The organism is Dokdonella soli (assembly GCF_039523175.1).
GTDB classification, from domain to species: domain Bacteria; phylum Pseudomonadota; class Gammaproteobacteria; order Xanthomonadales; family Rhodanobacteraceae; genus Dokdonella_A; species Dokdonella_A soli.
On sequence record NZ_BAAAEU010000004.1, the window covers coordinates 55,343 to 168,671 of the forward strand.

Annotated in this window: 112 protein-coding genes, 1 pseudogene and 1 other annotated feature (2 of these 114 cut by a window edge); of the genes and pseudogenes, 65 read left to right on the plus strand and 48 right to left on the minus strand. The window is 62.7% G+C overall.

Annotated elements, in window-relative coordinates; translation table 11 throughout:
- Positions 1–770, plus strand: partial view of a glutathione-disulfide reductase gene (gene gorA, locus ABD002_RS03730; protein ID WP_343787291.1) — the 3' portion only. The gene continues 577 nt to the left of window position 1, outside the view; only the last 770 of its 1,347 coding nucleotides appear in the window; its start codon lies beyond the left edge, outside the window; the stop codon is at positions 768–770.
- Positions 771–860: 90 nt separating this feature from the next.
- On the opposite strand, the gene ABD002_RS03735 is transcribed toward gorA, so the two are convergent.
- The 8 genes from ABD002_RS03735 to ABD002_RS03770 form a co-directional block, all read right to left on the minus strand.
- Positions 861–1,730 carry a tetratricopeptide repeat protein gene (locus tag ABD002_RS03735; protein ID WP_343787293.1) on the minus strand — a complete coding sequence of 290 codons (870 nt, stop codon included), beginning with the start codon at positions 1,728–1,730 and terminating at the stop codon, positions 861–863.
- A gap of 172 nt (positions 1,731–1,902) precedes the next feature.
- A complete protein-coding gene (locus tag ABD002_RS03740; RefSeq protein WP_343787295.1) occupies positions 1,903–2,277 on the minus strand; it encodes a hypothetical protein in 375 nt (124 codons plus the stop codon).
- Complete coding sequence (locus ABD002_RS03745; RefSeq protein WP_343787297.1) at positions 2,274–2,798, minus strand: bactofilin family protein; 525 nt, start codon at positions 2,796–2,798, stop codon at positions 2,274–2,276. The genes ABD002_RS03740 and ABD002_RS03745 overlap by 4 nt, the downstream gene beginning before the upstream one ends.
- Before the next feature lie 442 nt (positions 2,799–3,240).
- A complete protein-coding gene (locus ABD002_RS03750; protein ID WP_343787299.1) occupies positions 3,241–5,289 on the minus strand; it encodes an alkaline phosphatase in 2,049 nt (682 codons plus the stop codon).
- Positions 5,290–5,359: 70 nt separating this feature from the next.
- Positions 5,360–5,956, minus strand: a complete 597-nt coding sequence (locus ABD002_RS03755; RefSeq protein ID WP_343787301.1) for a hypothetical protein — start codon at positions 5,954–5,956, stop codon at positions 5,360–5,362.
- Positions 5,957–6,102: 146 nt separating this feature from the next.
- On the minus strand, positions 6,103–7,710 hold the full coding sequence (locus ABD002_RS03760; RefSeq protein ID WP_343787303.1) for a carboxyl transferase domain-containing protein: 1,608 nt from the start codon (positions 7,708–7,710) through the stop codon (positions 6,103–6,105).
- Positions 7,711–7,862: 152 nt separating this feature from the next.
- On the minus strand, positions 7,863–8,369 hold the full coding sequence (locus tag ABD002_RS03765; RefSeq protein ID WP_343787305.1) for a hypothetical protein: 507 nt from the start codon (positions 8,367–8,369) through the stop codon (positions 7,863–7,865).
- 75 nt (positions 8,370–8,444) lie between these two features.
- Positions 8,445–9,620, minus strand: coding sequence for a thiolase family protein (locus ABD002_RS03770; protein WP_343787306.1), 1,176 nt, complete (start codon positions 9,618–9,620; stop codon positions 8,445–8,447).
- 147 nt (positions 9,621–9,767) lie between these two features.
- Here ABD002_RS03770 and ABD002_RS03775 point away from each other — a divergent pair, with 147 nt between their 5' ends.
- A complete protein-coding gene (locus tag ABD002_RS03775; protein ID WP_343787308.1) occupies positions 9,768–13,598 on the plus strand; it encodes a two-component regulator propeller domain-containing protein in 3,831 nt (1,276 codons plus the stop codon).
- Between the two features lie 54 nt (positions 13,599–13,652).
- Here the strand turns inward: ABD002_RS03775 and ABD002_RS03780 are convergent, their stop codons facing one another.
- From ABD002_RS03780 to ABD002_RS03785, 3 genes and pseudogenes are all read right to left on the minus strand, one after another.
- On the minus strand, positions 13,653–15,179 hold the full coding sequence (locus ABD002_RS03780; protein ID WP_343787310.1) for a DUF3369 domain-containing protein: 1,527 nt from the start codon (positions 15,177–15,179) through the stop codon (positions 13,653–13,655).
- 295 nt (positions 15,180–15,474) lie between these two features.
- Positions 15,475–15,732, minus strand: a complete 258-nt coding sequence (locus ABD002_RS19635) for a spore coat protein U domain-containing protein (RefSeq protein ID WP_379988958.1) — start codon at positions 15,730–15,732, stop codon at positions 15,475–15,477.
- A gap of 83 nt (positions 15,733–15,815) precedes the next feature.
- Positions 15,816–16,112 (minus strand): annotated as a pseudogene (locus ABD002_RS03785) (IS3 family transposase); the annotation flags it as partial.
- Positions 15,830–15,939: a sequence feature (AL1L pseudoknot), on the minus strand. It overlaps the preceding pseudogene by 110 nt.
- A 292-nt stretch (positions 16,113–16,404) precedes the next feature.
- Between ABD002_RS03785 and ABD002_RS03790 the strand changes: the two are divergent.
- The 21 genes from ABD002_RS03790 to ABD002_RS03890 all read left to right on the plus strand — a co-directional run bounded on the left by ABD002_RS03790 (position 16,405) and on the right by ABD002_RS03890 (position 41,161).
- The gene (locus ABD002_RS03790) at positions 16,405–17,520 is read left to right on the plus strand and encodes an MraY family glycosyltransferase (RefSeq protein WP_343787312.1); all 1,116 of its coding nucleotides are present in this window, start codon (positions 16,405–16,407) and stop codon (positions 17,518–17,520) included.
- Between the two features lie 2 nt (positions 17,521–17,522).
- On the plus strand, positions 17,523–18,350 hold the full coding sequence (locus ABD002_RS03795; protein ID WP_343787314.1) for a tyrosine-protein phosphatase: 828 nt from the start codon (positions 17,523–17,525) through the stop codon (positions 18,348–18,350).
- A complete protein-coding gene (locus tag ABD002_RS03800) occupies positions 18,347–19,051 on the plus strand; it encodes a polysaccharide biosynthesis/export family protein (protein ID WP_343787316.1) in 705 nt (234 codons plus the stop codon). The genes ABD002_RS03795 and ABD002_RS03800 overlap by 4 nt, the downstream gene beginning before the upstream one ends.
- A 36-nt stretch (positions 19,052–19,087) precedes the next feature.
- Positions 19,088–21,400: a GumC family protein gene (locus ABD002_RS03805; protein WP_343787318.1), complete on the plus strand. Its 2,313-nt coding sequence runs from the start codon at positions 19,088–19,090 to the stop codon at positions 21,398–21,400.
- A gap of 8 nt (positions 21,401–21,408) precedes the next feature.
- The gene (locus ABD002_RS03810; protein WP_343787320.1) at positions 21,409–23,217 is read left to right on the plus strand and encodes a J domain-containing protein; all 1,809 of its coding nucleotides are present in this window, start codon (positions 21,409–21,411) and stop codon (positions 23,215–23,217) included.
- Entirely contained in the window at positions 23,214–24,443 is a 1,230-nt protein-coding gene (locus ABD002_RS03815; protein ID WP_343787322.1) for a tetratricopeptide repeat protein, read from the plus strand. Before ABD002_RS03810 ends, ABD002_RS03815 begins: the two co-directional genes overlap by 4 nt.
- Before the next feature lie 139 nt (positions 24,444–24,582).
- Positions 24,583–24,966 carry a hypothetical protein gene (locus ABD002_RS03820; RefSeq protein WP_343787324.1) on the plus strand — a complete coding sequence of 128 codons (384 nt, stop codon included), beginning with the start codon at positions 24,583–24,585 and terminating at the stop codon, positions 24,964–24,966.
- A gap of 300 nt (positions 24,967–25,266) precedes the next feature.
- Complete coding sequence (locus ABD002_RS03825) at positions 25,267–26,430, plus strand: acyltransferase family protein (protein ID WP_343787326.1); 1,164 nt, start codon at positions 25,267–25,269, stop codon at positions 26,428–26,430.
- Between the two features lie 310 nt (positions 26,431–26,740).
- A complete protein-coding gene (locus ABD002_RS03830; RefSeq protein ID WP_343787328.1) occupies positions 26,741–28,132 on the plus strand; it encodes an O-antigen ligase family protein in 1,392 nt (463 codons plus the stop codon).
- Between the two features lie 227 nt (positions 28,133–28,359).
- The gene (locus tag ABD002_RS03835; RefSeq protein ID WP_343787330.1) at positions 28,360–28,749 is read left to right on the plus strand and encodes a sugar 3,4-ketoisomerase; all 390 of its coding nucleotides are present in this window, start codon (positions 28,360–28,362) and stop codon (positions 28,747–28,749) included.
- The gene (locus ABD002_RS03840; RefSeq protein WP_343787332.1) at positions 28,746–29,864 is read left to right on the plus strand and encodes a DegT/DnrJ/EryC1/StrS family aminotransferase; all 1,119 of its coding nucleotides are present in this window, start codon (positions 28,746–28,748) and stop codon (positions 29,862–29,864) included. Before ABD002_RS03835 ends, ABD002_RS03840 begins: the two co-directional genes overlap by 4 nt.
- A gap of 178 nt (positions 29,865–30,042) precedes the next feature.
- Positions 30,043–30,666, plus strand: coding sequence for a methyltransferase domain-containing protein (locus tag ABD002_RS03845; RefSeq protein ID WP_343787334.1), 624 nt, complete (start codon positions 30,043–30,045; stop codon positions 30,664–30,666).
- The gene (locus ABD002_RS03850; protein ID WP_343787336.1) at positions 30,659–31,300 is read left to right on the plus strand and encodes a class I SAM-dependent DNA methyltransferase; all 642 of its coding nucleotides are present in this window, start codon (positions 30,659–30,661) and stop codon (positions 31,298–31,300) included. Before ABD002_RS03845 ends, ABD002_RS03850 begins: the two co-directional genes overlap by 8 nt.
- Positions 31,301–31,306: 6 nt before the next feature.
- Positions 31,307–32,455: a glycosyltransferase gene (locus tag ABD002_RS03855; protein ID WP_343787338.1), complete on the plus strand. Its 1,149-nt coding sequence runs from the start codon at positions 31,307–31,309 to the stop codon at positions 32,453–32,455.
- Entirely contained in the window at positions 32,452–33,912 is a 1,461-nt protein-coding gene (locus ABD002_RS03860) for an MATE family efflux transporter (protein WP_343787340.1), read from the plus strand. The genes ABD002_RS03855 and ABD002_RS03860 overlap by 4 nt, the downstream gene beginning before the upstream one ends.
- The gene (locus ABD002_RS03865) at positions 33,909–35,093 is read left to right on the plus strand and encodes a glycosyltransferase (protein WP_343787343.1); all 1,185 of its coding nucleotides are present in this window, start codon (positions 33,909–33,911) and stop codon (positions 35,091–35,093) included. The genes ABD002_RS03860 and ABD002_RS03865 overlap by 4 nt, the downstream gene beginning before the upstream one ends.
- On the plus strand, positions 35,074–35,925 hold the full coding sequence (locus ABD002_RS03870) for a class I SAM-dependent methyltransferase (protein ID WP_343787345.1): 852 nt from the start codon (positions 35,074–35,076) through the stop codon (positions 35,923–35,925). The genes ABD002_RS03865 and ABD002_RS03870 overlap by 20 nt, the downstream gene beginning before the upstream one ends.
- Complete coding sequence (locus ABD002_RS03875; protein ID WP_343787347.1) at positions 35,922–36,986, plus strand: glycosyltransferase; 1,065 nt, start codon at positions 35,922–35,924, stop codon at positions 36,984–36,986. The genes ABD002_RS03870 and ABD002_RS03875 overlap by 4 nt, the downstream gene beginning before the upstream one ends.
- The gene (gene asnB / locus ABD002_RS03880; protein WP_343787349.1) at positions 36,986–38,938 is read left to right on the plus strand and encodes an asparagine synthase (glutamine-hydrolyzing); all 1,953 of its coding nucleotides are present in this window, start codon (positions 36,986–36,988) and stop codon (positions 38,936–38,938) included. Before ABD002_RS03875 ends, asnB begins: the two co-directional genes overlap by 1 nt.
- On the plus strand, positions 38,938–39,978 hold the full coding sequence (locus ABD002_RS03885; RefSeq protein ID WP_343787351.1) for an EpsG family protein: 1,041 nt from the start codon (positions 38,938–38,940) through the stop codon (positions 39,976–39,978). Before asnB ends, ABD002_RS03885 begins: the two co-directional genes overlap by 1 nt.
- Before the next feature lie 13 nt (positions 39,979–39,991).
- Positions 39,992–41,161, plus strand: coding sequence for a glycosyltransferase family 4 protein (locus ABD002_RS03890; RefSeq protein WP_343787353.1), 1,170 nt, complete (start codon positions 39,992–39,994; stop codon positions 41,159–41,161).
- Here ABD002_RS03890 and ABD002_RS03895 read toward each other — a convergent pair.
- The 3 genes from ABD002_RS03895 to ABD002_RS03905 all read right to left on the minus strand — a co-directional run bounded on the left by ABD002_RS03895 (position 41,137) and on the right by ABD002_RS03905 (position 44,705).
- A complete protein-coding gene (locus ABD002_RS03895) occupies positions 41,137–41,880 on the minus strand; it encodes a YdcF family protein (protein ID WP_343787355.1) in 744 nt (247 codons plus the stop codon). The two genes, ABD002_RS03890 and ABD002_RS03895, sit on opposite strands and share 25 nt — an antisense overlap.
- A gap of 435 nt (positions 41,881–42,315) precedes the next feature.
- Positions 42,316–43,473: an isovaleryl-CoA dehydrogenase gene (locus ABD002_RS03900; protein ID WP_343787357.1), complete on the minus strand. Its 1,158-nt coding sequence runs from the start codon at positions 43,471–43,473 to the stop codon at positions 42,316–42,318.
- A gap of 128 nt (positions 43,474–43,601) precedes the next feature.
- Entirely contained in the window at positions 43,602–44,705 is a 1,104-nt protein-coding gene (locus tag ABD002_RS03905) for a Glu/Leu/Phe/Val dehydrogenase dimerization domain-containing protein (RefSeq protein WP_343787359.1), read from the minus strand.
- A 318-nt stretch (positions 44,706–45,023) separates the two neighbouring features.
- Here ABD002_RS03905 and ABD002_RS03910 point away from each other — a divergent pair, with 318 nt between their 5' ends.
- Together ABD002_RS03910 and ABD002_RS03915 are read left to right on the plus strand one after the other, a co-directional pair.
- Positions 45,024–45,629, plus strand: a complete 606-nt coding sequence (locus ABD002_RS03910; protein WP_343787362.1) for a TetR/AcrR family transcriptional regulator — start codon at positions 45,024–45,026, stop codon at positions 45,627–45,629.
- 15 nt (positions 45,630–45,644) lie between these two features.
- Entirely contained in the window at positions 45,645–46,571 is a 927-nt protein-coding gene (locus tag ABD002_RS03915) for an alpha/beta hydrolase (RefSeq protein ID WP_343787364.1), read from the plus strand.
- Between the two features lie 136 nt (positions 46,572–46,707).
- Here the strand turns inward: ABD002_RS03915 and ABD002_RS03920 are convergent, their stop codons facing one another.
- Positions 46,708–47,175: a GFA family protein gene (locus tag ABD002_RS03920; protein WP_343787366.1), complete on the minus strand. Its 468-nt coding sequence runs from the start codon at positions 47,173–47,175 to the stop codon at positions 46,708–46,710.
- A complete protein-coding gene (locus ABD002_RS03925) occupies positions 47,172–48,059 on the minus strand; it encodes an EamA family transporter (protein WP_343787369.1) in 888 nt (295 codons plus the stop codon). The genes ABD002_RS03920 and ABD002_RS03925 overlap by 4 nt, the downstream gene beginning before the upstream one ends.
- A 95-nt stretch (positions 48,060–48,154) precedes the next feature.
- Between ABD002_RS03925 and ABD002_RS03930 the strand changes: the two genes are divergently transcribed.
- Entirely contained in the window at positions 48,155–48,652 is a 498-nt protein-coding gene (locus tag ABD002_RS03930) for an Lrp/AsnC family transcriptional regulator (RefSeq protein WP_343787371.1), read from the plus strand.
- Positions 48,653–48,816: 164 nt separating this feature from the next.
- Here the strand turns inward: ABD002_RS03930 and ABD002_RS03935 are convergent, their stop codons facing one another.
- Positions 48,817–49,335 carry a hypothetical protein gene (locus ABD002_RS03935; RefSeq protein WP_343787373.1) on the minus strand — a complete coding sequence of 173 codons (519 nt, stop codon included), beginning with the start codon at positions 49,333–49,335 and terminating at the stop codon, positions 48,817–48,819.
- Positions 49,336–49,577: 242 nt separating this feature from the next.
- Between ABD002_RS03935 and ABD002_RS03940 the strand changes: the two genes are divergently transcribed.
- From ABD002_RS03940 to ABD002_RS03965, 6 genes are all read left to right on the plus strand, one after another.
- Positions 49,578–53,366 (plus strand): methylmalonyl-CoA mutase family protein, encoded by a 3,789-nt coding sequence (locus ABD002_RS03940; RefSeq protein ID WP_343787375.1) that lies wholly within the window; start codon positions 49,578–49,580, stop codon positions 53,364–53,366.
- Positions 53,367–53,486: 120 nt separating this feature from the next.
- Positions 53,487–53,768 carry a type II toxin-antitoxin system RelE/ParE family toxin gene (locus ABD002_RS03945; protein WP_343787377.1) on the plus strand — a complete coding sequence of 94 codons (282 nt, stop codon included), beginning with the start codon at positions 53,487–53,489 and terminating at the stop codon, positions 53,766–53,768.
- Between the two features lie 15 nt (positions 53,769–53,783).
- Complete coding sequence (locus ABD002_RS03950; protein ID WP_343787380.1) at positions 53,784–54,074, plus strand: HigA family addiction module antitoxin; 291 nt, start codon at positions 53,784–53,786, stop codon at positions 54,072–54,074.
- The gene (locus tag ABD002_RS03955; RefSeq protein ID WP_343787382.1) at positions 54,071–54,220 is read left to right on the plus strand and encodes a hypothetical protein; all 150 of its coding nucleotides are present in this window, start codon (positions 54,071–54,073) and stop codon (positions 54,218–54,220) included. Before ABD002_RS03950 ends, ABD002_RS03955 begins: the two co-directional genes overlap by 4 nt.
- Positions 54,221–54,427: 207 nt before the next feature.
- Positions 54,428–54,931 carry a YybH family protein gene (locus ABD002_RS03960; protein WP_343787384.1) on the plus strand — a complete coding sequence of 168 codons (504 nt, stop codon included), beginning with the start codon at positions 54,428–54,430 and terminating at the stop codon, positions 54,929–54,931.
- Between the two features lie 215 nt (positions 54,932–55,146).
- Entirely contained in the window at positions 55,147–55,761 is a 615-nt protein-coding gene (locus ABD002_RS03965) for a transposase (protein WP_343787812.1), read from the plus strand.
- A gap of 461 nt (positions 55,762–56,222) precedes the next feature.
- Here the strand turns inward: ABD002_RS03965 and ABD002_RS03970 are convergent, their stop codons facing one another.
- Positions 56,223–57,770 carry a S8 family serine peptidase gene (locus ABD002_RS03970; RefSeq protein ID WP_343787386.1) on the minus strand — a complete coding sequence of 516 codons (1,548 nt, stop codon included), beginning with the start codon at positions 57,768–57,770 and terminating at the stop codon, positions 56,223–56,225.
- A gap of 843 nt (positions 57,771–58,613) precedes the next feature.
- On the opposite strand from ABD002_RS03970, the gene ABD002_RS03975 reads away from it, so the two are divergent.
- Positions 58,614–59,731, plus strand: a protein-coding gene (locus ABD002_RS03975) for an IS3 family transposase (protein ID WP_343787389.1) whose coding sequence is annotated in 2 segments (ribosomal slippage) — positions 58,614–58,866 and positions 58,866–59,731 — 1,119 coding nt in all. Because the reading frame shifts where the segments join, the coding sequence is not laid out codon by codon here.
- A 15-nt stretch (positions 59,732–59,746) separates the two neighbouring features.
- Here ABD002_RS03975 and ABD002_RS03980 read toward each other — a convergent pair.
- The gene (locus ABD002_RS03980; protein ID WP_343787391.1) at positions 59,747–60,232 is read right to left on the minus strand and encodes a transposase; all 486 of its coding nucleotides are present in this window, start codon (positions 60,230–60,232) and stop codon (positions 59,747–59,749) included.
- A 382-nt stretch (positions 60,233–60,614) separates the two neighbouring features.
- Here ABD002_RS03980 and ABD002_RS03985 point away from each other — a divergent pair, with 382 nt between their 5' ends.
- Both ABD002_RS03985 and ABD002_RS19640 read left to right on the plus strand, forming a co-directional pair.
- Positions 60,615–61,394: a hypothetical protein gene (locus ABD002_RS03985; RefSeq protein WP_343787393.1), complete on the plus strand. Its 780-nt coding sequence runs from the start codon at positions 60,615–60,617 to the stop codon at positions 61,392–61,394.
- A gap of 31 nt (positions 61,395–61,425) precedes the next feature.
- Entirely contained in the window at positions 61,426–61,737 is a 312-nt protein-coding gene (locus ABD002_RS19640) for a hypothetical protein (protein ID WP_379988943.1), read from the plus strand.
- On the opposite strand, the gene phaZ7 is transcribed toward ABD002_RS19640, so the two are convergent.
- The 5 genes from phaZ7 to ABD002_RS04015 form a co-directional block, all read right to left on the minus strand.
- Entirely contained in the window at positions 61,713–62,858 is a 1,146-nt protein-coding gene (phaZ7, locus tag ABD002_RS03995) for an extracellular native short-chain-length polyhydroxyalkanoate depolymerase PhaZ7 (protein WP_343787395.1), read from the minus strand. The genes ABD002_RS19640 and phaZ7 overlap by 25 nt on opposite strands.
- A gap of 470 nt (positions 62,859–63,328) precedes the next feature.
- Positions 63,329–63,781: a hypothetical protein gene (locus tag ABD002_RS04000; protein ID WP_343787397.1), complete on the minus strand. Its 453-nt coding sequence runs from the start codon at positions 63,779–63,781 to the stop codon at positions 63,329–63,331.
- Between the two features lie 4 nt (positions 63,782–63,785).
- On the minus strand, positions 63,786–64,007 hold the full coding sequence (locus ABD002_RS04005) for a helix-turn-helix domain-containing protein (RefSeq protein WP_343787400.1): 222 nt from the start codon (positions 64,005–64,007) through the stop codon (positions 63,786–63,788).
- 1 nt (position 64,008) lies between these two features.
- On the minus strand, positions 64,009–64,518 hold the full coding sequence (locus ABD002_RS04010; RefSeq protein WP_343787402.1) for a DUF2975 domain-containing protein: 510 nt from the start codon (positions 64,516–64,518) through the stop codon (positions 64,009–64,011).
- Between the two features lie 335 nt (positions 64,519–64,853).
- Positions 64,854–65,147 (minus strand): hypothetical protein, encoded by a 294-nt coding sequence (locus ABD002_RS04015; RefSeq protein ID WP_343787404.1) that lies wholly within the window; start codon positions 65,145–65,147, stop codon positions 64,854–64,856.
- A 483-nt stretch (positions 65,148–65,630) separates the two neighbouring features.
- Between ABD002_RS04015 and ABD002_RS04020 the strand changes: the two genes are divergently transcribed.
- Complete coding sequence (locus ABD002_RS04020) at positions 65,631–65,864, plus strand: hypothetical protein (RefSeq protein WP_343787406.1); 234 nt, start codon at positions 65,631–65,633, stop codon at positions 65,862–65,864.
- Positions 65,865–65,866: 2 nt separating this feature from the next.
- Complete coding sequence (locus ABD002_RS04025) at positions 65,867–66,064, plus strand: hypothetical protein (protein WP_343787409.1); 198 nt, start codon at positions 65,867–65,869, stop codon at positions 66,062–66,064.
- Between the two features lie 280 nt (positions 66,065–66,344).
- Here the strand turns inward: ABD002_RS04025 and ABD002_RS04030 are convergent, their stop codons facing one another.
- Positions 66,345–66,740, minus strand: coding sequence for a VOC family protein (locus ABD002_RS04030; RefSeq protein ID WP_343787411.1), 396 nt, complete (start codon positions 66,738–66,740; stop codon positions 66,345–66,347).
- A 97-nt stretch (positions 66,741–66,837) separates the two neighbouring features.
- A complete protein-coding gene (locus ABD002_RS04035) occupies positions 66,838–67,500 on the minus strand; it encodes a LuxR C-terminal-related transcriptional regulator (protein ID WP_343787413.1) in 663 nt (220 codons plus the stop codon).
- Positions 67,501–67,673: 173 nt separating this feature from the next.
- On the opposite strand from ABD002_RS04035, the gene ABD002_RS04040 reads away from it, so the two are divergent.
- The 3 genes from ABD002_RS04040 to ABD002_RS04050 are packed head-to-tail and all read left to right on the plus strand — an operon-like array spanning position 67,674 to position 69,100.
- Entirely contained in the window at positions 67,674–68,138 is a 465-nt protein-coding gene (locus ABD002_RS04040; protein WP_343787415.1) for a helix-turn-helix transcriptional regulator, read from the plus strand.
- A gap of 31 nt (positions 68,139–68,169) precedes the next feature.
- Entirely contained in the window at positions 68,170–68,580 is a 411-nt protein-coding gene (locus tag ABD002_RS04045) for a VOC family protein (protein WP_343787417.1), read from the plus strand.
- A gap of 34 nt (positions 68,581–68,614) precedes the next feature.
- Positions 68,615–69,100, plus strand: coding sequence for an iron chaperone (locus ABD002_RS04050; protein WP_343787419.1), 486 nt, complete (start codon positions 68,615–68,617; stop codon positions 69,098–69,100).
- Between the two features lie 49 nt (positions 69,101–69,149).
- Here the strand turns inward: ABD002_RS04050 and ABD002_RS04055 are convergent, their stop codons facing one another.
- Complete coding sequence (locus tag ABD002_RS04055; protein WP_343787421.1) at positions 69,150–69,998, minus strand: AraC family transcriptional regulator; 849 nt, start codon at positions 69,996–69,998, stop codon at positions 69,150–69,152.
- A 131-nt stretch (positions 69,999–70,129) separates the two neighbouring features.
- Here ABD002_RS04055 and ABD002_RS04060 point away from each other — a divergent pair, with 131 nt between their 5' ends.
- Complete coding sequence (locus tag ABD002_RS04060; protein ID WP_343787423.1) at positions 70,130–70,570, plus strand: ester cyclase; 441 nt, start codon at positions 70,130–70,132, stop codon at positions 70,568–70,570.
- Between the two features lie 165 nt (positions 70,571–70,735).
- Here the strand turns inward: ABD002_RS04060 and ABD002_RS04065 are convergent, their stop codons facing one another.
- The 3 genes from ABD002_RS04065 to ABD002_RS04075 all read right to left on the minus strand — a co-directional run bounded on the left by ABD002_RS04065 (position 70,736) and on the right by ABD002_RS04075 (position 74,626).
- Positions 70,736–72,376, minus strand: a complete 1,641-nt coding sequence (locus ABD002_RS04065; protein ID WP_343787425.1) for a hypothetical protein — start codon at positions 72,374–72,376, stop codon at positions 70,736–70,738.
- Between the two features lie 148 nt (positions 72,377–72,524).
- Entirely contained in the window at positions 72,525–73,436 is a 912-nt protein-coding gene (locus ABD002_RS04070; protein WP_343787427.1) for a UbiA family prenyltransferase, read from the minus strand.
- Positions 73,433–74,626, minus strand: coding sequence for a hypothetical protein (locus tag ABD002_RS04075; RefSeq protein ID WP_343787429.1), 1,194 nt, complete (start codon positions 74,624–74,626; stop codon positions 73,433–73,435). The genes ABD002_RS04070 and ABD002_RS04075 overlap by 4 nt, the downstream gene beginning before the upstream one ends.
- Before the next feature lie 283 nt (positions 74,627–74,909).
- Here ABD002_RS04075 and ABD002_RS04080 point away from each other — a divergent pair, with 283 nt between their 5' ends.
- From ABD002_RS04080 to ABD002_RS04090, 3 genes are read left to right on the plus strand one after another with little or no spacing between them, the layout of a single operon-like run.
- Positions 74,910–75,869, plus strand: a complete 960-nt coding sequence (locus tag ABD002_RS04080; RefSeq protein ID WP_343787431.1) for a UDP-glucuronic acid decarboxylase family protein — start codon at positions 74,910–74,912, stop codon at positions 75,867–75,869.
- The gene (locus ABD002_RS04085) at positions 75,866–76,807 is read left to right on the plus strand and encodes a glycosyltransferase (RefSeq protein WP_343787433.1); all 942 of its coding nucleotides are present in this window, start codon (positions 75,866–75,868) and stop codon (positions 76,805–76,807) included. Before ABD002_RS04080 ends, ABD002_RS04085 begins: the two co-directional genes overlap by 4 nt.
- 24 nt (positions 76,808–76,831) lie before the next feature.
- Positions 76,832–77,431, plus strand: a complete 600-nt coding sequence (locus ABD002_RS04090; protein WP_343787435.1) for a hypothetical protein — start codon at positions 76,832–76,834, stop codon at positions 77,429–77,431.
- Between the two features lie 195 nt (positions 77,432–77,626).
- On the opposite strand, the gene ABD002_RS04095 is transcribed toward ABD002_RS04090, so the two are convergent.
- The 3 genes from ABD002_RS04095 to ABD002_RS04105 all read right to left on the minus strand — a co-directional run bounded on the left by ABD002_RS04095 (position 77,627) and on the right by ABD002_RS04105 (position 80,639).
- Complete coding sequence (locus tag ABD002_RS04095) at positions 77,627–78,511, minus strand: EamA family transporter (protein ID WP_343787437.1); 885 nt, start codon at positions 78,509–78,511, stop codon at positions 77,627–77,629.
- Positions 78,512–78,845: 334 nt separating this feature from the next.
- Positions 78,846–79,022: a hypothetical protein gene (locus ABD002_RS04100; RefSeq protein WP_343787439.1), complete on the minus strand. Its 177-nt coding sequence runs from the start codon at positions 79,020–79,022 to the stop codon at positions 78,846–78,848.
- Between the two features lie 381 nt (positions 79,023–79,403).
- Entirely contained in the window at positions 79,404–80,639 is a 1,236-nt protein-coding gene (locus ABD002_RS04105; protein WP_343787441.1) for a hypothetical protein, read from the minus strand.
- Between the two features lie 448 nt (positions 80,640–81,087).
- On the opposite strand from ABD002_RS04105, the gene ABD002_RS04110 reads away from it, so the two are divergent.
- The 6 genes from ABD002_RS04110 to ABD002_RS04135 all read left to right on the plus strand — a co-directional run bounded on the left by ABD002_RS04110 (position 81,088) and on the right by ABD002_RS04135 (position 89,015).
- A complete protein-coding gene (locus ABD002_RS04110) occupies positions 81,088–82,008 on the plus strand; it encodes a M14 family metallopeptidase (RefSeq protein ID WP_343787443.1) in 921 nt (306 codons plus the stop codon).
- Between the two features lie 113 nt (positions 82,009–82,121).
- Positions 82,122–82,739: a DUF924 family protein gene (locus tag ABD002_RS04115; RefSeq protein ID WP_343787445.1), complete on the plus strand. Its 618-nt coding sequence runs from the start codon at positions 82,122–82,124 to the stop codon at positions 82,737–82,739.
- A gap of 166 nt (positions 82,740–82,905) precedes the next feature.
- Positions 82,906–83,394 (plus strand): hypothetical protein, encoded by a 489-nt coding sequence (locus ABD002_RS04120; protein WP_343787447.1) that lies wholly within the window; start codon positions 82,906–82,908, stop codon positions 83,392–83,394.
- A 187-nt stretch (positions 83,395–83,581) separates the two neighbouring features.
- Positions 83,582–84,283 (plus strand): response regulator, encoded by a 702-nt coding sequence (locus ABD002_RS04125; RefSeq protein ID WP_343787449.1) that lies wholly within the window; start codon positions 83,582–83,584, stop codon positions 84,281–84,283.
- A 32-nt stretch (positions 84,284–84,315) separates the two neighbouring features.
- Complete coding sequence (locus ABD002_RS04130; RefSeq protein ID WP_343787450.1) at positions 84,316–86,175, plus strand: sensor histidine kinase; 1,860 nt, start codon at positions 84,316–84,318, stop codon at positions 86,173–86,175.
- A 194-nt stretch (positions 86,176–86,369) separates the two neighbouring features.
- Positions 86,370–89,015, plus strand: a complete 2,646-nt coding sequence (locus tag ABD002_RS04135) for a beta strand repeat-containing protein (RefSeq protein WP_343787452.1) — start codon at positions 86,370–86,372, stop codon at positions 89,013–89,015.
- A 67-nt stretch (positions 89,016–89,082) separates the two neighbouring features.
- Here the strand turns inward: ABD002_RS04135 and ABD002_RS04140 are convergent, their stop codons facing one another.
- On the minus strand, positions 89,083–90,201 hold the full coding sequence (locus ABD002_RS04140; protein ID WP_343787454.1) for an alpha/beta fold hydrolase: 1,119 nt from the start codon (positions 90,199–90,201) through the stop codon (positions 89,083–89,085).
- A 352-nt stretch (positions 90,202–90,553) separates the two neighbouring features.
- Between ABD002_RS04140 and ABD002_RS04145 the strand changes: the two genes are divergently transcribed.
- From ABD002_RS04145 to ABD002_RS04160, 4 genes are all read left to right on the plus strand, one after another.
- Positions 90,554–91,291 carry a nucleotide-binding protein gene (locus ABD002_RS04145; RefSeq protein WP_343787456.1) on the plus strand — a complete coding sequence of 246 codons (738 nt, stop codon included), beginning with the start codon at positions 90,554–90,556 and terminating at the stop codon, positions 91,289–91,291.
- Between the two features lie 330 nt (positions 91,292–91,621).
- Positions 91,622–92,389, plus strand: coding sequence for an alpha/beta hydrolase family protein (locus ABD002_RS04150; protein ID WP_343787458.1), 768 nt, complete (start codon positions 91,622–91,624; stop codon positions 92,387–92,389).
- A 94-nt stretch (positions 92,390–92,483) separates the two neighbouring features.
- Positions 92,484–93,140: a DUF998 domain-containing protein gene (locus tag ABD002_RS04155; protein WP_343787460.1), complete on the plus strand. Its 657-nt coding sequence runs from the start codon at positions 92,484–92,486 to the stop codon at positions 93,138–93,140.
- A gap of 53 nt (positions 93,141–93,193) precedes the next feature.
- Entirely contained in the window at positions 93,194–93,670 is a 477-nt protein-coding gene (locus ABD002_RS04160; protein ID WP_343787462.1) for a YciI family protein, read from the plus strand.
- Between the two features lie 151 nt (positions 93,671–93,821).
- Here ABD002_RS04160 and ABD002_RS04165 read toward each other — a convergent pair whose 3' ends face one another.
- The gene (locus tag ABD002_RS04165) at positions 93,822–94,415 is read right to left on the minus strand and encodes a TetR/AcrR family transcriptional regulator (RefSeq protein ID WP_343787464.1); all 594 of its coding nucleotides are present in this window, start codon (positions 94,413–94,415) and stop codon (positions 93,822–93,824) included.
- Between the two features lie 121 nt (positions 94,416–94,536).
- On the opposite strand from ABD002_RS04165, the gene ABD002_RS04170 reads away from it, so the two are divergent.
- From ABD002_RS04170 to ABD002_RS04180, 3 genes are all read left to right on the plus strand, one after another.
- The gene (locus ABD002_RS04170) at positions 94,537–95,172 is read left to right on the plus strand and encodes a glutathione S-transferase family protein (RefSeq protein WP_343787466.1); all 636 of its coding nucleotides are present in this window, start codon (positions 94,537–94,539) and stop codon (positions 95,170–95,172) included.
- A 281-nt stretch (positions 95,173–95,453) separates the two neighbouring features.
- Positions 95,454–96,920 (plus strand): MFS transporter, encoded by a 1,467-nt coding sequence (locus ABD002_RS04175; protein WP_343787468.1) that lies wholly within the window; start codon positions 95,454–95,456, stop codon positions 96,918–96,920.
- Between the two features lie 185 nt (positions 96,921–97,105).
- Positions 97,106–98,014: an alpha/beta fold hydrolase gene (locus ABD002_RS04180; RefSeq protein ID WP_343787470.1), complete on the plus strand. Its 909-nt coding sequence runs from the start codon at positions 97,106–97,108 to the stop codon at positions 98,012–98,014.
- Between the two features lie 160 nt (positions 98,015–98,174).
- Here ABD002_RS04180 and ABD002_RS04185 read toward each other — a convergent pair whose 3' ends face one another.
- From ABD002_RS04185 to ABD002_RS04205, 5 genes are all read right to left on the minus strand, one after another.
- The gene (locus tag ABD002_RS04185) at positions 98,175–98,507 is read right to left on the minus strand and encodes a DUF3761 domain-containing protein (protein WP_343787472.1); all 333 of its coding nucleotides are present in this window, start codon (positions 98,505–98,507) and stop codon (positions 98,175–98,177) included.
- The gene (locus tag ABD002_RS04190; RefSeq protein WP_343787474.1) at positions 98,504–98,776 is read right to left on the minus strand and encodes a hypothetical protein; all 273 of its coding nucleotides are present in this window, start codon (positions 98,774–98,776) and stop codon (positions 98,504–98,506) included. Before ABD002_RS04190 ends, ABD002_RS04185 begins: the two co-directional genes overlap by 4 nt.
- Before the next feature lie 98 nt (positions 98,777–98,874).
- Entirely contained in the window at positions 98,875–99,057 is a 183-nt protein-coding gene (locus ABD002_RS04195) for a hypothetical protein (RefSeq protein ID WP_343787476.1), read from the minus strand.
- A 211-nt stretch (positions 99,058–99,268) separates the two neighbouring features.
- Positions 99,269–100,546 carry an RNA polymerase sigma factor gene (locus ABD002_RS04200; protein WP_343787478.1) on the minus strand — a complete coding sequence of 426 codons (1,278 nt, stop codon included), beginning with the start codon at positions 100,544–100,546 and terminating at the stop codon, positions 99,269–99,271.
- Positions 100,547–100,570: 24 nt separating this feature from the next.
- The gene (locus tag ABD002_RS04205) at positions 100,571–100,963 is read right to left on the minus strand and encodes a YciI family protein (protein WP_343787480.1); all 393 of its coding nucleotides are present in this window, start codon (positions 100,961–100,963) and stop codon (positions 100,571–100,573) included.
- 245 nt (positions 100,964–101,208) lie between these two features.
- On the opposite strand from ABD002_RS04205, the gene ABD002_RS04210 reads away from it, so the two are divergent.
- Positions 101,209–101,475: a DksA/TraR family C4-type zinc finger protein gene (locus ABD002_RS04210; RefSeq protein ID WP_343787482.1), complete on the plus strand. Its 267-nt coding sequence runs from the start codon at positions 101,209–101,211 to the stop codon at positions 101,473–101,475.
- A 58-nt stretch (positions 101,476–101,533) separates the two neighbouring features.
- On the opposite strand, the gene ABD002_RS04215 is transcribed toward ABD002_RS04210, so the two are convergent.
- On the minus strand, positions 101,534–102,256 hold the full coding sequence (locus ABD002_RS04215) for an rRNA pseudouridine synthase (protein WP_343787484.1): 723 nt from the start codon (positions 102,254–102,256) through the stop codon (positions 101,534–101,536).
- A gap of 181 nt (positions 102,257–102,437) precedes the next feature.
- Between ABD002_RS04215 and ABD002_RS04220 the strand changes: the two genes are divergently transcribed.
- A complete protein-coding gene (locus ABD002_RS04220) occupies positions 102,438–102,878 on the plus strand; it encodes a hypothetical protein (protein WP_343787486.1) in 441 nt (146 codons plus the stop codon).
- A 157-nt stretch (positions 102,879–103,035) separates the two neighbouring features.
- On the opposite strand, the gene ABD002_RS04225 is transcribed toward ABD002_RS04220, so the two are convergent.
- Together ABD002_RS04225 and ABD002_RS04230 are read right to left on the minus strand one after the other, a co-directional pair.
- A complete protein-coding gene (locus ABD002_RS04225; protein ID WP_343787488.1) occupies positions 103,036–104,226 on the minus strand; it encodes a M23 family metallopeptidase in 1,191 nt (396 codons plus the stop codon).
- 131 nt (positions 104,227–104,357) lie between these two features.
- Positions 104,358–105,002: a VOC family protein gene (locus ABD002_RS04230; RefSeq protein ID WP_343787490.1), complete on the minus strand. Its 645-nt coding sequence runs from the start codon at positions 105,000–105,002 to the stop codon at positions 104,358–104,360.
- Positions 105,003–105,177: 175 nt separating this feature from the next.
- Here ABD002_RS04230 and ABD002_RS04235 point away from each other — a divergent pair, with 175 nt between their 5' ends.
- Positions 105,178–105,915 (plus strand): DUF1223 domain-containing protein, encoded by a 738-nt coding sequence (locus ABD002_RS04235; protein ID WP_343787492.1) that lies wholly within the window; start codon positions 105,178–105,180, stop codon positions 105,913–105,915.
- A gap of 57 nt (positions 105,916–105,972) precedes the next feature.
- Here ABD002_RS04235 and ABD002_RS04240 read toward each other — a convergent pair whose 3' ends face one another.
- Positions 105,973–106,560 carry a gamma-glutamylcyclotransferase gene (locus ABD002_RS04240; protein ID WP_343787494.1) on the minus strand — a complete coding sequence of 196 codons (588 nt, stop codon included), beginning with the start codon at positions 106,558–106,560 and terminating at the stop codon, positions 105,973–105,975.
- Positions 106,561–106,763: 203 nt separating this feature from the next.
- Here ABD002_RS04240 and ABD002_RS04245 point away from each other — a divergent pair, with 203 nt between their 5' ends.
- The 4 genes from ABD002_RS04245 (at position 106,764) to ABD002_RS04260 (ending at position 110,298) form a co-directional block, all read left to right on the plus strand.
- Positions 106,764–107,015 carry a DUF3297 family protein gene (locus tag ABD002_RS04245; protein ID WP_343787496.1) on the plus strand — a complete coding sequence of 84 codons (252 nt, stop codon included), beginning with the start codon at positions 106,764–106,766 and terminating at the stop codon, positions 107,013–107,015.
- Positions 107,012–107,386, plus strand: a complete 375-nt coding sequence (locus ABD002_RS04250; protein ID WP_343787498.1) for a YciI family protein — start codon at positions 107,012–107,014, stop codon at positions 107,384–107,386. The genes ABD002_RS04245 and ABD002_RS04250 overlap by 4 nt, the downstream gene beginning before the upstream one ends.
- A 274-nt stretch (positions 107,387–107,660) precedes the next feature.
- The gene (locus tag ABD002_RS04255) at positions 107,661–108,137 is read left to right on the plus strand and encodes a YbhB/YbcL family Raf kinase inhibitor-like protein (protein WP_343787500.1); all 477 of its coding nucleotides are present in this window, start codon (positions 107,661–107,663) and stop codon (positions 108,135–108,137) included.
- A 115-nt stretch (positions 108,138–108,252) separates the two neighbouring features.
- Entirely contained in the window at positions 108,253–110,298 is a 2,046-nt protein-coding gene (locus tag ABD002_RS04260; protein WP_343787502.1) for a M13 family metallopeptidase, read from the plus strand.
- Positions 110,299–110,438: 140 nt separating this feature from the next.
- Here the strand turns inward: ABD002_RS04260 and ABD002_RS04265 are convergent, their stop codons facing one another.
- The 4 genes from ABD002_RS04265 to ABD002_RS04280 all read right to left on the minus strand — a co-directional run bounded on the left by ABD002_RS04265 (position 110,439) and on the right by ABD002_RS04280 (position 112,956).
- Complete coding sequence (locus tag ABD002_RS04265) at positions 110,439–110,753, minus strand: YkgJ family cysteine cluster protein (RefSeq protein ID WP_343787505.1); 315 nt, start codon at positions 110,751–110,753, stop codon at positions 110,439–110,441.
- A complete protein-coding gene (locus ABD002_RS04270) occupies positions 110,750–111,439 on the minus strand; it encodes a class I SAM-dependent methyltransferase (protein WP_343787507.1) in 690 nt (229 codons plus the stop codon). Before ABD002_RS04270 ends, ABD002_RS04265 begins: the two co-directional genes overlap by 4 nt.
- Positions 111,440–111,640: 201 nt before the next feature.
- Positions 111,641–112,279: an NADPH-dependent FMN reductase gene (locus ABD002_RS04275; protein ID WP_343787509.1), complete on the minus strand. Its 639-nt coding sequence runs from the start codon at positions 112,277–112,279 to the stop codon at positions 111,641–111,643.
- 44 nt (positions 112,280–112,323) lie between these two features.
- Positions 112,324–112,956, minus strand: a complete 633-nt coding sequence (locus ABD002_RS04280) for a LysE family translocator (protein ID WP_343787512.1) — start codon at positions 112,954–112,956, stop codon at positions 112,324–112,326.
- Between the two features lie 140 nt (positions 112,957–113,096).
- Between ABD002_RS04280 and ABD002_RS04285 the strand changes: the two genes are divergently transcribed.
- Positions 113,097–113,329 carry the start of a LysR substrate-binding domain-containing protein gene (locus ABD002_RS04285; protein WP_343787514.1) on the plus strand. The gene runs 661 nt beyond the window's last position, so the window shows 233 of its 894 coding nt (coding positions 1–233); its start codon is at positions 113,097–113,099; its stop codon lies beyond the right edge, outside the window.

Sequence of the window (113,329 nt, forward strand, 5' to 3'; positions counted from 1 at the left end):
TGACGCTGTTCGCGCGTGGCAACCGCCTGCTGCGTCCGTTCGACCATGACCTGGGCGACACGCTCGCGCAGGCGATGCGCGAGCGCGGAATCGAGCTCGCGTTCGACAGCAGGCCGGTCGCTGCAGCGAAGGATCCCGATGGCTACGCCTTGAGTCTTGCAAATGGCGCCGCGGCTCCCGGCTTCGACGAGTTGATTTGGGCGATCGGCCGCACACCGAACGCCGCGGACATGGGCCTCGAACGCATGGGTATCGCGCTCGACACGGGCGGCCATGTCGTCACGGACGAATGGCAGGATACGAATGTGCCGAACGTGCATGCGATCGGCGATGTGACCGGCCGCATCGCGCTGACGCCGGTCGCGATCGCCGCATCGCGGCGTCTCGCCGACCGCGTGTTCGGCGGGCAGGCAGGCGCGAAGCTCGACTACGCGAACATCCCGACCGTGGTGTTCTCGCATCCGCCGCTTGGCACGGTCGGGCTCACCGAGGAAGCCGCGCGCGAACGGTACGGTGACGCGGTCAAGGTCTACCGGTCGAGGTTCCGGCCGATGCTGGTCGCGCTTGCACAGCACGAGGAAAAGACCTTGATGAAGCTCGTCTGCACGGGACCGGACGAGCGCGTCGTCGGCGTGCACCTGATCGGTGCCGCCGCCGACGAGATCCTGCAGGGCTTCGCGGTCGCGCTGAAGCTGGGTGCGCGCAAGGCCGACTTCGACGCGACCGTGGCGATCCATCCGACCTCGGCCGAGGAACTCGTGTTGATGTAAGTCGCCGCGCTGGCGTGTCCGGCGTCGAAGCGGGCGACAGGCCGTCGCCCGGTCGGTGTCGGGCGGCGGCGGAAGCCATCCAGGTGTGCGCTAGAAGAAGTTGCGGTGCTGCGGCTCCGAGCTGTCTGCAGGCGGAGTGCCGCCCGCGCTCTTCTCCGCGACAGGAGTTACCGGTCCGACCGTGGCAGTGCCGGTGGGCGTCGGCGATGTATGCCACTCGAATTTCGGATCGTACGGGTTGTCGCTCTCACGCAGTTGCCGATACGCGATCGTACCGTCCGTCTGGCCGCCCTTGAGGACACCGAAGGCGGCAGTTCCGAAGCCGTCGACCACCGACTTTCCCGATGGCGTCAGGTCTACGGGCTTTACGTTCGATCCGGCGGCGCCGACTTGCAGGTTGCCCGGCATGCCGACATGCGAACCGGTCATCGCGGCGCGCACCTGTGCCCAGCGGGCTTTCGCGCGCGGCATCGCCACTTCGTCGCCGTAGGTCTTCTTCAGGTCGCGCCAGATCGCATTGGCCTGCGTGAATTCGTCCGCGCTCAGGTTCGCATACAGCAGCTCGCGCGCGGCCACGTAGTCCTTGTCGCCGCGTTCCGCGGCGAGCGTCATCCAGGCCATCGCACGCGGGCGATCGACCGGCACGCCTTCGCCTTTCAGGTACATCACCGCGAGGTTGTACTCGGCCGGTTTGTAGGCCCACGACGCGGCGGTCTGGTACATATCGATCGCGAAGTGGTACTCGTGGCGCGAAATCGCATTGACGGCGTAGAAAAAATACTTCTGCCCGGGCCTGGCATCGCCTTCCGGCGTAGTCCACGTTTCGCTCGGCAGCCTGTTGACGTTGTCCTTGGAGTCGTAGCGTGGGGCGACGTCGCCAGAGCCATCGGCAGCAGCAACCGCAACCGATACCGAGAAGGTGCACAACAGACAGAACGAGGGCAATCCGCGCAAAGCCATGAGCATTCTCCGGGACGTGTAAGTTCGCTGCCGACTCCACGTCGGGCGCTTGCGCGGCGGCAACAGGCTGCCGCGGACGTCCGAACGTTCCCGGAGGGACGGACATGTGTGGCAATTCGTTGCGCTATCCGGATGGAAATGGACGGCGCGCGCACCGTCCACGTTCAACGGATCAGTGCCTGCGCGCTCCGTTGCTGCGGACGCCCGGATCGCCGCCGGCGGTGATCTCGACGGTCAACGCGAACGTCCTCTGCTCGCCGGGACGCATGGCGCCGACGCCGACGAGCTTGCGATCGATCTCCTCGCCGCGATCATTGCGGATCGACAACACCATCGAGTACTCCCACGCCTCGCCGTCGGACGGATGCCGGACCGTTCCTTCGACACGCAGTGCCGAGGTGGTCTGTTGCGCGCGCTGCGCTGCGGCGGGATCGAACCGGAGATGGTGCTGGCACGCCGGGCAGACGCTCGAACTCTCGAGTATCGTCGCCTTGCAGTGCGGACAGATGCGCGTCGTGCCCGCGGTGCCCGGGCGTGTCGAACTCACGCTGCGGCGCCGTTCTCGGAGCCATTGCGATGGCCCGGTTTCGCCGACGTCTTGTCGTCCCAGCCGAATTCCACCTGGCCGCGCATGCGCGATCCGGCGGCGACGGTCAATGAGGCCGCCTTCAGATCGCCGATCAGGACTCCGCTTTGCTGCAGGTCGACCTGGGACGCGGCTTCGATGTTGCCTTCCAGTTCGCCGGCAATGGTGACTCGCTTCGCGCGCACGCTGCCGTTCAATTTCGCATCCTTCTCGATGGTCAGGTCGCCCTGCACGTTCACGTCGCCCTTGAACTTGCCGGCGATGCGTACGTGACCCGAGCCTTCGATCTTGCCCTCGATGGTGATGTCGGAAGCGATCAGCGACTCCTTGGCGTCGCTGCGCTCGCTGATCTTGTGCGATGGGCTCGGCGGCGCCGCGTAGTCAGTGACCGCTGGAGTCTCCTTGATCGGAGCGGGCGCTGGATCCTGCGGAAACGCAAATGTTTCCTTCTTCGCCGCAGGTTGTTGATTGAATATCGCCATGGTGAAAACTCCGCTTCAGGGGCCTTGGAGCGTAGTCGGCAACACGGTCATGAACCTGTGATCGAACTCACCGAACAGACCTGAACGGTGATAACGAATCCTTCGCAATCGCAGCACATTCGACGGTCGCGCATTGCGCGCGTCGCACGCACAACGATCGCCAACGAGACTGTCCCGCACGCTGCTTTTTGCACATTTTTCTGCGGCAGTCCCGCGTCGCGTGAAGTCAGCCGCGAGCAGCGACATCCGCTGTAGTCACATGCGGAACACGCCGAAGCGCTGCGGCTCGACCGGCGCGTTGCTTTGAACGCGCCTTCCTCGTCCTTGCACTCCGCCTGGCGACCGGCGAGGCGCCAGGCGGCGGATGCCATCGAATGCGCCGGAGCCGTTCGTCCTTCGATGCACAAGGACGAACGGCTGCTTGGGGTCAACTCGCGCGCGCTTATTCGACGCCGCCGACCGCGGCCTGGCCGACCTTGAAGAAGACGTCGGTATTGTCGAACACGCCATGGAACAGACGTGATCCGCGGCCGTAGGCGGACAGCGGGACGTCGGTTGCGGTATGCACCGCCTGATCGCCCGGAACCTGGCCGCTGATCAGGAAGCCGATGTCCTTGTTGCGCACGCCCGGATCGGCCGGCGAATCGCCGGGCGGGAACGGCTGCTGCGAATCCTTGGTCGGGAACGCGCTCGATAGCCAGGTTTCGTAGCGATCCGCATTCGCGCCGTAGCCGATCAACATCTTGTGGTCGATGTTCGTGGTGACCGGATAGCCATCGTCGGCTATCGCGTATTTCGGGAACTTCGCGGCGTCGTAGGTGCCGACCACCGATGCTCCAGCGGCCGGATTCACCTGCAGCGCAGCCGCGGTCGCGGTGGACGCGCCGATGATGGCCGCGCCGGAACACTCATGGTCGGCGGTGACGATGATCAGCGTATCCGGATGTTTCTCGGCAAACGCCTTGCCGACCGCAATCGCGCGATCGAACTCGATAACCTCGAGCGGCCAGCGGTCGCTGTCCATCAGATGCGCCTGCTTGTCGATCGAGGCGCCTTCGATCATTGCGACGAACCCCCTCCCATCCTTCGCTAGTACCTGCAGCGCTTTGTCGGTCATCTCGTCGAGCATCGGCTGGTCGGGAAAACCGAATGCATCGACCACCGCGCCGTGGCCGCGGCGCCCGGCGATCTTGTCATAGGCGACATTCATGTTCGAATACGCGAACAGGCCGAGCAGGCGGTCCGGCACGCGCGACTGGAATGCCTTGTCCAGCGTGGTCTTGTCCGGTGCGTAGGCGAAGCCGGCGGACTGGAAATCGCCTATCAGGTCGCGGGCCGGATCCAGCGCGCCCTTGGCGGCGCCCCAGCCGGCGACGACATCGTCCGGGAGCACGTAGTCGTTCGCGGCGCGACGCTGCGAGCCGTTCGCGGGCTGCGGACTGACGCTGTTCGACACATTCGGCAGGAACCACTTGCGGCCGCCGCCCATCAGCACGCTCAGGCCGGTCAGTTGACGATCGTCGAGGAACTGGTCGACGATGCCGGTGCCGTTGCCGCGCGCAGAGGTATGGATTGCCATCGAGGCCGGCGTCGCATCGAACACATCGGCGGTGGTGACGACGCCGAGCGACTTGCCCTGCAGCGCGTGCAGGTATTCGGACAGGTATTCGACGCGCGGATTGTCGAACGCATCGAGCGTGTCGTCAGGGAATACGCCTTCCTGGTTGTTGTTCGCCTTGTTGCCGGTCACGTAGTTCTGCATACCCGGCGCGGAATCGGTCACGATCGAATTCAGTGACGCCGTCATCACCATGCCGGTGTCCGGGAAGGTGTCCATCGTCAGCAGGCCTTTCGCCTTGCCCTGCGCATAGCCTCTGGCCATGATGCGGGCGGCGGTGCGATGCGCGGCGCCCATGCCGTCACCGAGGAAGATGATGATGTTCTTCGCGACCTTGCCGCTGCTCTTGTCGACGCCGACGATCTCGAAATTGCCGGTCGCGTGTATCAGCTTGCCGTCGCTCTGCAGTGCGCTGACCTCGAGTTTACGCACGCCGGGGACTCCGAGCGAGAATCCACGATGCGAAATCACCGCGGTATTCGCCGGCAGGCCGGCGACGAGGACGCAGCCGGATTTGCCCGTCGTCTTGCCGGTGACAGGGTCGATGCACGTTGCAGCGGGACCCGTCTCGGTGACGATACTGGTGCGTGCAAATATCTTGGGGTCGGCGCGACTGGTGACTGGTGCGCCGTCGATGAAGAACGAAAAATTCGTGATGGCCTGGCCGGCGTCGGGCTGCACGGTCGCCTGCAGGTCGAACAACTGGCCAGGCAGGAAGCGCGCGATGACCGGCTCGGCATTGCCCGAACTGAACAATTCGCTCGGTGGCGTCAGGCGTGAAACCGTGCCGGCGGATGCATGCACGGCGAAACAGCCGAGCGCCGCAATGGCCAAGGTCGCAAGCGGCAGGCGTGGCAGGAGTGTTGACGACATACGAAGATCTCCGGCAAAGGTGGAAGAGATCCGTCGCGCGTGGAGCGCGTGCGCGAACGGTAGTGAGGGTTCAGCGCGCGCCGGTTGGCTGCCGTGCAGCGGCTCGTGCGACGCGTAGCAGGGCGCGCTCGGGTGCGGCATCGAGCGCGATGCGCACGGCGGCGAGGCGATCGATGCCCGGAACTTCGATCGCGCCGAGGTGCAGGGTGCCGACGATCCGGACCAGCCCCGGCAGCGCAGGCACGATCACGTCCTTTCCATTCGGCAGGCTGACGAAGACGGCGCTGGCCGGAATGTCGTCGGCGAGCGATTCATCCTCATCGCCCGCGCTGACCGGCAGTGGCGACAACATGAAACTGCCCGCGCTCGGCGCTTCCTGGCGGACCATGTAGCCGACGATACGCACGCGCTTGCCGTCGAGGTTGCGCAGCTTGTCGGTTGTCTCCAGACCTTTCGGTCCGACCGGCAGCTTGAACAGGTCTTGGAATTTCAGGTCAACGACGCCAGCTGGCGGTGCGCCAAGCTGCATGCTGACGGCGAGGATCGCTGGAACGCGGATCGTTTCGGCGTTGCGGCGTGGCACGGACGTTTGATGCGCCATCGCGGCGGACGTCGCCAGTGCAGCGATCGCACAGGCGCAGATGAAAAGCTTGGCGAAACGAACCATCTGGCGTCCCCGGCACGAGGCGCGGGGCGAGGCCGCTCCGCGTGAACTACGTCACGGTAAACGGGGCACATGTAAATCTTCTTACGCTGGGGTGACGGCTTCGCGATGCGAATAACCGTGATCGTGGTTGCGCAGCGTTTCGGCGGCTACATCCGGAACACGCCAAAGCGGCCTTGCTCGATGGGCGCGTTGAGGCTTGCCGAGATCGCCAGCCCCAGCACGCGCCGCGTGTCGACCGGATCGATGATGCCGTCGTCCCAGAGCCGTGCGGTCGCGTAGTACGGATGGCCCTGGCGTTCGTACTGCTCGCGGATCGGCGTCTTGAACGCGTCCTCGTCGTCCTTCGACCAGCTCTTGCCAGCCGCTTCGAGGCCGTCGCGCTTGACCGTCGCGAGTACGCTCGCGGCCTGCTCGCCGCCCATCACGCTGATGCGCGCGTTCGGCCACATCCACAGGAAGCGCGGCTGGTAGCCGCGGCCGCACATCGCGTAGTTGCCGGCGCCGAAGCTGCCGCCGATCACCACGGTGAACTTCGGCACGTGCGAGCAGGCGACCGCAGTGACCATCTTCGCGCCATCCTTCGCGATGCCGGCCTGCTCGTACTTCTTGCCGACCATGAAGCCGGTGATGTTCTGCAGGAACACCAGCGGCACGTTGCGCTGGTTGCACAGCTCGATGAAGTGCGCGCCCTTGAGCGCGGATTCGGCGAACAGGATGCCGTTGTTGGCGATGATGCCGACCGGGTAGCCGTGGATGTGCGCGAAGCCGGTGACCAGGGTCTTGCCGTAGCGCGCCTTGAATTCCTGCAGCTCGGAGCCATCGACGATGCGCGCGATGACCTCGCGGATGTCGAACGGGATGCGCGTGTCACGCGGCACACAGCCGTAGAGTTCCTCGGCGGGGTAGAGCGGTTCGCGTGGCTCGCGCAGCGCGAGCGCGACGCTCTTCTTCCGGTTGAGGCTGGCAACGATGCCGCGCGCGATGTCGAGCGCATGTGCATCGTTCTCCGCGAAATGATCGGCGACACCGGAGATCGAGGTGTGCACGTCCGCGCCGCCGAGCGTCTCCGCGTCGACGACCTCGCCGGTCGCGGCCTTCACCAGCGGCGGGCCGCCGAGGAAGATCGTGCCCTGTTCCCTGACGATGATCGTTTCGTCGCTCATCGCCGGCACGTAGGCGCCGCCGGCCGTGCACGAGCCCATCACGACCGCGATCTGCGGGATGCCGAGCGCGCTCATGCGCGCCTGGTTGTAGAAGATGCGGCCGAAGTGTTCCTTGTCCGGGAACACCTCGTCCTGCAGCGGCAGGAACGCGCCGCCGGAGTCGACGAGATACACGCAGGGCAGGCGGTTCTCGAGCGCGACTTCCTGCGCGCGCAGATGCTTCTTCACGGTCATCGGGAAATAGGTGCCGCCCTTGACCGTCGCGTCGTTGGCGATTACCAGCACCTCGGTGCCGTTGACGCGGCCGATCCCGGTGATCACGCCGGCGCAGGGCGCGGCGGCGTCGTACATCCCGTGTGCGGCCAGCGGCGACAGTTCGAGGAATGGCGAGCCCGGATCGAGCAGCGCGCGGATGCGCTCGCGCGGCAGCAGCTTGCCGCGCTCGGTGTGCTTCGCGCGCGCCTTGTCACCACCGCCGAGCGCGGCGTTGGCCATCTCGGCGCGCAGGTCGTCGACGGTGCTGCGCAACTGCACGGCATTGGCCTGGAAATCCGGACTGTGGGGATCGATCTTGCTGTCAAAGGGCGTCATGCAGGTATCCGCAAAGGCAGGCGAGCATCAAAACACAGCGATGGAGTTAGCGAAAGCGCACGCGGCCGAGCATGCGATCGGCAAAAACGCGACCGGCCGCGCGAGGCGGCCGGTGCGTCATCGGATCGCGGACGAACCGCGGCGATGATGGATCAGTGCTTCTCGTCCTTCTTGGCCGCGTCGGTTGCGGCGTCCTTCGCGTTCTTCGCGGTTTCGACGGCGTCATGGGCGACGGCCTTCGCGCCTTCCTTGACCTCGTGTCCGGCCGCCACGGCGGCCTGGCCAACTGCGGTCGCGCCTTCCTTGACGGCGGTGCCAGCGTTGCCGGCGGCTTCCTTGGTCGCATCGACCGCATTCCCGGCTGCTTCCTTCGCCTTGTCGGCCGCGCTCTGGGTCGCGTCGGCAGCCTGACCGGCGGTAGCGGAGACGGCATTGCCGGCGTCCTGCGCGCCCTGCTTGGCAGCCTCGGCGGCCTTCTGGGCGGCTTCGGCGGTCTCGTCGGCCGCCTTCTTCGCGGCGGCCTGGGCGTCGGCGGCGGCCTGCTTGGTCGCGGCTGCGGCCTTGTCAGCTGCTTCCTGCGCCTGCTGCTGGGCATTGTCGCTGCATGCGGCGAGCGAAGTGACGAGAGCGGCGGCCAGGGCAATCTGCTTGATCTTCATCGGTGTTCCCCTCGGGTGTGGTGGCACAACGGACGGCGCGTCCATCGCGCCGCTGGTATTGAAGCAGTGCGGATCTTAAGCGAGTTCGACCGCGATCGCAGTCGCCTCGCCGCCACCGATGCAGAGTGCGGCGACGCCGCGCTTGCCGCCGCGGTGCTGCAATGCATTGATCAGGGTCACGACCAGGCGCGCTCCACTGGCGCCGATCGGATGGCCGAGCGCGCAGGCACCGCCGTTGACGTTGAGCTTTTCATGGGGAATGCCGAGTTCCTTCATCGGCGCCATCGCGACGACGGCGAACGCCTCATTGATCTCGAACAGGTCGACGTCGCCGACCTTCCAGCCGACCTTCTTCAGCAGCTTGTCGATCGCGCTGACCGGCGCCGTGGTGAACCACTGCGGTTCCTGCGAGTGCGTCGCGTGGCCGACGATGCGTGCGAGCGGCTTCAGCCCGCGCTTCTTCGCCTCGTCCGCGCTCATCACCACGGTCGCGGCAGCGCCGTCGGAGATGCTCGACGAGCTTGCCGCGGTGACGGTGCCGTTGTCCTTGCGGAACGCCGGCTTCAACGTCGGGATCTTCGCGATATCGGACTTGCCGGGTTGCTCGTCGGTCGCGAACTCGACCTCGCCCTTGCGCGTGGCGACCTTGACCGGAACGATCTCGTCGACGAACGCACCGGACGCGATCGCCGCCTGCGCACGCTTCACCGACTCGGCCGCGAACGCGTCCTGCTGCTCGCGTGTGAACTGATACTTGTCGGCGCAGTTCTCGGCGAACACGCCCATCGCCTTGCCGTCGTAGGGATTGGTCAGGCCGTCCCAGGCCATGTGGTCGACCAGCGCACCGTCGCCATAACGGATGCCGCTGCGCACCGGCGCCATGTGCGGCGCATTGGTCATCGATTCCATGCCACCGGCGACGACCACGTCGGCCGAGCCAGCCTTGATCAGGTCGTGCGCGAGCATGATCGCCTTCATGCCGGAACCGCAGACCTTGTTGATCGTGGTGCAGCCGGTCGCAGGCGGCAGGCCGGCTGCAAGCGCGGCCTGGCGCGCAGGCGCCTGGCCGAGATTGGCCGGCAGCACACAGCCCATGATGACTTCGGACACGTCGTTCGCGGCCACGCCGGCCTGTTCGAGAGCGGCCTTGATCGTGGTCGCGCCCAGCGTCGGCGTCGGTACGCCGGTGAACTGGCCGAGGAAGGAACCGATCGCGGTGCGCTTGGCGCCGACGATGACGATATCGGACATGGAAAACCTCCAGATAATGATGCGCTGCGGGCACCACATCGGGTGCCGGGAACCGCCGAATTATGCGCGCCTTCGTTGCGCTGCGGCAATTCTCGAAGCGGGCTGTCGCGGCTTGTTCTGCCGGCGAGGTCGGGCTAGCCTGCGTCGATGCCGGGCAGGGGGTGGACAGCGATCTCGCGGGCGGCGCGTGCAGTCGCGTACGTCAGTGCGTGCGCGCTCGTTTCGATCGCGTCCGCGGTGGCCGGCGAGGTGCCGGGCATCGAGCAGATCCGCTTTCGCACCTACAGCATGGCGCAGGGTTTGCCGCAGGCGACCACGCGCGCGATCGCACAGGACAGCACCGGCTTCCTCTGGATCGGCACGCAGGACGGTCTTGCCCGCTTCGACGGCTACGGCTTCAACGTCTACCGGCACGATCGCAACGATGCCGGGTCGCTGTCCGACAACCACATCAGCGGTCTCGTCGCTGACACGGACGGCGTGCTGTGGGTGGGTACGCAGTCCGGAGGTGTCGATCGCTACGAACCCGATCTCGACCGGTTCATCGGCTACCGCAGCGATCCCGGCCGCGCTGATTCGCTGGCCTCGAACAACGTAACGGCCCTGCTTCTCGACCGTGATCGGCGCCTTTGGGTGACGAGCGCGGGTGGCCGTCTGCAATGGTTCGATCGCGCCGCCGGCACCTGGCGCGACTCGGGGCTGGGCGAACGGCCCGAGTTGCGCATGGTGCGCGCGATGCTCCAGTTGCGCGATGGCAGCCTGCTGCTCGGCACGCTCGACGGGCTCTGGCGCGTGGACGGCGAGCGCCGCGCCATGCAGGAACTGCGCGCCGGCGCGGAAGGTTCGCTCAACGTCCACGCCCTCGCGGAAGGGCCGGACGGTTCGCTCTGGGCAGGCACGGCCGATTCGGGCTTGTACCGGTTCGATGCCAGCGGCAAGCCGATTTCGCACTACGCGCACGATGCCGCCGCCGATCCGGCGACGACGTTGCCCGACGATGCGGTGCGCAGCCTGCTGTTCGACCGCGATGGAGCGTTGTGGATCGCCAGCAACGCCAGCGGTCTGGCGCGGCTGGACGTTGCCCGCGAGCGCTTCGTCCAGTACCTGCACGATCCGGCGCGGTCGGACGGGATCGCGGCGAACCGTCTGTCGAACCTGTTCGAGGAGCGTCACGGACTGCTGGTCGTCGGGTCATGGGTGAACGGATTCAGCATTCATGACCCGCGCACCCGCGCCTTCGTCCAGATCGACAGTGTCGCCGGCGACGCGCGCACGCTGCCGGCGCGCCTCGCACCGACCGTACTCGCCGACCCGGACGGGTCGCTGTGGGCCGGCATCCTCGAAGGCGGCGGCCTGGTTCGTCTCGATCTCGCCCGCGGTGTCGTCCAGCGCAATACGCACGACCCCCGGCGCCCCGACAGCCTCGCCCACAACTTCGTGCAGTACCTCACGCGGTCACGCGACGGCAGCCTGTGGATCGCCATGCAGGGCGGGGGGCTGGACCGCATGCGCCCGGGCACCCGTGTCTTCGAGCATGCACGCCACGATCCGAACCATCCGGACAGTCTTGCCTCGGATGCCTTGCTGTTCGTCTACGAAGACAGCGCCGGCACGCAATGGGTGGGCACCGCCGACCGCGGCCTCGAAGAGCGCTGCGCCGGTTGCGCCGGATTCCGGCACCATCACCATGATCCGGCGGATCCCGACAGCATCGCCGACAACGCGGTCAGTTCCGTCCTGGAAACGCGCGCCGGCGATCTGTGGGTCGGCACTCGTCTCGGCCTCGACCGCTACGATCGCGCAAGCGGCCGCTTCGAGCATTTCCATTCGAAAGCCAACGATCCTGCTTCGCTCGGCAGCGACCTGATCACGGTGCTGACCGAGGACAGTCGAGGCGAACTCTGGATCGGCACCCAGGGCGGCGGTATCAGCCATCGTACGACCGGTACGGATGGCCGCTCGCGCTTCGAGACCATCGACAGCCATGTCGGGCTGGCCGCCGATGCGATCGGTGCGATCGTCGAGGATGCAACGGGGCAGCTGTGGATCAGCACCACGGCCGGCATCAGCCGCATCGACCGCGATGGCCGCCACATCGCCAACTACGGTGCGCACGACGGCGCGCAGGATCTCGGCTATTGGGTCAACTCATCGACGCGCCTGCAGGACGGCCGCATCGTCTTCGGTGGACTCGCCGGCATCACCGCGTTCGATCCGGCCGCGGTCGAAACGCCGATGGTGCCCGAACCGGTCGTGACCGGCATGCTGCTCAGGAACGTGCCGGTCCCGCTGCGCTGGCGGGCGGCGGACTCGCCGCTCGAGCGAAGCCTGTGGCGCAGCCGCGCGGTGGACCTGGCGCACGACCAGAACAACGTCACGTTCGAGTTCAGCGCCCTAGCGTTCTCCGATCCGGAATCGATGCGTTACGCCTACCGGCTCGATGGCCACGATGCGCAATGGATCGAGACGCCGTCCAGCCGGCGGCTGGCCACTTACACCGACCTGCCGACCGGCCGCTACGAGTTGCGCGTGCGTGCGCGGCACGATGGAGGCGCGTGGAGCGAGCGCGAGGCGCGCGTCGCCGTGCAGGTGCGGCCGTCGCCGTGGGCGTCGCGACAAGCTTATCCGCTGTACACGCTGGCTTTGCTCGGCATGATCGCGCTCACCGTGTCGCGGGTACGCGCCGATATGCGCCGTCGCCGTGCTGCGCGAGAGGCGATCCGTCTCAGCGAAGAGCGCCTCAAGCTCGCCTTGTGGGGCAGCGGCAGCGAGATGTGGGATATCGATCTGGTGACCGGCCGCATGCATCGCGACAACCAGCTCGAACATCTTGCCGCGAGCCGCGAGGCGGCCGAGCAGACGGTTACCGCCTACCGGCCCTTCGTGCATCCTGACGACATCGACGAGTTCGAGCGTTCGTTTGCCGCGCACGTCAGGGGCGAGACGACGGCATTCGAAGCCAGCTATCGCACCCAGAACCTGCAGCACGACTGGGTATGGATATGGACCCGCGGCCGCGTCGTGCAGCACGATGAGCGGGGCCGCGCCGTGCGCATGAGCGGAACCACGTCCGATATCGACGCGCTGGAGAGGGCGCTGCGCGATCTGCGCACGCTCAACGAGCATCTCGAGTCGCGCGTCGAGCAGCGTACTGCGGATCTGCGCGGCGCGAACGTCGAACTGCGCAACACGCTGGAGCGGCTGACCCTCGCGCAGCGCCAATTGGTGGAAGCCGAGAAGCTGGCTTCGCTGGGTGGCATGGTCGCGGGCATCGCGCATGAGATCAACACGCCGCTCGGCATCGGCGTGACCGCGGCCTCGCATCTGCAGGAAGAAGCGCGGCGCATATCGCGCCTGCTTGGCGCCGGCCAGCTCACGGGAAAAGAGATGGAGCAGTTCGAGCGCAGCGCGCGCACGAGTTCCGAACTGATTCTGCGCAACCTGCAGCGCGCCGACCGCCTGGTGCGGAGTTTCAAGCAAGTTGCGGTCGACCAGTCCAGCGAGGATCGCCGCGTCGTCGATCTCGGTGCCAACCTCAGCGAGATCCTGACCACGCTGGGCCCGAGCCTGAAGAAGGGGCAGCACCGCGTCGAACTCGATTGCCCGAGCGGCCTCGTGGTCGAAACCGCGCCGGGTGCGCTGTACCAGATCGTCACCAATCTGGTGATGAATTCGCTCCTGCACGGTTTCGATGCCGGAAAACCCGGCGGCATCCGCATCACGGTACGCCGGCAAGAGCACGGCGTACTGATCGACTACGTCGACAACGGTCGCGGCATGGATGACGCGACCCGCGCACGCATCTTCGAACCGTTCTTCACGACGCGCCGCGGGCAGGGCGGATCAGGCCTCGGCATGCCGATCGTCTACAGCCTGGTTACGCAGGTCCTGCATGGCAGCATCGAGTGCGAGAGCGCGCCCGGTTCGGGGGCGCGCTTCCTCATTCGCTTCATGGCCGACATGCAGCAGCGCGCCTGACGGCTTTTCAGTGGAGACCGATCACCCGGAAGGAGAGGGCTCCGGCGCGGCCGGTCAGTCGGGCAGCTTCTCGCGCAGTGCGAGCGCTTCGTCCCAATGCTCGAACAGGCGATCGACCACATCCGGATCGAACTTGCGCCCGCGTTGCTCCTGCATGTAGGCGCGGATGCGTTCGGGAGACCATGACTGCTTGTAGCAGCGCTTGCTGCCGAGCGCATCGAACACGTCGGCCACCATGGTGATGCGTCCGCTGATCGGAATCGCGGAACCGGACAATCCCTGCGGATAGCCACTGCCGTCCCAGTTCTCGTGATGCGAGGCGGCGATTTCCGCGGCGAGGCGCAGGATCGGGCGATGGGAGCTTGCCAGCAGGCGAGCGCCGAGCTCGGCGTGCGTGCGCATCACTGCCACTTCTTCGGGCGTGTGCGCGCCGGGTTTGTTGAGGATCTGATCGGGGATGCCGATCTTGCCGATGTCGTGCAGCGGCGCCGCGTAGCGCAGCGTCTCGCACAGTTCCGGCGCGACACCGAGCGCGCGACCGAGCAGTTCGGCGAGCATGCCGACGCGGCGCACATGGTTCGCCGTTTCCTGCGAGCGGGTTTCCGCGGCGCCGGCGAGCAGGTAGACCATCTCCAATTGCGAGGACAGCAGCTCGTCGTTGAGATGCAGGTTGTCGAACGCGATCGAGACGTTGGTGCAGAACAGCTCGACGAGCTTGTATTCGAGCGGCGACAGGTTCCAGCTCTCGCCGACGAACAGCAGGCTCTCGGTCTGATGGCTGTCGATGAAATGCAGCACGTAGTGATCGCGATCGAAGTGATGGCTCTTGCTGTGCCAGGCGTCGCGCAGCGAATCGACGATCGCCGTGGGCAGCCGGTCCGCGGCATTGGCATTGATGAGGCGGCGGTATTCACCGGTTGCCGCGGCGATGCGGAACTGCTCGGGCTGTCCGCCATTGCGGCGATCGACGGTGCAGTACAGCGCACCGCGATCCATGCCGGCGAGGTCGGTGAGCTGGGCGAGCACGGCCGAGGCGAAATCGTGAGAAGTCTGTCGCGAGAACACCTGCGCCGACGCGCGGATCACGTTCTCCAGGCCCTGCCGGTGCGCCTCGATGGTGCGCATGTCGCGATAGGCGCGCAGCGCCGCATACATCGTCGTAGCCAGCTTCTGCGCAGTGAGTTCGGTCTTTTCCTTGTAGTCGTTGATGTCGTAGGCGGCGATGACCTCGTGCTCGGGCGCCTGGCCGGCCTGGCCGGTGCGCAGCACGATGCGCACGAACGTGTTGCCGAGCTCTTCGCGGATGGCGCGTACGAGGTCGAGCCCGGCCTGTTCCGATTCCATCACCACGTCGAGCAGCACGACCGCGATATCCGAATGCCGGCGCAGCAGGTCGAGCGCTTCCGCCGAGGAATGCGCGCTGAGAAACTCTATGCCGCGATTTTCGAAGCGGAAGTGGCCGAACACGAGGTGGGTGACGTCGTGCACTTCCGGCTCGTCGTCGACAATAAGAACTTTCCAGGGTAAGGGCCCCTGTTCGGTCTCCGCAGCGAACTGCAGGTTGTCGTTGCTCCGGCTCACCCCTCCGCCCCGTGTACGGTGGACTGCGGCAGTCTACTCCCGCGAACGCGGGTTGCGGGCTCGCGCTGAGCGGAAATTCGGTGTGAAGCGGCGCGTCCCCCAGGGTCTATGGGCGCCCCGAATCGCCGAATCGGAACCGGATCTGCCATCCGCAGGCTATCCGTTGGGCCCTAGAACGTGACCGTGACGAGATGGTGTCGCTGTAGTTGCCGCGCGGCCACGGAGGGTCGCGGGTATCCCGACCGTACGCCGTCACGCTGCTGCCGGTCCGGTCAGTGTGTTGGTCTTCAAGGCATTACCCAGCGCAGACAGCGGGCGTTGTCCGGGTGGAGCTCGCAGTTGATACCGCGTAGCTGCCGACGCCTGCCATGCGCCTTGTACTGCCGGATGCATGCCGGCCATTGTTGAGGCCGACCTGCCAAGCGGTGCGATAGGTGCACGTCGTGCTGATCGTTGAGACCTGGTCGCGATTCGCCGTGAGCAGGCCAGGCGCGCTGCGAAAATCGAGATCGATGGCAGTCGTCAGGCGGCATTGCGGCTGTGGCGACCGCATAGGCGGTGAACGGGAACGTTGCGTTGTTGGCGGCCCCGCACGAACGCGCCGGCGCCTTGGTCGGATCGACCTGTCAAGCGACAAGTACGTACCTCGACGGGGCGATCGGCAGCAACCGGGTCGACCTCGTAGCTCTTCCGACGCTCGTCGATGAAGGCCGTCATGGCTTGAACCGGTGGTCGAGGCTCCGCCTGGGCAAATAGGACGCTTTGCGCAGGATCTCGTGGGCTTGGCGTAGCTCGCGATTCTCCCGTTCCAGCGCCTTGACCCGCACGCGATCGGACGTGCTCACTCCTTCGCGCTCGCCGATGTCTCGCTTGGCCTGCAACACCCCCGCGCAATGTCTCGGCGGTGCAACCCAGCTTGCCAGCGATCGACTCGCCCAGCGCTGCGTATAGCAGCGTAGCTGGCGACAGAGACTCACCCCGTGAGTGGTTTCCGTCGACGGGGCCAAGCGGCGTAATGACTTGCCATGGCGATGGGGACGCCCTACGGCTTCCGAGAAAAACGAAACGTGGCCGGCGATCGTCAGCTGCGACGTAAGCGGCACTGTCAAATTTTACAGGTGATAGTTCGATAAAGAAAAGAGTACGAATAGCTTAGGGGTTTGTAAATCAAGCGGGCAACTTCTGGGTAATAAATGGGCGATCCTCCTTGGAATAGGGGGCTAATGTGTTGCAATTGATGATGGCAACGGCGAGCGTCACCGTCGCATTTGTGCTGACATTAGCGGGGCAATGGATGCTGACGCCCCTGGCGCGACGATTTGACTTGTTCGACCATCCGGCCGGGCGCAAGGATCACGCCTGCCCCACGCCGACGACGGGCGGCATCGTCATGCTTATGGGCGCACTGTTGGCCGAAATCGCAATGCGTGGCGACAGCGACCCCTCTTTCTACGGATTCTACTTGGCGGCGATCATCCTCACCGTCCTTGGCGTACTTGACGACAAGCTCGATTTACCGTGGCCACTGAGGATCGCCGTAGAAGTGGTTGTGGCGTTGGTGGTGATTTATGTCGGAGGTATTCGTGTCCATCAACTGGGCGACGCGTTTGGATTGAATATCTCGTCTCTCGGCATACTCTCAGTCCCGTTCACCGTATGCGCGATCGTTGGCACCATCAATGCTATCAATATGATCGATGGGTCCGACGGAATGGCGGGATTGCTGGTGCTGAGTGCGCTGGTGATGCTGGAGGCGGCGGCACTGTACGCAGGCAATGATTTGATTCAAGAGCGAGCTCCGATTCTGATTGGCGCAGTGATGGGTTTTCTGTTCCACAATCTTCGATTGCCGGGGCAGCGATGCTCAAGGGTATTCATGGGCAATGCGGGAAGCGCGTTTCTTGGCCTGGCCATCGCCTGTTGTGCATTTCACCTGACTCAGACCCCCACACACCCCGTCAGCCCCGCGTTGGGTCTATGGCTGGTGCCGGTGCCTATAATGGATTGCCTGGTCTTGATGGTCAGCAGGATCCGCAAACGTCGTTCTCCGTTCGCCGCCGACCACGACCACATACATCATCTGATGCTCGAAGGTGGGTTCGGGCCTACTCGGGCCGCGTGTGTCCTCGCCTTGTTAAGTAGTGTTTGTGGTTTGATCGCCGGCGTAACCATGCGCGCGCATGTTCCGCATCCTGTCCTGCTGGTCGCGTTCGTTTGTCTGTGCGCGCTGTGGTACTGGATGACTTCACGACGATCCCGGGCGATACGTTTCTTCCAATGGCTTCGTGCAGATCATGCGTGGTGGCCGGCCCCTATCTCGGCTCGCGAACTTGACACGTGAGTATGATCGATCTGCATTGCCACATACTTCCTGGAATTGACGACGGTGCTACCGATCTGAGCATGGCGTTGGCTATGGCTCAGATCGCCGTCAAAGATGGCATTCACACTATTGGCTGCACGCCACATATTTATCCGGGAATGTATGAGAACACCACGCGCGGCATCCGATCGGCCGTTGCAGCGTTCCAGGCGGAACTGGACCAGCGCGCGATTGCGTTGCGTTTGGTGGAAGGTGCAGATGTGTATCTTGAACCGGACCTGGTGAGCGGTATTGACGCGGGACGGGTACCGACGCTGGCGGGCTCGCGCTACCTCTTGCTGGAGCCTCCGCATCATGTTGCACCACCGCGATTCGAAGAATCAGTCTTCCAGTTGACGCTGGCTGGATATGTACCTGTTATCACACATCCCGAACGCTTGACTTGGTTGCCGGATCACTACCGGATGTTTTCGCGCCTGGTCAAATCCGGCACATGGATGCAGATAACTGCCGGCAGCGTCACTGGTCGATTTGGTCGACAGCCAAGATATTGGTCCGAGCGAATGCTGGACGACGGCATCGTGCACATTCTTGCCACAGACTCCCATCATCCAACTCGTCGTCCGCCGCTGTTGGCGGAAGCGCGTCATGCCGCAGCCATTCGCGTCGGAGCGCGGGAGGCCGAGCATCTGGTTGTGACGCGGCCCCGGGGGATCGTCAACGACAGCGCTCCGAGCGAGCTGCCGCCTCTTCCGAACAGCAAGAGTGCGTTGAAAGCAAACGGCGGTTTTTGGAAATCCCTGGCGAGAGGAACGCAATTCGCGACTTCGGACGGCAGACGGACATGACAACTATATTCTTCAAGCTTCCGGCTGCCTTCCTTCTCGCCGTTCTGCTCGTTGGATGCAGCTCCGGCCCTGCAGTTCGGCAAAGCGCTCCCGGAGTTCCGCTTTCGCTGCCGGACTCGATCAGTGCGGCAGGCACGTACGAAGGCGGCTCCGACTACCGCATCGGCGCGCAGGACCTGCTGGAGATCAGCGTTTTTGGGGTTCCGGATCTCGGCAGGGCCGTTCGCGTGAACTCCAACGGCCAGATATCGCTGCCGTTGGTAGGGGGAGTGCAAGCTGGAGGGCGCACTATCCCGGAGCTTGAGCGCGATATTGGTGAAAAGCTGGCTAAGACCTATTTGCAGAATCCGCAAGTGAGTGTTTTCGTCAAGGAGTTCACCAGCCAGCGCATTACGCTGGAAGGGTCGCTGAGGAATCCCGGTATATATCCGATCACCGGAAAAACGAGCTTGCTGCAGGCTGTAGCGATTGCCGGCGGCCTGGATCCTCTGGCGGATCTGGAAGGGGTCGTGGTGTTTCGCCACGTACATGGAAAAAAGGCGGCCGCGCTATTCAATTTGCGAAAGATTCAGGCAGGGCAAAACGAGGATCCGCAGGTTTATGGTGACGATATCGTGGTCGTGGAACAGTCCGGAAGCAAGACGGCGCTGCGACGTTTCATCGAAGCCGCGCCCGCCATCGGCTTGTTCCTGCTGCTTTGATGTCATTTGATAGATTTATACGGATAGAAATATCGTATGCAACGTGACCATTTCTCGGCCGGACCGGCCGGCGATGACCGCCACTTGCCCATGTTGGGTGAACAGCAGGTGGCGGATCGTCGTGTCCCGACGATCCATCGGGCGCAACAGCTATCGCCCACAGTGCTGAGCGATGAGCAGCATGACGATATCGATGACATTGATCTCCTTGCTTACTGGCGTCTGCTGGTATCGCGCCGCTGGCTGATTCTTGGCGTCATCTCGGCGGTTGCTGCGCTGGCGTTGATCTACACCCTGCTGACGCCACCTACGTATCGGGCGACAGCGGTGCTACAGATTGACACCGAAGGCATGCAGGTTATGCAAGTTCAGGGGATTTCGCCGATACAAGGCGTCTCGGACCGACAGTACTATCAAACCCAATACGAATTATTGAAAAGCCGCGCGCTCGCTGAACGCGTGGTGGAAGACCTGAATCTGGTCGGCAGCGACATCTTTCAGAGTTTGCAGCCGGCATCCTGGTTCGAACGCTTGCGCGGATTGCTGAGTCTGGGCGCACCCGCGACCAATCAACCTGGGCCACAGCGCGTAGCCAACGGAGCCGCCCCGCCACCGGCCAACGCGGATGCGGCGGAACGGCGCCGCGCCACTGTTTTCATTCAGGACGGATTGGTGATTGAGCCCGTCCGTGATTCGCATTTGGTTCGAATTCATTACGACAGCCTTTTGCCGACGTTTTCCGCGCGCGTGGCCAATGCGATAGCCGATGGCTTCATCGCTTCCAGCATGGATCAGCAATTCGGAGCGTCGTCCTACGCGAAGAAATATCTTGAGGATCAGCTCGCGCAATTGAAGTCGCGTCTGGAGGATTCCGAGCGAACCTTGGTCGACTTCGCCCAGAAAGAAAATATTGTCCCGTCCGCCAATGGTGCATCCCTGGAAGCGCAAAACCTGTCGGATCTGAATGCCTCGCTCGCCAAGGCTCAGGATCAGCGAATCCGTGCTGAGGCGCGCTGGAATCAGGCGAAAGCGGTCAGCGGTGCCGCGCTGCCTGCCGATATGCTCGCTGATACGGTCTTGCGCAACTTGCAGGAGCAACGCGCGAAACTTCAGGGCGATTACCAAGAGAAAGCGCAGACATTCAAGCCCGATTATCCGACCATGCTCGCGCTCAAAGGCCAGATCGACGAGGTGCAAAAACAGGTTGTCAATGAGCTTGCCAATATTCGTGCCTCCGTGAAGGCCGAATATGATGCAGCGGCTTCGCAAGAGAAGATCCTGGAGAAGCAGCTTGCGAATCTGCGCGCGCAGACCCTCGACGTGGACAGTCGCAGCATCCAGTACAATATTTTCAAACGCGAGGTGGATACCAATCGGCAGCTGTATAACGCCCTGCTGCAGCGATACAAGGAAGTGGGAATGGCCGGTGGCGTCAAATCCAGCAACCTGTCCATTGTCGATCATGCCGAGGTCCCTGCGAGACGCTACGCACCCAGCATCTCGCTCAATCTCGCAGTGGGCTTGTTGGTGGGCGCAATGCTGGGCGTCATGCTTGCGCTGCTGCTCGAATATCTCGACGACACGCTAAAGACTCCGCTCGATATCGAACAGCGCTTGCACTTGGCGGTGCTCGGGATCGTTCCCAAGCTCACGAAGCAGTCGCCGTACAATGCGCTCAAGGATCCACGCTCGGCGTTCTCCGAGAGCTACCGATCGGTACGCACTGCTTTGCAGTTCTCCACGGATCGCGGCGTTCCCAAGGTTTTGTTGATCACCAGCCCTGCTGCGAACGAAGGAAAATCCACGTCGGCGTTGACGCTTGCGCAAAATTTCACCCAGCTCGGCAAGCGCGTGCTGTTGATAGAGGGTGATTTGCGCAACCCGACATTGAACAAGATTCTGTGTCTGTCTCCGCAGGCAGGATTGAGCAGCTTACTTGCCGGAGCAGCTACGTTGGCTCAAACGGTGCTGAAGACGGACGACGAACGCCTGGATGTCATCCTGTCAGGTCCGCTGCCGCCGAGTCCGACGGAACTGCTGGCTGGACCCAAGCTCGCTTCTCTCTTGCTGACCGGCGCAGAAAAGTACGACCAGATCATTATCGACGCACCGCCGGTGCTCGGGATTGCTGACGCTCCCATTCTCGCGAATGCCGCCGAGGGTACGCTGCTGATCATCAAGTCGGGCTCGACGGGAATATCCGCAGCGCAATCGGCAATCAAGCGACTGAAAGCCGCGCGTGGACGTTTGATTGGTTGCTTGCTGACCCAGTACGACGCGCAGGCGAGCGGGTATGGCTATGGCAACTACTATGCCTATGGCGAAACGCGCCGGCTGAGCGGCAAATAGGGGCGGCGATGGGCGGCGACGCACTGGAGCTTGCGCTGGCCCTGTACCGAGCGCCAGCCCAGCGCTTCGCGCTGCGCGGCCGACCGCTGCCTGATGATATTGACGTGGTGATCAAATTGGCCTCGGGCAGTCGGCTTCTCTTGCAGGACGCGGCGAATCGACACCGCGCGCAGGAAGAAACCATTCTCGAGGCATCGCGATTTTATCTGCAGCAAGTCTTGTTTGCATCCGACGCTGATGCCTATCGTGTCCTGGGGCTTTCATCCGACGCGTCACCGGATCAGATTCGCGAGCACTATCGCTGGTTGCAGCACTGGCTGCATCCGGATCGGTGCGATGACGATTGGGATTCTCTGCTGGTCACCCGAGTGAACTGGGCGTGGCAGCATTTGCGCAACAGCTCCTCTCGTCGTGCATATGACGCGGAACGCGAATACTCCAAGTCACCAAACAGCGCAGGTCGTGACACCGTTGTGTCAGCGGTAACAGGCGAGTGGCAAGCTGTTCCCTTGGAACAGCGACGCGGCACGTGGCCGAACCGTATCGCTCTTGGTATGTCGTTCGGTAGTTGCTTGGGATTGCTCTATCTGGCGTTGACGCGTCTTGATCCGATGCAGCCAGAAGGCGTTCCCATCGGACTCACAGTGCCCGTTGCGGCCGGGCCGCGTACGGCGATTGAACCGCATCGTACCAGTGCGACGCTAGCGGTGAAGAGGACGGAGGTCGCCGCGGTTGCTGTTGGTGAGCATCGATTTCCTGTACGCGACAGAACCGAAGATTCAGCGGCGCCCATGCCGCCGCACGCGGCTCCGATTATTGCGGGGATACCGACACCGGTCGCTGTCCCCGCTGAATCGAAGATACGGTCACGTCCAGTAGTGGCGTCAGCAAGTACCACGATGCCAGCCGATATCTGGGTATCTGCGACGGCGAATCTCGCGGCCGATCCCGGCGAGCCCAATGACAACGCTGACAACGCTGCAGGAGTGCAAGCCGCATCCCCGCACCTTGTCGCGGCGAACGCACGGCATCACTACAAGACCGGTGCTGCGCAGAGCGACGATGTGATCGCCACGCCAAATCTGTCGGCGAGGACCTATCCCGAAGCGGTTGTTTTGGCCGACCCCAAATCAAGCGTTGAGCGTGCGAGCGCGGTAGTGCCGGGCGCGAGTGAGCGCCCGGCCGAGTCTGATTCGGTGACGGCCTCGAAAACAGGTCGTCAACCCAGATCCATTGCTGATCCCCTGGACCATGTACTCGGACCGACGAATTCCAACTTGGCGGATAGTATGACCCTTGAAATGCCTGCCAACGTGCTTGACAGCGGCGCGAGAAAACAGCGTGTGGCGCCAGCCGCGTCGGCGCCGACACAATCCAATTCGACGTCGGCACCGGCAGCCGCGCGCAACGAACAACTATTGTCCGAAACCTTCGCGCAAAGCGCCTCTCACGTATCCGCACCTTCGGTTGACGCAGTCGCTCGCGTCGAGCTGGCGCGTCAGCGCGTAACGGACTTGACTGCGTATTTTGGTGGCTTCCGCACACCGTCTCCGCCCGTCTGGAGCAATGCGGGTGGTCAGATAGGCGCGGAACGAGAGCATATTGCTTTGCACGATCGCACTCAGTTGCGCGCCGCGGGCGAATTTGAGGTCACCGATGGTACTTGGCGGATATCCGATGATGCTGCCGCGCTCAGTGCCGAATACTGCCTGCACAACGGGCGCATTGTCTCCGAATCGGGTCACTTTTCTCTGAGCATGATCTGGCGGGAGCGGATGTGGTTGGTGACGCGCGTCGAACTGGTGCCGGCTCCGTGATAACGCTGCAGCGATGCGTAGTCTTTTCTGTTGCGTTTCTCGTGGCTGGCGTGACAGCGTGGCGGGTCATCGTCACGAATTTTGCTGACCGTTACGCCAGCGTCGAGCCGGAGCCTGCACTGGCTTTGGAGCCGCATCATCCAGGCGCTTTGCTTGCGCTCGCACAGCGTGAGTTGAGAGACAAGCATCCGCAAGCCGCTGTAACAGCCGCACGTGAATTGCTACGCCATGAACCTCTGGAAGGGCGCGCTTTCAGTGTGCTCGCCACCGCAGCAGAGGAGGTCGGTGATATCACCCAGGCGCGCACTCTCTACGAGATAGCAGTGCTTCGCGAACCACGCGATCTGCACAGCCGAGCCTGGATCATTGAGGCCTTACTGCGCGACGGCTATTACGACGAAGCGCTTGCTCAAATCAACGTCCTTTTGCGGATCTCGCCGGGGCAGGGGAGCAAACTGTTTCCGGTATTGGTCAAGCTTGCCGATGCGCCCGAATTCTCGCAGGCACTGACACGAATTTTGGGTAGCCAACCGACGTGGGGAGATGGCGTCCTCTCAGCATTGCTGGCCCGCGGTAGCGTCGGCGCTGTGGACGCGGTTTTCGGCGCTTTGCAGCGCGAGGGCATCCTATCCGTCGAAGAAAGTGGTCGCTGGCTCGATCGTCTGATCAAGGCAGGCCTATGGGGTGAGGCCTACAGTCGCTGGGCGGGCGGCTTGGCGCTTGCGCCAGGCGAGGTGTTGCCGGTCGTATACAACGGTGGCTTCGAGACTGAACCTACCAATATAGGCTTCGATTGGCGCATTTCGAATTCTGCAGGTGTGACTATCGGCCGCGTTCCCGCCATCGGCGCGACAGGCGCATTTGCAGCCAAAGTTGCCTTTTCAGGTCGCAGGGTTCCGCAAGTCAATTTCGAGCAAACGCTGCTGCTGGCACCGGGCACGTATCTGCTACATTTTCGCGCACGCGCTGAGGCTTTAAGTAGCGACAGGGGATTGCAGTGGGCAATCGCTTGTCAGGGAGAGCGCGCGCCGCTTGCTGTGAGTGCGTTGCTCGAAGGTAGCTTCGACTGGAGGCAATTCGATACCCCCTTTGTCATTCCCGCGAACAATTGCCCAGCCCAACGGCTGCGGCTGCACAATCCCGGTGCCGCAGCTGCCGGAAAAACAGTATTGGGCGACATCTGGATAGATGACGTCGCGATCTCGGCAACCATCGTGCCAAGGTGAAAATTTTGCCCACTAAAACACTAACGACTAGGGTATTGCCTCAGTGAATGGGTTGATCTAGACTCGATTTTAACAAGCTCTAATAAGGAGCATAGGTATGTACACATCGGCTATGTACAAATCAGCGTGGAGTGCGACCTTGTCCGTGGTCGTTGCAGCGATATCGCTTCCGACCTATGCGCAGCAGGACTTGCAAGACTCAAACTTGCCGACACTCCAGGTGAATAAGGGCGTCGTGATGTCCAGCACAGGCGGAGATTTTGTTACCGTCGCTACGGGTAAGCAGCTGACGAAGGATGAGCGACTGATGGTCACCAAGGACAGCTCGGCTACGGTTATATACAAACACCATTGTCAGCTCGCCTACGACAAGCCGGGTGTTTACACCATCGAGGATGAGTGCCGAGCCGGCGTCCTGCCTGGCGGAGCCGGAACCGTGGCGATCGTCGTCGCGGACGTCGTGGCCGCTGGGGTGATCGTTGATAACCTCAGTAACAACGATAGTCAGCCGATAAGCCGCTGATCTGGTGGGCGAGATTCTCGGGTCGACGGTATAGACGTGTTGCAAGAACTGCCTGGGTTCAATGATCCGGGACGCTTTGTTGGACTGGCCTGCCTTTCTCCAACGTTTAGCGTGCATGCCAGTGCATCATGGACCACCGTCACTGGCATCATGCAGCTATGTGTCAATACGCGACGACGAATGCACGGGCTCTCCTGACGAGGGGAGTGCGACAGTTGACGATGCCCGTCGGTATTTCACTGCGTGACATCTGGCTGGCCATTATCGGATGGGGATGCGATAGATGGGCGGCTTTGAGCTATGACCCAGAAGCTGCAATGGCTGGAAGTGATGCGTGGCGTCGCGGCGTGCTGGGTGCTGGTTTACCACGCCAATCAGTCTGTGACTAACTTCATCGGTCCCTCGGGAGAGCCGCACGTATTGATTTCGAATGGGTATCTCGGTGTAGATTTCTTCTTCGTGCTGTCGGGATTCATCATCGCCTATTCCAGCAATCGGCTTCTTGAGACGGGTCGCGGGCTCGTCGACTACGCGAGAGCGCGGATAGTTAGGGTCTATGTTCCCTATCTGCCAATAGGCACTACGATGTTTATGCTGTACCTGGTGTGGCCGCACTTGAGTGCTGCTGACCGTTCACCTGGGTTGTTGACATCGCTGACCCTTTTGCCATCGAACAGTCCACCCGCGCTGTCGGTCGCGTGGACTTTGGTTCATGAAATCATTTTTTATGCGTTGTTCTCCCTGTTCTTCTTGTGGCGTCACGCGCTCTGGAGCCTTCTGGCGTTGTGGGCGATCTCCATTGGCTGCTACGTGTGGCTTGGCCAGCCGCTTGCGCGAGGCCTGGAATATCTGCTTTCACCGCTCAATCTCTGCTTTCTTCTGGGGGTTGCCGTGTATTACCTGACGCGCAAGGGCGTTGCTGCGAGGGTTGCCATCGCGGCTGCCGTGGTCGGCGCAGTTGTTGTTGTATTTGAAGCAAGTCAGCAGCAACCGAGCCGCTGGCTACTCGCACTCGGATTTTCCGCGCTCATCGTAGGAGCTTCGTCGGCAACAGCGAGGTGTTGGAATCCGAGGCGATGGATGATGACGCTGGGAGCTGCCTCCTATTCGATTTATCTCAGTCACGGCCCGGTTTTGTCCATCGCCGTGCGTGGGTTTCGCCGCATCTTGCCGGACGCGGGATCACTTGCGGCCCTTCTCGTGATTTCCGTTTTTTCGCTCGCAGTAGGCTTGGTATATTGCTTTATATATGAACGACGCGCACTCGTGGTCGTTCGCGAATTTTTTACGGCGACAACGTTGATGGCCGCAATGGAATTGGTGTCGTCAGCGCTTCGTCGTGTTGAAACGAAAAACGTGAGCTTGAACGGAACGATTCGACCACAATCACGCGCCAACGCTCTGCTGCAATCAATTCGTGTCAATTCAAGGTTACTTATTCAAAGACAAAAATGTTTGGGATGAGCGGGTGGGTGGAGCTTTTGTGGTATATCGAAGCGTCTGTGCGATGTCTCGGCCACATAGCGAAGATGGAACTTTTCCGCTGCGAGGAGACGATGTGCTGCATACGAAAGCCGATACCACCGAAATGATTCACGTAGTCTGCTGCCGGCTAGATGCTGATGGAACGCGGGATTGCCAACTTCGCGCGCTGATTCACGATTACTACGTCGCGAGAAGATGAAACGAGGAACCTAAGCTGTCCCCGTGTCGATGCCGCCGCCTCTCGAGGTCGCAAATTGCTTCAATGGCTTCAGCAACGCGAGGAAACTGGGTGAATTCGCCAATGCATTCCGAGGCACAGGCGCAACGCCACGACCGCCCTCTATTCATTCTGATGTGCGTGCTCCTGATCGTGTGTTTTGTTACCGGAGGCAGCTCCCAGGAAAGCGGGATCGGCGTCATGAGCGCGCAAGTGTTGGCCATCCCGGTTCTGCTCTATGCGCTGACGCGATTGATAGCTTGCAAGTGCCTCGGATCAGTGAGATTTGGCACCGGAGTGGTAGCGTTGATCGTACTGATTCCATTCCTGCAGCTTCTACCGGTCCCGGAGTGGTTGTGGAGTCTGTCGCCGGCGCGCGTATCGCTTCAACACGACCTCGCCGCAGCCGGTGTGACCGGGCCTCGTTATCGCTGGAGCCTGGTGCCTGGCGCGACTGAACGTGGCTTGCTGTTGCTGCTGCCGGCCGTAGCGCTGTTCTTCGCCACCATCACCCTGGGGCGAAGCGCATTGCGCCGCGTCTTGAGCGTCGTAATTGGCCTTGCTCTATTCAGCATGCTGCTGGGGATCGCGCAACTCGGCGCAGAACAACACAGCATTCTCAATCCCTACCCGCAGTGGGTGCCGGAGATGGGCGGCGTGTTCGCCAACCCCAACCACCAGGCAACAGCTCTCGCGATGGCGCTGGTGTTATCGGTCGCCCTCATGCTCGATGCGCGTCGTCGCGCCCGGCCCGGTGATGGTGCGCACGCGCTCCCATGGGTTTACGCCGCATTGGCCGCGTTGTTTGTGGTCGCGATTCCGATGACAGGATCGCGCGCGGCACCGATTATCGCTATCGTGCCGACGGTCGCGTTCGTCTTGGCGTGCGGGGCGATTCCGTTCGACCGTCTGCGCCACCACCTTCCCACGCAGTTGTTCTTCCTGATCACCATGACTGCGTTGGTGATCGGCGTCTACAGTGCGATGAGTTGGACGCGAGGCGACAAGGTCGACGCGATACGCTCCATGCTGGCGGAGCAAACGACAATGATCGGTTTCGCGCAAGCGCCACTGGGCGGCGGCATCGGCGGGTTCATTCCACTGTACTCTCAAGGCGTCGATGCTTCCGTGTTGCGCGACGAATACATCAACAGCGCGCACAACGAATACGCCCAGTTGTGGCTTGAAGGTGGCGTGCTTGCAGTATTCGGCTTGCTGGCCGCCTTCGCCGTGCTCGGTCTCAGCGTGCGCCGATTGATGAAGCTGCCTGCCCGATCAAGTTCACGCACGACGGGTTTGGGCGCCATGATGGCGTTGTTGGTCGTGATCCTGCATTCCTGGGTCGATTATCCTTTGCGTACGCCGGCACTTCTAACTGTTTTTGGATTGTTGGGGGGCGCTGTGGTGAAGCTCGCGAGCGACGATGCTGGCGCCCCATTTCAATTGCTCGCCGACCGTGCGTAATGAAGACCCCGGCCCGACCACGTGTTGAATCTGGGTAGCGTGTTCCTCCTGTTTCCGAGTGGCTACGACATGGGCAGTACCGTTTGACACTGAAGCTGCAGACTGATGCACATCTGCCACCTTGCCGGGCAAGTAGCCACACTCAGTATTTGGTTTGTCGCCCCTAACTTCGACAGTGCAGCGTGCTCTGACTTGGAGGCAATATGGATCTAAGCTTTGCAAAGTGGGTGGAACTGCAGAACAAGCTCGATCCTAGAGGTTGCTTGACAATCGCCAATCAGGAGGAAATCTCCTTTCCCGTCTCTCGGGTCTTCTACGTTTACGCAGTGCCGGAAGATTCCGAACGTGCCGTGCACGCCCATCGCACCACCGAGCAATTTGTTATTGCAATCCATGGTTCCTTCTCGCTTGATCTCACGGACGGTCAGAAAACTCGCACGTATTTGATGAATGAACCGACGCGAGGCGTCTACGTCCCGCCCATGATATGGGACCGTCTGTACGACTTTACGCCAGATGCGATCTGCCTGGTTTTTGCCAGTACTCCGTACGATGAGTCCGACTACATTCGCGACTGGGATAGCTACCTGGAAGTGATGAAGGAGATCCGGGGATGAAGGTTTCCTTCTTGGAACTTGCTCCTGCGTATCGCGAACTGCAAGCGGAGATCGATGAGGCATTCCATAAAGTTCTCGTCAAGGGTTGGTACGTCCTCGGAGAGGAAGTCGCTTCCTTTGAGCAAGAATTCGCGGACTACCTTGATGTAATGCACTGTGTTGGCGTAGCCAGCGGATTGGATGCTCTGGCGTTGTGCCTGGAGGCGCTGGAAGTTGGCAGCGGACATGAGGTCATTGTTCCATCGAACACATACATAGCAACCGCGCTGGCGGTTACTCGAGTGGGCGCCAAGGTCGTCTTCGTCGAGCCAGATCCGCTAACCCGCAACCTCGATCCCAGTGAAGTACAGCGCGCGATCACATCGCGTACGGCGGCTATTTTACCCGTTCATCTCTACGGATTGCCCGCCGAGATGCAGGCGATTCGCAAGATTGCCAATGATCATGGACTGCATGTGATCGAGGATGCTGCACAGGCGCACGGCGCCAGATATTTCAACAAGCGCGCCGGTGGGCTGGGAGATGTTGCAGCGTTTAGTTTTTATCCAGGGAAGAACCTCGGAGCATTCGGCGATGGCGGGGTGGTCGTGACCGACGACGCCGCGATTGCGGAGCGAATTCGGACGCTACGCAATTATGGGTCGCGGGTGAAGTACTACAATGATATGCGAGGGCACAACAGTCGCCTTGACGAGCTCCAAGCTGCAGCTTTGAATGTGAAGCTTCCCTATCTCGATGCGTGGAATGCACGAAGAAGACACTGGGCACAGCGTTACAACGAAGCCTTCGCACAGATTGAAGGTCTCGTTCTGCCGATCGAGCCAGAAGGCTGCGAATCGTGCTGGCATCTCTATGTCGTCGGTACAGAGCGAAGGAGTGAGCTGCAGCACTATCTCGCAGAGCGCGGCATTGGAACGCTGATTCACTACCCATTGCCGCCTTACCGACAAAGAGCTTACGCAGATCTTTTGATTCCACCGGGCACTTTCCCGGTGGCTGACGAACTTGCCAATCGGGTTTTGAGCCTTCCGATCGGGCCACACCTCAGTGAAGAAGGCATCGCGTATGTGTGCGAATGCGTAACAGGATTCTTCAAACGCGACCGTCGCGTCTGATTCTCCAGCTGGGAGCTTTTGAATGCCGGCTTGTAAGGACTGTCAATGGCGGGATGGGGATGTCTGCCGCGTTCATGAACGTGCGAAACGTGAATTAATGCGTCCGCTACCCCCGCCACCAACGGGTGCGTGCGCGGTAGCGATTGTGGATTCGTATCTTCCGCTAATCCGTCCCGGCATGAGCGTTCTGGAGATCGGCTGCGGCACGTGGTCGAAGATCAAGGATCATTGTCAGATGATCGGCTCGGACTATCACGGACTCGATGTCTTGTCCGAATACTATGGGATTCCGACGATTGCCACCCGGTTGGAAAATCTAGCGGAACTATCATATTCCGACGAATCTTTCGACATCGTCGTCGGGAATCAGACGATGGAGCACTGGGGTGAGCATGGCTGTACGCTGGAATGGGGTCTCTATCAGTGTTTCCGCGTGACAAAGATAGATGGCCTGGTGTTGCTCAACGTGCCGATTCATTTTCACGGCACCAAAGAATTCGTCCATGGACGCCTCGATGTCATGAGGGACCTCTTTTCGAAGTTCTCCAATAGCGCAACGATGGAAAGGTGGGGTAGTCCAACGGATCCCCTGCCACCGTACTATCCTCACCCGGACTATGAGGCTCTTCGTGGGAAGCCTGCATACGTGCTGGATATCCGCGCCTCGCGTGACCGGGCGCAGCTGCCTCGGGCGAGCAATGCGCTTGGTTTTCACGGTAAGTTGGCCCAGATATTTCACTATTCCGCGTCTTACAATTCGTACAGGCTTATGAAGAAGCTGCGGGGGTTGCGTAGTGTTTGAAAACAACTACGGCCCCTATCTGCCTCAGGATCGCGACTGTCGCGCCCTCGACATCGGCTGCGGGTCGGGGCGAATGCTGGCGTATCTACACGAGAAGGGTTACAGGAACCTACGCGGGATTGATGTAGATCCCAACGTCTTGGCGCTGGCTCCGGCGCATGTTCGCAGCTATCTCCAGCACATATCGGATCTTTCGCAGTTCCTGCGCGACAACAAGGCGCAATTCGATCTCATCATTGCGAAGGATGTCCTCTACTATTTTCCAAGACATGAAGCGCTGCAGCGAATGCGCGAAATCTCGGACGCCCTCTGTCCGGGAGGTATGATCATTGCGGAAGTTTTCAACGCCGCCCTCCTAACCGCTGGATACACCGCTGCCAAAGACGTTGGGATCCAGACTATGTACTCGGAGCAGTCGCTTCGCAGTCTGTTGGAGGCTGCAGGTTTGGATGTGGCAGTGGTTCGTGGGGCAGTGCTTGGGCAGGGCCGCTGGCGGCGTCCATTTTACGCCTTGGCGGCTTCCTTATGGCGCATGGTGACGAAGCTGATTTACTTGCTAGAGCGCGGTGTTGATTCGCAGAATCCGAAGATACTTGCCAAGAGCATTCTTGCTGTCGCACGGCGACCAGGTTGAGCTGCGATGACTCGCGTCCTGCATATCTGGAATGACTATTCTCCTGCGTTATTTGATCAGAGTCATCCGGTTGCGATCGAGCATGGCCTGGTTTCAAGGCTTGTGGCTGGTCACTTGATTGCGAATGGCGCGGCGCTTCTGCCGGAGACTTATGTTCTCCGACAGACGAGCGCGATAGCGCAGAGTTCAGCAGCGTTTGGATGGCGTATCTATCGGCGTGCGCGGCGTATTTTTTTTTGGCAGTTCTTCCAGCGTTTTTGCGCAGAGCACGCGCGCCAACATCGCCCCGACCTGGTGCACGTCCATTTCGGCACTACCGCCGCAAACCTTTTGCATTTTTTGCAGAAGAGCAACGGACCGGTGGTTGTGTCGCTATATGGTGTGGATGCGAGCGCTGCGCTCTCCGATCCGGTTATCGTGCAGCGCTATCGCCAATTGTTTGCGCGAGGATCGGTCTTTGTTGTTCTCAGCGAGGTTGTGCGTCAGCGGTTGGTGGATATCGGTTGTGGCAACGACAAGATTCGCATCATCAACTTGCCGGCGGGTATCGAACACTACCCGTTTCGGTCGCGCGAGTTCGATGGCACGACCCGATTCCTCATCGTGGCACGATTCGTGGAAAAGAAAGGGCACGCTGTATTGCTCCGTGCGTTCCGCGAGGTGGTGGATGCGGGGAGGCGGGTTCATCTGACCATGATGGGATATGGTCCATCCGGTTGGTTGGAGGAGATGGTCAGGGCACTGGAGCTCGAACATCACACCACCCTTATAAACAACGGCCTGAGTCCGAATTTTGTCAGCCTTTTCAATCGTCTCCTCTCTGAGCACGATGTCTTCCTGGCCCCCTCGACCACGGCCTCAAACGGGGACGACGAAGGAGGGCCTGCATTGACCATGGTCGCTGCGCAGGCGGCGGGAGTGCCGGTGATCGCCACGCCTTTTGTGGGCGCGGAACTCTCGCTGATTCCCGGAGAAACCGGGCTGTACTGTGAGCAGGACGACGCAGGCTCCTTGGCCGATCGTATGCTGGAACTGTGTGCCCAGCCCGTACTCTGGAAGAAATTTGGCGAGAATGGCAGCCGATTGGTACACCGGGAATTTTCTCGGGACGGCTATGCGCAGGCGCTTCTTGGACTCTATGCAGAACTGACGTGAGAGCGTTACTCGCCCTCCCTGTGATCAACCGATTCGTCAGCGGCGGCGGGCTTGGCGCTGTCAAGCTCATCGCCGGTTTCGTGCGGGTAAAGATGCTCGCGATTGCGATTGGTGTGGCGGGACTTGGCATCCTGGCTCAGGCCGTGCAATTCAACCTGGTCGCGATTGCGCTGACGTCTATCAGCCTCGCAGTGGGCATCATCAATCGCATACGACAGCCTGCGAGACTCGGTGACCCGGAGGCCGAGCGCATTACCAGGGGAACAGCATTCGTCTCGCTGCTCGGATTGATTGGGCTGTACACGTTCGTAGTTTCCTGGAACGCCACGTTCATTCTGGATACCGTGTTCCGCGGCACGATCTCGCGCTGGCAGATCCTTCCGGTGCTGATGGGCGTGCCGTTCTCTGTCATCGCTTCCGGATATATCGAGGGAATTTTTTACTCGCGTGATCGCTACGATCTCTATGTCAAAGCGTCCATGATGGCGGCGCTGATCGAGCTGGGGCTGTATGTTGGGTTGGTATATGCACGGGGTATTTCCGGCGCGCTCTTTGCACTCGGCATCAGTAGCGCAACACTGCTCGCTTCTTATTTGTGGTACCTGCGAAAGATCGGGGACTCGTGGCGAAACGTATTTCCCATTGTGTTCGATCTCCACGAGTTCGTTGTTCTGTTTCGCTTTGGCGCAGTCATGCTGGCTACCACCGCTCTAGGTTACCTCTGCGTGCTGTACGTCCGAAGCGAGATGCTTGCGTTGTACGGTGCCAGGGCCAATGGTCTGCTGCAAGTGGCGCTGGCTTTCAGCGCATATTCCCTACCGTTCATCACGAATGGCGTCTGGGGGCATCTGCATCCGATGGCGAGCAAGCTTGGAGATACGCCGGAGGTCAGAAAGGAATTGCTCGGCGTGCTGCGTGTGGTGATGATCCTCAGCTCGCTCGCTTCGCTGGGAGCACTCTGCCTCCCGGATGTGTTGATCAGCATCGCTTACACCAACGCCTTTATCGATGCGACCAGATTCTTCCCGGCGCAATTCGTGGGAGATTTTTTCTATTTCTTTGCATTCACCTTGGGGGTTTTCTTCCTGGCGACATCGCAGCTGCGTACTTACATGGCTGGATGGATCGCTTATTACGCAATTTATTTGATTGGCAGCAAAATTCTATTTCCATACATCGGGCCTTTGGCGCCAGCTGCCGCGCACGCGCTGGCGAGTTGCACGATTGCAGCCTGCGGCGCGGTCTGGTTGCTCCTCGTTGCGCAGATAGGGTTCCGCCAACTCGCCTTGTTCTGGATAGGTACCTTCATGGTGGGTGCCGCCGCTCTGCTGCTTTGGTACGAGACGCCGCTCTGGGTTCGGCTCAGCTATATGTTGGCGCCTGTATTGATGTATGGAAAGTTGTTTCTCGACTGGAGAAAATCCACAAGAGAGAGGCAATGGTTGGCTGCTTCATGACAGCCATACTGTTCATCTCCTACGATGGAATATTGGAGCCACTGGGGCAGTCGCAGGTGCTGGCATACCTTGAGCGCCTGGTCGCTGGGCGTCGGATCCATCTGCTCAGCTTCGAGAAAGCCGAAGACTGGGCTGACAATGCCAGATGCAATGATGTCGCTGCGCGTATTCGGGCGGCCGGAATCCATTGGCATCCGCGCCGCTACCACAAGCGGCCTTCTGCGCTTGCCACCGCCTACGACATCATGATCGGCGCACTGACGGCGCTATGGCTGGTCGTGCGCCATAAGGTGCGGATCGTGCACGCGCGGAGTTATGTCGCCGCCGTCATGACGATGACGGTCAAATCAACTGCCGGATCAAAGTTCGTGTTCGATATGCGTGGGTTCTGGGCGGACGAGCGCGTCGATGGTGGGTTATGGCCTCGCGATGGCCGGCTGTATCACATCGCCAAATGGTTCGAGCGGCGCTTTCTATTGAGGGCCGACCATGTGGTGTCACTCACCCATGCAGCGGTACGCGAGATGGAGCGATTTTCGTACCTGCAAGGGTGCATGCCACCGATCACAGTCATCCCGACGTGTGCCGATTTGGCCCGATTTGCTCCGGTTGATGCGCCTCGCGGAGGCTTTGTGCTCGGTTATGTCGGCTCTGCCGGGACCTGGTATCTGTTCGATGCCGCCGTGGCCTGTTTCGGTCGACTGCGGACGCTCCGCCCGGACGCGCGGCTATTGATCATCAACCGTAACGAACACGCCTACGTCCGTGAGCGCATTGCAGCTGGCGGGGTGCCGATGGAGGCCGTGGAGTTGCGCTCGGCCGAACATGCCGAGGTTCCGGCGCAGATGGCGCGGATGCACGCGGCGGTCTTTTTCATCAAGCCGGTATTCTCGAAGCAGGCGTCCTCGCCGACCAAACTCGGCGAGCTCCTGGGTTGCGGCATACCTTGCCTCGCCAACGCCGGAGTCGGCGACATGGCGCAGATATTGCGCGACGATGAGGTGGGTGTCGCGATTGACTGCTTTGATGCAGGCGCCTTGGACCAGGGGCTGCGACAGTTGATGGACTTAGTGGACGCGCCAGGCATTCGCGCGCGTTGCGTCGAGTCGGCGCACCGGCATTTCTCGCTGGATGAGGGGGTGGCGCGCTATCGGGCAGTCTATGAAAGTCTGGGCGGGTGAGCACGTGAAACGGAATTTGGACCCTGCCACCGTCAATAGCTTTGGTGATGAATGGTTGCGTTTTGATCAATCTGCATTGTCCGACGACGAGGCGAGCACGATCTTTGATGCGTACTTTGCCGTGTTTCCATGGGCGGCCTTGCCTGCGGGAGCATCAGGCTTCGATATGGGCTGTGGTTCGGGGCGATGGGCGAGATTGATGGCGCCGAAAGTTGGGCATCTTCACTGCATTGATCCTTCCGGTGCGCTGGAGGTCGCCAGGGGGGCGCTGGAAGACGAGCCCAATGTCAGTTTCCATCGGGCGGCAGTCGACGATGAGCCACTGCCTCCCAACAGCCAGGACTTTGGCTACTCGCTCGGGGTGTTGCACCACGTCCCGGATACGGCCGCTGCGATCCGTTCCTGTGTCGCTATGCTCAGGCCTGGTGCGCCTTTTCTGGTGTATCTGTATTACGCGTTCGACAACCGATCAACCGCATTCAAAATGATGTGGCGCTTCTCGGATCTGCTGCGACGCGTGATTTGTCACATGCCAGCGCCGCTCAAGCACTCCCTCACGGACGCGTTGGCGTTTGGCGTTTACTACCCGCTGGCGCGTTTGTCTCTGCTATTCGAGTGGTTCGGATTGAGCGTCGCCGGCATGCCGCTGTCCTATTACCGCCGCCGCAGCTTCTACACCATGCGAACGGATTCGCGGGACCGATTCGGCACGCCACTGGAACGTCGCTTCACGCGTGATGAGATTCGGACGATGATGCATGCTGCCGGGTTGCGCGATATCGTGTTCTCGGATTGCGCGCCTTATTGGTGCGCGGTGGGCATCAAGCAATGATCAAGGTTCTCGGCTTGGCGCTATATGGCCCTTTGGCGGCGAGCACGCGCTGTCGTCTCGGTCAGTATGTCCCGGGCTTGGCAGCGCATGGCATCGACTTGCAGATTAGCCATCTGCTCGGTGACGAGTATCTGCGTCGTCGGTTCCGCGGTGCGGTCATGCCTTTTGCCGCCCTGTTTGATGCAGGCTGGCGCCGCATGGCAGATCTGCGGAATCAGTGTGCTTTCGATGCAGTCATACTGCATTGCGAGCTGTTTCCGCTGATGCCGGGTTGGCTGGAACGCGTTTTGCTACGGCGGCCCTACGTGTATGACTTCGATGATGCGCTCTATCTGAAATACCGCACGCGGCGGTTGAGGGCATTGCGGCCGATCCTCGGAGGGAAGTTTGATCGGGTAATGGCAGGGGCTGCGGCTATCACCGCTGGCAATCACCTGTTAGCTGAGTATGCGCAACGGCGCAACACGAATACTCATTTGTTTCCGACCGTGGTCGATACCGAGCGCTACCTCCCGGTGCGATGTTCCCGTGGGGACATGTTCACGGTGGGGTGGATTGGGTCTCCCTCGACAGCTCCGTATCTGTCCGCGCTTGTGGGTCCGCTGTCGACAATCGGCAGGGAAGGGCCGGTGCGACTGGTCGTCATCGGCGGCAAGGCGCCCTATGTCCCTGATGTCACTGTCGTGGAAGTCGAGTGGCAGGAGCGGACGGAGGTCGAGCTGATCAATATGTTCGATGTTGGAGTGATGCCTCTGCCAGACGATGAATGGGCCCGAGGAAAATGTGCGTTCAAGCTGATCCAGTACATGGCATGCGCGGTTCCCGTCATCGCCTCGTCGGTGGGAGCCAACCGCGATGTGGTGCAGCCTGACTGTGGGTTGCTGGCCACGACGCCGCAGCAGTGGGTAGACGCGCTTCGCATGCTGCGCGACGAGCCGGCATTGCGGGAAGTTATGGGGCAGGCGGGACGCGGGCGTGTAGCGCAGCATTATTCCTTGCAGCGGAATCTGCCGGTGTTGACGAAGGTAATCCGCGAAATCGTTGCAGGAGCGACTAGCTGATGTGTGGCCTGACCGGTTTCTGGCAAACGGATCGAACCGAAGCCGGTGCCATGGCCGCGATTTCGGTATGCATGGCCGAACGGATCGCGCATCGCGGCCCCGACGATTCGGGCGCGTGGGTCGATGCAGAGAATGGCATCGCGCTGGCGCATCGCCGGTTGTCGATCCTCGACCTGTCGCCGGCCGGGCTTCAACCGATGCTGTCGGCCAGCGGGCGCTATGTCATCGTCTTCAATGGCGAGATCTACAACCACCTGGCATTGCGCCAACAACTCCACGCGGACGGCGACGCGCCAGCGTGGCGCGGGCATTCCGATACCGAAATCCTGGTCGCCTGCATCGAGGCCTGGGGGTTGGAGCGCGCACTGAAAGCCAGCGTCGGCATGTTCGCACTGGCGTTGTGGGATCGTTCGCAGCGCACGCTTAGCCTCGCGCGAGATCGCCTTGGCGAGAAGCCGTTGTATTACGGATGGCAGGCCGGGGTGCTGCTGTTCGGCTCGGAGTTGAAGGCGTTGACGGCGCACCCTGCGTTCGAGCACCGCATCGACCGCGATGCGCTAGCGCTGCTGTTGCGTCACAACTACATCCCGGCACCGTATTCGATCTGGCGTGGCATCTCGAAGTTGCCGCCGGGTACGCTGCTCACGCTCAACGAAGGTCAGCGCGTTGTTGCGCCGGTTGCCTACTGGTCCTTTTCAGAAGCCGCAGAAGCCGGACAGAGGAACCCGATCGCACTGAATGGCACCGAAGTGACTGACGCGCTGGAGCGCGTGCTGCGACAAGCCACCGCTGGGCAGATGCTGGCTGACGTACCGCTGGGGGCACTGCTGTCGGGCGGCGTGGATTCCTCGACGATCGTCGCGTTGATGCAGGCGCAATCAATGCGGCCAGTGAAGACGTTCAGCATCGGTTTTCACGAGAAAGCCTTCGACGAGTCGGTGCATGCCGCCGCGGTGGCGCGTCATCTGGGCACCGATCATACCGAGCTGTTCATGCATGCAGGCGATGTCCTCGATGCAGTGCCACGCCTTCCCTTGTTGTACGACGAGCCCTTCGCCGACAGCTCGCAACTGCCGACTGCATTGGTAATGTCGCTTGCACGTCAGCATGTAACTGTCGCCTTGAGCGGTGACGGCGGCGATGAGGTGTTCGGCGGCTACAACCGCTACTTTGCGGCTCCCAGAGTATGGAACGTGCTGCGGTTCGTGCCGCATCCGCTGCGCCAGCAGTTTGCACGACTGCTGATCGGCGTTTCAGCATCGCAATGGGACCGGTTGGCGCGACCATTTGCAGGCCTGCTGAACCAGGCGCAGATCGGCGACAAGGCACACAAGCTGGGTCAGGGCCTGCTAGATGTTCGTAATCTCGACGAACTCTACATGGCGTTGGTGACCCAGTGGGAGCAGCCTGAAAATGTCGTTCGTGGAGCGGTTCGCCGGCCAACGACAATTTCACGGCGCGAAGCATGGCCAAGGTTGGCCGAGGCAATCCACCGGATGATGGCCGTCGATACGTTGAGTTATCTGCCCGACGATATCTTGGTCAAGGTGGACCGCGCCGCGATGGCCGTTTCGCTGGAGACACGCGCGCCGTTCCTCGATCACCGGGTGGTCGAATTTTCCTGGTGCTTGCCATCATCGATGAAATGCGCATCACGGCAAGGCAAGATCGCGTTGCGGCGGGTGTTGTATCGGTATGTACCGCAGAACCTGATCGATCGGCCGAAGATGGGTTTCGGTATTCCGCTGGATAGCTGGCTGCGCGGCCGCTTGCGTGACTGGGCCGCAGCCTTGCTGGATGAAGCCAGGCTTCGACGGGAAGGGTACTTCGAGCCAACGCAGATTCGCCGCGTATGGGAAGCGCATCAGCACGGTAATCGATCATTCGGCTACCGCTTGTGGTCCGTGTTGATGTTCCAGGCGTGGTTGGAGACTACGGGGCAGGGACAGTAATGCTGGTCTACTGGATACTGTTCCTGCTGCCGGCCGTAGGGGTGGCGTTTCCGCTGCGATTGCCGCGCCGCCAGGCGCTGGTGATGTTCCTGTTGGTCGCCGCAGTGATAGCGGCGTTCATGGGTTTGCGGGACCAAGTCGGCGGCGACTGGTTCAACTATCTCCCTACTTTCGACTATATCAGCACACTCGACTTTGCCGGAGCGTTGAGCTTCGGCGATCCTGCCTATTCATTGCTGAACTGGATAGCAGCACGGCTGGGCGGTGACATCTACGCAGTGAATCTGGTCTGCGCTGCGATCATGATGATCGGTATCGGGCGCTTTTGTCGCAGCCTGCCCAATCCCTGGCTGGCGCTGCTGGTGGCCGTGCCGTACACGCTTATCGTTGTCGGCATGGGTTATACCCGCCAGTCGGTCGCGCTGGGACTGGTGATGCTCGGGCTGGTCGCGTTGGGGCAACGCCGCACGCGCGCGTTCGTGATCTGGGTAGCGTTGGCGGCCTTGTTCCACAGGACCGCGGTGCTGCTGATTCCCATCGCCGCGATTGTCACCACTCGACGGCGGGTGTGGACCGCGTTTTGGGTCGGAGTCGCGTTCGCAACGGTGTACGTTCTGCTGCTGCAACCCGACACCGACACGTTGTGGGCCAACTATGTCCAGGCGCAGATGCAGTCGCATGGTGGCTTGATCCGGGTGCTGATGAACGCGCTACCCGCCGCGCTGCTGCTCCTGTTCCGCAAACGGCTGGTCGAGGACCCGCAGAGCCGTCGACTCTGGAGCTTGTTCGCGGGCCTCGCACTGGCTTGTGTACCACTGGTGTTCATGGCCTCGACAGCGGTGGACCGCATGGCGCTGTACCTGATTCCTCTGCAATTGTTCGTGTTCTCACAGCTGTACCTGCTGGCACGCACCACGAACACACGAACCCTGATTGTCGTTGGGGTGGGCGTGTATTACGCGGCTGTACAGTTCGTATGGCTGAACTACGCCGTGGATGCACCCTATTGGGTGCCATACCACTTCATGCCATGGTCGTGAGCGCATGCATAGCATGTCGATGAAGGTTGTGCTCTACGCCAATACGGATTGGTATTTGTACAACTTTCGCCGGTCGCTGGCGTTGGAGCTGCAGTCTGCCGGCTACGCGGTGTTGCTGATTTCTCCCGCGGGTGACTATGGGCAGAAGCTACGTGACCTGGGGTTGCGATGGGAGGCCGTGCCAATGCATCGGCGCAGCCTGAATCCCCTGCGCGAGGTTCGTTTGCTGGCATATTTGTTTCGTTTGTTCCGGCGCGAAAAACCCGTGATGGTGCACGGGTTCACCATCAAGTGCGCGGTGTATGGCTCGCTTGCGGCACGTCTTGCCGGTGTACCTGCGCGCATTAATGCAGTGGCTGGCATGGGCTACGTGTTCACGAGCAGCACACCCAAGGCCCGGGCCTTGAGGCCACTGGTTCGCAGACTGTTGCGGGCTGCATTGGGCGGGACTCATGCACGGCTGATTCTGCAGAACCCGGACGACGTGCGATTGTTTGAGCGTGCGAAGCTGATCGATCCCGCGAATATTCGTTTGATTCCGGGATCCGGAGTCGACTGCACGCATTTCACACCGTCTGGTGCATCAGTGGCGCCATCATCGATGGTCAGGCCGCGTGTACTGTTGGCCGCACGCCTGCTATGGGACAAGGGACTGGCTGAATTCGTGGATGCAGCCCGAGCTTTGCGCGCGCGCGGGCATGCAATTCAATTCCTTCTCGCAGGTACTCCCGACCCCGGCAACCCTGCAACAGTCCCGACAGATACGGTCCGCAGCTGGGTCGCGCAAGGCGTGCTCGAATGGCTGGGGCACGTCGAGGACGTGCGCGCGTTGCTGGCTTCGGTCGATGTCGTGGTATTGCCGAGTTATCGCGAGGGTTTACCAAAGTCACTGATCGAAGCCGCCGCCTGCGGCTTGCCCCTGGTCACCACCGACGTACCGGGTTGTCGCGAAGTGGTGACGGACGGTGTGAATGGATTGTTGGTGCCGGTACGCGACTCGTCCGGTCTGGCAACAGCCATCGCGCGACTGATAAACGATCCGGCACTTGCGGCGCGATTAGGACAGGCCGCCAGGGTCAAGGCATTGGCTGACTTTGATGAGCGCATCATCATTGATCGCACTCTCAACGTATATCGCGAACTATTGGGCGAATCCCCTCAAGCCCAACCGCGCAGCTTGTAGACCAATAGTCCGATGTATTCGTGCAGCCAGCGCCCGCTCTGTGCAAGTGATGCTCGCTGAGGTTGCCAGGAAAGGGCCCGGCGCGTGTTCTCTCTATCGAAAGCAGGTGCCGGGATGACTTCCAATCCTTGCCGTCTGAAGCACGCAGCTGCGCGCGACATGGTCCAGGAAGAGGTCACCAGTAAAATACGGTTGCGACCTTCATGTCTGAGGATGGCTGCAGAATACAATGCGTTTTGGTACGTGTTGACACTTGTGGATTCCACTTTCAGCGACTGTGCGAGGACGCCCTGTTGTTCAAGCTGGTGAGCCATGTCGACAGCTTCGCCATCGCCGCCGGAGAGCAGAACGATAGGGGCTTTGGACTCACGATATAGCTCAAGGCCAAGGCCCGCTCGAGTTGCTTGAACGCTCGACGTACCAGTACCAACATGCGAGCTCGCGCCGAAACTGGGTGAGTCGCCACCGCCGAGTACCACGATCGCGTCTGCCGTTGGGTACGTTGCGGCCTCGTAGCGGGGGTACTGATTCTCCAGCCCCAGCTTGAGCAAGCCGGCGAACGCCGGCATGGCGCAAAGCGTGATCCAAAGACCGCCGAGTGCGCAAAAGACCGCAGCGGTGCGATAGCGCCGAAGACAAAGCCCGAACAGGCCGAACGCAGCCAGCAACATTGCTTGAGCTGCGGGATGGCTGGCAGTCAAGTAGAGGGCTTGATTCATGTCGGCAAATCTCACCGCGCGTGCGATTCGGCGGCGCCAATTGTCATGGGCGTGCGGATTTCGCGCAAGCCGCGGCAGCGATTGTCGCTAAGCTACGCTCTTTGCATTATCAGCGTTCCACGCGATTCCGATCATTGCGTGGCATTGTGCCTATCACGCTGCCGGTGTTGAGCAGATTGGCCGTCATTCCGCCGGATGATGGTCGAAGCTGAAGGCTCGTGCGAGTTTCCATTTGCCGTCGACTTGCTTCCAGACGTGAAAAACTTTCCGCTCTCGCGCAGTACGTCCGCCTTGCCTGATTCCAGTCCGTAGAAGCGGTGGCTGCCGGTCCGGATCGCGCCGTACGGTCACCGGATAGATACGAGCAGATCGCCGGCAGCATGGCATGCGTCGAGCTGCGAGCAGTCGCCGCTTCACGAGCATGGAGTTCCTATCTCAGGATTTGCCGTGGAACAGCTCGCGGCCGATCAGCATGCGGCGGATCTCGTTGGTGCCGGCGCCGATCTCGTAGAGCTTGGCGTCGCGCAGGATGCGGCCGGCGGGGTATTCGTTGATGTAGCCATTGCCGCCGAGCGCCTGGATCGCCTCCAGCGCGACCTGCACCGCGCTCTGCGAGGCGTGAAGCAGGCACGAGGCCGGGTCGATGCGCGATTTCACGCCGCGGTCGTAGTTCTGCGCGACCATGTAGGCGTAGGCGCGCGAGGACTGCAGCGCGGTGTACATGTCGGCGATCTTCGCCTGCATGATGCCGAACGTGCCGATCGGTGCATTGAACTGCTTGCGTTCGCGCACGTAGGGCAGGGCGGCGTCGAGCGCGGCCTGCATCAGGCCGAGCGGGCCGCCCGAGAGCACCAGGCGCTCGGTGTCGAGGCCGCTCATCAGCACGCGCACGCCCTCGTTGACCTCGCCGACGCGGTTCGCGTCCGGGATCTCGCAGTTGTCGAACACCAGCTCGCAGGTGTTCGAGCCGCGCATGCCGAGCTTGTCGAGCTTCTGCGCGGTCGAGAAACCTTTCATGCCTTTCTCGACGATGAACGCGGTCATGCATCGCGAGCCGGCCGGCCGGTGCGCGGTGCGCATGTAGACCAGCAGCACGTCGGCGTCCGGGCCGTTGGTGATCCACATCTTCGAGCCGTTGGCGACCCAGTGGTCGCCATGCGGTTCGGCGCGGCAGGTCATCGAGCCGACCACGTCCGAGCCGGCGCCCGGTTCGCTCATCGCGAGCGCTCCGACCCATTCGCCGCTGCACAGCTTCGGCAGGTATTTCTTCTTCTGCGCCTCGGTCGCGTTGTTCGCGATGTTCTGCACGCACAGGTTCGAGTGTGCGCCGTAGGACAGGCCGACCGAGCCCGACGCACGCGAGATCTCTTCCATCGCGACCACGTGCGCGAGGTAGCCGAGATCGGAGCCGCCGTAGTCACTCGACACGGTGACGCCGAGCAGGCCCATCTCGCCGAACTTGCGCCACAGGTCCGACGGGAACACGTTTTCACGGTCGATCAGGTCCGCGCGCGGCGCGATCTCCTTCTCCGCGAATGCACGCACGGTTTCGCGCAGCAGGTCGAGTTCTTCACCGAGGGGAAACGGGCGCATAAGATCTCCGGGTATGTGACGCGGATCGATTGTAGTGCGTGTCGGCCATCGCATGCGGCGGATGGCCCAAACGAAAACCGCCCGGACGGGCCGGGCGGTTTCTTGCAACAGGATCGCGATCGGGCGTGTTACTGCCCGCGCATGCGGCCCAGGAAGCGCGGGCCGTGGTTGCCCATCGTCGGCAGCTTGATCTTGCCGATCGCGCTGATGCGTTCCTCGGCCATGCGATCGGCGGCCTTGTAGGTCGGGATGCCGTCGCGATCAGAGATCTGGAAGATGCGCGACAGGTTGTAGTAGATCGTGCGCATCATGCGCATCGCGCGCTCTCGGTTGTAGCCGTCGATCTCCAGTGAGACGTTCATCACGCCGCCGGCGTTGACCGCGTAGTCCGGCGCGTACAGCACGCCGCGCTTGGCCAGTTCGTCACCGATCGCGTCGGTCGCGAGCTGGTTGTTCGCCGCGCCGCAGATCACCTTCGCCTTGATGCGGTCGATGGTCTTCTCGTTCAGCGTGCCGCCGAGTGCGCACGGGCTGTAGACGTCCGCATCGACGTCATAGATCTCATCGAGACCGACCGCGGTGCAACCGTGCTCGTCGACCGCTTTCTGCACGAGCTCCTTGTTGATGTCGGTGACGAACACCTTGGCGCCCTGTTCGCGCAGCAGCTTGATGAATTCCATGCCGACGTGGCCGGCGCCCTGCACGGCGTAGCTGTGCTTGCCGACGTCCTCGTTGCCGAACTTGTGATGCAGCGCGGCCATCAGGCCCTGCAGCGTGCCGAACGCGGTGAACGGCGAGGGGTCGCCCGAGCCGCCATGCACCTGATGCACGCCGGTCACGAACTCGGTCTCGCGGAACACGTATTCCATGTCGTTGACGTCGATGCCGACGTCCTCGGCCGTGATGTAGCGGCCGTTGAGCGAGTTCACGAAGCGGCCGAACGCGCGGAACAGCGCCTCGGACTTGTCCTTGCCCGGATCGCCGATGATCACCGCCTTGCCGCCGCCGAGATTCAGGCCGGCCACCGCGTTCTTGTAAGTCATGCCGCGCGACAGGCGCAGCACGTCATTCAGCGCTTCGGCCTCGCTCTTGTACGGCCACATGCGCAGGCCGCCGAGGGCCGGACCGAGCACGCTGTTGTGGATCGCGATGATCGCCTTCAGACCAGCGTCCTTGTTGTGGCAGAAAACGATCTGCTCATGGCCGGTCTGGGCAACGGTTTCGAAAATCATGGCTGCTCCTGCGAAACGAGTTAAAGCCCATTCGCCGACAGTCGCAGCACTGCGAAACTGCTCGAGGAACGAGGTATAAGCGATTGATTGGATGGTCGAACTGGTGAGTGGCTCTGCGTTACCTGCAAAGCGCGGCGCGTAGTGTAGCCGCGTGCGTCGGCAGTGGACAGTGCGCGGCCGCTGGCGGTCGTCGTGGCGGCGTCACGCGGTTCGGACGTTTCGCTAGGGGATCCTGATCGGGCGGGTGCGCCTCGATGCGGAAAGGATTCGCTGCATCAGCCCTTTCATAATACGAACGATCGTGCTATTGTACGCCACATGTCCGCTGTTCCCGCCACCACGAAAGGCGCCGCGACGCGCGAGCTGATCATCGATCGCGCTTATGCGATTGCGTGTGGCGAGGGGCTGGAAGGGCTTTCGATCGGCGATCTCGCCCAGGCGGTCGGCATGTCCAAGAGCGGCGTGTTCGCGCATTTCGGTTCACGCGAAGACCTGCAGCTCGCGGTGCTCGACTCCGCCGGACAGCGCTTCGGTGAAAGCGTCCTGATTCCGGCACTGCGCGCGCCGCGCGGATTGGCGCGCCTGCGTGCGATCGTCGACGGCTGGTTCGACTGGGTGCGCGACAACCGCCAGGGCTGCCTGGTGATGGGCGCGGTCAGCGAATACGACTCAAGGCCCGGTGCACTGCACGAACGCGTCGTCGCGCTGATCCAGCGCTGGCGCAGCGACTCGGCACGTGCGGTCGGGATGGCGATCGACAGCGGCGAGCTGCGCGCCGGCACCGATGCGCACCAGCTCGCGTTCGAGATCTTCGGCATTGCGCTTGCGTTGCACCAGGACACTCGCCTGTTCGACCCGAAGCAGGCGCGCGTGCAGGCCGAGCGCGCGTTCGAGCGGCTGCTCGCCGCGAATTCCCCACCCTGATAACCGAGGTTGGCCATGGCTACGATAGTTGCGAGAAAAAATAGCACGATCGTTCGATCTTTCATGTTTGCCGGCGTGCGCACGGGCTTCGCGATCGGCAGCTGGCTGCGCCCGCGCGCGACGCTGCGGCACGCGTACCGCCTGTTCTGTACGCCGCTCGCGACCACGCGCCAGCGCGCGCGCGCGGCCGATCCTGCCGGAGCCGCGGTGGCGTACGCGACGGTGGCCGGCGAGCAGATCGCGACCTATGTCTGGGGCGATCCGGCGACGCAGCCGCACGTGCTGCTCGCGCACGGCTGGTCGAGTCATGCGCTGCGCTTCCTGCCGTGGATAGCGCCGCTGCGCGAGGCGGGCTACGCGGTGGTCGGCTTCGATCAGGTCGGCCACGGGCGCAGCAGCGGCCGGCGCACGACTTTGCCGGGTTTCGCCGAGACCCTGCGAGCGGTCGCTCGGCCGTTCGGCACGGCGGCGGCTGTCATCGGCCATTCGCTCGGCGGCGCGGCGACATTGCTCGCGCTTGCCGACGGCCTGCAGGCGCAACGCGCGATCCTGATCGCGCCGGCCGCTGATCCGATCGCCGCGGCGCAGCGCTTTTCGCGCTTCGTCGGTCTGGCCGATTACTTGTCCGGACGCTTGTTCGACGAGTACGAAGCACGTCATCCGACCCGAGTCGCCAGCCTGCAGGCGCATCTCAAGGCACCGACGATTGGACGGCCGGCGCTGATCGTGCACGACCTCGCCGATCGCGAAGTGCCGTGGCAGGAAGGCGAGCGTTATGCGCGGCACTGGCCGGATGCGCGCCTGCTGACGACAACCGGACTCGGCCATCACCGCATCGTCGACGATGCCGACGTGATCAACACCGCGCTGCGTTTCCTGCGCGGCGAGACGGTCGGTGAGCGCGTCGTGTCGTCGCCGAATCTCCCTTACGGCTTCGCGTGACGGCGTGCGCGAAGGTGTCGGAGAGAATTTTTCGTCGTCCCTGCGGACTCCGGGACCCAGTGCCTTTGCAGCCTGTTGAAGTCACTGGGTTCCGGCTTTCGACGGAACGAGGAGATGGATTGGTTCAGACGCTAGATCATCCCTGGGCCACAGGTTCGCTGTCCCTGCTGCTGCGCGGATAGTGCGGCAGCGATGCGCTGAGCGCTTCCCAGGCGAGCTTGTGCTCGATCCATATCTCGCAGGTCGGAGCGAAATCGTCCGGGTGATCGAGCGACGCGGTGGTTACGTCCATGGTTTCCGGACGCGCGTCGTGCTGCCAGGCCAGCGACGTGCCGCACGTGCCGCAGAAACTGCGCACGACCGAAGGCGAAGAACGAAATCGCACCGGCGAACCGGCGATGAATTCGAACGCGCTTGCGGGGAACACCGCCCACGCGACCGACGGACCGCCGGTCGCGCGCCGGCACGAGCGGCAATGGCAGAGCGTCAGCGCGACCGGATCGGCCTTGGCGCGATAGCGGATCGCGCCGCACAGGCAACCGCCTTCATGGATGCTGCTCTTCACGTCCTTCTCCGCTGGCATGTCAGGGTGGATGAACGTCATGTGGCGGACGCCGTCCGGTGCAGCAGGACGCCGCCGATCACCAGCGCGATGCCCGCGATCTCGAGCGTGCCGGGAATCTGCTGCAGGACCAGCGCGCCGATGAGACAGGCCATCGCCGGCAGCAGCGCAAGCATCAGCGCGAAGGTGGATCGCGGCAGGCGCGCCATCGCGAGCTGGTCGCATACATAAGGAATCACCGAGGAACAGATGCCGACGCCGATCGCGGCGGCCAGCAGGCGCAGGTCATGGAACGCCGGCAGCGCTTCGCGGAATCCGATCGGCGCTGCGACGAGCATCGCGACCAGCATCGCCGCACCGAGGCGATCGATGCCCGCCGCGCCGCCATCACGCGCGAGCGCGTGGCCGATCACGATGTAGCCGGCGAACAGCACACAATTCGCGAACGCGAACGCATAGGCCAGCGGCTCGCCGCCGATGCGCACGTCGGTCAGCAGCGCGACACCGGCGACCGCAGCCAGCATCGCAACGAAGTTGCGTGCATCGCGCAGGCCCAATACGGCCAACCCGATCGGCGCAAGAAACTCGATCGCACCCACCGTGCCAAGCGGCAGCCGGGCGATCGCGAGGTAGAACACCGAGTTCATCAGCGCGAGGATCGCGCCCATCGCGACCAGCAAGCGCCGCTGCGGCGCCGAAGCCGCCCGCAGTACGCGCCATGGACGCCGCCAGAGCGCGAACGCGACGGCCGCGACCGTGATGCGCAGCCAGGCGACGCCGAGCGCGTCGGCGTACTGGAACAGCAACACCGCGAACGCGGGCCCGAGATAGTGGAAGACCGCGCTGACCAGGAAGAACGCGTGCGGCGGAATCGAGTCCGCGCGTAACGCGGGCGGGCGTACGAGGGAGTTTTCGATCGGCTTCATGTTCGGGCTCTCGACCTGCAACCGGTGTATATTGTCGAAAGCTTATGCTTCATATTGAATGGATAAATGAAGGTATCAGTGGTATTTGTCCTTCCATGTCAAAGAAAACGGAAAGAAATTCCTTCGATCGACCAAGCAGCCTCCTGGACGCGACCAACCTCGCCATCCTGCGCCTGCTGCTCGATGACCCGCGGCTCGCGATGAGCGAACTTGCGCGGCGTGTCGGCATGTCCGCGCCGGCCGTCACCGAGCGCGTGCAGCGGCTGCAGGAGGCGGGCGTGATCCTTGGGGCGCGACTGGATATCGACCAGTCCGCGCTGGGGCTCGGCATCACTGCGTTCGTGCGCGTCCGTCCGATGCCCGGGCAGTTGCAGTCGATCACCGAACTGGTGAAGAAGACGCCCGAGGTCGTCGAGTGCCACCGCGTGACCGGCGAGGACTGCTTCATCATGAAGGTGCTGGTCGGGCGCGTTGAACTGCTCGAAGCCGTGCTCGACGAAATCCTCAGGTTCGGCAACACGACCAGTTCGATCGTGCAGTCGACACCGGTGCCGTTGCGTGCGCCGCCTTTGCCGGAGCCTGCACAGCGCTAGCGATGTTCCGGCGACTCCCCGAGCCATCCCAGCAAGCCGTCCCGGCGAACGCCGGGACCAGTGCCTTTCATGGAGGCCCGCGAAGGCACTGGGTTCCGGCGTTCGCCGGAACGACGAGTTATGTATGTGAGTCGTCGCGGGATCAGATGTGAGTCATTGCAAGATCAGCCCCGTTTGCGCTCGCATGTGAGCGTGTCGCCTACGACGAAAGGCTGATCGTTCTTGGCGACCTGCCAATCCACGCGAAAGCGGTCGTTCCCCAGCTTCGTGTAGACGAATTGTTGCCGTGGCTGCACGGCCGGTGCGCCGGTCCATGTGAGGCTGTCGCCCTGCCAGCCCGGTGAACCGAACGCGCGCACGCCGCCGAAATTGTCGACGATGGCCGCATTGAACTGGTTCGAGTTCGCCTTGGAACTCCAAAGTTCGACCGCGTGGTACAGCGCCGGCGGCTTGTCGTCGTGATGCTTGAGCAGCGAATGGGAGGCAAGGTCCCACTCGAAGCGCATCGACGAGGAAATCGTCTTGCCGCTGGCAGGAAAGACGCCGTCGCAGCGCCACACGCCCAGGAAATAGTCGTACGCCGGGGGCGATGCGGCCGTGCCGGATGGCGGTGCGTCGGCAGCGCTGGCGAACGAACACACGGTGGTGGACAGCAGCAAGGCCGCCCATCTCGAATGGCGCATATCACATATCCCTGGAGGTGGTCGCAAGGCTTCTACAGAAGCGCGAGGAATCGCAGGCAGTGCAGGAAGTCACTCGCGCATGTCTGAGCGGAACTCCCTGTGCAGCGCGCCAGTGACGGAGGCTTGCAAGCGCGCCCCAACCGGGTATGGGCGCCGCCCCTCTCGGTCCGTACCGTGCGGCACGGAAGCCGCGCTGGTGCGTCGGCGCTACAATTGCCATCTGTCTCACGATTGCGCCCCCCATGAGCACACCAGCCAAGCACGTCGCCGCCGAGCCATCCACCGAACGCGCGCCGTTGCGCTTCGTCACCGCCGCCAGCCTGTTCGACGGCCATGACGCCGCGATCAACATCATGCGCCGCCTGATCCAGGCGCAGGGCGCCGAGGTGGTCCATCTCGGCCACAACCGCTCGGTTGAGGACGTGGTGCGCGCCGCGCTGCAGGAGGACGCCGACGCGATCGCGCTGTCGAGCTACCAGGGCGGCCACGTCGAGTACTTCAAGTACATGGTCGACATGCTCAAGGAGCGCGGCGCCTCCCACATCCGCGTGTTCGGCGGCGGCGGTGGGACGATCACGCCGGAGGAGATCCGCGAGCTGCAGGCCTACGGTGTCGAGCGCATCTACCACCCGAACGACGGCATGCACCTCGGCCTCGTCGCGATGATCGAGGACGTGGTCAAGCGTGCACGCACGGCATCCGATGCACGTGTGGAGCACGACGCCGCGCATTCAGCGCCGCCGGCCAAGGTCGTGATCGACGACGAGATCGCGGTCGGCCACGCGCTGACCGCGATCGAGGAAGGCCGCCACGACGAGACCGAGCTTGCGCACCTGCGCAAGCAATGGCAGCTCGCCGGCGGCAAGACGCCGGTGGTCGGTATCACCGGCACCGGCGGCGCCGGCAAGTCGTCCGTCGTCGACGAACTGCTGCTGCGCTTCCTGCACGCGTTCCCGGACATGCGCATCGCCGTGCTCGCGGTCGATCCGACCCGGCGCCGTTCCGGCGGCGCGCTGCTCGGCGACCGCATCCGCATGAACTCGCTGCGCTCCAAGCGCGTGTTCATGCGCTCGATGGCGACGCGCCGCCAGCACGCGGCGACCAGCATCGTGCTCAAGGACTGCGTTGCGTTCCTGAAAGGGCAGGGTTACGACCTCGTCATCGTCGAGACCGCCGGCATCGGCCAGTCCGATTCGGAGATCGTCGACCTCGTCGACTTCCCGATGTACGTGATGACCAGCGACTACGGCGCGGCCAGCCAGCTCGAGAAGATCGACATGCTCGATTTCGCCGAGCTGGTCGTGCTCAACAAGTTCGACAAGCGCGGCGCCGAGGATGCGCTGCGCGACGTGCGCAAGCAGTGGAAGCGCAACCGCGTCGCGTTCCAGCTCAAGGACGACGAGGTGCCGGTCTACCCGACCATCGCCAGCCAGTTCAATGATCCGGGCGTGACCTGGATGTTCATGAACCTGTGCCGCTTGCTGCGCGACAAGCTGCACCTCGGCACGCCCGCTGTCGGCGTGCCTGCTGTTGTAGGAGCGGCTTCAGCCGCGATGCCTTCGTCGGGCAGCGAAAAAGAGATCGCGGCTAGAGCCGCTTCGACGAAAGCCGTGCAGACGCACGTCGACTGGAAGCCGCACCTCGACACCTCGGTCAGGGAACCGCGCGCGACCGTGCTGATTCCCGGCGCACGAGTGCGCTACCTCGCCGAGATCGCCGAACAGGGGCGCGGCATCAACGCCGGCATCGACAAGCAGGCCGAAGTCGCCGATCGCGCGCAGTCGTACTGGCAGTCCCTGCGCGACCTCGAGGACCCGAAGCTGCCGAAGGCGCTCGATCTCTACGACGCCGACGACGTACTGCTGTCATCCGCCGCTGCCTCGGCGGATTTCCCGGCCTGCGGCGAGCGCCGCAGCGGGCAACCGGACCGTCGCAAAGTGAAGTTCAACTGGGAGCTGCGGCGCGAATCGGAAGAGCGCGCGAGCGTCACCGCGGCCGCACCGTTGCAGCCGGATCGTTCACTGATCACGCTGCGCCAGCGCTACAACGATGCGATCCAGTCGCTGTCGTCCGATGCGCTCAAGCTCCTGCGCGAATGGCCGCAGCGCCTGAAGTCGATCACCGACGAGGTCACGGAATACGAAGTCCGCGGCAAGGCGATCAAGGTCGAGAACTACCGCGAATCACTCTCGCACCAGAAGATCCCGAAGATCGCCGCGCCGACCTACAAGAGCTGGGGCGAGCTGCTCGTATTCCTGCAGAAGGAAAACCTGCCCGGCTACTACCCATACACCGGCGGCGTGTATCCGTACCGCCGCACCGGCGAGGACCCGATCCGCATGTTCGCGGGCGAGGGCACGCCGGAGCGCACGAACCGCCGCTTCCATTACCTGAGCGTCGGCCAGCCGGCTGCGCGCCTGTCGACCGCGTTCGACAGCGTGACCTTGTACGGCGAAGACCCGGCGCCGCGCCCGGACATCTACGGCAAGATTGGTAACTCCGGCGTCAACGTGCCGACTCTGGACGACATGAAGAAGCTGTATTCCGGCTTCGACCTGTGTTCGCCGACCACCTCGGTATCGATGACGATCAACGGCCCCGCGCCGATGATCCTCGCGATGTTCATGAACACCGCGATCGACCAGCAGGTCGAGAAGTACCTGAAGGAAGATCCCGCGCGCTGGGCCGAAGCGGAAAAGACCATCGCCAAGCTGTTCGAAGGCCGCAAGCGCCCCGAATACGCCGGCGCTCTGCCGAACGGCAACGACGGCCTTGGCCTGGGATTGCTCGGGGTCAGCGGCGACCAGGTCGTCGACGTCGAGACCTATGCGAAGATCAAGGCGCACACGCTGTCCACCGTGCGCGGCACCGTGCAGGCCGACATCCTGAAGGAAGACCAGGCGCAAAACACCTGCATCTTCTCGACAGAATTCGCGCTGCGCATGATGGGCGACATCCAGCAGTACTTCGTCGACAAGAAGGTGCGCAACTTCTATTCGGTGTCGATCTCCGGCTACCACATCGCCGAGGCCGGTGCGAACCCGATCAGTCAGTTGGCTTTTACGCTGAGCAACGGCTTCACCATCGTCGAGTACTACCTCGCGCGCGGCATGAGCATCGACGACTTCGCGCCGAACCTGTCGTTCTTCTTCTCCAACGGCATGGACCCGGAATACACCGTGATCGGCAGAGTCGCGCGGCGCATCTGGGCACGCGCGATGCGCGAGCGCTACGGCGCCAACGAGCGCAGCCAGATGATGAAGTACCACATCCAGACGTCCGGCCGCTCGCTGCACGCGCAGGAAATCCAGTTCAACGACATCCGCACGACCTTGCAGGCGCTGTATGCGTTGTTCGACAACTGCAACAGCCTGCACACCAACGCCTACGACGAGGCGATCACCACGCCGACCGAGGAAAGCGTGCGCCGCGCGGTCGCGATCCAGATGATCATCAACAAGGAACTCGGCCTCAACTTCAACGAGAATCCCTGGCAAGGTAGCTTCATCGTCGACAAGCTCACCGATATCGTCGAGGAAGCCGTCTACAAGGAATTCGAGGCGATCAGCGAACGCGGCGGCGTGCTCGGCGCGATGGACACCATGTACCAGCGCGGCAAGATCCAGGAAGAAAGCCTCTACTACGAACACAAGAAGCACGACGGCAGCCTGCCGCTGGTCGGCGTCAACACGTTCCTGCCGAAGGAACACGCCGGCGACATCGTCACCGAGATCGAACTGATCCGCTCGACGGAAGAGGAGAAAGGGCAGCAGATCACGAACGTGCTGGCGTATCAGAAGAACCGCAACGTGCTCGCACCGTCCGGCGAGACCTCTCATGCGAACCTTGCCGATGCCAACGACGAAGCACCGGCGGTCCACGATGGCCATGGCCTGGGGTATTTGCAGAGCGTCGCACGCAATCGCAAGAACGTGTTCGCAGCGCTGATGGAGGCGGTGAAGACCCATAGCCTGGGGCAGATCAGCCATGCGTTGTATGACGTGGGTGGGGAGTATCGGCGGAATATGTAGCCGGTCAGCCGGATGCTCAGGAGACTGTGCGGGCCGCCTTCGGGCGGCCCACCTGTTTGTGCGCGCCGTTGAAATCCATGACGGGTTGCGTCATGTAACGGACCGCGTTATGTTTGTTGCGTGATCCGGACCTTTGTCGACAAGGAAGCGGAGAAGATCTGGGCGGGCACGCCATCCCGGCGCCTGCCCGCGGATATCCAGACCGTCGCCCGTCGCAAGCTGCGCATGCTCAACAACGCCGCCACGCTGGATGATTTGAGGATTCCTCCGGCCAATCGGCTGGAAGCCCTGAAGGGTGATCGAAAAGGTCAGCACAGCATCCGCATCAACGATCAATGGCGCATCTGCTTTCGTTGGAACGAAGGCGATGCGCATGACGTGGAAATCGTCGATTACCACTGAACTGTCGAGCCATTTATGAAGACCCTGCCCAACGTCCATCCCGGCGAAGTGCTGCTGGATGAATTCCTGAGCCCACTCGGCATCAGCCAGAACGCCCTTGCGCGCGCGGCTGGCGTTCCTCCGCGGCGCATCAACGAGATCGTACTCGGCAAGCGCGGTGTGACCGCCGATTCAGCCGTTCGTCTGGCGGCTGCCTTGGGCACCAGCGAGCGGTTCTGGCTGGGGTTGCAGGCCGACTACGATCTTGAGGAGGCGCACCGCGCGCTGGGCAAAGCGGTTGAACGGATCGAAAGGATTGCAGCGTGAAACCGGAAGCGGCCGGCGAGCGCGGCGTCGCGCATCCCCGCTGGAATGTTTTCGAGGCGCTGATGGAGGCGATCAAGACGCACAGCCTCGGCCAGATCAGCCATGCGCTGTACGACGTCGGCGGCGAGTACCGCCGCAACATGTAGGCATTGCGGCGCCCCGGCGTGCCCCTCGCGTATCGAGCGTATTGCCGCCAAGCGGAAACGGGCTGCTGCGTTCTCGGATTGCAGCCGGCCTCAATCATTTCTCGGCGGCGTACCTTCGATCCAGACTCGTCCTACAATCCGCCTGTCGTGCCGTTTCGGGCGGCGATCGGCCTGTAGGGTTCGAGTTCTCAATCGAGGAGGATCTCCATGAACACGATGACGAAAGCAACGGGCTTGTCGTTTCTGTTGGTGGTGTTTGCGGTCCTTGGTATCGATGCGCTGGCTGCGGGTCCGGCGGCGGACGTGGCGGCGATGCATGCCGTCGACCAGGCTTGGTTGAAGGCTTACACCGCCGGTGACGCGGATGTCCTGGCGGGCCTGTACGACGAACAGGCGATGCTGATGCCGCCGGGTGCGCCGGCCGCGCACGGTCGTGCCGCGATCCGGGCCTTCTTCGTGTCCGACATCGCCCAATCGACGAAGGCCGGCATCGCACTCCATCTCGGCCCCAATCCGGACGGCGGCGTCAACGGGGATATGGGCTGGGTGTCCGGCAGCTATTCGGTCACGGACAAGTCGGGCAAGGTCGTCGAAACCGGAAAGTACCTCTCCGTCTCGAAGAAGAAAGGCGGTAAGTGGCAGTACATCCGCGACACGTGGAATTCCGACACCGCGCCGCCGGCTGCGGCGGCGCAGGCACCGAAGTCATAGGATTCCATGGCCGCAGCGTGCGGCCTCGAAGATCCGCAGGCTGCTGCGCATGAGTCGCAGCAGCCTCGATAGGGCGGAGGTCCGGCAGCGCTTCGATCCGTTCGAGAGGCGGGATCTGCTCGAAACGTTGCTGAAGGAAATCAGCGGTGAGCAAACGTTGCCCTGACTAAGGGCAGAACGTGCACTCTGAAAACTCATGTCGCCGCCGCCTGTGCGTGGCGGTAAGTTCGCGACCGCGACGTCCGAACACCCGCAACGCGACAGGAGGCAGCCATGTCACTTTACGCAGCGATCGATCTACATTCCACCAACAACGTGCTGGCGATCCTCGACGAGACCGACCGGCCCTTGCGGCAACGTCGATTGCCCAACGAGCTGCTGGCGATTCTCAAGGAACTGGAACCGTTCCATATTGGATCGTCGCCTCGCGCACACGCTGCAAGGAACAACACGCGCTGCGCACGGTGCCGGGCATCGGCGTCATTCTCGGGCTCACGATCGCGCTGGAAACCGGCGATATCACCCGCTTCGCCAGCGTCGGCGACTACGCCTCGTACTGCCGCATGGTCAAGAGCGAGCGCATCTCCAACGGCAAGAAGAAGGGACACGGCAACCGCAAGTGCGGCAACCGCTACCTCGCCTGGGCCTGGATCGAGGCGGCGAACTTCGCGCTGCGCTTCAGTCCGCCGATCCGGCGTTGGTACGACCGCAAATGCAGCAAGCGCCACAAGGTGATCGCGATCAAGGCCGTCGCACACAAGCTCGCGCGTGCCGGTTACTCCCTGCTGCGCGACGGTGCCACGTTCAACGTGGCGCGCGCGTTCGGATGAATCACGTTGCCGGCGGCGACAAGCTCGTAACGGGGTTGGCCATCAACCAGCACTCTGAATAGCTGCCGTCGTCGGCGCCGTGTTCGATGAGGCCGCCCATCGACCGAGCCACCTCGGGTTGATCCGCCCATGGGCGAGATCAGATATCTGTGCGCCGCCAGCGTGGACGCATGGACGGATCGATGGCAACCGACGAGTGTTTGGGAGCACTACGCTCAGGGGCGCAACCGCGTCTTGATCCAGAACGGTGACTGGGCGGGATCATCCCGCACCCCATCGACAACACCAGGCGTCGGCAACATCGATCACGGATACGTATCCTCTCCGCCTCATTGTTGCGGAGCGGGAACCTTGCTGCCTGTTGACTGAAGAGCCCGCGACGCCTACCGGTCTCACCGGCAGACATCGCGGGCAAGCAGGGGGCCAACTTCCCCGCGTTGTTCTACCTTGTCCCCGGTTCCCTAGTTTTGGCAATTTCCATCCGTACAGGGCGGCGGTGTCGAGCCTTGCTTGACCAACGTGGCTGCCGCCGTCCTCGTCAAGGTCGGAGAGCCTCCCGTACCGGTGATTGTCAACGGATAGGTGCCCGCCACGGTCGAAGCGGCGACCGTCACCGTGAGCGTGGAGGAATTGCCGGTCGTCGATGCCGGATTGAAGCTGCCCGTGGCCCCGGCGGGAAGACTACTCACCGAGAATGCGACCGCGGCGGTGAACCCTCCGGTGCGCGCGATGGCGACCGCATAAGTGGCGGTGCCTCCCGCAGCCGGCAGGGTCACCGAGGGCGGGCTGATCGAGAGCGTGAAGTCCGGAGTGGGAGGTGGTGGTGGCCCACCGCATCCCGGAATCCCCTTGCAGACGTTCAGCCGGCCACCAGTGCTCGTCTTGCCCGCGAGACTCGGGATGGAGTCCACGCTGCTGAGCAGCGTGCTCTTCAACTGTGCCGTAGTCAGCGTGCTCTTCGACAAGATCAGGGCTGCAGCACCGGCAACGTGTGGCGTAGCCATCGAGGTGCCGCTGAGGTACTGGTACAGGTTGCCGGGCTGGGTCGACAGAATGTCCACGCCAGGGGCGCCGAGATGGACCGAGGTGGCACCGTAATTCGAGAACGACGCCAAGCCGTCGTTGTTGTCGGTCGCGGCGATGGACACTACATTGGGTGCGTTGTAGCTCGACGGATAGTGGGGGGTGACGTCGTTGTTCGTAGCGGCATTGCCGGCCGCGGCAACGAACAGAATGTCATTGGCGTTGGCCTTGTTGATCTCGTCGAGCAAAGCCTGCGAGAAACCTCCTCCACCCCAGCTGTTCGACAGCACACGAACGTTGACGCCGGCGATCTTGGCATTGACCGCGAAGTCGATGGCTGAGATCGCGTCGGCCGTGGTTCCACTCCCGGATGCGTCGAGGAACTTCAACCCCATGATCGACGTCGCCCAATTGACGCCGACCACGCCGGTGTTGTTGTTGCCAAGCGCTCCGATCGTCCCGGCACAGTGGGTGCCGTGATAGTGGTCGTCGTTGGGGTCGCACGTCTTCGTGATGGCGTTGAAGCCGTGGGTGCCTACACCGCAGCCCCCGATGCCGCCGGGGTTGTTCCAGACATTGCCAGATAAGTCGATATGGGCATAGTCGATTCCGGTGTCGACGATACCGACCACGATGCTGCGGGTGCCGGTCGTGACGGTCCAAGCCGGTTCTGCCTTGATGTCAGCCCCGACGGTGCCCGGCACGCCGAGGATCGTCTGCCCAATGTTCCTCATGCCCCACAGCTCGCTGAAACGCGGATCGTTCGGCACTGTGTTGGCATGAACAATGTAGTTGGGCTCGGCATAGATGACATTGGGGTCGCCGCGCAACGCGCTCAGGAGCTGATCGACGCTCATGGAGCGGGAGCGAATCCGACGAACCACGCCACTGTCGACGTGGGAAACCTCGTCGTCCATGTTGGCATCGGTTTCCCCTTCGATGTTAGCGAGGGAGTTGTTATCGAGACCCGCTCTGACCTTGAACAAGGCCTCACTCGCTACTTGGGGATTATTATCCTGTGCCCATGTGACCGTGCCTCCTGTGAATACAGCAAGCGCAAGAATCGCCAGTACAGAGATGCAACTAGAACGCAACCAGTGCATACCCAGTCCTCCTCTCAACAAGGTTTTGTGCCTACTCACGGCGTTGATCGCCGGTGTCCCTTTTGCGCAAAGTTCCCTCGCGCGCAAACCGCGTTCCCTCCACTCCATATAAATCCGCCTGACGGGCGCGCCCGCATTGCATTTCAGCCAGTCTTGTCCAGCGTTTCAGGAATCAGCGACCGAACGGGCGTTTCCCCTAGATATGGGAAGACCGGTCCGGACGTTGTTCTACCGCAAGATCAATATCGTCCGCCGCCTCTGACTGCGTGCTCCTTGTTTTGACTGATGCCCGGCAGAAACGCACTGTTCTGGCTGATGGTGTAGCTGGCCCCGGCAACCGCGCTCCTCAACGGACCATTCGGATCCGATCCCGGCGCCACCTAATTATCGGGGCTCAAACAACAATCGGAATTTCCGTCACGAATGAGAAGCTGCGCGAACAAAGATCGTCTCCTTGAACGCAGGCGGCCGATGCCACAGTGTGGTCATATTTGTCAGTACGCATGATGCCCCTTTGAATCGCGGCGCATTAAGTGCGCTTTCCAGATAAAGGGTATCCATATGTATACCATTACTAATGTTGTGCTGAATCCTGTAAGTATTTACATCTAGGCTGAGCAAGCCGAGTATGCCAACGCTAATAGCTGGTAAAAAATAAACGGAGTGGCCCTTCCCCCGTAGAGTGAGCCCAGCGATTCGTAGAGACTCTCCCCAAAGGAGGGTTTCATGCGCAAGTCGAAGTTCAGTGAGAGTCAGATCGCGGAGGTCTTGAAGGAGGCCGAAGCCGGTGTCGCCGTAGCGGATGTGGCGCGCAAGCACGGTATCAGCGCTGCGACGCTCTACCAGTGGCGGTCCAAGTACGGCGGCATGAGCGTGTCAGACATGCAGCGGCTGCGGGAGTTGGAGCAGGGGAATGCGCGGCTGAAGCGGATGTACGCGAACCTGAGCCTGGAGCACGAACTGGTCAAAGAGGTGCTAGCAAAAAATTGGTAACGCCGGCGCAGCGCCGCGAGGCGGTGAGCTGGCTGCAGGAGACGAGGACGGTGAGCGAGCGCTGCGCGTGTCGAGTGGTTCGCCAGCCGCGAGCGACGCAACGGCGGCGTCGAGGTCGTCGGGACAAGGCTCCGAAAGCGGAGGCGCGCCTGCTGGACTTGGCGTACGCCCACCCGGCATGGGGCTGCCCGAAGCTGCACCAGCAGTTGCGTCGCGAAGGCCATCGGATCAACCACAAGCGCACGGAACGGCTGTACGGTCAGCACGGCTTGGCCCTGCGTCGCCGGCGCCGTCGCCGGTTGTCCGATCGGGTTCGCCAGCCGCTGGTGCGGCCGCTGCGACCCAATCAATGCTGGTCGATGGACTTCATGAGCGACAGCCTGGCCGATGGCCGCGCCTATCGCACGTTCAACGTCATCGATGACTATGCCCGCGACGCCTTGGCCATCGAGATCGACATCAGCCTGACGGCGAACCGTGTTGTTCGAACGCTGGAACAGCGGTGCGAATGGCACGGAGCGCCGGAGGCGATTCGCAGCGACAACAGCCCTGAGTTCCGAAGCGAGACCGTGCAGGCTTGGGCCAAGGCCAGAAACATCCGCTGGGACTTCATTCAGCCAGGCTGCCCGGCACAGAACGCCTACATCGAGCGGTTCAACGGAACGTATCGGCTCGAGGTGCTCGATGCCAACGCGTTCCGCACGCTGGACGAAGCGCGAGCGGCCACGGCGGACTGGCTGGCGATCTACAACGAACAACGCACCCATAGCGCCATCGGTCACCTGCCACCGCTGGCGTTCAAGCAACGACGGCAGCAACGCGAGTCTCTAGAAAAGGCTGGTCTTGGTTGAGGGGGATTGACCCCATTACCAGTGCGTGAAGGCGGCGCAACGCTCGCTGTCGGCGGCGGCCAGAGCGCGATACGACGAGTGCATCCGTACGAGTGGGTCGTGTTTTCCGAGCGCGTTGGCGTGGAAGCTCGACCAGGCGTAGTCGGCCGGGTCCGCGACCATCGCAGCACGTACGGGGTTGAGTTCGATGTAGCGATAGCAGCGCAAGAGGTACGCGGCGCTGCCGACCGGGCAGGCTTTGTAGCGTCCCTCCCATAGCGTGCCGGTTCGGTGATAACGGTCATTGAGATAGCGGACATAGCGCCGCCCGAGCGCCTGCATGACGCGCGCAACGCGGCCGGTTTCTGCCGGCGTCATCAGCAGGTGAACGTGATTGGTCATGAGCACATAGGCGTGGACGGCGCAGTCTTCGCCCATCGCGATTTCGCGAAGGTCGTTCCGATAACGCTCGTAGTCGACGGCAGAGAAGAAGCACGGCTGCCGATCGTTGCCGCGCTGCACGATGTGTTGGGGAACATGGGCGAGATGGAGACGGGGCTGCCTGGCCATATCGGTGCGTCGCAGAGGAATGCACCAGCGTGGCGCGACAACCGCAACATGTCTGTCGGAGATCACGAATGAGCCTTCAAGGCGCCTGTTCCGTGCCCGGCTTCACGCCTGCGATGACCTGCCATTGCAATGAAACTTTGCTCCACTGACACTCCAAGCAAAGGGGCCGCACTGACCATTCGGGTGACTTATGACACGCAATGATCTTGAGTCGAGCTATGGATGTGCGACGCGTCACTCAGCTGCTCGGACATCGATCTGGCGAAACAGTCTGACTGTCTTAGCTTGTATCGTCGCGAGCGCAGCCGCGAATGCCGCGTTACCACCAGCGGAGGTGCAAGCGCTCGTCGATCTGTACAACTCCACCGGCGGACCCAACTGGACCAGCATCACCGATTGGGCGTCGGCGAGAAACGCCAGCCCGACCCCTGTGTGCTCGCTTGTCACGGGCAGCATCATCTGCGATGCCTCGGGCGCGCACGTGATCGGCATCAATCTGTACAACAACAACCTGATCGGGACCTTGCCGAGTTCGCTCGGAAATCTGACTGAGCTTCAGACGTTCCAAGTCGGCTACAACCAATTGAGCGGGTCGATTCCCTCCCTCAATGGCTTGAGCAAGCTGCAAAAATTCTATGCATATGCCAATCATTTGAGCGGGTCGATACCTGCGCTGAGCGGCATGAGCAACCTGGTCGAATTCAACGTTGCCTCCAATGACCTGACCGGGCCGATTCCTCCGCTCACCAGCCTGCCCGCTTTGAAAGCGATCAATATCGGATACAACCAATTGAGCGGAGTGATTCCGCCGTTGTCAGGCGCCCAACTGCCACTGCTGGACTATCTTGAAGTGGATCACAACCGCCTTCGCGGATCGATCCCGGACCTGAGCAGCATGACCGTACTGACAGCGTTCTATGCCGGATTCAATCGCATGAACGGTCGCGCCCCGACTCCGCCCTTACCCAGCAGCCTGGTCCAGGGTGCGACCACGCTGTGCCCGAACTATCTCGCCGCAACGCCCAGCAGCGTCTGGGACACCGCTACGATGAGCGCACCGTGGTATGCAAATTGCGACACGGATACGATTTTCATCGACGACATGGAGCTCTAGCAGCCTGTTGAGAAACGCTCGCCCGCGCTGCTTGTCAGACGCGATCAATCACAAGGCAAGTCGATCGATGCGCGGAGCGGATGCGCAGCAACTGGGAATGTTCTCGTATGTGTCGGTGGAGGAACGCGTGCCGGCGGACCATCCGATCCGCAAGCGGCGCGCGCTGGTCGATGCGACCTTGAAGGAATTCGACGACGTGCTCGCCGCGCGCTGCGCGGCCGGGGGGCGCGAGTCCATCCTGCCGGAGGATACCGGGGGCAGAGTGCAGGCCCGCACGACGCCCCAGTTGAGCCTCGATGGCCTCGTGCTTCCCCTCCTTCACAGATTGCCAGCGGGTCCGTAGATGCCGGCATACATGCTGGCGCAGTCCGTGGTGCACGTCGTCGTGAGCATGCTGCGGATGATCGCGCCGGAATTGCTGAGTGAGCGGAAGTGGCCGACGCCGTTGCTGGTGTCGCCGCCGCCAGCGTTGTAGGGACTGCCGTCGGCCCAGTTCCAGTCGTACTGGTAGGTACTGTTGCCGAAGCCGACGTTCACTTGCGCGATCACGTTGCTTCGGGCATTGAACAGCGCGCCACTGGGGCAGGTCCCGGCGTAGCTGGCCGTGAAGCAATGCACCTGGTCGTAGAGGCCGGCGGTGATCGTGTAGAAGCGGATGCCAGTCAAGCTCGCGGGTAGGGTGCGCAGGCTGCCGCTGCCGCTGCCGGTCCAGCGGTTGTAGCCGTAGTACGGCACGCCCGAACTCGGATAGAGGCCGAACGTGTAGTAGTCGTATGGCCAGACGTAGGCTTCCGCGTTGCAGGTGGGCGCATAGGTCGATTCGTAACCGGTGTACAGGCAGGTCTGCAAGCCGCGGATGCCGCCGCCGATGTTGATGAAGCGGCGGATGCTGCCCTGATAGCCGTAGTACTGGATCGTGGCGAGGCCCATCGACGAACCGAGCGAATGCGCCACGATGTCGACCTGCGACTTGCCGGTGTAGGCCTTCACCTTGTCGATGAAGCTCTTGATGAGGTTGTAGGTGTAGGGCTCGTGGTAGTTGTACTGCGGGTTCTGACGCTCGACGTCGGACAGGTAGGTCACGCCGAACAGCTCGCAATCGTTGTAGCCGGCGGCCTTGAGTTCCTGGTAGACCGAGCGGGTCGGCGTGGTGTAGCCGTTGACTGTGCCGGGCGGCATGTCGAAGCTCGCCGCGAGATCGCCATTGCCGTGCAGGAACACCACGGGCGTCTTGCCGGCCGTGCAGTTGCCGCCGCCGAAGCCGCCGTAGCCGACATTGGGATTGAAGCCGCCGGCATATTGGGTGGTGGTGGTCGTGCAGGTGTATCCGTTGTTGCCGCTGCATTGAAGCGCGGCGGCCTGGCCTGCCCACAACAGGGCCAGACCGCAGATCAATCCGATGAGACGGCCCGGTACGCGGCGCGGTGCGGGGGCGGGGTGCGGATCGAGCGATGCGCGGATCATGGGCGACTCCTCCGGTAGCGGCTGTCGAGGCGTCGCGATCATGCGCCGGCGTATCGGTCGCTCCCACTGTACGAAAGGGCAATGAACCGGAAACCGGGACAGAGTGCACTTTCTCCGACGATCCGCGCCTTTCGTGGCCTGCCGATCTTCGCCGGGCCCGCACGACGCCCCAGTCGAGCCTCGATCGCTGCGCGAGAATGCTGTGATCCGAATGCGCGCTGACGCTGAAGGTGCGTGCGTATCGCCTCGATCTCCTCGTCATTGACGGATGCTGTGACCAGCGCGCGATAGGCGGCGCAACGCTCGCTGTCGGCGACGGCCAGAGCTCGATACGACGAGTGCGTCAGTACGAGCGGGTCGTGTTTTCCGAGCGCGTTGGCGTAGAAACTCGACCAGGCGTAGTCGGCCCGGTCCGCGACTATCGCGGCACGTACGGATTGAGTTCGATGTCAGAAAGGAATCAGGTTCATTTATCGGTTGACCACTTTCCGCGGCCACGCAAAGTACATCCTCCACGCATACCCCCACGGCACCACCGCCGCCAGCAGCGGCAGCGCGAGGAACGATCCGGCGACGTCGCCGGTGGGCGTTCCCCACAACATGTCGACGCGCCACAGCGGCCAGGCGACGAAGGCGAGCCAGATCGTCTTGTAGCCGATGGTGAAGAACATCAGCGGCAGCCAGCGCAGCGGGCGGAACAGCCCGAACAGCGCGAGCGCGGGATAGGTGGCCCATACGGCGATAGCAACCGCGCGCACCGGATCCCATGCGCCGGCGTGCGTCAGCAGTCCGCGCCAGGCGCTCGGTGCGACGAACACGAGCATCAGGAAATAGAACAGGCGCAGACCCCAGAGCTGCACGGGGCGGACACCCTCGTGGCGCGGATCGGGGGTGAAGAACCGAACGAACGGGTTGACGGGCATGACATCACTCCTCGGCAGGCAGCGCGAGATCGAAGGCGAGCAGGTCGCCGGGCTGGCACTCGAGCGCCGCGCAGATCGCCTCGAGCGTGGAGAAGCGGATCGCCTTCGCCTTGCCGGTCTTGAGGATCGACAGATTGGCGAGGGTGATGTCGACGCGCGTGGCGAGGTCGGTGAGCGTCATGCGGCGCGCGTGCAGCATTTCGTCGAGGCGGACGACGATCGCCATGTCACACCGTTCCTTCGAGGTCGGCGCGCATGCGCGCGCCCTGCGCGAACACACCGGACAGCACGAACAGCAGCAGCACGGCCAGCCATGGCGCGAACGAGAAGCCGCCGAGCCTTCCCGGCTCCCACACCGCAGACGCGATCGCGGTGACGGCCATGCGCAGCACCTCCAGCACCAGCACGCTCCATGCAATCGCGTTTAGGCGTTGCGCGTTCTGCAGGATGAACGGGTCGCCGCTGCGCACGGTGTCGATCATCGCGAGCAACTGTCGCAGGACCGTGTGCACGATCAGCGCGGCGATGAAGCCGATGAGAACGATCGCGCGTAGTCCGTTCCCCAGCTGCGGATGCGTCGACGCGAAATCGCCGAGCGGCCGCGTCGGCCAGCCCTCGATGAAGAAGCTTGCGACCAGCAGCACGGCGAGGCCGGCGGCGTAGAGCAGGTTGAGGATGGTCAAGCCCTGGATGACCGGACGGGCGACGGCTAGGGCATGGGCGGATGAGCGGGTCATGGTGGTTCTCCACGGCTTATTTATCGCAAAACGATAATAACCATATCGTTGAGCGATAAGAATAGGCCGGAAGACACCCCTGCCTGGGCCAAATGGAGCGGAGTGTTCCGATTTCCTCTCACCCGCCGCGCTCCGCGCGTCGGTCTCTCCACGAGCGGGAGAGGCGAACAGCGCAATGCGGTCGCGCGGCTGCGGTCGTGTCCCGCCCAGCACGCCGTTTCCCGCCTTTGGAGTGAGCTGGGATTCGCGGCCCAGCCTACGGGCTGAGCGCGTCGACGCGAGACCGGGAGAAGGGACGGAAAGGGGGAGTAATTCGATAGGCCCCTAGTGCCCGACTACTGCGACTGAGCCGGGGTCATCTGCGCAGCCTGTTCTGGTGGCGGCTGCAGCTTCACCGCCAGTTCCTCAAGCGCAGCGATCTCTTCGTTCAGCGCATCGTGCAGCTCGCTTTGGCGAGTCATCAGCGTCTCGATCGGTTCAGCCCGCTTGAGCTTCTTCAGCTCGCCATCGAACAGCAGCCACTGCGCTGTCAGGGTCTCGACATTGTTCTTCGCGTAGTGACGCATCTCCTTGAGCTGCGCCAAAACGCCGTTGATATGCTCGAACGGGGTCTTCGTGTCCGTAGACATGGCGACCTCTTTTGTCGTAGATCAGCAGCAGCGCCCCCGGGGTCCCGCGGACGGTTGTGCCACCCAAAGCATCGAGCGTCGCGCGATTCGGGGCTCATGTCTACACTGTATCTTTACAGGTTTCGTCCAATTTTCCACCGTGGTATACAGCGCGCCTGCCTGGTTCGTGTCGGAAGCGGTGATTGCAGCGCTAGGCCGCGAAGCACGGTCATCCGGGCCGATGCTCCAGTGCGACAGACATGCCGATCATCTGTGGCCGCCCTGCCGCTCGGACGGCGATGGCCAACGCTTGCCAAACGAATGGGACCGGCCCAAGGGATCGCTGATCCTGACAACCATCCCTCTACGCAGGGACGCGCCTGCACGGATCGAGCACCAGGATGGTGGCTCGCGGAGCCGGGTGTGGGTCTTGCCGTGCCCGGCAAAGTCCTGAAGAACCCAAGGCAGGGTTGTTCGGACGTTCCCTGAAGAGGAGATACGGCAATGGCGTCGTCGAACCAAGTGACTCAGAATGGAAATACAACGCTGAACTGGGTGCTGAGCGGCGGCATTTCGAACCACGAAGTCGTCGTCGTCGAACTCGACAACACGACACCCAACACCGGTGTGCAGATATCGAATGTTCGCGGATTCATCAGTCCGAACCGGTATTCGTTCGACATCACGGTTGCCGGTCCCGACGCGGTCGCGTTTCGCATCAACAGCACGGGGGTCTAGCCATGAAAGTTCAAGCGTTGAAGGACAGCAAGGGCAATCTGATCGCAACGTTCGAGCAGCCGGCAGGGTCCGGCCCCAAGCTCGAGCCGCACCCCCAGAATGGACACGCAGCCGAAGTCATGGAGGTTGCGCATGAGTACGTGAGACAGCTTCATGTCATCTACAAACCGGGCCAAGCCAGCGCCAGCGCCAGGAAGTGACGTGTCGGCCCAGCTTTAGCACAGCTTCCGAACAACCACGGTGTGCGATGCCCGACCGTCGCGCCGGACCCCCGCCTCTCAGGGGCGTTCGGCGCGACGATCGTACGACCAATGGAAAAGTGATGGAGGATCGTGTCCGCATCAGGATGTGACGGCGCGCGCCATGCGAAACGTCCACTGTTCGGCGAAATGGTGACCCCGGTTTCGTTTCCAAAACGATTGATATGGGCCGTCAGGCACAGTTAGTAAACATGACGCGTAGCGCAAAGCGAGCGCAAGGTCAGGAGCGCTTCGCCCATCCCATCACGGCCAACGCGTTGCCGTCCGGATCGGTGAATTGCTGGAGGTTCAATTCGGCATTCGCCTTGCGGTCGACCGTCTCAATGCCATCCTCGAACGGCACGCCGAGCGCCTTCAGCTTCGATCGCGTTGCCAGAAATTCCGGCGCATCGAAGTAGAGCACCGATGTTGGTCGCGCGGCCGGGCGGCTCCTATCAAGTCCGATCATCAACCGCACGCCACCCACATCGAAGAACGCCATGTTGTTCGATTCGAACAGCATCTTGAGTCCGAGCACGTTGCGATAAAACGTGATGGCCCGTGGCAAGTCCTTCGTCGTCACCGCGATCTGCTGGAATGCGTGTCCGCCCAACTGCGCAGAGTCCGAATTCTCCATGTCGGACATTGCGAAAGCAGGCGCGGCGAACAGGAGGGTGCCAGTGGCCGCCCTGATTGCAGATGACAGAAGAATCGATGTAAAGGATCGCTTTGTGTCAGACATTAGATGTCTCCTCGGCGGTGGCGGATGTTGGCTGCGGCGATACTTGCGCCATGATGGCGAGTGGCCGTTGTTCGTTGTCGTTGAAGAACGCCATCCACTCTTCCGTGCCATCGGCATGTCGGTGGATGAGATGCGGCGCGCTGATGAAGTGCGCACCACGCTTCTCCAGCTCCACCTGAGCGGCGTGGACGGCGGCAACGCGGAAATAGAGAAGCGAAGCGGCGGTATCGTCACTTTCGGAAAGGAACAGCCGCACACCCGCACAATCGAAGAACGCGAGTTTTCCGAATGTGTAGAGGTGTTGCAGCCCCACCACGTCGCGGAAAAACACCGTCGCCGCATCGATGTCCTTGACGTGGCGCGCCACTTGCCCGAGTTCGAAACGCTCCATGCCGACTCCTTGTGTTGGCGGATTGATCGCGAGATTGCTGTCGACGCGCACGCCGGTCCACTGACGCAGATCCGAGCGTCGCCGCAGCCCTAGCTTGGAAAGCACGTTCGAGACATGGAACTTCACGGCATCGAGCGTGACGCCCTGCCGCTGCGCGATCACGCGGTTCGTCAGCCCATGTCGCACGCCTTCCGCCACTCGCCACTCGGCAGGTGTTAGAACGTCCGGGTGGGGCGGCCGCCCCCTGTCATGTGATGCAGCCATGCGAACGGATGCTATCAACGCATCGGATGAATTTCCCTACCCGCGCTTCAGCGACTACGCAGCATTCGGGTTGCCTGTTTCGGGGGTTGGGTACAACATGGATCTCGGAAGAACTGGACCTGACTCCGTTTTCGCGCTGGAGTACCGCGGTACAACGTGGGACGATCGCGTAGATGACGAGCACGCCCACCACAGCGCATCACCTGCGCGACCTCTCGCGACTGCGCCGCGTCCGCGACCGGATCGACCGGGAGTACGCGCAGCCGTTGAACGTCGAGGTGCTTGCCGACGGCGTGCATATGTCGGCCGGGCACCTCAGCCGCCAGTTCAAGCTGGCCTTTGGCGAATCACCGTACAGCTATTTGATGACGCGTCGCATCGAGCGCGCGATGGCGCTGCTGCGTCGTGGCGACCTCAGCGTCACCGAGATCTGCTTCGTCGTCGGCTGCGCGTCGCTGGGCACTTTCAGCACGCGCTTCACCGAGTTGGTCGGCGTGTCGCCCAGCGTCTATCGGCAGGAGGCGGCGCGTGCGACGGCGGGGATGCCGCCCTGCGTGGCGAGACAGGTGACGCGACCTATCAGGACGCAACTGATCAGGAATGGAGAAGCGCCGGCCACGGAGCCGGAGATAGCATGACGGCTCGTTCCCGACACCGAGCATGACCGCCATGAACATCAGCATTCACGCAAGCTTTCTCCCGCACAACGACGCCGACGCCTCCCTGGCCTTCTACCGCGACATCCTCGGCTTCGAGGTCCGCAACGACGTGGGCTACAACGGGATGCGTTGGATCACGGTCGGCCCTCCCGACCAGCCCGGCACGTCCATCGTCCTGTTCCCTCCGGCCGCCAGCCCTGGCGTCACCGAGGAGGAGAAACGCACCATCGACGAGATGATGGCCAAGGGTACCTACGCCATCATGCTGCTGGCCACCAAGGACCTCGATGCCGCCTTCGAGCGGATACAGGCCAGCGGCGCCGAGATCGTCGAGGAACCGACCAACCAACCATACGGAGTCCGCGACTGTGCCATCCGCGATCCTGCGGGCAACCTGATCCGCGTGCAGCAGCGCAGCTGAGACTTTCAACCCGATTCAGTACAAGGAGTTCTCGATGAGCCAACCTGCAAAGAAGGCCGCGCGCAAGCCGGTCAAGAGCACCCCCGCGAGCAGCAAGACCTCCAAGGGATTCACGGACGCGGAGCGCGAAGCGATGAAGGCGCGCGCCCAGGAGCTGAAGGCGGAAGCGCGTGCGAACAAGAGCCGGGCAGAAGGGGAAGCCGCCGTGCTCGCCGCGATCGCAAAGATGAAGGGACCCGATCGGGCCATGGCAAAGCGGCTGCATGCCATCGTCACCGCCGCTGCGCCGGTGCTCATGCCGAAAACCTGGTACGGAATGCCTGCGTATGCCAAAGACGACAAGGTCGTCTGCTTTTTCAAGGACGCACAGAAGTTCGGCGACAGATACGCGACATTCGGTTTCAACGACAAGGCGAAGCTTGACGACGGTGTCATGTGGCCAACCGCCTTCGCGTTGAAAGAGTTGACCGCCGCCGAAGAGGCGAGGATCAGTGCGCTCGTGAAGAAAGCCGTTGGCTAAACGGAAAGCGGCAGAGACACCGCGGGCGAGGATTTCTCGCCCGCCTGGTTCAGACCCTGGCGTACTCGGCCGGTGAGCAGCCGACCAATTTCCTGAAATCGTTGATGAAGTGGGCCTGATCGAAGTAGCCCAGGTCCTGTGCCAGCGTCGCCCAATCGGTGGGGAGACCCGCAGTTATCTGTTCGAGCGCTTCATGCACGCGGTAGCGCTTGATGACCCATCGCGGGCTTGCGCCGACGTATCGATCGAAAAGTCGCTGGAGCGTGCGTTCCTGGATTTCGAACCGCGCGACGAGGTGCTCCACACGCGTGATGCTGCGGTCGTTCACGATGTCCTCGACGACACGACGTACGCTGTCCGCCTGCGGATCCAGAGGTGGTCGATGTGCGGCCAGAAAGCGTGCCGCCGTTTCCACCATGCCTTGGTCGTCGTCGCAGGCGAGCACTTCCCGCTCCGCCTCCGTCGCGTTCGCGAAGACCTGAGTGGCCGGGATGGTTGTGTTCGCGATCGAACTGACCGATGTGCGCAGGAAAGGATAGAAGGCACCCGGATGAAATTTGATTCCGAAGATGCGGTCTCGGTCCTTCAGCTCTCGAACGAAGCGACCCAGCTGCACGCCGAAGATCCGCGAACGACCCGGAGCGAAAACCAGATGCACACAAGGATGCGGAAGGACTTCCCTCGTTTGCGGCGGTTGGCCAACGAATTGCCATTCCTCAAGCCAGAAATGTTCAACCCAAGCGGCCAGCTCGGCTGGCGGCAGGAAGCGCGCATGACGGTAGGTCCCCGGCGGGGACGTGTGTCGCAGGATTCCGCAGCCCTGCCCGAAGGTCGTGGCGTGGCCTGGACCGGGTTGGCTCTGTCGACCGGAGTCGAGGTGTCGGATTTTTCCAATCATTCGCACGATTCTTGCCGTGTAATCGTGGGGCCTGGTTCCTGAGGTCTTCCGGGGCCTGGCGCCCGTCCAACTGCAGGGTTCAGGTCATGCCATTGACGTCATACGCGTTGTCGAGAATCGGACATCCGAAATTGAAGATTGCCATGCTGGCCGTGCTTGCCGGTTCGGTGTTCGGCTGGGCGATCAGCCCGGTGTTCGCCGCGAGCCGGGCCGATACCGCGGCCATCAAGGTCGTGCGACTCAAATTCGAAGCATTCAACCGGCACGACGCCAGAACCATCGAGGATATCTACGCGAACGCCGCGAGCCTGCACAGCCCGGACTATCCGGATCTGACGGGTAGTAAACAGATCGCCGACACCTATCGCAAGCTGTTCGAAGCGATTCCCGACGCGAAAGACAATCTTCAAACGCTCGAGAGCTCAGCGAACCACGTCTACGCCCAATTCGTACTGACAGGGCATCTGAAGGGAGCGGAAGACAAGCCGATCAGCATCCGGATCTTGTCCGTCTATACGGTCCAGGACGGGCGCATCGTCGGCGACTCGACCTATTACGATCGAAAGATGTGAGAGGGCTGGGGGTAGAGTGCATTTTCTTTTCGCCGCCTGCCGATCTCGCCAGGCCCGCACGACGCCCAGTCGAGCCTCGATCGCTGCCCGAAACGCTGAGATCCGAATGGCGCTGTCTGTCGGAGATCACTGTGACGATGCGCAGGAAAGTCGACTGCCCCCGGTTCAACCGCTGGGCTGCTCTTCCCGATAAATTCCTCGGCACGCAAGGAACTCGCGCTCCAACGGCGATTTGCCTGTTTGGCAACTGGACATGTCTATTTGAACGTTGAACGCTGCCAAGCTGGATTCAGGACGCGCATCCGATTTGTAGAACAGCACGTATAGGGCCTCCCTATGCTCGTGAATCTGCACCTTCATCCGTCTCCCCAACTCGTGCCTGAAGCCGTCGGCGCCAAGCTGTCCCCCGCTGCTGGAGAAGTCCCGCGGGATAGTCATGAAGCGCAGATCCTGGCCGGTCGCTGCCAGCCCTGGAGCCAGAAATGACATGGGTACATCGGCAAATATGACCAGAGCTCCATGCTCGAACCCAGGTGCCTGCATGGCAAGTATGTCCATGCCTGCGGGCGCGCGTCCCCAGGGCGGGGAGACAGTGAACGCGACAATGAATCCGACGGCCAGGGTCGTACCGATTGCCGGGAACCACACGGACAGATGACGCAGCTTCTGCGCCAAAACCATCAAGGAAACAACGACAAATAGGCTCGCAAGGCATTCAACCGCCACGAGATACCTGAGGATGGAGAATTCATGCATCCACAGGATGTATGAGAAAGCGATGAACAGCACGAGGGCGTGTATCGCCTTGTACTTGCCGAAAAGAAATTTGGTCCTCAGGTCTCTACTGATCAGTGCGACGACCACGTAACCAACTACGAAGACGTAGGCCAATGCCAGACGCACATCTCGAAACGGAACTTCCGTCACCCATGACGACTGCAAATTGGTCCAATAGAACGGGTAAAAGAGCCACTGCAGCAAGGATTTGGGAAGAAAGCGCACATCCCGGATGCTGATGCTTGCCATCCAGTCCGAATGGAATACTCCGTTGAACAACGGGAAAAACGGGTTTCCGGTGAGCTTGTACAGCTTCCAGCCCCAAGGTCCGTACGCGATGGCAAATGCAGCGAGTGTGCAACAGCCATAAACGAAGAGGCTGCGAACCTTGCTCTTCCAACCTCGCTCGATAAAGAAAATCACGACGGCTATCGAAGGCACATAGATGGCTGCCGTCAATTTCAAGCCCGTTGCCAAACCCAAGAGCGCTCCAGCAACGGCGACCTTCCGGAACGAAAGCGGCTCTTCGTCGTGATCGGTCAATCCGCTCAGGATTTGGTAAAAACTCGCCAAAACGATGGCTGCGACCGTGACGTCATTCGACGTCAGGCCTATCTGCGACCAGGTGGCCGCACCCGTTCCCGCCAAAAGGACAGAGGCGGCAACGAAGGTCGTGCGCTCCCATCTTGCGTCGAATTGAAGAGCTCCACCGATCCTTCTGCTGATGAGATAGATCAGATAGAGAAGAATTCCATACGGAATTCCGGCGAATGCCACTACCGCCACACCGTGCGCAGGGAGCAGCGTAGTTGCTACGATGTAATACGGAGCGTCGATGAAGGGAGAAAAGAATGTTTGCGCCCCCGCCACGAAGACATCGTGCGACCATCGACCAGTCAACACCGCCCATGCGTTGTATAGGTGGTAGCTCTTCAGATCAAAGGTGGTGTCCTGCCCGAGGTGGAGCGATATCGAACACGCGGCGACGCAGAAGAACAAAGCGGTCAGGACTCTTTTCATCATTTCCATGCCGCCAGGATGCTCTTGAGGCCTTTTGTACGCGCAGCTTCGGTCCGCGCAACCCGGGAATACTCTCTTCGAACCGAGATGCTTCGGAAGCTCCTCGCCCTCAGGATGACATCGGATCCGGATCAGGAAGCGGGTCAAGCCAGCTCGTTCAGATCATTCTCAGTGGAACCGTCATGATCATTGCGATGCCAATGACGGCGAAGAGTAGCCGGTAAAGTCGCTGAAGCTGACGCAAGCGCTCGAAGGTGAGTCCGGAGCGAAGGGCCCACAACGACGCACAGAGATGCAGGGGGTAGAGCGCTGCAGCAAAAAGGAGAACGTGTGGCACGGCTCCGGACGCGGCGAGCGCGGCCAGCAGCGCATAGGCTGCCGTGAAGAGGGCCAGGCCCGCGATGAAGGTGTGCACCTTCCCGAAAGCGAGCGCATTCGTTCGGATCCCATTGAGGGAGTCACCCACATAGCCTCGCGTCTCGTGCATCAAGTGACCTGCGGTGAACACCAGCGCGAAGAAGCAGGCTATGGCAACACCGCGCTCGTCGATCGCGGAGAACGCCGCGTAGCCGAGCAAGAAGTGCAAGGCGCCCCCCACAAGATGAAGAACGGAGTTGAAGACAGGAAGGCCCTTCATGTGAAACGGAGGGGCGGAATAGAGCGCGCTAACAATTGCGATCGCCAGCGCAATGGCGAACATGATCGTACCGAGAAGCCAGAACAGCGAGAGAGCCAAGGCCAGCAGTACCACCGCGAGGTATCCGAACTCGGCGCGGCTCACGCCTCTCGTAACGAATGTTCGATCGGATCGTGCGGGATCCCTGAGATCGCCGCGGATTCCGGACCAGTCGTTGAGCACAAAGACGTGCGCGACCAGGCTGAGGCTGCCGGCAACAACGACAGCGAGCACGAAAAGGTTGCCCTTCGTGAGCGTTCCGATCGAATACAGTGCACCGAACAGCGCAGTCCCCTGAAGCAAGAAGACTTCATCGAAACGGATGCAGGAGAGCAGGCGCAACAGCGGCCAAGTCAGCCGCGGACGGCTTGCTTCGGTCAGTGTTCGCGTCATTTGTAGGCGCATCCCACCTTCGCGTCGCTTCCACGGCAGGGCAGCTTCAACCGTGCGCGCTCGTTTTCAAAGTAGAGTCGTAGCCAAAGGGCGTAGCCGACATCTTCCGACCAATAGAACCGCCGCACATGGGCGCTGAAATCGTTGTGATAGAGGAGAGGCGGGGCATGCGCCACCAATGAAAATTCATTGGCGGCAAGCTTGCGGAGCAGATCGGCGGCTTTTGAATGAACTGCGGATGTGGCCTCTGTGCTCTCCATGCGCCGCAGAAGCTGGGCCGCCTCGACCCAGACTTCCTGACCCGGCACGGTGGTCTGCTGCCGTGACCGAGGCAGTTGCAGCGAACAGCCTGCTTTTTGCAAGTCGGTCAGACGCAGGAGGGGAATGAGCGGCGCGGCCCTGTAGTAGACCCAGACGCTTTCGTTGGTCGATTCCTGCGAAAGCGCTCTGCACAGTGCGTGCGCAGCCGGGGGGGCCACCTGCGCCAACAGCATCAGCACGTGCATCTGGATGCCGATGTCGGCCGGGTTCGGATCCTTGCCCGGGTCAATGCACTCGTAGCGGTCTTGCGGTGCGAGCCAGGTCTTGTATAGACCGTCGGCGGTGCGGAACCGGTTGAGGGTCGCGAGCGCCGTCGGAAGCAGTTCTCGACGTGCGCCGGGTGCGATCCGCCAGATCAGCGCAGTGTCATCTGCATCCGGTGTGATGGCGCAACCAAGCTTCCCGATCGTCGGCGCGTCGGGTCGGCCGTGGTAGCGGACGAGTCCTCCCGCCTCGATCTGGCTCGCCAGGAAGTCGCGCGCATGCGCCAGCAAGCCGGCGATGCCGGCTGCCTCAGCGACCGGGCCGGCAATGTCGACCATGATCGCATTGGTGAAGGTGTTCATCTCCTGGTGCGGCTGCTCGAACCGAGCGTCGTCGGTATACGACGTCAGCCAATAGCCGGGGCCTTGCTGGCGTTCGGCAAGCACCTTGGCCGCCCACCGCGCAGCGTTGGCAAGCTCCTGATCACGACGGCAGGGTTCTTCTCTTTGCGTCGATGTGAGCGTGCGTTTCCCCAGGAACGGCGGCTCGCCAGCTTCCTGTGTGCTCGCATGCATGGCGACTGCATGCTCGCCGGGGGAGAAATGATCGGTCGGGAATGCGGCGATGCCGGGCGGAAGCATCCAGAAGAGCATCGACAGGAGCATCCGCATAAGATCCCGTAGGTTACAAACTTTTAGTATACATAGCGTTGCACCGCCTCGTAGTCATGCTGGCCTCGAGTGGCACAGAATCCAGGCCATTCATGTCAGCATGCTTGGCCATTTGACCTGAATCGCCCAGGAGTAACCAGCATGTGACGGCGCAGAGGCGGTGCGGCGGTTCGTTGGTGGGTGCCGCCGGAGCTGGACGAGGACGCGCTGTACGCGCGGGCAGGGCGATATTGCTCGCTTCCGTCGCGCAAGAGTTCAAAAGACAACAGGGGACGCGATGATCGATGACGTTCAGGACGGGCACAAGGTGCTCGTCACGGGTGGGGCGGGTTTCTTGGGGTCTCATCTGTGCGACAGGTTGATCGAGCGCGGTCAAGACGTGCTTTGCGTGGACAATTTCTACTCGGGCAGCAGGGCGAATGTGGCGCATCTGTTCGGCCATGCACGCTTCGAGTTGTTGCGCCATGACGTGACCTTCCCGTTGTACGTGGAGGTGAGTCGCATATTCAACCTGGCGTGTCCTGCGTCCCCGGTTCACTACCAGTTCGATCCGGTGCAGACGACCAAAACCAGCGTGCACGGGGCGATCAACATGTTGGGCCTCGCCAAGCGCCTGAGTGCGCGCATACTTCAGGCGAGCACCAGCGAAGTGTATGGTGACCCGGACGTGCATCCACAGCCGGAAAGCTACTGGGGCCGTGTCAATCCGATCGGCATACGCAGTTGCTACAACGAAGGAAAGCGCTGCGCGGAGACGCTTTTTTTTGACTATTGGCGCCAGCACCAAGTCGAAATCAAGGTGATGCGCATCTTCAACACCTATGGGCCGCGCATGCACCCAAGCGATGGGCGGGTGATCAGCAACTTTGTCGTCCAGGCCATCAAGGGGGAGCCGATTACGATCTACGGCGACGGTTCGCAGACGCGCAGCTTCTGTTACGTGGATGATATGGTTGATGGAATGTTGCGGCTGATGGACAGCTCTGCGGATTTCACCGGACCGGTCAATGTCGGCAACCCGAAAGAATTCACGATGATGGAAGTTGCCGAACTCGTTTTGCGTCTTGTCGGCGGCAAGTCCAAGATCGTTCACAAGCCATTGCCAGCGGATGATCCGCGCCAGCGCATGCCGGATATCGATCTTGCGGGAAAAGTCCTCGATTGGCACCCCAGGGTCCCGTTGGAAGAGGGTCTCAAGGAGACAATCGCCTATTTCCACAAGCTGTTCGCGTCATGACACGGCTTGTCGTCGTGACGCCCGTCTACGAGGATGCCGGGGCGTCGGGAATACTTTTTCGTGAATTGGAATCGGTGTTCGGCGATCGGCTTTTTGTCGTTGCAGTGGACGACGGCTCTGTTCGGGAGCCGGTCGACCCGGCAGCTCTCGCGTCCGCGAATGTTTCGGGCGTGGTTATCACGCTGCGGCGCAATGTCGGGCATCAGCGCGCGATCGCCATCGGTTTGAACTATGTTGTCGCCGAGGTCGCTGACGCAGCCACGATCGTCGTGATGGACTCCGATGGTGAAGACATTCCGCAGAGCATCGTGGAATTGGTCAAGTCGCTGGAAGCTGACGATGTGGACGTTGTGGTGGCGGAGCGGCGAAGCCGGGTGGAGACCTTGCGGTTCCGCATCTTCTATCTGTTGTACAAACGCCTATTCAGCGTCCTGAGTGGTCGCAAGATCAGTTTCGGCAATTTCATGGCCATGAAACCACTTGCAGCGAAACGTCTCGCGGCGATGCAGGAGCTTTGGATTCATGTGGCAGCCAGCGTATTGACTTCGAAACTCCGCGTAGCGACCTGTCCTCTCGATCGCGGTCCGCGTTTTGCAGGCAAAAGCAAGATGAATTTCGCCGGTTTGGCCCTGCATGGCTTTCGTGGTTTGATGGTGTTCGCCGAAGACGTGCTGCTTCGAGTCGGTATCGCAAGCGCCATGGTGGCCGCGTTTTGCGTGATTGCCGCCGTTACAGCGGTCTTTCTGAAACTGAATGGTTTTGCCACGCCGGGTTGGTTTTCAGTCGCGCTCGGTGTGCTGTTCATCGTGCTTTTGCAAATAGGCGCGATAACATTGATTTCGCTCATGCTTACCGGGGTGATGCGATACGCGTCGGCGACCGTCACCGACTACCGCGAATTCATCGACAAGGTTCAACCCGTTGAGCGCGCCAGATAGCATGGGTGCCAGGATTTTGGTGATATGAAATGGTATAGGGCGACACTCGCATTGGTGCTGTATTTGCTTGTGCTGGGAATGATTTACGTCGTGCACATGCGATTCGGCCAAGTCGATGTCGTCTTCTACGCGTCGGCGGAAGATGTATTGGCGGCAACGGTCATCGTGGCGTCAGCATTATTTGCATTTCGTCTTTTTGGAGTCTTCTGCAACTTCGAAAAGATTCAGATAGCGACAATCTGCCTGCTTGTCGGCTATGCACTAGCGATCTCTGTGCCGACGGTTGTCGATCGATCTCTTTCTTTCTACATACTTGAAAAACTGCAACAACGAGGTGGAGGAATTCGAATGGATGCATTTGAATTCATATTCACACATGAGTACGTCAAGGAACACAGGCTTGTCGACGTACGACTGACCGAGCAGCTTCAATCGGGAACGATTCGCATTGAAAACGGATGTGTGCATTTGACATCCAAAGGAAATTTCCTGGCGGCCGCGAGCCGCTGGTTCAGGAAGAACCTCCTGCCAAGGCAAAGATTGTTGATGGGCAAGTACACGGACGATCTCACCGATCCTTTTCGGCATAGCTTTCCCACTCCAGAGTATCTCTGCAACGGTTGAAATTTAAGCGGGACAGGGTGGTGACGCCCGACGATGCAAGACGGCGCGCGCTTGGCGCCAGCCCAGCGGCGGTTGGCTCCAGGTTCAACGAGGAAAAACGGGGGGGGGGGGAATTGGGCCTGGTTCACTTATGGAAAAAAGGAGCAGATTCCTTTTTCGCGAGTGAGAGCATTGCGTTGAACAAGAAACCTGAGCTCAATTGGCCAGCGGTTCGGCCAATGCAGGACGGCCCGCGCTCAGCGCGGTGCCGGCCGCCGCTACGACGATCGCTGCGATGGCCAGCCATTGCAGCGGGCCGAGGTGCTCGTCCAGCAACGCCACCCCAGCCAGCGCCGCGATGGCCGGCTCCAGGCTCAACAAGGTACTGAACGTGCGCGCCGGCAGGCGGGTCAACGCGACCATTTCGAGCGAATACGGCAAGGCCGAGCTGAGGATGGCCACGCCCAGCGCGTAGGGCAGCAGGTTCAGCGAGAGCAGGGCAGTGCCGGCATGCGCAACGCCCGCGGGGATCGCCACCAGCGCACCGATCGAGGTGCCCAGGGTGACCGCATTGGCACCGTAGGCTGCTCCGGCCTTTTGTCCCAGCACGATGTACAACGCCCAGCCCACGCCGGCGGCCAGCGCGTACATCACACCGACCGGATCGAGCGCCTTCTCCATGTCGCGCAGCGGCAACAGCAAGGTCAGCCCTGCCACCACCAGCCCGATCCACACGAAGTCGAGCAGGCGGCGCGAGCCGAACAATGCCAGCGCCAGCGGGCCGGTGAATTCCAGCGCCACCGCGATGCCCAGCGGAATCGTACGCAGCGACAGGTAGAACACCAGGTTCATCGCGCCTATCGCCAGACCGTAGCCCCACAACGATCGCCAGTCGTTCTTGATCGGCGACGATCTCCATGGCCGTCGCAACAACACCAGGATGAGCGCGCTCAGGCCCAGCCGATAGGCGGTGGCACCCTCCGCGCCGACCGCCGGAAACAGGTCTTTGGCCAGGCTTGCCCCGCACTGGTAGGACACCATGGCGATCAGCAAAGCGCCGATGGCGAGCAGGAGGGGAGCGAAGCGGGAGCGCGGGGACATAAACGCAATCACGTCGACGGAAGCTCCGTTGATAGTGCCTATGTGAAGGGCCATAGGCCACAACGCGAGGGGTTCGACGCCATAGGCTGCTGACAGGGCGTTGTCAGCAGCCGCGATGGATGCCGCGAGAAACCGTGGCAGGTCCCTTTGTCAACGCTGAATTGAGAGCAGGAACGGAGAGCATTTTCAACCGTGAGAGATCAGTCTGAAAATGTTCTCTGACCTCTCTTTCATGGGTGCCAAGCCTGCCCCCCGAGAATCGGAGGCAGGTTCATTGATTCGGGAGCCAGCCGCAGGGGGCAACGATCGCTCGTGAATGTTCGCGAAGCCGCGATCAGATCGACGTTCCCTCGGGAAATTTCTTGCGTACTTCCGCAAGCATTCCCTCGAAGAGCTCGACCGTTCGCTCGCACATGAGGGGGAGGCCCATGTTCTTGGTCACGACGTCGGGAGTTGCACCCTGCGTCAATGCAAGCGCGATCTTCTGATGCCGCGTCAACTGCTCATCCATAACGTGTCCTCGTGCAGGTGGTACGGGGGCTTGGAGCGTACACCGATATGTCCGGGGAGGCGCACAGGATGCAAGATGAAGGGGGCTGATGGAATTCGCAGAACGTGAACCCGCCCTCATTTCGGTTATCGTCGCGTTGCCAGCACGCCATCGAGGGCCGGACTACACCTACGGGACTAAGAGATTTTTGGGCGGCAGGCACCGGAACGGCTGAAATCCCGTCACCACCAGCGGCTTGATGCGCGCGTTCCGTCCGACTGGTCAAAGGCGATTCCAGTGTTGCTTCCTTACGCCGCTAGTGAGGCTACTTCTTCCAGCGACCAAACATGGCCCGATACGCCCGCGGCAATGGCCGCTTACGAGAACTTCGTCACCGTCGATTCATCGTTGACCATCTTTTGCGCCGATGAATGGATTCCAGCCTTTCGCAGCTAGCGCCGCCCAAGCCGTCGCACCAACGTGCGGCCAATGGTAGTAGCGAAAGTCATCGGTCACGCTGGTGGGACCCACAGCAAGGCCTGTGCGGAGTTGTCCTTGCCGTGTTGCGTATAACAACCCGGTGGGGGCGAAATCAGCGCTGATGTTCTCAAGCAATCGCGAGGCATCACCGCGCCTGCCAAGCACTTGGTAAGCAAGTGCACCCTGCGCGGTGCCTTCAATCCAAACGCCGTCGCGATCGGAATTGAAACTGAATCCGTTTTTGACGCCGTGCACGCGTTCTGCGTACGCGAGCGCGCCACGCCATTCCGGCGGAGCATTGGGGATCAGCGATGCCCAAAACTGGATGTCCAGCGCCGAGGTCGCGCTGTTCGGCGTGTGACCATCTGTCGTTGTTCCAATCAGGAAGTGGTGGCTGCTCGGATCCCATTGGGTGCTTACGAACGCGCGAGCTTCGGCGGCGTAATGTTCCCAGCGCGGCGAGGCATCGCAACGTGAGAGCCAAGCAAACGCTGCGGCGAGATCGATGTTGTGTTCGGTCGACTTCCAGGTAAGCGGGCTCTGCTGACCTTCGAAGCCGTACATCCCTCCGCTGAATCCGCCGGCATCGCTGGCGCCGTGAGCGTATTTGATGGTCCATCCGGCGAGCCGCCGTGCACCATCGCACCACCGCACATCGCCCGTGCGATCCGAAAGCGTCAAAAAAGCCAGCATCGTCCACGCTACATTCCCGGTCGCAGTGCCCACCTGATAGCCATCCTGTAGCCATCGGCTCTGTTCGGCACTCCACCATCCGTTAGGTTTGGGTGCGCCCTTCACCGCGCCCGCGATATAGGCGTTATAAAGCCGGGCATCGGCATTCACGGCAGGGCCCACTGCGGCGAGTAGCGCCGCACCGATGCGTCCAGCCTGCGGCGCGCGATTGCAGGCAACAAGCGCAATCGTGGCAAGGGCATTGTCGTAGACGAATGCGGCTGTGGCCAGCGACGGCTCGTCGATTGGTCCAGAGTCTTTCATCGCGTCGAAGCTGCGCAGAAATACAGGGCTGCCGCTTGGGACTGCATCGACTCGGGCCGCCAATGTCTCACAAGCGACGACCGCTACATTTCGCTTCAACCCTTCGGCGCGCACGTCCGTCGCACTGGCAGATGCGACCATGGCAATGAGCAGCGAGATCAAGAGTTGAGTGGGAGCGCGCGAGATTCCGCGCAAAACCCTGTCCCTGTGTCCCATCAGATACTTCTTCCGATTCGACTTGAGCGTGGGCTTCGATTGTCCGCTATCCGACCGCAAATGTGGCGATGCCGCGTCCAGTTGCTCAGTCGAGCAAATGCGTATGGCCGGTTCTGGCCGATCATGCCGCTGACCTTTTCCCCGGTGATCATGCGCAGCGCCTGATCATTGGTTTCCGGAACTCGTGATCAGAGTGACCGGTTTCCGCAATCAGATCCCTTTTCCTGAATTGAAAGCTCACTTTCCGTGATGATCGGGAGCGGGTGTGCCGTCCGACCAGTTGCGCACGGGTACGAGGAACACCGTGACATGGTCAGGGGCGCGATGACGCCGTCAGCCCATTCGGACGATGCTAGAGTGCTCGCTTTTCCTGATGCCACGGCGGAGCCAGCTGATGACGACCCCTGCACCCTATCCGATCGGTTCGCCCGGACGTCCCTGGGGCGAAGCGGAAGTCGCTGCCTGGCTGTCACGGCAGACCCGCCAGCGCAACTACGCGGCGGACGTGCTGAGCGTGATCGAGCGACTGCACACGCGCTTCGACGTGGTGGAGTACGGCCGCCTGGACTATCACCCGGACGCCTACCCGTTGTTTGCGATCAGGAGCCGCGACTGGCGCGACGAGCTTCCGTGCGCGCTGGTCACGGGCGGCGTGCATGGCTATGAAACCAGCGGGGTGCGCGGGGCGTTGCAGTTCGTCGACGAGCACGCGTCGCGCTATGAAGGTCGGGTCAACCTCCTCGTCGCGCCGTGCGTCAGCCCATGGGCCTACGAAAGGATCCACCGTTGGAACATGCATGCCGTCGATCCGAACCGTTCGTTTCGCGAGAACAGCCCTGCGCAGGAGTCGGCGGCGCTCATGCGCCTGGTCGCGCCGCTGCGCGATCGCGTGATCGTGCATATCGACCTGCATGAGACCACCGACACGGACGAGTCCGAGTTCCGCCCGGCGCTCGCAGCACGTGACGGCAAGGCGTTCGAGCCGGGCGAGATTCCGGATGGTTTCTATCTGGTCGACGACACGGAGAATCCGCAACCCGAGTTCCAGCAGGCGGTGATCGCAGCGGTAGCGAACGTCACCCATATTGCCCAGGCGGATCGCAACGGCGAGATCATCGGTTCGCCCGTGGTCGCGCCGGGCGTCATCCATTACCCGTTCAAGCAGCTTGGCCTCTGCGCCGGCATCACCCACGCTCCCTACACGACCACCACCGAGGTCTATCCCGACAGCCTGCGGGCGACCGCCGAGCAATGCAACGCGGCGCAGGTGGCGGCGGTGTGTGCGGCCATCGACTTCGCGTTGGCGCATCGATAGAAGAAGGGAAAGCAGGGAGGTGTGGGGCGAGGACAATTCGTCGGGGCAGGGCGCATGCCCTCCCCAGACCGAAAGGGCTGCGGGAATCGACACGCCTGGCCGAATCGCTGCGGATGGCGGGCCCGCCGGAGCGCCGGAGTGAGGAAGGAGGATGCATGAACGACGGCCATGCCGGACCTGCCATCGCCGAGCCGGCGTGGGTCGGCGATGTCCTGCGCTTCTGGTTCGATGAACTGTCGGAAACGCACTGGTTCGCGAAGGACCCTGACCTCGATGCGTGGATCCGCGATCGCTTCCTCGATCTGCACGAATGCCTGCTGGCGCAGACCGGCGCGGACGCGAGCACGCCACGCGCAGCTCTCGCCGCAGTGATCGTGCTGGACCAGTTCTCGCGCAACATGTTCAGGGGCGACCCGCGCGCCTATGCGACGGATCCCATCGCGTGCCGGATCGCCAAGGCGGCCATCGCGTCGGGTTTCGATGCGAGGCTGTCGACACCGCAACGGATGTTTCTCTACCTTCCTCTGGAACACAGCGAGGCCATCGGCGACCAGGAGCTGGCGCTCCGTCTGATCGAGACGCTGGGCAATGCGGAATGGACGCGCTACGCCATCGCCCACAAGACCATCATCGAGCGCTTCGGCCGGTTTCCCCACCGCAACGCCATTCTGGGCCGACCCTCGACTCTAGCTGAGGTCGCGCTGTTGAAGGATCCGATGGGGTCGTTCTGAACGGGGTGCAGGTTATGACGGGTCATTGCCTCCGTCCCCTTGCTGCGGCCCTTTGCTGGTGAGCGTTTGCGGTGTCTTCCGGCACATTGATCGCGCAACTGCTGCCACATGCGCCCATGCGAGACTCGACTCGCAACCACGCCGATCATCCACCGGAGTTTCGCCCATGTCCGCGCAGCCATACGTCCTGTGCCGCTCCCTCGACTGGCCGCAGGTGTTCTTGGGCGGCCTGCTGATCGCGCTTGGCGACATGGCGTTTGCGATCACCGTGTGGTTCTCGTGGAATGCGACCGGTTTCGTGCAAGTGTTCCAGACGATCGCAGTCGGCGTGCTCGGCAAGGCCAGTTACGAAGGGGGTGTTCCGTCGGCTGTGCTTGGAGCGGCGTTGCATCTGTTCATGGCGTCGATGTTCGTCGTTATCTATGCGTCGGTCGCGCGCCGCGTGCCGGCACTCTTGCGGAGGCCATTCGTGCTCGGCCCTGCCTACGGCGTCGTGCTGTACATCGTGATGAATTTCGTCGTGATGCCGTTGTCGCGCGTTGGCCGCGCACCGTCGCTCACGCACATGGACACGATCGCCTACAGCGTCGTTGCACACATGGTGTTCGGCGTGATCGCGGTGCTGTTCGCGCGCCGTGCGCTGCGCGGCGCTTGAACGCCTGGGCCTTCTGCCTCTGTCCAGATCGTTCACTGATTTCGCGAATGATGTCTCCGGCTCAGGCCGGCGCGTGCAGCTGTCACGCCGCGATTCCCGATAGTCCGGGCATCCCGGATAGTCCCGATCCGATGTTGCTCTACAATGCCGCTCCGAAACCTGCGATTCGGAAATCCCCTCGGACGGTATGCTCCAATCGAACGACGACGCGCCTCAGCTTGCATTGCACCCAGCGCTCGTCGTCGAAGATGATCCGCGCACGCAGGAACGTCTGGCGCGGATTCTGACGGCGCTGGACATAGCGCGAGACGGCATCCATTTCGCGGGTGATCTGGCGCAGGCCAGGGATTGCTTCGATACACAACGGTTCGCGCTGGCGCTGGTCGATATCGTATTGCCCGACGGCAGCGGCATCGACTTCATCCAGTGGCTGCGCGGTCGTGACGCCGACGCGACCGCGGTGGTCGTTTCGACGTTCGCAACGCAGGATCTCATTCTTGCGGCGCTGCACGCCGGGGCGGCGGGCTACCTGCTCAAGGAACGCGACGACAGCGAACTCATCGCTGCATTGCGCAGCATTCAACGCGGCGGTGCGCCGATCGATCCATTCGTCGCCAAGTATATTTTGCGACACCTCGGCATGGCGCCCGTGCCTGTCGCAACGCCGTCGGGCGAGGCAGGCGCAGGTCCCGCCGGCCGGTTGACCAGACGCGAAGAAGAAATCCTCAATCTCGTGGCATTGGGCCTTATCAGTCGCGAAATCGCGGAAAAGCTATCGCGCTCCACGTTGACCGTCGAAGGTCACATCAAGAGCATCTTTCGCAAGCTGCGGGTCAGTACGCGTACGCAAGCGATTCATCAGGCGCGGTCTCTCGGGTTGTTGCGCTAGGCCATGCACGGCCGCAGGTCGATGGGCGTGACATGCCGGTGATCCTGCGCAAACTGCTGGCGTGCGGGCTGCTGTTGTGGGCGAGTCTTCACGCCATGTCCGGCGTGGCGCAGGAGCGCGGGCTGCAATCGATCACCTCGGCCGAGGTCGCGCGCGGCGACTGGCAGACGATGCGGGCGCCGGCCGACGGATGGCAACCGGTGTCGATTCCGGATTTCATCAACGGCCGCTGGCCCGGCTTCGATGGCGTTGTCTGGTATCGGCTGCAATGGGAGCAGGCCGACGCGGAGCAGCCGACGGCGCTGACGCTCGAATACATCAACATGGCCGGTGCGGTCTACGTGAACGGCATCCTCGTGGGTCGCGATGCGAACCTGGTCGAGCCGCTCTCGCGAGCCTGGAAGACGCCGCGCTTTTTCGTTCTCGAACCGCCGGTGCTGAAGGCCGGGCACAACACTTTGCTCATTCGCGTCTCCGGCCTGACCACCTATGGTCCGGGCATCGGCGAGGTTTCGGTCGGCGCGGTCGATGCGGCGCGCGCGCTGTACGAGCATTACCTGGCACGTCGTGTCGACGGGTTGCGGTTCGTGTTCGCGGTCGATGCGACGCTCGGTGTGTTCTTCATCATGCTGTGGTTGATGCGCCGGCGCGAGGTGGCGTTCGGCTGGTACGGATTGAGTACCTTGATCTGGCTCGGCTGGCAGGCCAATTTCATCGTGACCAGCACATGGCCGTTCGCCAGCAATCACACCTGGGCCGTAATCAACGCCTGCTTTCTGCCGCTGTTCGCGGGCACCTTCACGATGTTCGTGCTGCGCTTTTGCGAACGGCGCTGGCCGCGCGCCGAGTTCGCCATGTGGGTGGGCATCGCGCTCGGGATCGCGTTCTTGTTGCTGTTGCCCGCGGCGCAGAGCGACGGCTATCGCGTGCAGCTCATCATCGCGTCCGGCTTGCTCGCGACCGCAGCCAATGTCCTGTTGCTCGTGCTGGCCTGGCGAGGCAAGCGGATCGAACCACGCGTCTTGTCCGTGGTCGCGCTATTGAACGTGCTCGCTGCCGTGCACGACATCCTCACCCTGCAACGCATCGTCTTCCTCGCTAACGACTACTACGCCGACGCCACGGCGTTCGCCAATACGCTGGGCATCGCCGCGGTACTCGCCTGGCGCTACGCGCGCAATCTCGATCGCATCGAACACTTCAACGTGAAATTGCAGCACGACGTGGATGCCGCGCGCAGCGAACTCGCCGACAACCTGCAGCGCCAGCATGAAGTCGAGATGACCCATGCGCGTATCGGCGAACGTCTGAATCTGGTGCGCGATCTGCACGATGGTCTCGGCGGTTCGCTTACCGGCAGCATCGCCGCGATCGAGCATGCGCCGCAGAAACTGTCGGTGCCTTATCTGCTCAAACTCCTGCGCGACCTGCGCGATGAGCTGCGTTTGATCGTCGACACCTCCGCGTACGACCCGCAAAGCAGCGGCAGTTTCGGCGAACAGCTCGTGCCGCTGCGCCATCGCATGACGCGGCTGCTCGATGCCAAAGGTGTGGTCTGCCGATGGTCACCGGCCGGTCTCGATACGCTGCATCTGCCGTCTGCGCAGGCCCTCGATGTGCTGCGCTTTCTCCAGGAAGCGCTGACCAACAGCCTCAAGCACAGCGGTGCCACCGAGGTTGACGTTGCCGTGCAGTACGAAACGGGTGTGCTCACCGTTGCGGTGACCGACAACGGTTCAGGCGTTGGCGCGGAGCCAAGCACGGGGGCAGGGATGCAGAGCATGCAGGCGCGGGCGCGGCGTCTCGGCGGCGAATTCCATATCGAGTCCGCGCCGGGGCGGACCCGCGTCGCGATACACAACGCGCTCGCCGGCCGACTTCCGGTTCGATAGCGGAAGCGGATTCCCGGAGAAAACACCCAATTTCGGGGATATCGAACCGCTTCGATTTACCGCACCCTCGCAGGAGAAATCCGGGCCTGCCGGCCCCACCTCAGGGGGTATTCATGTTTTTGAAGACACGCGACGTCGAGCGCGTCAGGCTCTATCGTGGGCGAGTATTGCTTCTGGCCACGCTGGCGCTTTGCATGGCGTCGTCCGCAAACGCGGACACCACCACGTTGACGGTAGCGAGCGGGACCAAGGACACCAGCAGCACGCCGGTACCGCTGCTGTTCCCGGTCACGCGCGGTGGAGACCTCGTGTACGACGCGATACTGAATTATCAAACGCTCGATGGTACGGCCCAGGCGGGCGTCGACTATGCGACGGCCTCCGGATTCATCACGGTCCCCGCTGGCGCGACCGGCGCGACCATCCCGGTCACGGTGAGTCCGCTCGACAGCACCGGCGGAGACCTCACGTTCCAGTTGCTGCTGACGGGAGCTGTCGGTATCGGGCCGCAGCCCGGTTTCACCGCGTTGCAGTCCTTTGCCGCCGGTACGACGCCGATCCGCGCGGTCGCCGCCGACGTGAACGGAGACGGCAAGCCTGACCTGATCGTCACGAACCGGGGCGACAACACCGTCTCCGTGCTGCTCAACACGACGGCGCCGGGCGCCACCACGCCGAGCTTCGCCGTCCAGCAGACCTTTGCCAATGGTTCGGGCCCTCGATCCGTGGTTGCCGTCGATGTGAACGGCGATAGCCGGCCCGACCTGATCGTCGCGAACACGGTCGACAACACGGTGTCGGTGCTGCTCAACACGACGGCGGCCGGCGCGACCACGGCCAGCTTCGCAGCCGGGCAGACGTTCGCCGTCGGCAGCAGTCCTTCGTCGATCGCGGCGTCCGATCTGAACGGCGACGGCAAACTCGATCTTGTGGTGGCGAACGCCGCGTCGGGCACCGTGTCGGTGCTGTTCAACACCACGGCGCCCGGCGCCACCGCGCCAAGTTTCGCCGGCCAGCACGCCTTTGCCACCGGCTCGGGTCCCGCATCCGTCACGGTCGCCGACATGAATGGCGATGGCCGACTCGACCTGATCGTCGTGAACACCACGGGCAATACGCTGTCGGTGCTTTTCAACACGACGGCGCCGGGCGCCGCGACACCCAGCTTCTCGGCCCAGCAGGCGTTTGGTGCGGGCATCGCGCCGACCTTCGTCGCCGCAGCCGACGTGAACGGCGATGGCAAGCCGGACCTGGTCCTCGTGAATACGGCGAGCAACACGGTGTCGGTGTTTTCTAACAAGACACCCCCGGGCGCGATGCTTGCGACGTTCGCGGGCAGCCAGAGCGTCGGCACCGGCAATGGCCCTTCGTCCGTTGGCTTCGCCGATCTGAACGGCGATGGCAAGCCCGATCTCATCATCGCCTACACGACCGGCAACATGATATCGGTGCTGGTGAATGCGACGGCACCGGGTTCTTACAAGCCAGCCTTTGTCGAGCAGCAGAACTTCGTTGCGCTCAACGGCCCTGCGTCGATCGCCACCGCCGATCTGAACGGCGACGGGCATCCGGATCTGATCGTCGGCAATGCCAGCGGCGGCGTGGTGTCGGTACTTTTGAATGCGGGCACGTCGAGCACAGCGGTGGCGAAATTCGTCGGTTCGCCATCGATTTCAGCGGGTCCGCTACCGGTTTCGGCCGATGTCGTCGATATCAACGGCGATGGCATCCTTGATGTGGTCGTTGCCAATCTGGCCAGCAACACGGTTTCGGTGTTGCTCAACACGACATCGCCCGGTGCAGCGACGCCAGCACTTGCTCCGACACAGTCCTTCGGCACCGGATCAGGGCCCCGCGCATCGGCCGTTGCGGATCTCAACGGCGACGGCAAGCCCGACCTGATCACCGCGAACGAAACCGACAATACGGTTTCGGTGCTGCTCAACACGACGACGGTGGGCGCCACCACCGTATCGTTCGGCACGCACCAGGACTTCGGTACGGGCGCGTTTCCGTTTTCAGTCGCTGCGGCGGATCTCAATGGGGACGGAAAACCCGACATCGTGACTGCCAATGCGCACGACAGCACGGTCTCGGTCCTGTTCAATACCACCGTTCCCGGTGCCGTAACGCCGAGCTTCGCCACACAGCAGGTTTTCGCGACGGGCAACGGTGTGGGTTCGGTAGCCATTGCCGACGTCAATGGCGACGGCAAGCCGGATATCGTGGTTTCAAACTACAGTAGCAATACCGTCGAGGTGCTTCTCAACACCACGCCGCCGGGTGCCGCGACGCCGAGCTTCGCGGCCCGACAGGCCTTCGCGACAGGGCGCGGGCCGTACTGGGCGGCGGTCGCCGACGTCAACGGTGATGGCATGCCGGATCTGGTCGTTGCCAACAGCGTGGACAACACGGTGTCCGTTCTGCTCAATACCAGTGCACCCGGCGCCACGACGCTCAGTTTCAGCACGCAACAGACGTTCGCCGCTGGGACCAAGTCGACCTGTGTCGCGAGTGCGGATGTCGATGGCGACGGCCGGCCAGACCTGGTCGTGACAAACCAGAACGACGGCACCGTTTCCGTGCTGTTGAACACGACGGTGACAGGCGCAACGACAGCCCGCTTCGCCGCCCAGCAAACCTACACCACGAGATCGGGCTCCATCGCCGTGGCGGTCAAGGACATCAATGGCGATGGCAAGCCGGATCTGACCGTCGCGAACGTCAATAACGGCACCATCTCGGTGCTGCTCAATACGCAGTTTCAGACGACACTCGCCGGCAGCCCGGCGACCGGCACCATCGTGCACGACTACATCTTCGCGAACGGTTTCGAATAAGAACAACAGAACAACGGGGTCAGAGACGCATTTTGGGAGAAAGGAACTCTGACCCCGTTTTCATTTTTCAGCGCTTGGCGCCTTCCTCATCCTTCACCAGCGGCCGCACGTACTGCACCAGGCTGATCACGGTCTTACCCGGCTCTTCCCACGGAATCATGTGTGCGGAGTTCTCGAACCACACGCCTTGCTTGTAGGGCGCCTTGACCTGCTGCAGCCAAGCGGCAGTGGGCTCCGAAGGCGTGGTGTAGTCATGGCGGCCCATGAATATCACCAAGGGGATCGGGAATGAGTGGACCTTCGTGAAGTCGACGGCCAGGAACTCCGGGAGCAGACGTCCCAGGCTGAACACGTTGCCCTGGTCGATGGCGCAGCGGTCGCGGTCTTCATAGTCGGGCGAGAGCAGGGCCGCGTTGAAGAAATAGTCGGAGCTTTCGCGGAACGCACTCATACCGCCGTAGAACTGCGGCCACTTGCGGGCGATGATGATGCGTTCGCGCGTGAGGGGCTGGTCGCCGGGGTAGGGAGCGATGCTGGTCAGCTCCTTGATGGCTTCGGTGTTGCCATGGGCCTTGGCCTGCTCCAGGCCGAAGTTGAAGCTGACGCGCTCGTTCTCGAGCGTGTTGACGTTCTGGCCGATGCCGACGTAGGCGTAGAACAGGTCCGGCCGCTTCAGCGCGGCATGCATCCCGATGACCGTGCCCCAGCTGTGGCCCGCCAACACCACCTTGCGCTTGCCGTAGCGCTTGCGCACGTACTCGGCCACTTCGATCGCGTCGTCGACGTAGCGGTCGATATGAATGCTGTCGCTGTAGGCATTCGGATCTTGCTGGGTGTAGGTCTTGCCGGCGCCGCGCTGGTCCCAGTTGACGACGGTGAAGTACTCCTCGATCGGACGCTCGAATTGCCACAGCGTCGGCATCAGCGGCGAGGCGGGGCCGCCATGGATGAACAGCAGGATCGGATTGGCCTTGTCCTGTCCGCGCACGTTGAGCCATTGGTCGATGCCGCCGATGCGGGTCTTGTACGACTCCTGCACGCCGTTGGGAGCGACGATGTGATCGAGGTCCTTGACGATCGCACGGGCGTCGGCATAGCGCGACGTCTCCTTGCACTCATCGGCGAAGGCGCGCGGGCTGATCGACAGGAACAGTGCGAATGCGAACAGGGCGAACAGGTGATTCATGAGTACGTGATTCCTTGTAGGGCGAACAACGATGTGGACTCCTGCCGCCGTTGCAAGGGCGTTTGCCTCAGCAACGGGAAGGATGTCGATTCGCCTTTCGCAAGGAGCGTGCCAGCACGGCAAGGGCCACCGTGGCGGATGGACGGCGGGTGGATCTGTGCTGCGGACGTCCGTTGGACGTCCAGCGGATATCCGTGAAGAACAGGTCAGAAGAACAAGGTCCGAGTGAGCCAGAGACCCTTCGGAGCGGAACGACCTCATTTCAACGAATTGTGCCGCCGAACACCGAAGTATCCGACTGGATTCCGTAGACTCGGCACGCGGGCGCAATGCCCGCATCCGGGGGAAGCGCATGTTTCGGATCCTCGTGGCCAACAGCAAAGGCGGCTGCGGCAAGACGACGCTGACCACTACGCTGGCCGGGCATTTCGCGCGTAGCGGCAAGCGCACCACCCTGGTCGACTGCGATCCGCAGGGCTCTTCGCTTGCATGGTGCGGACTGCGCGCCGCGCATCTGGCGCCCGTGCATGCGCTGGCCAGCAACGATCCCTCGTACGGCTTGAGTGCCGGCTGGCTGCTGCGCATCCCGCCGACGACCGATGTATTGCTCATCGATACGCCAGCCGGCCTTCGCGCCCACGAGTTCGAGCGCTTCGCGCGGCATGCCGACGTTCTGCTGATACCGGTCGTGCCGTCACCGATCGATCTGCGCGCCACGCTGGTGTTCATCGACATGGTGCGCAAGCTGCAGGAGGTGCGCAGCGGACGACTGCGCGTTGCGCTGATCGCAAACCGTCTGCGAGAACGCTCGAACTCGGCGAAGCAACTCGAGACCACGCTCGAACGCATGACCCAGGCCGCGAAGATACGAGTGCGCGATTCTCAAACCTATGTGGGCCTCGCCGACAGCGGAAGGAGCGTGTTCGACGACGACAGCAGCGTATCCCGCGCACATCGCGAGGATTGGAATCCGCTGCTGCAATGGCTGGAAGAGCGCGCCACGGCGCAACGGCAAGACAATGTCACACCGCTGGTGCCGTCGGCGCTCAAGAACGGGGCCAGAGACGCTTCCGGGCTGCGGACGGGGTGATGTGCGCGGATCGGGCCGCCGGGAAACGCGCCTAGGTTCAGCAGCAGCGCGCTTTGGGTTCTGCGCGATTCCAAACGCAGGTCGAAGCCACGCTGGGTCGATGCATGACCTTTCGGCCTGCACATCGCCGGTGCTCTGCAGGTAGAGTCCGTGACCCCGTTCAGAGGAGAGCACGTTTTGAGGGCCCTATCTTCATGCGCGCTCACCGCGCTCATGTTCGCAATGCTTCTGCCATGGAACGCATGCCTCGCGGCAAACGAAACTCCCTCGTGCCGATCCCTCGCGACACGCAGCGATCAGGTCGCGACCATCGAAACGACCTTGGCCGGCGTGCCGGCTCTCCTTCGCGTGCCGAAGACGATAACGAAGCCGCCCATCGTCCTCTGGCATGGCTTCGGTCCGCCGGCGAGCGAGCAGGCGCTGATGGACGCGCTGCCGCTGGACGACGTGCCGGCGATCAAGGTGTATCTGGGGCTGCCGTTGTTCGGCAAACGCGCCGAGGCAGGCGGGGTCGAGGCCCTGAAACGCCGACAAGCCAGTGATTTCGCGTCACAGATCTTCGAGCCCGTCGTCGTCGGTGCGGCGAAGGAATTGCCGGCCGCGTTGAAAGCCTTGCGCGCGATGGGTTGCATGGCGCGCGATGAAAAGATCGGCTTGTTTGGTTTCTCGGGCGGCGGCGCGGCTGTCCTGCTGGCTCTGGCCGAGCACGACGTTCCGATCGGCAGCGCGGTGATCCTGAATGCATCGACCGGCCTCAGCGCGTCGATCGGCGCGTACGAGAATGCGACCGCAAAGCCCTATCCCTGGAACGATGCTGCGCACGAGCTGGCGCGTCGTACCGACGCCGTGGGTCGCGTAGGCGAGATCGCCGCAGGGCATCCGCCCGTCGCGCTGCTCATCGTGCAAGGCACGGCCGATGCGACGCTGACTCCGCGGCTCGCAACCGACTTGCATGCCGCGCTGAAATCAAAGTATGCAGCGCGCGACGCGCAGCGATTGCAGCTGATCCTCGCGGACGGCATGTCGCACAACGTGACCGCTGCCAGCAGCATCGGCGATTTGAGGATGTGGACGGGAGACTGGTTCAACCGCTGGTAGGCATCGGAACGCCGCTGCTCTCACGCCCTCGCGACACTGTGCGTTCGATTCTTGATGCCAGCCGTCGTGTTTGCCAGGACAACAGGAAATACCGATGGAACATCCGACCCAGCCTTTCCAGACGCGCCACACGCGATCGTTTGGCATCGTCGGACTCGCAGGAGTTGCCGTGTTCGCGACGGTCTGCCTCGCGGTGCAGTTCCTGCGGACGGACCTGGACTGGATCGCCGCGCCGTTGAGTTACTACCTGGTCGGTCCCTATGGCGACGCGGTCCAGGCGGTCTATGTCGCGCTGGCCGTAACGCTGGTCGCACTCGGCATCGGCTTCTATCGCGAGCTGTCGCCTTCGGCGCGCAGTGCGGCGCCGTTGCTGCTGTTCGTCGTGAGCGCGGTTTCGCTCGTGGTGACTGCGCTGAGCGAGGCGGCCAAGACCCGCGGTCAGGCCGCGATGTGGGAGTGGGTTCATCTGGTCGCGGCGCAGACCACGTTCCTGTGCGTCACCGTGGCGATGCAGCTGCAGTCCTGGCGTTTGCGTCATGACGAACGTTGGCGCCGGCATTTCGGGTTCGCGTTCGTTTTGGCGTCCGTGGCATTCGTCGCATTACTGGTCTATGCGCTCGGCCATCTGTCGCCACGCGGTTTGCAGCAGAAAGGCGTCATCACGTTGATCGTCGCCTGGCTCGCGTGGGGTTCGCTCAATCTGTGGCGCGGTGCTCCGCCTGGCAGCAGCGAAGTCCGAACCGACGCTTAAGCTTTCATTTCCCCGGCCCATCGCGCCATCGTGGGTGCCGGGATGAATTTGAAATGTCGATCTGCGCGTTTCCCGTTCGTCGTATGGACAAGAGTTGGGTTCAGCGCACCGAAATCCTTCGGTGCCCCGGCTCCGCAACAAACAGGAGAGACACGACGATGCGATTCCTTTCAGTGATCCGGATCAACGAGAACTCGGGCCTGCAGCCCAGCGAACAGCTCATGGCCGACATGGGCAAGCTGATGGAAGAGATGACCAAGGCAGGGGTGCTGCTCGACACCGCCGGGCTCACGCCCACGTCGAATGGCGTGCGCGTGCGGCTCGCCGGCGGGAAGCTGAGCAAGGTGGACGGCCCGTTCACCGAGACGAAGGAGGTGCTCGGCGGCTACGCGCTGCTTGAAGCGAAGTCGAAGGAAGAGGCGATCGCGTTGACCGAGCGCTTCCTGAGAGTCCATGGCGACGAATGGAACATCGAGTGCGAAGTGCGCCAGCTGATGGAGCGTGGTCCGGACTTCCGCTGCGTGGCATGACACGAAGCGCGGAGCCGCGCCTTGCGTGCGGCTCCGACGTTTCCGCGCGGCGCGTCTGGGGCGGCGCGGCGGCTTTTGCGCGTGCTCGGCCACAGCGCAGCCACCGCGCAGGATGAGCGCGGCGAAGAGGAGCGCCGCGCCGGGCGCTGGTTCATGCAGGCCCGTCGACCAGTTCGAGCGCCATCGTCCGCGCGGCTTCGCGGATTTCGTCGCGGAAGGCGTGATCTTCGAACGTTCGCGCGAGGACCATGCTGCCCACGCATAGCGCGGTCAATGCGAGGCCGCGTTGCTGCGCATCGCCGTTGGCGTGCGGCATGCCAGCGGCGAACACGCCCGTCATCCCTTCCACCAGCTTGCGGTACGCCTCCTTGACGCGCGGACCGGCATGCGCGACGTCGGAAGGCAGCGAGATCATCGGGCAATGGCCGTCGACGTCGTCCAGGTGTATGCGTGACAGGTAGACGTTGATCAGCTGCCGGGCGAAGGTGCTGCCGCCGCTGCATGGATCGAACTCGACCCCGTCCCAGCGCGCCGCCGGGTTGAAGTGCTGATAGGCGCCCACGACTTCGACGAACAGGTCCTCCTTGCTGGGGAAGTGGTTGTAGAAGCCGCCGCGTGTCAGCCCGGCGTGGGCCATGATCTCGTCGATCGAGACCTCGACGAATCCGCGGCGATTGAACAGCGCGCGTGCGCTTTCGACGATGCGCTCGCGGGTCTTGAGTTTGTGTTCGGCGGTGTAGGGCATGGGAGCCATCCTGTGCGTATGGCGGTGAGTCTAGTCCGGGGCCTGAATATGTTCTTGAACATATGAAGCTTGTGCCTAGAGTGGGGCACGAAGGCAACCCCACCAACGAGAGACACCCGACATGAAGCTCTACTACTTCGAAACCCCCAACCCGCGCCTGGCGTGTGCGGTCGCTCGTCATCTGCGTCTCCCGCTGGACTATGTGCGGGTGGACGTGACCAAAGGCGAACAGCGCCAACCGGAGTACCTGGCCATCAATCCCAACGGCAAGGTGCCGGCGTTGGTGGATGGCGACCTGAAGCTGTGGGAGGCAGGGGCGATTGCCTGTCATCTCGCGCGCAAGGCCGGCAGCGATCTCTGGCCGAAGGATGAAGCGGGGCAGACCGAGGTCATCCGATGGCTGAGCTGGGAGCTGGCGCATTTCTCGCGGCATGCCGGCGGCCTGTATTTCCAGCGCGTGATCAAGCCGCGGCTCGGTCTGGGCGAGCCGGACGCAGCGGCGATCGAGGAGGCCACGCGGTTCTTCCATCAGTTCGCGCGGGTGCTCGACAGTCACCTCGAAGGCCGCGCGTACCTGCTTGGGGATCGCCTGACGCTGGCGGATTTCTTCGTCGCGCGGATGCTGCCGTACGCCCGGGAAGCGCAGATGCCGCTGGAGGACTACGCGGAAATCGTGCGCTGGCACGGACAGCTGATGGCTCTGCCGGCGTGGCGCGATCCGTTTCCGTCGGAACAGGCGCGGCGGCAGGCGGCATGAGGCATTGGACGCGATCAAGGACGGCGACGTGCAATACAGGTGATGGCGACCCTGCCAACCAGGAAATGGGACTGAGACGGTTACGTCCCGCGTCGATACCTCTGGACAACGCGACTTTGCGACAAGCCTCGAGCTTGCGATGTCGATCTGGCCCCGGCTCATTCGTCGTGTCGACAGGGGCCAGATCCGAAGCCGGGCAACCCGGCTGACTGGCGCTGACCATGCGACCTGCGGAAGACTCCGTCCGCAGGTCGTATCGACCATTGGCCAGGAGATTTGCCTTGACGACTCACCTTGATGCCGGCAAACGCTGGATAGCGTTGATCGTGCTGTGTCTCGGCGTACTGATGATCGTGCTCGACACGACGATCGTGAATGTCGCGCTGCCTTCGATCCGCGAAGATCTGAAATTCACCGGAACCACGCTGGTCTGGGTCGTCAACGCGTACATGCTGACCTTCGGCGGATTCCTGCTGCTCGGCGGACGCCTTGGCGATCTGTATGGACACAAGCGCCTGTTCCTCGTCGGCCTCACGTTGTTCACGCTGGCGTCGCTCGCCTGCGGACTGGCGCACACGCAGGGCATGCTGGTCACGGCCCGGGCGGTGCAGGGGCTTGGCGGCGCGGTGGTCACGTCGGTCGCGCTGTCGCTGATCATGATGCTGTTCACCGAGCCGGCCGAGCGCGCGAAGGCGATGGGCGTCTATGGCTTCGTCTGCGCCGGCGGCGGCAGCATCGGCGTGCTGCTCGGCGGTGTGCTGACCAGCACGCTCAGCTGGCACTGGATCTTCCTCGTCAACCTGCCGATCGGCCTGCTCGTGTTCGCGTTGTGCGTGAAACTGATTCCGGCAGTGCGCGCGCCGGGGCAGACGCAACGACTGGACTTTGCGGGCGCGATCAGCGTGACCGCGTCGTTGATGCTCGCGGTCTACGCGATCGTCAACGGCAACGAGGTCGGCTGGCGTTCGTCGCAGACGCTGGGTCTCCTGGCCGCCGCCCTGGCGTTGCTGGTGGCGTTCCTTGTGATCGAATCGCGCGTGCGCGCGCCATTGATGCCGCTCGGCATGTTCCGCCTGCGCAACGTCGCGACGGCGAACGTGATCGGCGTGCTGTGGGCGGCGGCGATGTTCGCGTGGTTCTTCATCTCTGCGCTGTACATGCAGCTCGTGCTCGGCTACGGACCGATGCAGGTCGGGCTGGCGTTCCTGCCGGCCAACCTGATCATGGCGGCGTTCTCCCTCGGCCTGTCGGCGAAGCTCGTGATGCGCTTTGGCATCCGCAAGCCCATCGGTATCGGTCTGCTGCTGGCCGCCGCGGGTCTCGCGTCGTTCGCGCTCGCGCCGACGAACGGCGAATTCGTCGCACACGTGCTGCCGGGCATGGTGCTGCTCGGCATCGGCGCGGGCATGGCGCTCAATCCGGTGCTGCTCGCGGCGATGAGCGACGTCGAGCCGGGTGAAGCCGGCCTCGCATCCGGCCTGGTCAACACGTCGTTCATGATGGGCGGTGCATTGGGCCTTGCGATCCTCGCCAGTCTCGCAGCCGCGCGCACCAGTGTCTTGAGCGAATCCGGCGCTGCACCGACGATGGCAGTGAATGATGGCTATCACCTGGCATTCCTGTCCGGCGCGATGTTTGCAGCCTGTGCTGCGTTGCTCGCGCTGCTGCTGCGGCGTGGGCCGCAGGAGTCGGCGCAGGAAGCGCAGGCAGATGTGGAGTCCGGCGATATCCAAGCGTCGCTGGAATGATGCAATCGCGAAGTCGGAATGACACCCGGCGCGGTATACCGGAAGCGAATCTCGCAGACGGCGTGCCGGGATCTCCGCGAGTCGTGCGCGAGGCGCGATGAACGGAGTCCAGCCAAGCGGGCAGGTTTGGCATAGTGGCGCGTCGCGCACGTCTCATTCGTCTTGTTGCCGTTCCGGAGATTCTCATGGCATCCCGAAGTGTTCTCGTGCTGGCTGGCTCTCTGTTGCTGGGTCACGTTGTTGCAAATACCGCCATTGCGGCATCGAAGCCGGCGCAATCGGACAGGCTCGTCCCTGTGTCGGCGGACGTGAAGTTGCGCGTGATCGAGAGCGGCCCGGCGAAATCGCAGCCGATCGTGCTCGTTCCGGGTTGGTGCTTCACGGCCGACATCTGGCACAAGCAATTCGCTGCGCTGGGCGATCGCTATCGCCTCGTCGCATTCGATCCGCGTTCGCAGGGCCGCTCGACGATCCTGGATCATGCGAACAGCCCGGATGATCGGGCCGAAGACATTTCCCGCCTGATCGCGGCATTGCATCTGCAGCAGCCGATCATCGTCGGCTGGTCGCAAGGCGTGCAGGACGTCGCCGCTTACGCACTGAAGTTCGGAACACACGACGTCGGTGGACTCGTGCTGGTCGATGCGGCGGTTTCCGGCGGCGCGGAAGCGCTCGATGGCAAGGCGGCGGGCGAGGAACTGGGTCGCATGCCGATCTACGCGAGCTCGCCGCGTGAATACCTTCAGGCGATGATGCCGTACGTTTTCAGGAAGCCGCTTTCGCCGAACGAATTGTCCGACATCGTGTCCGCGGGCCTGCGCACTCCGAGCAGTATCGGCGTGGCGAACCTGACGCTCGATTTCTTCGGCAAGGATTATCGGCGGGCGTTCGAGCGCATCGACGTGCCGACGCTCCTGGTCGTCGCCGGCACCGCGCCGGACAAGGACGTGCAGATTCGGCAGCCGATCCCGAACGCGACCAGCGTCGTCGTCGATGGCGCCGGTCATGCCGTGTTCTACGACGAGCCCGCGAAATTCAACGACGCGCTCGTGCGCTTCGTCGAAGCGCGTGTCGCGGACCGGGCGAAGCGATGACCGCCGGCGATCATCGCCGCTCGCTGCGCTCGAGGCGATTCAGGCGCGCTCGGCGCGATTCAGGCGTTCATCGAACAGCAAATGGAACGCCGCGCCGGCCTGGTCGTCCAAGCCGGCACTGCAAGGCGTTCCCGGGGCCAGAAAACGTAGCTGACCCGGTTTACTGCTGCGCAAGCCACTCCAGCACGCCGCCATGCTTTGAGCACGTGCTGTTGCTCCGCTTGCTGTAGCTGTACGTCAGGTCGCGGCATTGGGCGCTGGCTTCCAGTCCACCGTCGTCCTTTGCCTTGGGCTCGGCCTTTGCCTTGGGTTCTACCTTTGACACACACTTGCCGTCGGCATTGACGTGCCCGAGCGCCGCGCCGGATTGCCCCTGCGGTCCGGCAGCGCGCAAGGCACAGCCGGCTCCTTCGGCGGCTCCTGCGAATGACGATGCCGCAGCGAAGGCCAGGACCGCTGCGCAGGCCGTAAGACGGAAAACATTGCTGTTCATGCCTCAACCCCCTTCGTGGACAAGCGCATGGGTGAAAGCATATTGCGTGCCATTGAGAGCGAAATAATGCTGATTTTCGTGTAAATATCGGCGAAAACCCGATCCCATTCAGTAAAACCGCCTCCATGCATACGCCGATATTCCAGATTGACGCTTTCACCACCCGCCGGTTTGCGGGAAATCCCGCCGCGGTGATGGTGATGGATGGCTTCCCGGATGAAGTCCATTGCTGCCGAAAACGACATGGCCGAAACGGCTTTCCTCGTCATGGAAGGTTCGTGCGTCGTCCATCTGGAAAGCAAGGTGGGGATCTGAGTCGTGGCGCCGCCGCCGACATCCCCGTCGGCGGCGGTGCGCGACGCTGACGTCAGCGGTCGTCGCGCCCCGGGTTCTTCATGCCCGGGTTCGGGTTGGTCCTGTTCGGATCGTTGGGCTGGTTGCCCTGCGAGTGGCGATGCTTGTCGTCGTGCTGGCCGGGCATCTTCTGGTCGGGGCTGTGCATCGGCGCGTGCTTCTGCGGGGACGTCTGCGGTTTGTTCTGGTGACCCATGATCGTCTTACCTCCTCAGGGGCGATGGCCCGATGACCATCGGCAGCGAACTGCCCGCAGACCCTAGGCTTGTGCAATCGACTCGGCAATGAACCCGCGTCGTTCAGGATGGCAACGATTCATGTTGAAGTGAAGGAAGCGTTGAGCGCGCGTGAAGGCCCTGCGGATTCGCGAGTGTTCGGTGAGACAGGCGGCGTGCCGCGGCGCGAGATCAGCACGAGAGGATCGCCTGGCGCCGCTGCAGGAAACGCCGCACCGCTTCATCCCGCTCCAGGCCGATCGCAATCTCGTATGCATGATGCGCGTCGCCATCTGCACCTTTCCTCGCCAGCAGTTCAGCACGCGCAGCCCAGTACGGTTGATAGTCGGCAAGCCGAGCGTCGGCGGCGATGTCCGGCATCGCGGCGAGCGCGGCGTCGGCGCCATGCAGCTCAGCGATCGCCAGCGCGCGATTGATCGCTACCACCGGTGAAGCGGTCAGCGCCGACAATGCATCGTAGAGTTCCAGCACCGCGTCCCAATTGGCGCGTCCCGTCCGGCGGCGATCGACGTGCGCCGATTGCAACGCGGCTTCGAGTTGATAGCGGCCGATCGAGCGGAATCCGCTGGCGCGCCGGAGCAGGACCTCGGCCTCGTCGATCATCGCCGCGTCCCATGCTGACGTGTCCTGCTCGGCGAGCGGAACGTAGTCGCCCTCTGCATTGCGCCGCGCGCGGCGCCGTGCTTCTGCATGCAGCATGCACGCGAGCAGCCCCAGCGCCTCGGGTTCGTTGGGCAGCAGCTCGACCACAAGCCGCGCCAGGAACGTCGCCTCCTCGGTAAGGTCGCGTCGCACGACATCGGCGCCGTCCGGATCGGACCAGCCTTCCGCGAATGCGGCGTAGATCGCATCGAGTACGGCAACGAGCCGGCTGGCGAGTTCCTCGCGTTCCGGAATGCGGAACGGAATGCCGGCCTGGCGGATCTTGTCCTTGACGCGCACGAGACGCTTGCCCATCGCTGCCGGCGACATCAGGAATGCCGAGCCGATCCGCTTCGCATCCAGGCCGAGCACGGCCTGCAACATCAATGGCGCGCGGATGCTGGCCTCGATGGCCGGATGCGCGCAGGCGAACAGCAGGGCGAGGCGCTGGTCGGGGATATCACCGCCATCCGGCACGGCAGCAAAGTCCTCGGCGAGCCGCTGCAGGTCCGCGGCCGCGGTTTCGCCGATCCGTCGGTGGCGTGCACCATCGATGATCTTCCGGCGCGCGACGGTCAGCAGCCACGCTTCCGGATTCGATGGACAACCGCTGCGCGGCCATTCTGTCAATGCGCTGGCGAACGCGTCCGACAAAGCATCCTCAGCCGCAGTTACGTCGCGCGTGCGCGCCGCGAGAAACGCGACCAGCTTGCCGTAGTTGCGGCGCGCGACGGCTTCCGCCGTTCCGCGCGCCGCAGCATCGCGTTCGCCCGCCGCGTTCAGGCGATCGACCCCTGACGCAGCCACGCGTAACCGCCGAGGGAGATTCGGTCACATGGCAGCATGGATCTTCTCGCGGTCCGGCAATCCATAGGTCGCCATGTCCCAAACCGGACGCACCTCGACAATGCCGTGTCCGGAGCCCGGGCAGCGTGCCGCCCAAGCGATCGCGGCGTCCAGATCGGCGGCCTCGATCAGGTAGTAGCCACCGAGTTGTTCCTTCGATTCCGCGTACGGTCCATCCATCACTTGCGGTTTGCCACCCGACAGGCGCACGGTCGTCGCCGACGCCACCGGCTGCAGCCTGTTTGAACCCACGAGCGCGCCGGCTTTCCTCAGCGCCTCCGTATACGCGGCGTAGGCGGCCTCGCCCTGCTTCTGTTCGGCCTTCGTCAGCGTGTTCCAGCCGTTCTCGCTTGCATACAGCATCAACAGGTATTGCATCGGGAATCTCCTTCGTGATGGTCGGCGCACCATACGCCGCCGACATGATGACGACCGAGGAGGCGGCATTTGGACAGCCTTGTCGCGAACGCGCAATCGTTCGCTGCGATGGCATGCCATCGAGTTCGTCGAAAGGTCGGCTGCAGCGGGCGAGGACTCGGAGGCGATCCGGCAGGGACAAGGAGAAGCGACCGGAGTAGATTGCCCGTCGACGACCATCCAGAAGGGCGGGCAGCGAGAACATCATGGCAACCGGTTGGGCAGGCGACGGCGCCGTACAGGACCAGATCGACGCGACCGTCAAGGAGGCGATCGAACGCGCTCGCAGCCAGATGCACAAAGGCCCGAGCCTGAAGCATTGCGAAGAGTGCGACGCGACCATCCCCGCAGCACGGCGCAAGGCTGTGCCAGGCGTGCGCCTGTGCGTGGCCTGCCAGGACGCGCGCGACCGCGAGCAGCGCGGCGCCAGCGGCTACAACCGTCGTGGCAGCAAGGACAGTCAACTGCGCTGATCGAAAGTCTCACAGGTACACATTTCGACCGATCGCATCCGGTTCGGCACGTCAGGCCTCAAAAGCGCTCGCCGACCGGCAGATACCGCCATTCCCCCACTGGCATCTTGCCCAGCGGAATCTTGCCGATGCGGATGCGCCGGATCGACACGACATCCAGCTTGACCTGCGCGCACATGTCGCGGAGCTGCCCGCCCTGTACCGCTTTCAGTGCGAAGCGCAGGCGGGTCTCGTTCTGCCAGCTCACCTTGCACGGTGGCAGTTCGCGGCCTTGATAGCCGAGGCCGTGATTGAGGCGGCTCAGTCCCCAGGGCGCAATTTCGCCGCTGACCTCGACGATGAATTCCTGTTCGATCTGGTCGCGGTCCTCGGTGAGGCGGCGCCAGATGCGGCCGTCCTGGGTCAGCACCATCAAGCCGCTGCCTTCCCGGTCGAGTGGCACCAGCGGCGTCAGCCGATGGAAGTGGCGTTTGAGCAGGCGGATGCCGGAGGCGTCGTCGGCCCATCGTGTCGCAGTGGTCACCAGTGCCGCGGCGGGGTTGTCGCCGCTGATCGCATCGAAGCCGGCCGGTTTGTGCAGCAGCAGGGTCGCTGGCTCCGGGGTTTCGAGACTGGCAGCCGGGTCGATCTCCACGATCTCGATCGACACCTTGTGCTGCGGTTTCTCGACGACGTGCCCGTCGACCGACACCCAGCCACTCTCGATGTAGCGCTCGGCCTCGGCGCGTGAGCAGTGCGCCAGTTCGGCCACGCGTTTTGCAAGTCGGACCGGATCGGGCATGGGGCAATGACCAGCGAGGCAGGACACGCAGTGTAAGGCGTGGAAAGGTGAGGGAGGTCAGAAAAACGTGTGGCCCGGATCATCCTGGCGCAACCTGATTGCCCTGCCGCGGTACTTACCCGTGGCCTGTGCAGACAGGTCCGAAACCCCTACTTTCAACCGGACCCACAAGGAACGTCACATGCCCACGCACCAGAGCCACGCTGCCCGTACCATGCCGAAAGCCCTGCTGGCTCTTTGCCTGCTCGGTTCCAATGCCGCCGTTCATGCCGTTGCTCCCGTCGTTTCATTGAATGTCGCCAACAGCGGAACGGGCGCGTGGCTCATCAATGGCCAGAGCAATCCGAGCTTGGTCCTGCTGCGAGGGAGCACGTACGAGTTCGTCATGCAGAACGTCAGCTCGATCCATACCTTCAACATCAACACGATCGATACGACCGGCTTCGGCAGCCAGTACAGCAATGGCGTGACGAACAATGCTGCAACGGGCACGACGACACTGACCTTCGTGGTTCCTGCGGATGCGCCCGACAGCCTGCACTACAACTGCAGCAACCACACCGCGATGAACGGGCCCATCACGGTCGTGACCGACCTGATATTCGCCAACGGTTTCGACTGAGCGCCAAAGGGAAGGTCTGAACAAGTCAGAGCTCGTCATTCCGGCGAAGGCCGGAATCCAGTTTTTCGACGAGTTGCCGTAGAGCTGGATCCCCGCTTTCGCCGGGATGGCGGCTTGTCAGAGGTCCCCAAAGGGGCGAAGAACGTAGCGAAGGCAACTATTCGGATCTGTTCGCCTTCGACTCTTCCTTCGCTGCCGCGCCGAAATCGACGACCGTGTTTGCAGCAGGGAATTCCATGCGGCGCGTCCGCGCTGCATTCTGCGGCTCGGGAACCCATGGCTCGCTCTTCGCGAACGCGTCCATGGACGGATAGGCGCCGATCGCATCGAATTGCGCGATGACATAGGGCATGCCTTCGCCGGCAAGAGGAGCATTGCCGTTGCTCACATGGAAGTGGAGATGCGGGCCGGTCGAGTCGCCGGTATATCCGAGGGCAGCGATGACCTGGCCGCGGCGGACGTGTTCGCCCGGGTTTGCGCGCACGCTGCCGGGCCTCAAGTGCTCGTAGGTCGCGTATCGCCCCTCGCCGAGGTCGAGTGTCACGAAGTTGCCACTGGCGTCCTCGAGGGCGTTGCGAACGTCGGACAGGATCGGGCTCTCTGCCATGGAGTTGCGCGTCGCGACTACGGTGCCATCGGCAACCGCCAGGACATCCTCGCCGTATCCATACCAGTTTGCGACCTTCGCTTGATCGCCGCGCGCGTAACGACCATCGCTGTCCAGTTTCATCCAGTCGATCGCGAAGCGTGCCGGTATCCGGACACGACCGTCGATCGCGAAGGTCACGCGGCGATGTCCGCGACGCGCCGCCGGGTCGTAGATGGCGATCCATGGTCCGCCACGCAGCGGGGGACCAAGGGCCGGCACCGGATGCGGGTCCACGGCAGCGTCTCCGCCTTGTACGACCACGTGTTCGCGTCCGGCGGGCTCTACCACATCGAATGCGACGCGGTGCTTGAGCATTCGCGGTATGGCGGCAGCCTTGTCGAGTGAGGTTTCGATGTAGACCACCGCGTGCATGCCGGGCGCGATCACGCGTGTCGCCCCGGTCTTTCCGGCCCCCGGAATGCCGATCCTTCTTGCGAGCGGGTCACCTTGCCACGACGCCAAGGGCGCAGCAGTCGTGCCGGCATCCAGAACGTCCAGGCGCGTCAGCTCGAGGTCGACGGGCGCGAAGTTGGTCAGATGGAGTTCGTAGACCAGCTGTCTTTTTCCATCGACCATCACCGGAATCGGAGGCGAGGGCACCTCGAGATCGAACGATTGCCTGAGCGGCTGCGTTGTTCCGGCAGAACCCGAAATCGATACGGATAGAAACACCGCGGCCAACAGAAGTCGCATCGTCATCGCCCTGGAATGGAGTGGATCGCCTCGCGCATCGTACTCGACCAGGAAACGGAGCCGGAGACTTCCGAACGATCATCGCGACCTTGAACGCAGCACACCGCATCGTCTCCACTGATGCAGTGCGCTTCAGCTCATGACGTTGCCTGTCGCAACGCCTTCAGGTCGATCTTCTTCATCCGCAGCATCGCGTTCATGGCCTTGCGCGCCTTGTCCGGATCGGGGTCGCCCAACAACTTGGGCAACTCCGTGGGCACGACCTGCCAGGACAGGCCGAAGCGGTCCTTCAGCCAGCCGCACCGCTGCGCCTTCTCGTCACCGCCCTTGGACAGGTGGTTCCAGTAGTGGTCCACCTCATCCTGCGACTGGCAGTTGACGACGAGCGAGACCGCCTCCGTGAACTTGAAGATCGGGCCGCCGTTCAACGCCGTGAAGTCCTGGCCGTCGAGCTGGAACGCGATCGTCATCACCGAGCCCTCGGTCTTGCCGGAGACCTGCGCGCTTTCCTTGTTGTAACGGGTGGCGGTCAGGATCCGCGAGTTGGGGAAGACCGAAGCGTAGAAGTTCGCGGCTTCTTCGGCCTGAGTGTCGAACCAGAGGAACGGAGTGATTCGCTGGAACCTGGCTTGCATGGGTTTCTCCTCGCTGCGCGGTTGATTCACGGGCGCCTGTGCCCAGTGCTCACTACTGTTGGACGAACGGAGGGGCGCGAGATCGACATTTCCCCGTCGGTTGAAATGATCCGGGCTCGTCGGGATGGAGCGGGGAAGCGATGGCATCGGTTGGGCTGGGTTCTGGCACATACGCGCGTGGTTCATGCCGCCTATGATCCGGGCTCGTGTGCCGGGATCGGCTCGCCTCGAAAGTGGGGCGAGCCGCCCTCCGATTGCCGCGGCGGCGAAAGGGCAACGGTCCGTTGCCGGTCATGGCATGTACGCAGCATCGGAGTTGACCGTGCGAATCCTATTCACCTGTCTGATCTTCACGCTAGCCGCGATCGGGATAGCGCACGCCGACTGTTCGGTGACCAGCGGTGCCACGCGCGCGCGCCTCGTCGAACTCTATACCAGCGAAGGCTGCAGTTCGTGTCCGCCGGCCGATCACTGGTTGAGCGCGCTGCCTGCGGGTACCGGGCTCGTGCCACTCGCGTTCCATGTCGATTATTGGGACTCGCCCGGCTGGACGGATCGCTTCGCCGATCCGCGTTTCACGCAGCGCCAGCGCGCGCTTGCGGCGCAGTCGAACGGCGGGATCGTCTACACGCCGGAGGTGGCAGTCGATGGGCGCGAGTGGCGCAATTGGTCGTCGGGACGGCCGCCAGCCACGGGCGTGGCGCAGCCCTTGGGTCTCGCCTTGCACGTCGATCCCGGGCAGCCGCTGCATGTTCGCCTCGACACGACAGTGGCGGATGGCGTTGCCTCCGCTTACGTCGCCTACTTTGCACTCAGCGAGGACCAGCTCACATCGGCAGTGCGCGGTGGCGAGAACCGTGGCGTGGAACTTCACGAAGATCACGTCGTGCGCGCGTTCGTCGGTCCACTGAAGCTCACGCAAGCGCAGGCAGCGATCGCGATGCCGGCCGGCGTGCGCGTCGAACATGCGGCGGTTGCGGCGTTCGTGCAGCGCGTCGACGATGGCGAGGTCGCGAACGTCGTGCAGCTGCCGCTGGATCGATGCGTGGGCAAGGATTGATCCACTCGGCATCGTCGTCGCCCCGCGGAGGCTGGACCGACGCCGCGCACGTTGCTGCTAGCGCCGCGCGCTCCTGCTGCCGCGATCCATCTCGCGCAGGCGTTCCTCGATTGCGAACACATGCGCGTCGTGCTCGCCGAGCGCGCGCAACGCGTCGGCCAGATGCGTCAGGTAGTCCCGGTTGAGCCCACTGGGCCCTACGGCGTTCGCAATGTGCGAGGCAATCTCTGCTTCAGATGCAGGACCGAGAAAGGCCGCGTTGGTCCCGGCTGCGATATAGACCAGCCCCTCCGCGCTGCCGCCGTCACTGAACTCGATCGTCGTCGCATGGCGCAGGTAGCCGTTCTTCTCGCGATGGTCGAGATGGTCGAAGACTTCCGGCGTGATCAGGTAGGCCATCCCGGCGCAGACCGCGCCGGGATCAGGGATCAGGGTGACCACACGGCCCGGCGCGTCCGGCGTGCCGCGGTGGTCGTGCGAGCCTTGCCAGAAGCGCCGCGACCAGTCCCGGATCCGCGCCGGGCGCCGTTCGAGGTACGGAAAGTCCGCCTTGTAGATCAGCGAGCCGTAGCCGAACAGCCACACTTGCGCGTGATCGTCGAAACGACTCATGCGCTGATTGATCGCGATGGTGTTCGTGGACATGCGAGACGATAGGGAATGCGTGCCGCGCAGTTTACAGGGGTGTTTTGTCCACGAGATGCGCAACGGTCGCTCGACAACAGTCGCTCAACAATGGCCGGCCCTCGCGCACGCGGCGATGCCCGCCCGCCTACTCAAGCGGCTGCGCGCCGCTTATCCTGTGCACCCGCGTGGCCATGGCGCCACCCGCTACTGTGACCAGGCCCATGAAAGACACGCTTCCTGATCGCCTCTCCGTGAATCCGAAGAGTCCGTACCATGATGCCGACGTGCTCGCACGCGGCATTGGCATCCGCTTCAATGGCGTGGAAAAGACCAACGTCGAGGAGTACTGCGTCAGCGAAGGCTGGGTGCGGGTGCCGGCCGGCAAGGCTCGTGATCGCCACGGCGATCCGATGACGATCAGGCTCAAGGGTGAGGTCGTGCCATATTTCCTCGAAGCGCAGGAGGCTCCATGAAGTTCATGATGCTGGTCTACACCGACGACGCATTGCTGGATGCGCTGCCCGCGGGTGAGTTCGACACGATGATGCGCGGCTGTCTCGAGCACGCCGATGAACTCCGCGGTGAAGGCCATCTGATCGAGTCGCAACAGCTGGAGTCAGGCGCGACCGCGAAGTCCGTGCGCGTCCGCAACGGCCGCGCGACGGTCCTCGATGGACCGTTCGCCGAAACCAAGGAAATCCTCGGCGGCTTCAACCTGATCGAGGCCGCTGACATGGACGAGGCCGTGCGCATCGCATCCGAGTTCCCGTGGACGCGTACCGGTTGCATCGAGATCCGGCCCGTGCGGGACCTGATGGCGGTGCGGAAACGGGTTGGGTTGTGACGTGCGGGAACTGAGCGCAATCTGCCTTTGGTAGGAGCGGCTTCAGCCGCGATGCGTTTTTCGGAAGCGTCCCCAAGGGCAAGAACATCGCGGCTGAAGCCGCTCCTACGGGTTGGGTTCACCGCGGAATCCATCCCGTCACACCCGGAGTAGAATCACTCCGACTCGCGATCCGAGGGCGGCATCCGTGACGATCGGCGACGCGCTTCTCGCAGCCGCGATGACCTTCGCGGTTGCTGCGATACCCCTACCTGGCGGCGCAGAGGAGGTGGCCATGTCCCTGAGCCTGAGCTCACCGGCGTTCGCACCGAACGCGGCGATCCCCGCACGCTGTACCTGCGACGGCCACGACAGGTCGCCGCCGTTGAGCTGGTCCGGAGCGCCCGCGGGCACACGCAGCTTTGCACTGATTGTGGATGATCCGGATGCGCCCGATCCGGCCGCGCCACGCATGACCTGGGTACACTGGGTGCTCTACAACCTGCCGGCCGAGACGCATGAATTGCCCGAAGCCGTGGGTGCGGGTCAGCTGCCGGTGGGGACGCGCGAGGGCATGAACGATTGGGATCGCACCGGCTATGGCGGGCCGTGCCCACCGATCGGGCGGCATCGCTATTTCCACAAGCTCTATGCGCTCGACACCGTGCTGCCGGATCTCGGCCGGCTGAGCAAGGCGCAACTGCTCAAGGCGATCGAGGGTCATGTGCTGGCGCACGCGGAGTTGATCGGAACTTACCAGCGCGGCCGTTGAAGGCATCTCGCTGACCTGTTGTCGCCCGCGTTCGGGTGTTCTAGCCCATTGGTCATGATCACAACGTGCGGTTCACCGACTATCGTGCGCGTCTGCACACGATGAGGTGACGCGCATGCAACGCATTCGATGGGTGGTGACGGCGGCGGTTCTTTGCAGCTCCAGCGCTTGGGCGGCTCCGGCCACGACCATGCCGGTCGGCGTGGATCTGGCTGGCATGGATCGCTCGGTGAAGCCGGGCGATGATTTCGATGGCCATGCCAACGGCGGCTGGCGCAAGACCGCAGAGATTCCGCCGGATCGTTCGAGCACCGGCATCTTCTACCAGGTGTTCAAGAAGGCCGAGCAGCGCAATGCCGACCTGATCCGCGAGGCCGGCAAGCAGGCCGGCGACGCGAGTGCGCGCCGGATCGCCGACTACTACGCGGCGTACATGAACGAGGCGGGCATCGAGAAGAACGGTCTCAAGCCGCTGAAGCCGGAGCTGGCGAAGATCGACGCGGTAAAGTCGACGACCGACCTCGCGCGCGTGCTCGGCGAAGGGCTGCGCGCGGACGTCGATCCGGTCAATGCGACGCACTTCGCGACCGAGCACCTGTTCGGCTTGTTCGTCGCGCAGGGCCTGGAGGATCCCTCCCATAACGTCGCGTATCTGCTGCAGGGTGGCCTCGGCATGCCGGATCGTGACTACTACCTCGCGACCGACAAGGACATGGTCGGGTTCCGCACGAAATACGAGGCGTACGCCGCGGCGTTGCTCAAGCTCGCCGGCGTGGCGGAAGCGGAAACGAAGGCGAAAGCCATCCTCGACCTCGAAACGAAGATCGCGAAGGCGCAGGCCAGCCTGGTCGACAGCGAGGACGTGCACAAGGCGAACAATCCATGGCCGATCGCTGCGTTCGCGAAGAACGCACCGGGGCTGGATTGGACCACGTATTTCAAGGCCGCTGGCCTGGACGGGCAGACGCTGGTCATCGCGTGGCAGGCCGACGCAATCCGCGGTCTGTCCGCGCTGGTCGCCAGCGAGCCGCTGCAGACGTGGAAGGATTTCCTGACCTTCCACGCGATCAACCACAGCGCGGGCCTGCTGCCGAAGGCCTACGCCGATCTCAGCTTCGAGTTCTACGGCCACACGCTGCAGGGGACGCCGAAGCAGCGCGATCGCTGGAAACGCGCGGTCGCTGCGACCAACAACGACCTCGGCGACGCGGTTGGCCAGCTCTATGTGAAGAAGTATTTCCCGGCGTCGTCGAAGGCGCAGGTACAGCAGATGGTGACCAACGTCCTCGCCGCGTTCGACGAGCGCGTCGACACGCTGGACTGGATGACCGCGGCGACGAAGCAGAAGGCGAAGGCGAAGATCGCGACGACCAAGGTCGGCGTCGGTTATCCGGAAACCTGGCGCGACTACGCCTCGCTCGAGATCCGCCGCGACGATGCGCTCGGCAACGCGCTGCGCGCCGAAACCTTCGAGTACCGGCATCAGCTCGCCAAACTCAGCCAGCCTGTCGATCGCGGCGAATGGTGGATGACGCCGCAGACCGTCAACGCGGTCAACCTGCCGCTGCAGAATGCGCTGAACTTCCCGGCTGCGATCCTCGAGGCGCCGTTCTTCGATCCGAAGGCCGATGCGGCGTCGAACTACGGCTCGATCGGCGCGGTGATCGGCCACGAGATCAGCCACGGTTTCGACAACACCGGCGCCGAGTTCGACGCCGAGGGCCGCCTCGCGAACTGGTGGACGCCCGAGGATGAAGCGCACTTCAAGGCAGCCGGCCAGCGCCTGGTCGAGCAATACAACGCCTACGAGGCGCTGCCCGGCCTGCACCTCAACGGCCAGCAGACGCTCGGCGAGAACATCGCGGACGTGGCCGGCCTGACCATCGCCTACGCCGCGTACCACAAGTCGCTCGGCGGCAAGCCGGCGCCGGTGATCGACAACTTGAGTGGCGACGAGCGCTTCTTCCTCGCGTTCGCGCAATCGTGGCGCAGCAAGACGCGCGATGCCGCGTTGCGCCAGCAGGTGGTCACCGACGGCCATTCGCCGGGACGCTTCCGTGCGCAGACCGTGCGCAATATCGACGCCTGGTACGACGCGTTCTCACCGAAAGCGGGCGAGGCGCTGTACCTCGAGCCGAAGGCGCGGGTGAGGATCTGGTAGTACTGTGACCGGGTACCTTCAACAGTGAATCAGGGGCCGCTCGCGTGTTCGTCGAAGCGGCCCCTGCTCCATGTTCCTGTGGCGTTCCACCGTGAAGGTCCGGCGTGCGACGGTGCTGCCGTGTACTGCTGATGTCCCCGTTACGCCGGTTTGCGATCGGCGTAGCGCGCGCGCTCGTCGCGGCAGTACGCGCCGCCCATCGCGAACTTGCGGCAGATCGCCGGGCGTTGTTCGTAGATGCTGCAGCACATGCGCGTGCGATCGAGCGCGGCGCACCAGCCGTCGTCACCGTGCCTCATGACCTCGACGCCTTGCGCGTTGCGTTCGACGAAGGCGCGCGGAATGGTGTCATCGGGCGCGATCGTCACGGTCAGCCGGCAGCACACCGCGTCGCAGGCGCTGCACGAGACCGTCGGATCGACGAACGCGTCGTCGACATGGATGGGGATATTCAAAGTGCATTCCCGTTTGCGGTGGACGTGCCGTTGATGTCGCGGCGGTAGTGCAGCAGGTGACCGCGGTACGGCGGTTTGTCGCCGGCGTCCATCGCGCTGCGTTCCTCGGTGACCGAGTAGCCTTGCGCGGCGAGGGCACGCGTGAATGGCGCGCTGTTGCCGCGCCCGGGGTCGGTGATCAGCACTTCCGAGCGCGCATACGTGTGGCGCTGGAGCAGCGCGGCCAGCAGCGCCGCGTGATCGCGTTCGTAGAGAATGTCACTGCCGATCACCAGATCGAAGCGGCCGAGCGCCGGCAGCGGCATGTCCCAGCGCAGTTGCCGGTACGCGACTGCCGGCAATGCATTCAGCGCGGCGTTGTAGGCGAGGAAGGGTTCGGCCAGCGGATGCACGTCGCTGGCCACGACGTCGGCGCCGCGCCTTTGCAGCACGAGACTCGCAAGGCCGAGTCCGCAGCCGATCTCGAGAATGCGCTTGCCGGCGATGTCGAAGTGGCTCATCGCCTCGGCGAGCAGGCGGCCAGCCGGCCAGATCTGGCCGAACAGGCACCATTGCGCCGACGAGATGCCGAGACGTTCGGCGTGACCGTCGGGGTCGGCAAACTGCTGGCGATCACTCAGCGCGCGGATGCGGTAGTCGTGGTCGCCAAGGTGGACGAGGTGCTGGCGGGTGTCGTAGCCCGGCATGATGGGCGCTCCCGTGGTGGCGTCGTCCCGCACGAGGCGAAACGGAGTACGCGGAAAGGGAGCGAGACGGCGCCAATGACGGCCGGACGAGACGCGCGGGAACTGCGTGCGCGTACATCTTACGCGTTCCTGGGGATCGGCGTTTCCCGAGCCTCCTAGGGGCCCGATGCGGGGCGAAGCGTGACGTTCACCGCGGCACCGTCACGCGCACCGCGCAACATCCTCATCGGACTGTTCCGGCGCGACGCGCGCGATCCACTCGGTCAGCGAGATCACCACGGACTCCAGCGCCTGCCGGGTCCGTACATCGACGAGCCGTCCTTGCTGATCGAACAGCGACTCCGCCTGGGCGACGTGCAACGCGGGCGCCGGCATGACCAGCGCTTCAGTCGCATTCAATACCTGTCGCAGTGCCGCCTGCGCGAGGCGCGTGCCCCAGCGTCCGCCCGATGCACCGACGATCGCCACCGGTTTGCCTGCGAGCAATTCCATGGGTGTGCCGCGCGAGAGCCAGTCGATCGCGTTCTTGAGCACGCCGGGCAGCGACTGGTTGTATTCGGGCGTTGCGATCAGCAGGCCATGCGCCGACGCAACCGCGTCGCGTAGCCGGCGCACCGGCTCCGGGCCACCACCGGTGGCGGACTCGAGATCTTCGTCGAACATCGGGATCGTGGCCAGCTCGTCGTAAAGCGTGATGCTCGTTCCGGCGGGCGCCAGTTCCGCTGCGGTTTCGAGCAGGCGGCGGTTGTATGAGCCGCGACGCAGGCTTCCGGAGATGGCGAGGATGTGCGTGGTGGTCGGTGCGGTGAACATCTTGGAAAGGTTGGATGGTGGGTTCATGACTCGGGATTTCCTGGATGGGAGATGGATCGAGGCGGTGACGCCTACGCGTCGGCCAACAGCAACAGCGAGGAAGCGAGCAGCAGTACGCCCATCAAGCAGTCGAACCCGCGCCGCACGCGCGGTCGCCGCAGCGACTCGCTCATCAAGACGCCGAGCGATGACCAGACGAACAGGCACGCGGCCGGGATCAGTACGAACAGCAGCGCAAGCCGCCAGGACACGCCCGGGCCGGCGCTGGCCTGCGTTGCCGAAGTCGCCGTGATCACCATGACCCAGCCCTTCGGATTGAGGAACTGGAAACCGAATGCGCCGAGGGCTCCGGCCCGCGGTTGTCCGGTCTCTGGCACGTGCGGTCCGGATTCGGTCGGGGAGATTGTCGGCGCGGTTTGCTTCGCGGCTTTCGGTGCGATCAGTCGACCACCGAGCCAGGCCAGATAGCTGGCGCCGCTGATCGCCAGCACGGTATTCAATGCCGGCCACCGGGTGAACAGCGCGCCGGCGCCCGCCATCACGATGACGAGCAGGGTCAATCCACCGGACACGACGCCGGCGATCGCCGGTACTGCTCCGATCACGCCCGACCGCGCCGCAGCGCGCAAGACAATCAGGTTGTTCGGACCCGGCGTCAGTGCGGCGACCGTGATCAGTCCTGCGATTGCGATCCACGATGTCATGACCGTTCTTCCGGAATGCCCGTGCATCGATGGGCGTGGCTGGCGCTCTGCATGGTGGTCCGCTCGGTGGTCTGTCCGAGCACCATGCTAGCCTCGGTAAATGGATCATTCTCGGCGATTTATGGTCCATAATTGAGACCATGAACGATCTGCCGCTCAATGCCTTGCGCGCCTTTGCGGCGGTCTATGCGCATCGGGGAGTGCGGGCGGCCGCGCGCGAACTCGACATCGCCCATTCCTCGGTCAGCCGGCATCTGGCCGAGCTTGAGGCATGGCTGGGTGTGACCCTGATCGAAACCGGTGCCGGCCGAAGCGGGATCGTGTTCACCGCCCAAGGCGAAGCCTTGGGCAAGGCGACTCTGGCCAGCCTGCG

Bases quoted from the DNA above. Each gene is read 5' to 3' on its own strand.
- ABD002_RS04140 (WP_343787454.1), bottom strand. From the start codon at position 90,201: ATGAATCACCTGTTCGCCCTGTTCGCATTCGCACTGTTCCTGTCGATC.
- ABD002_RS04120 (WP_343787447.1), top strand. From the start codon at position 82,906: ATGTCCGCGCAGCCATACGTCCTGTGCCGCTCCCTCGACTGGCCGCAG.
- ABD002_RS04220 (WP_343787486.1), top strand. From the start codon at position 102,438: ATGCCCACGCACCAGAGCCACGCTGCCCGTACCATGCCGAAAGCCCTG.
- ABD002_RS04040 (WP_343787415.1), top strand. From the start codon at position 67,674: ATGACGAGCACGCCCACCACAGCGCATCACCTGCGCGACCTCTCGCGA.
- ABD002_RS03735 (WP_343787293.1), bottom strand. From the start codon at position 1,730: ATGGCTTTGCGCGGATTGCCCTCGTTCTGTCTGTTGTGCACCTTCTCG.
- ABD002_RS04075 (WP_343787429.1), bottom strand. From the start codon at position 74,626: ATGCTCCTGTCGATGCTCTTCTGGATGCTTCCGCCCGGCATCGCCGCA.
- ABD002_RS04055 (WP_343787421.1), bottom strand. From the start codon at position 69,998: ATGATTGGAAAAATCCGACACCTCGACTCCGGTCGACAGAGCCAACCC.
- ABD002_RS04205 (WP_343787480.1), bottom strand. From the start codon at position 100,963: ATGCAATACCTGTTGATGCTGTATGCAAGCGAGAACGGCTGGAACACG.
- ABD002_RS04225 (WP_343787488.1), bottom strand. From the start codon at position 104,226: ATGACGATGCGACTTCTGTTGGCCGCGGTGTTTCTATCCGTATCGATT.
- ABD002_RS03935 (WP_343787373.1), bottom strand. From the start codon at position 49,335: ATGCGCCATTCGAGATGGGCGGCCTTGCTGCTGTCCACCACCGTGTGT.
- ABD002_RS03800 (WP_343787316.1), top strand. From the start codon at position 18,347: ATGACAACTATATTCTTCAAGCTTCCGGCTGCCTTCCTTCTCGCCGTT.
- ABD002_RS03845 (WP_343787334.1), top strand. From the start codon at position 30,043: ATGAGCGTTCTGGAGATCGGCTGCGGCACGTGGTCGAAGATCAAGGAT.
- ABD002_RS04145 (WP_343787456.1), top strand. From the start codon at position 90,554: ATGTTTCGGATCCTCGTGGCCAACAGCAAAGGCGGCTGCGGCAAGACG.
- ABD002_RS04065 (WP_343787425.1), bottom strand. From the start codon at position 72,376: ATGGAAATGATGAAAAGAGTCCTGACCGCTTTGTTCTTCTGCGTCGCC.
- ABD002_RS04270 (WP_343787507.1), bottom strand. From the start codon at position 111,439: ATGCCGGGCTACGACACCCGCCAGCACCTCGTCCACCTTGGCGACCAC.
- ABD002_RS03765 (WP_343787305.1), bottom strand. From the start codon at position 8,369: ATGAAGATCAAGCAGATTGCCCTGGCCGCCGCTCTCGTCACTTCGCTC.
- ABD002_RS03875 (WP_343787347.1), top strand. From the start codon at position 35,922: ATGATCAAGGTTCTCGGCTTGGCGCTATATGGCCCTTTGGCGGCGAGC.
- ABD002_RS04170 (WP_343787466.1), top strand. From the start codon at position 94,537: ATGAAGCTCTACTACTTCGAAACCCCCAACCCGCGCCTGGCGTGTGCG.
- ABD002_RS03760 (WP_343787303.1), bottom strand. From the start codon at position 7,710: ATGACGCCCTTTGACAGCAAGATCGATCCCCACAGTCCGGATTTCCAG.
- ABD002_RS04070 (WP_343787427.1), bottom strand. From the start codon at position 73,436: ATGACGCGAACACTGACCGAAGCAAGCCGTCCGCGGCTGACTTGGCCG.
- ABD002_RS04275 (WP_343787509.1), bottom strand. From the start codon at position 112,279: ATGAACCCACCATCCAACCTTTCCAAGATGTTCACCGCACCGACCACC.
- ABD002_RS03810 (WP_343787320.1), top strand. From the start codon at position 21,409: ATGGGCGGCGACGCACTGGAGCTTGCGCTGGCCCTGTACCGAGCGCCA.
- ABD002_RS03925 (WP_343787369.1), bottom strand. From the start codon at position 48,059: ATGAAGCCGATCGAAAACTCCCTCGTACGCCCGCCCGCGTTACGCGCG.
- ABD002_RS04165 (WP_343787464.1), bottom strand. From the start codon at position 94,415: ATGCCCTACACCGCCGAACACAAACTCAAGACCCGCGAGCGCATCGTC.
- ABD002_RS03745 (WP_343787297.1), bottom strand. From the start codon at position 2,798: ATGGCGATATTCAATCAACAACCTGCGGCGAAGAAGGAAACATTTGCG.
- ABD002_RS04195 (WP_343787476.1), bottom strand. From the start codon at position 99,057: ATGGGTCACCAGAACAAACCGCAGACGTCCCCGCAGAAGCACGCGCCG.
- ABD002_RS03840 (WP_343787332.1), top strand. From the start codon at position 28,746: ATGAAGGTTTCCTTCTTGGAACTTGCTCCTGCGTATCGCGAACTGCAA.
- ABD002_RS03855 (WP_343787338.1), top strand. From the start codon at position 31,307: ATGACTCGCGTCCTGCATATCTGGAATGACTATTCTCCTGCGTTATTT.
- ABD002_RS03795 (WP_343787314.1), top strand. From the start codon at position 17,523: ATGATCGATCTGCATTGCCACATACTTCCTGGAATTGACGACGGTGCT.
- ABD002_RS04280 (WP_343787512.1), bottom strand. From the start codon at position 112,956: ATGACATCGTGGATCGCAATCGCAGGACTGATCACGGTCGCCGCACTG.
- ABD002_RS04115 (WP_343787445.1), top strand. From the start codon at position 82,122: ATGGCGGGCCCGCCGGAGCGCCGGAGTGAGGAAGGAGGATGCATGAAC.
- ABD002_RS04215 (WP_343787484.1), bottom strand. From the start codon at position 102,256: ATGCCCGATCCGGTCCGACTTGCAAAACGCGTGGCCGAACTGGCGCAC.
- phaZ7 (WP_343787395.1), bottom strand. From the start codon at position 62,858: ATGATCCGCGCATCGCTCGATCCGCACCCCGCCCCCGCACCGCGCCGC.
- ABD002_RS03900 (WP_343787357.1), bottom strand. From the start codon at position 43,473: ATGCGCCCGTTTCCCCTCGGTGAAGAACTCGACCTGCTGCGCGAAACC.
- ABD002_RS03775 (WP_343787308.1), top strand. From the start codon at position 9,768: ATGCCGGGCAGGGGGTGGACAGCGATCTCGCGGGCGGCGCGTGCAGTC.
- ABD002_RS04160 (WP_343787462.1), top strand. From the start codon at position 93,194: ATGTCGATCTGCGCGTTTCCCGTTCGTCGTATGGACAAGAGTTGGGTT.
- ABD002_RS04080 (WP_343787431.1), top strand. From the start codon at position 74,910: ATGATCGATGACGTTCAGGACGGGCACAAGGTGCTCGTCACGGGTGGG.
- ABD002_RS04255 (WP_343787500.1), top strand. From the start codon at position 107,661: ATGTCCCTGAGCCTGAGCTCACCGGCGTTCGCACCGAACGCGGCGATC.
- ABD002_RS04190 (WP_343787474.1), bottom strand. From the start codon at position 98,776: ATGACGAGGAAAGCCGTTTCGGCCATGTCGTTTTCGGCAGCAATGGAC.
- ABD002_RS03930 (WP_343787371.1), top strand. From the start codon at position 48,155: ATGTCAAAGAAAACGGAAAGAAATTCCTTCGATCGACCAAGCAGCCTC.
- ABD002_RS04260 (WP_343787502.1), top strand. From the start codon at position 108,253: ATGCAACGCATTCGATGGGTGGTGACGGCGGCGGTTCTTTGCAGCTCC.
- ABD002_RS04100 (WP_343787439.1), bottom strand. From the start codon at position 79,022: ATGGATGAGCAGTTGACGCGGCATCAGAAGATCGCGCTTGCATTGACG.
- ABD002_RS04015 (WP_343787404.1), bottom strand. From the start codon at position 65,147: ATGTCTACGGACACGAAGACCCCGTTCGAGCATATCAACGGCGTTTTG.
- ABD002_RS03920 (WP_343787366.1), bottom strand. From the start codon at position 47,175: ATGACGTTCATCCACCCTGACATGCCAGCGGAGAAGGACGTGAAGAGC.
- ABD002_RS04180 (WP_343787470.1), top strand. From the start codon at position 97,106: ATGGCATCCCGAAGTGTTCTCGTGCTGGCTGGCTCTCTGTTGCTGGGT.
- ABD002_RS03770 (WP_343787306.1), bottom strand. From the start codon at position 9,620: ATGTCCGATATCGTCATCGTCGGCGCCAAGCGCACCGCGATCGGTTCC.
- ABD002_RS04135 (WP_343787452.1), top strand. From the start codon at position 86,370: ATGGCGTCGTCCGCAAACGCGGACACCACCACGTTGACGGTAGCGAGC.
- ABD002_RS04000 (WP_343787397.1), bottom strand. From the start codon at position 63,781: ATGCCCGTCAACCCGTTCGTTCGGTTCTTCACCCCCGATCCGCGCCAC.
- asnB (WP_343787349.1), top strand. From the start codon at position 36,986: ATGTGTGGCCTGACCGGTTTCTGGCAAACGGATCGAACCGAAGCCGGT.
- ABD002_RS04245 (WP_343787496.1), top strand. From the start codon at position 106,764: ATGAAAGACACGCTTCCTGATCGCCTCTCCGTGAATCCGAAGAGTCCG.
- ABD002_RS03825 (WP_343787326.1), top strand. From the start codon at position 25,267: ATGACCCAGAAGCTGCAATGGCTGGAAGTGATGCGTGGCGTCGCGGCG.
- ABD002_RS04240 (WP_343787494.1), bottom strand. From the start codon at position 106,560: ATGTCCACGAACACCATCGCGATCAATCAGCGCATGAGTCGTTTCGAC.
- ABD002_RS04130 (WP_343787450.1), top strand. From the start codon at position 84,316: ATGCCGGTGATCCTGCGCAAACTGCTGGCGTGCGGGCTGCTGTTGTGG.
- ABD002_RS03940 (WP_343787375.1), top strand. From the start codon at position 49,578: ATGAGCACACCAGCCAAGCACGTCGCCGCCGAGCCATCCACCGAACGC.
- ABD002_RS04035 (WP_343787413.1), bottom strand. From the start codon at position 67,500: ATGGCTGCATCACATGACAGGGGGCGGCCGCCCCACCCGGACGTTCTA.
- ABD002_RS04030 (WP_343787411.1), bottom strand. From the start codon at position 66,740: ATGGAGAATTCGGACTCTGCGCAGTTGGGCGGACACGCATTCCAGCAG.
- ABD002_RS03865 (WP_343787343.1), top strand. From the start codon at position 33,909: ATGACAGCCATACTGTTCATCTCCTACGATGGAATATTGGAGCCACTG.
- ABD002_RS04155 (WP_343787460.1), top strand. From the start codon at position 92,484: ATGGAACATCCGACCCAGCCTTTCCAGACGCGCCACACGCGATCGTTT.
- ABD002_RS04095 (WP_343787437.1), bottom strand. From the start codon at position 78,511: ATGTCCCCGCGCTCCCGCTTCGCTCCCCTCCTGCTCGCCATCGGCGCT.
- ABD002_RS03915 (WP_343787364.1), top strand. From the start codon at position 45,645: ATGGCTACGATAGTTGCGAGAAAAAATAGCACGATCGTTCGATCTTTC.
- ABD002_RS04050 (WP_343787419.1), top strand. From the start codon at position 68,615: ATGAGCCAACCTGCAAAGAAGGCCGCGCGCAAGCCGGTCAAGAGCACC.
- ABD002_RS03960 (WP_343787384.1), top strand. From the start codon at position 54,428: ATGAACACGATGACGAAAGCAACGGGCTTGTCGTTTCTGTTGGTGGTG.
- ABD002_RS03885 (WP_343787351.1), top strand. From the start codon at position 38,938: ATGCTGGTCTACTGGATACTGTTCCTGCTGCCGGCCGTAGGGGTGGCG.
- ABD002_RS03950 (WP_343787380.1), top strand. From the start codon at position 53,784: ATGAAGACCCTGCCCAACGTCCATCCCGGCGAAGTGCTGCTGGATGAA.
- ABD002_RS04185 (WP_343787472.1), bottom strand. From the start codon at position 98,507: ATGAACAGCAATGTTTTCCGTCTTACGGCCTGCGCAGCGGTCCTGGCC.
- ABD002_RS04005 (WP_343787400.1), bottom strand. From the start codon at position 64,007: ATGGCGATCGTCGTCCGCCTCGACGAAATGCTGCACGCGCGCCGCATG.
- ABD002_RS03890 (WP_343787353.1), top strand. From the start codon at position 39,992: ATGTCGATGAAGGTTGTGCTCTACGCCAATACGGATTGGTATTTGTAC.
- ABD002_RS03895 (WP_343787355.1), bottom strand. From the start codon at position 41,880: ATGAATCAAGCCCTCTACTTGACTGCCAGCCATCCCGCAGCTCAAGCA.
- ABD002_RS04085 (WP_343787433.1), top strand. From the start codon at position 75,866: ATGACACGGCTTGTCGTCGTGACGCCCGTCTACGAGGATGCCGGGGCG.
- ABD002_RS03755 (WP_343787301.1), bottom strand. From the start codon at position 5,956: ATGGTTCGTTTCGCCAAGCTTTTCATCTGCGCCTGTGCGATCGCTGCA.
- ABD002_RS04230 (WP_343787490.1), bottom strand. From the start codon at position 105,002: ATGCCATCGCTTCCCCGCTCCATCCCGACGAGCCCGGATCATTTCAAC.
- ABD002_RS03910 (WP_343787362.1), top strand. From the start codon at position 45,024: ATGTCCGCTGTTCCCGCCACCACGAAAGGCGCCGCGACGCGCGAGCTG.
- ABD002_RS04125 (WP_343787449.1), top strand. From the start codon at position 83,582: ATGCTCCAATCGAACGACGACGCGCCTCAGCTTGCATTGCACCCAGCG.
- ABD002_RS04020 (WP_343787406.1), top strand. From the start codon at position 65,631: ATGGCGTCGTCGAACCAAGTGACTCAGAATGGAAATACAACGCTGAAC.
- ABD002_RS04025 (WP_343787409.1), top strand. From the start codon at position 65,867: ATGAAAGTTCAAGCGTTGAAGGACAGCAAGGGCAATCTGATCGCAACG.
- ABD002_RS04090 (WP_343787435.1), top strand. From the start codon at position 76,832: ATGAAATGGTATAGGGCGACACTCGCATTGGTGCTGTATTTGCTTGTG.
- ABD002_RS04250 (WP_343787498.1), top strand. From the start codon at position 107,012: ATGAAGTTCATGATGCTGGTCTACACCGACGACGCATTGCTGGATGCG.
- ABD002_RS19635 (WP_379988958.1), bottom strand. From the start codon at position 15,732: ATGCGGTCGCCACAGCCGCAATGCCGCCTGACGACTGCCATCGATCTC.
- ABD002_RS04045 (WP_343787417.1), top strand. From the start codon at position 68,170: ATGAACATCAGCATTCACGCAAGCTTTCTCCCGCACAACGACGCCGAC.
- ABD002_RS03905 (WP_343787359.1), bottom strand. From the start codon at position 44,705: ATGATTTTCGAAACCGTTGCCCAGACCGGCCATGAGCAGATCGTTTTC.
- ABD002_RS04010 (WP_343787402.1), bottom strand. From the start codon at position 64,518: ATGACCCGCTCATCCGCCCATGCCCTAGCCGTCGCCCGTCCGGTCATC.
- ABD002_RS04110 (WP_343787443.1), top strand. From the start codon at position 81,088: ATGACGACCCCTGCACCCTATCCGATCGGTTCGCCCGGACGTCCCTGG.
- ABD002_RS03805 (WP_343787318.1), top strand. From the start codon at position 19,088: ATGCAACGTGACCATTTCTCGGCCGGACCGGCCGGCGATGACCGCCAC.
- ABD002_RS03750 (WP_343787299.1), bottom strand. From the start codon at position 5,289: ATGTCGTCAACACTCCTGCCACGCCTGCCGCTTGCGACCTTGGCCATT.
- ABD002_RS04210 (WP_343787482.1), top strand. From the start codon at position 101,209: ATGGCAACCGGTTGGGCAGGCGACGGCGCCGTACAGGACCAGATCGAC.
- ABD002_RS03870 (WP_343787345.1), top strand. From the start codon at position 35,074: ATGAAAGTCTGGGCGGGTGAGCACGTGAAACGGAATTTGGACCCTGCC.